This is a genomic window from Streptomyces angustmyceticus, from assembly GCF_040701845.1.
Lineage (GTDB): Bacteria > Actinomycetota > Actinomycetes > Streptomycetales > Streptomycetaceae > Streptomyces > Streptomyces angustmyceticus_A.
Window position 1 is genome coordinate 114,400 of record NZ_JBFBHQ010000004.1, and the last position, 112,096, is coordinate 226,495.

General features: G+C 73.2%; 103 protein-coding genes and 1 pseudogene (2 of these 104 running past the window's edge). 59 read left to right on the top strand and 45 right to left on the bottom strand.

Annotated features, from left to right (window positions below):
* Positions 1 to 56, top strand: the final stretch of a protein-coding gene (locus AB0411_RS11390; RefSeq protein WP_366417030.1) for a siderophore-interacting protein. 823 nt of this gene lie to the left of the window's left edge; 56 of the gene's 879 nt are visible here — the last part of the coding sequence; its start codon lies off the left edge, out of view; its stop codon occupies positions 54 to 56.
* 11 nt (positions 57 to 67) lie between these two features.
* Here AB0411_RS11390 and AB0411_RS11395 read toward each other — a convergent pair whose 3' ends face one another.
* Positions 68 to 442, bottom strand: a complete 375-nt coding sequence (locus tag AB0411_RS11395) for a VOC family protein (protein WP_366417031.1) — start codon at positions 440 to 442, stop codon at positions 68 to 70.
* Between the two features lie 443 nt (positions 443 to 885).
* Between AB0411_RS11395 and AB0411_RS11400 the strand changes: the two genes are divergently transcribed.
* Both AB0411_RS11400 and AB0411_RS11405 read left to right on the top strand, forming a co-directional pair.
* Entirely contained in the window at positions 886 to 1,266 is a 381-nt protein-coding gene (locus tag AB0411_RS11400) for an ArsR/SmtB family transcription factor (RefSeq protein WP_366417032.1), read from the top strand.
* 145 nt (positions 1,267 to 1,411) lie between these two features.
* Positions 1,412 to 1,738, top strand: coding sequence for a hypothetical protein (locus AB0411_RS11405; RefSeq protein WP_366417033.1), 327 nt, complete (start codon positions 1,412 to 1,414; stop codon positions 1,736 to 1,738).
* Here AB0411_RS11405 and AB0411_RS11410 read toward each other — a convergent pair.
* Positions 1,707 to 2,507, bottom strand: a complete 801-nt coding sequence (locus tag AB0411_RS11410) for a CDP-alcohol phosphatidyltransferase family protein (protein WP_403148181.1) — start codon at positions 2,505 to 2,507, stop codon at positions 1,707 to 1,709. The two genes, AB0411_RS11405 and AB0411_RS11410, sit on opposite strands and share 32 nt — an antisense overlap.
* A gap of 109 nt (positions 2,508 to 2,616) precedes the next feature.
* On the opposite strand from AB0411_RS11410, the gene AB0411_RS11415 reads away from it, so the two are divergent.
* The 5 genes from AB0411_RS11415 (at position 2,617) to AB0411_RS11435 (ending at position 7,071) form a co-directional block, all read left to right on the top strand.
* Positions 2,617 to 3,600 (top strand): zinc-dependent alcohol dehydrogenase, encoded by a 984-nt coding sequence (locus tag AB0411_RS11415; protein WP_366417034.1) that lies wholly within the window; start codon positions 2,617 to 2,619, stop codon positions 3,598 to 3,600.
* A gap of 78 nt (positions 3,601 to 3,678) precedes the next feature.
* Positions 3,679 to 4,077 carry a 6-pyruvoyl trahydropterin synthase family protein gene (locus AB0411_RS11420; protein WP_366417035.1) on the top strand — a complete coding sequence of 133 codons (399 nt, stop codon included), beginning with the start codon at positions 3,679 to 3,681 and terminating at the stop codon, positions 4,075 to 4,077.
* Positions 4,074 to 5,195 (top strand): glycosyltransferase family 4 protein, encoded by a 1,122-nt coding sequence (locus tag AB0411_RS11425; protein WP_366417036.1) that lies wholly within the window; start codon positions 4,074 to 4,076, stop codon positions 5,193 to 5,195. Before AB0411_RS11420 ends, AB0411_RS11425 begins: the two co-directional genes overlap by 4 nt.
* Positions 5,192 to 6,067, top strand: coding sequence for a class I SAM-dependent methyltransferase (locus AB0411_RS11430; RefSeq protein ID WP_366417037.1), 876 nt, complete (start codon positions 5,192 to 5,194; stop codon positions 6,065 to 6,067). Before AB0411_RS11425 ends, AB0411_RS11430 begins: the two co-directional genes overlap by 4 nt.
* Entirely contained in the window at positions 6,064 to 7,071 is a 1,008-nt protein-coding gene (locus AB0411_RS11435) for a lysylphosphatidylglycerol synthase transmembrane domain-containing protein (protein ID WP_366417038.1), read from the top strand. The genes AB0411_RS11430 and AB0411_RS11435 overlap by 4 nt, the downstream gene beginning before the upstream one ends.
* 102 nt (positions 7,072 to 7,173) lie before the next feature.
* Here AB0411_RS11435 and AB0411_RS11440 read toward each other — a convergent pair.
* Positions 7,174 to 7,854 (bottom strand): annotated as a pseudogene (locus AB0411_RS11440) (RibD family protein); the annotation flags it as partial.
* A complete protein-coding gene (locus AB0411_RS11445) occupies positions 7,814 to 8,569 on the bottom strand; it encodes a creatininase family protein (RefSeq protein ID WP_366417039.1) in 756 nt (251 codons plus the stop codon). The gene AB0411_RS11445 and the pseudogene AB0411_RS11440, both read right to left, overlap by 41 nt.
* A gap of 112 nt (positions 8,570 to 8,681) precedes the next feature.
* On the opposite strand from AB0411_RS11445, the gene ribA reads away from it, so the two are divergent.
* Positions 8,682 to 9,365 (top strand): GTP cyclohydrolase II, encoded by a 684-nt coding sequence (gene ribA / locus AB0411_RS11450; RefSeq protein ID WP_366417040.1) that lies wholly within the window; start codon positions 8,682 to 8,684, stop codon positions 9,363 to 9,365.
* Between the two features lie 94 nt (positions 9,366 to 9,459).
* Here ribA and AB0411_RS11455 read toward each other — a convergent pair whose 3' ends face one another.
* Both AB0411_RS11455 and AB0411_RS11460 read right to left on the bottom strand, forming a co-directional pair.
* Positions 9,460 to 10,209 (bottom strand): CbtA family protein, encoded by a 750-nt coding sequence (locus AB0411_RS11455; RefSeq protein ID WP_366417041.1) that lies wholly within the window; start codon positions 10,207 to 10,209, stop codon positions 9,460 to 9,462.
* 15 nt (positions 10,210 to 10,224) lie between these two features.
* Positions 10,225 to 10,443 carry a CbtB domain-containing protein gene (locus AB0411_RS11460; RefSeq protein WP_152104518.1) on the bottom strand — a complete coding sequence of 73 codons (219 nt, stop codon included), beginning with the start codon at positions 10,441 to 10,443 and terminating at the stop codon, positions 10,225 to 10,227.
* Between the two features lie 309 nt (positions 10,444 to 10,752).
* Here AB0411_RS11460 and AB0411_RS11465 point away from each other — a divergent pair, with 309 nt between their 5' ends.
* From AB0411_RS11465 to AB0411_RS11480, 4 genes are all read left to right on the top strand, one after another.
* Positions 10,753 to 11,325 carry a histidine phosphatase family protein gene (locus AB0411_RS11465; RefSeq protein WP_366417042.1) on the top strand — a complete coding sequence of 191 codons (573 nt, stop codon included), beginning with the start codon at positions 10,753 to 10,755 and terminating at the stop codon, positions 11,323 to 11,325.
* A gap of 135 nt (positions 11,326 to 11,460) precedes the next feature.
* A complete protein-coding gene (locus tag AB0411_RS11470) occupies positions 11,461 to 11,901 on the top strand; it encodes an SPW repeat protein (RefSeq protein WP_086719010.1) in 441 nt (146 codons plus the stop codon).
* A 784-nt stretch (positions 11,902 to 12,685) separates the two neighbouring features.
* Positions 12,686 to 14,512: an alkyl/aryl-sulfatase gene (locus AB0411_RS11475; protein ID WP_366417043.1), complete on the top strand. Its 1,827-nt coding sequence runs from the start codon at positions 12,686 to 12,688 to the stop codon at positions 14,510 to 14,512.
* A 79-nt stretch (positions 14,513 to 14,591) separates the two neighbouring features.
* On the top strand, positions 14,592 to 16,622 hold the full coding sequence (locus AB0411_RS11480; protein WP_366417044.1) for an ATP-binding protein: 2,031 nt from the start codon (positions 14,592 to 14,594) through the stop codon (positions 16,620 to 16,622).
* A 21-nt stretch (positions 16,623 to 16,643) separates the two neighbouring features.
* Here the strand turns inward: AB0411_RS11480 and AB0411_RS11485 are convergent, their stop codons facing one another.
* Genes AB0411_RS11485 through AB0411_RS11505 form a run of 5 tightly spaced genes read right to left on the bottom strand, consistent with a single transcriptional unit; the run spans position 16,644 to position 20,483 of the window.
* Complete coding sequence (locus AB0411_RS11485; RefSeq protein ID WP_366417045.1) at positions 16,644 to 17,684, bottom strand: serine hydrolase domain-containing protein; 1,041 nt, start codon at positions 17,682 to 17,684, stop codon at positions 16,644 to 16,646.
* Complete coding sequence (locus tag AB0411_RS11490) at positions 17,681 to 18,604, bottom strand: DUF6895 family protein (protein ID WP_366417046.1); 924 nt, start codon at positions 18,602 to 18,604, stop codon at positions 17,681 to 17,683. Before AB0411_RS11490 ends, AB0411_RS11485 begins: the two co-directional genes overlap by 4 nt.
* Complete coding sequence (locus tag AB0411_RS11495) at positions 18,601 to 19,584, bottom strand: DUF6895 family protein (protein WP_366417047.1); 984 nt, start codon at positions 19,582 to 19,584, stop codon at positions 18,601 to 18,603. Before AB0411_RS11495 ends, AB0411_RS11490 begins: the two co-directional genes overlap by 4 nt.
* Positions 19,581 to 20,282 carry a hypothetical protein gene (locus AB0411_RS11500; RefSeq protein WP_366417048.1) on the bottom strand — a complete coding sequence of 234 codons (702 nt, stop codon included), beginning with the start codon at positions 20,280 to 20,282 and terminating at the stop codon, positions 19,581 to 19,583. The genes AB0411_RS11495 and AB0411_RS11500 overlap by 4 nt, the downstream gene beginning before the upstream one ends.
* 15 nt (positions 20,283 to 20,297) lie before the next feature.
* Positions 20,298 to 20,483 (bottom strand): hypothetical protein, encoded by a 186-nt coding sequence (locus tag AB0411_RS11505; protein ID WP_018091704.1) that lies wholly within the window; start codon positions 20,481 to 20,483, stop codon positions 20,298 to 20,300.
* 482 nt (positions 20,484 to 20,965) lie between these two features.
* Here AB0411_RS11505 and AB0411_RS11510 point away from each other — a divergent pair, with 482 nt between their 5' ends.
* Genes AB0411_RS11510 through AB0411_RS11520 form a run of 3 tightly spaced genes read left to right on the top strand, consistent with a single transcriptional unit; the run spans position 20,966 to position 23,892 of the window.
* On the top strand, positions 20,966 to 22,924 hold the full coding sequence (locus AB0411_RS11510) for an MFS transporter (RefSeq protein WP_437041705.1): 1,959 nt from the start codon (positions 20,966 to 20,968) through the stop codon (positions 22,922 to 22,924).
* A complete protein-coding gene (locus AB0411_RS11515; RefSeq protein ID WP_366417049.1) occupies positions 22,924 to 23,475 on the top strand; it encodes a MarR family winged helix-turn-helix transcriptional regulator in 552 nt (183 codons plus the stop codon). The genes AB0411_RS11510 and AB0411_RS11515 overlap by 1 nt, the downstream gene beginning before the upstream one ends.
* Before the next feature lie 9 nt (positions 23,476 to 23,484).
* A complete protein-coding gene (locus tag AB0411_RS11520) occupies positions 23,485 to 23,892 on the top strand; it encodes a TOBE domain-containing protein (RefSeq protein ID WP_366417050.1) in 408 nt (135 codons plus the stop codon).
* Positions 23,893 to 23,985: 93 nt separating this feature from the next.
* On the opposite strand, the gene AB0411_RS11525 is transcribed toward AB0411_RS11520, so the two are convergent.
* A complete protein-coding gene (locus AB0411_RS11525) occupies positions 23,986 to 25,506 on the bottom strand; it encodes a PucR family transcriptional regulator (RefSeq protein WP_366417051.1) in 1,521 nt (506 codons plus the stop codon).
* 202 nt (positions 25,507 to 25,708) lie between these two features.
* Here AB0411_RS11525 and AB0411_RS11530 point away from each other — a divergent pair, with 202 nt between their 5' ends.
* The 3 genes from AB0411_RS11530 to AB0411_RS11540 all read left to right on the top strand — a co-directional run bounded on the left by AB0411_RS11530 (position 25,709) and on the right by AB0411_RS11540 (position 30,044).
* On the top strand, positions 25,709 to 26,533 hold the full coding sequence (locus AB0411_RS11530; RefSeq protein ID WP_366417052.1) for an FAD binding domain-containing protein: 825 nt from the start codon (positions 25,709 to 25,711) through the stop codon (positions 26,531 to 26,533).
* Positions 26,530 to 29,322 (top strand): molybdopterin-dependent oxidoreductase, encoded by a 2,793-nt coding sequence (locus tag AB0411_RS11535; protein ID WP_366417053.1) that lies wholly within the window; start codon positions 26,530 to 26,532, stop codon positions 29,320 to 29,322. The genes AB0411_RS11530 and AB0411_RS11535 overlap by 4 nt, the downstream gene beginning before the upstream one ends.
* Before the next feature lie 167 nt (positions 29,323 to 29,489).
* Positions 29,490 to 30,044 carry a molybdopterin-dependent oxidoreductase gene (locus AB0411_RS11540; RefSeq protein ID WP_366417054.1) on the top strand — a complete coding sequence of 185 codons (555 nt, stop codon included), beginning with the start codon at positions 29,490 to 29,492 and terminating at the stop codon, positions 30,042 to 30,044.
* Between the two features lie 56 nt (positions 30,045 to 30,100).
* Here AB0411_RS11540 and AB0411_RS11545 read toward each other — a convergent pair whose 3' ends face one another.
* Positions 30,101 to 30,520, bottom strand: a complete 420-nt coding sequence (locus AB0411_RS11545) for a TOBE domain-containing protein (RefSeq protein ID WP_366417055.1) — start codon at positions 30,518 to 30,520, stop codon at positions 30,101 to 30,103.
* Positions 30,521 to 30,817: 297 nt separating this feature from the next.
* Between AB0411_RS11545 and AB0411_RS11550 the strand changes: the two genes are divergently transcribed.
* From AB0411_RS11550 to AB0411_RS11560, 3 genes are all read left to right on the top strand, one after another.
* A complete protein-coding gene (locus AB0411_RS11550) occupies positions 30,818 to 31,213 on the top strand; it encodes a TOBE domain-containing protein (RefSeq protein ID WP_030983527.1) in 396 nt (131 codons plus the stop codon).
* Between the two features lie 149 nt (positions 31,214 to 31,362).
* Positions 31,363 to 32,169: a molybdate ABC transporter substrate-binding protein gene (gene modA / locus AB0411_RS11555; RefSeq protein ID WP_366417056.1), complete on the top strand. Its 807-nt coding sequence runs from the start codon at positions 31,363 to 31,365 to the stop codon at positions 32,167 to 32,169.
* Positions 32,170 to 32,270: 101 nt separating this feature from the next.
* Positions 32,271 to 34,244 (top strand): ABC transporter permease, encoded by a 1,974-nt coding sequence (locus AB0411_RS11560; protein WP_366417057.1) that lies wholly within the window; start codon positions 32,271 to 32,273, stop codon positions 34,242 to 34,244.
* Between the two features lie 20 nt (positions 34,245 to 34,264).
* Here the strand turns inward: AB0411_RS11560 and AB0411_RS11565 are convergent, their stop codons facing one another.
* The 8 genes from AB0411_RS11565 to AB0411_RS11600 all read right to left on the bottom strand — a co-directional run bounded on the left by AB0411_RS11565 (position 34,265) and on the right by AB0411_RS11600 (position 41,051).
* A complete protein-coding gene (locus tag AB0411_RS11565) occupies positions 34,265 to 34,711 on the bottom strand; it encodes a nitroreductase family deazaflavin-dependent oxidoreductase (RefSeq protein ID WP_366417058.1) in 447 nt (148 codons plus the stop codon).
* A 157-nt stretch (positions 34,712 to 34,868) separates the two neighbouring features.
* Positions 34,869 to 36,323: a SulP family inorganic anion transporter gene (locus AB0411_RS11570; protein WP_366417059.1), complete on the bottom strand. Its 1,455-nt coding sequence runs from the start codon at positions 36,321 to 36,323 to the stop codon at positions 34,869 to 34,871.
* A 17-nt stretch (positions 36,324 to 36,340) separates the two neighbouring features.
* Positions 36,341 to 36,943, bottom strand: coding sequence for a carbonic anhydrase (locus AB0411_RS11575; RefSeq protein WP_366417060.1), 603 nt, complete (start codon positions 36,941 to 36,943; stop codon positions 36,341 to 36,343).
* Positions 36,944 to 37,034: 91 nt separating this feature from the next.
* A complete protein-coding gene (locus AB0411_RS11580) occupies positions 37,035 to 37,484 on the bottom strand; it encodes a hypothetical protein (protein ID WP_366417061.1) in 450 nt (149 codons plus the stop codon).
* 121 nt (positions 37,485 to 37,605) lie between these two features.
* Positions 37,606 to 38,913 carry an MFS transporter gene (locus AB0411_RS11585; RefSeq protein ID WP_366417062.1) on the bottom strand — a complete coding sequence of 436 codons (1,308 nt, stop codon included), beginning with the start codon at positions 38,911 to 38,913 and terminating at the stop codon, positions 37,606 to 37,608.
* A 21-nt stretch (positions 38,914 to 38,934) separates the two neighbouring features.
* On the bottom strand, positions 38,935 to 39,441 hold the full coding sequence (locus AB0411_RS11590; protein ID WP_366417063.1) for a hypothetical protein: 507 nt from the start codon (positions 39,439 to 39,441) through the stop codon (positions 38,935 to 38,937).
* A gap of 55 nt (positions 39,442 to 39,496) precedes the next feature.
* Positions 39,497 to 40,735, bottom strand: coding sequence for a hypothetical protein (locus AB0411_RS11595; protein WP_366417064.1), 1,239 nt, complete (start codon positions 40,733 to 40,735; stop codon positions 39,497 to 39,499).
* A gap of 160 nt (positions 40,736 to 40,895) precedes the next feature.
* The gene (locus AB0411_RS11600; protein WP_366417065.1) at positions 40,896 to 41,051 is read right to left on the bottom strand and encodes a hypothetical protein; all 156 of its coding nucleotides are present in this window, start codon (positions 41,049 to 41,051) and stop codon (positions 40,896 to 40,898) included.
* 346 nt (positions 41,052 to 41,397) lie between these two features.
* On the opposite strand from AB0411_RS11600, the gene AB0411_RS11605 reads away from it, so the two are divergent.
* Positions 41,398 to 43,110, top strand: coding sequence for a hydrogenase maturation protein (locus AB0411_RS11605; RefSeq protein ID WP_366417066.1), 1,713 nt, complete (start codon positions 41,398 to 41,400; stop codon positions 43,108 to 43,110).
* Between the two features lie 156 nt (positions 43,111 to 43,266).
* Here the strand turns inward: AB0411_RS11605 and AB0411_RS11610 are convergent, their stop codons facing one another.
* Positions 43,267 to 43,818 carry a winged helix-turn-helix domain-containing protein gene (locus tag AB0411_RS11610; RefSeq protein ID WP_366417067.1) on the bottom strand — a complete coding sequence of 184 codons (552 nt, stop codon included), beginning with the start codon at positions 43,816 to 43,818 and terminating at the stop codon, positions 43,267 to 43,269.
* 1,066 nt (positions 43,819 to 44,884) lie between these two features.
* Between AB0411_RS11610 and AB0411_RS11615 the strand changes: the two genes are divergently transcribed.
* The 3 genes from AB0411_RS11615 to AB0411_RS11625 all read left to right on the top strand — a co-directional run bounded on the left by AB0411_RS11615 (position 44,885) and on the right by AB0411_RS11625 (position 48,550).
* Positions 44,885 to 45,841, top strand: a complete 957-nt coding sequence (locus AB0411_RS11615) for a hypothetical protein (protein ID WP_366417068.1) — start codon at positions 44,885 to 44,887, stop codon at positions 45,839 to 45,841.
* Between the two features lie 229 nt (positions 45,842 to 46,070).
* Positions 46,071 to 47,522 carry an amino acid permease gene (locus AB0411_RS11620; protein WP_366417069.1) on the top strand — a complete coding sequence of 484 codons (1,452 nt, stop codon included), beginning with the start codon at positions 46,071 to 46,073 and terminating at the stop codon, positions 47,520 to 47,522.
* Between the two features lie 140 nt (positions 47,523 to 47,662).
* The gene (locus AB0411_RS11625; protein ID WP_366417070.1) at positions 47,663 to 48,550 is read left to right on the top strand and encodes a GNAT family N-acetyltransferase; all 888 of its coding nucleotides are present in this window, start codon (positions 47,663 to 47,665) and stop codon (positions 48,548 to 48,550) included.
* 95 nt (positions 48,551 to 48,645) lie between these two features.
* Here AB0411_RS11625 and AB0411_RS11630 read toward each other — a convergent pair whose 3' ends face one another.
* The 3 genes from AB0411_RS11630 to AB0411_RS11640 form a co-directional block, all read right to left on the bottom strand.
* Positions 48,646 to 49,152: a DinB family protein gene (locus tag AB0411_RS11630; RefSeq protein ID WP_366417071.1), complete on the bottom strand. Its 507-nt coding sequence runs from the start codon at positions 49,150 to 49,152 to the stop codon at positions 48,646 to 48,648.
* 500 nt (positions 49,153 to 49,652) lie between these two features.
* A complete protein-coding gene (locus AB0411_RS11635; protein WP_152104511.1) occupies positions 49,653 to 49,844 on the bottom strand; it encodes a hypothetical protein in 192 nt (63 codons plus the stop codon).
* 122 nt (positions 49,845 to 49,966) lie between these two features.
* A complete protein-coding gene (locus AB0411_RS11640) occupies positions 49,967 to 52,375 on the bottom strand; it encodes a SpoIIE family protein phosphatase (RefSeq protein ID WP_366417072.1) in 2,409 nt (802 codons plus the stop codon).
* 152 nt (positions 52,376 to 52,527) lie between these two features.
* Between AB0411_RS11640 and AB0411_RS11645 the strand changes: the two genes are divergently transcribed.
* The gene (locus AB0411_RS11645) at positions 52,528 to 53,307 is read left to right on the top strand and encodes a VOC family protein (protein ID WP_366417074.1); all 780 of its coding nucleotides are present in this window, start codon (positions 52,528 to 52,530) and stop codon (positions 53,305 to 53,307) included.
* 235 nt (positions 53,308 to 53,542) lie between these two features.
* Here the strand turns inward: AB0411_RS11645 and AB0411_RS11650 are convergent, their stop codons facing one another.
* Complete coding sequence (locus tag AB0411_RS11650) at positions 53,543 to 55,132, bottom strand: S1 family peptidase (RefSeq protein ID WP_366417076.1); 1,590 nt, start codon at positions 55,130 to 55,132, stop codon at positions 53,543 to 53,545.
* Between the two features lie 501 nt (positions 55,133 to 55,633).
* Between AB0411_RS11650 and tdh the strand changes: the two genes are divergently transcribed.
* The 4 genes from tdh to AB0411_RS11670 all read left to right on the top strand — a co-directional run bounded on the left by tdh (position 55,634) and on the right by AB0411_RS11670 (position 60,371).
* Positions 55,634 to 56,662 carry an L-threonine 3-dehydrogenase gene (tdh, locus tag AB0411_RS11655; RefSeq protein ID WP_366417077.1) on the top strand — a complete coding sequence of 343 codons (1,029 nt, stop codon included), beginning with the start codon at positions 55,634 to 55,636 and terminating at the stop codon, positions 56,660 to 56,662.
* 80 nt (positions 56,663 to 56,742) lie between these two features.
* A complete protein-coding gene (locus AB0411_RS11660) occupies positions 56,743 to 57,942 on the top strand; it encodes a glycine C-acetyltransferase (protein WP_366417078.1) in 1,200 nt (399 codons plus the stop codon).
* Positions 57,943 to 57,978: 36 nt separating this feature from the next.
* Positions 57,979 to 58,887 (top strand): LysR family transcriptional regulator, encoded by a 909-nt coding sequence (locus tag AB0411_RS11665; protein WP_366417079.1) that lies wholly within the window; start codon positions 57,979 to 57,981, stop codon positions 58,885 to 58,887.
* A gap of 116 nt (positions 58,888 to 59,003) precedes the next feature.
* Positions 59,004 to 60,371: a chloride channel protein gene (locus tag AB0411_RS11670; protein WP_366417080.1), complete on the top strand. Its 1,368-nt coding sequence runs from the start codon at positions 59,004 to 59,006 to the stop codon at positions 60,369 to 60,371.
* Positions 60,372 to 60,379: 8 nt separating this feature from the next.
* Here AB0411_RS11670 and AB0411_RS11675 read toward each other — a convergent pair whose 3' ends face one another.
* Complete coding sequence (locus tag AB0411_RS11675) at positions 60,380 to 61,426, bottom strand: PHP domain-containing protein (protein ID WP_366417081.1); 1,047 nt, start codon at positions 61,424 to 61,426, stop codon at positions 60,380 to 60,382.
* Between the two features lie 757 nt (positions 61,427 to 62,183).
* Here AB0411_RS11675 and AB0411_RS11680 point away from each other — a divergent pair.
* From AB0411_RS11680 to AB0411_RS11715, 8 genes are all read left to right on the top strand, one after another.
* Positions 62,184 to 62,411, top strand: a complete 228-nt coding sequence (locus tag AB0411_RS11680) for a type A2 lantipeptide (RefSeq protein WP_366417082.1) — start codon at positions 62,184 to 62,186, stop codon at positions 62,409 to 62,411.
* A gap of 176 nt (positions 62,412 to 62,587) precedes the next feature.
* Positions 62,588 to 63,394, top strand: a complete 807-nt coding sequence (locus AB0411_RS11685; RefSeq protein ID WP_366417083.1) for an HlyD family efflux transporter periplasmic adaptor subunit — start codon at positions 62,588 to 62,590, stop codon at positions 63,392 to 63,394.
* The gene (locus tag AB0411_RS11690) at positions 63,391 to 65,679 is read left to right on the top strand and encodes an NHLP family bacteriocin export ABC transporter peptidase/permease/ATPase subunit (protein ID WP_366417084.1); all 2,289 of its coding nucleotides are present in this window, start codon (positions 63,391 to 63,393) and stop codon (positions 65,677 to 65,679) included. The genes AB0411_RS11685 and AB0411_RS11690 overlap by 4 nt, the downstream gene beginning before the upstream one ends.
* A 10-nt stretch (positions 65,680 to 65,689) precedes the next feature.
* Entirely contained in the window at positions 65,690 to 68,572 is a 2,883-nt protein-coding gene (locus tag AB0411_RS11695; RefSeq protein WP_366417395.1) for an NHLP bacteriocin export ABC transporter permease/ATPase subunit, read from the top strand.
* A gap of 110 nt (positions 68,573 to 68,682) precedes the next feature.
* Complete coding sequence (locus AB0411_RS11700) at positions 68,683 to 69,141, top strand: cyclic nucleotide-binding domain-containing protein (RefSeq protein ID WP_366417085.1); 459 nt, start codon at positions 68,683 to 68,685, stop codon at positions 69,139 to 69,141.
* 734 nt (positions 69,142 to 69,875) lie between these two features.
* Positions 69,876 to 70,943, top strand: coding sequence for an ABC transporter substrate-binding protein (locus AB0411_RS11705; RefSeq protein ID WP_366417086.1), 1,068 nt, complete (start codon positions 69,876 to 69,878; stop codon positions 70,941 to 70,943).
* A complete protein-coding gene (locus AB0411_RS11710) occupies positions 70,943 to 72,028 on the top strand; it encodes a FecCD family ABC transporter permease (RefSeq protein ID WP_366417087.1) in 1,086 nt (361 codons plus the stop codon). Before AB0411_RS11705 ends, AB0411_RS11710 begins: the two co-directional genes overlap by 1 nt.
* The gene (locus AB0411_RS11715) at positions 72,025 to 72,813 is read left to right on the top strand and encodes an ABC transporter ATP-binding protein (protein WP_366417088.1); all 789 of its coding nucleotides are present in this window, start codon (positions 72,025 to 72,027) and stop codon (positions 72,811 to 72,813) included. Before AB0411_RS11710 ends, AB0411_RS11715 begins: the two co-directional genes overlap by 4 nt.
* A 150-nt stretch (positions 72,814 to 72,963) precedes the next feature.
* On the opposite strand, the gene AB0411_RS11720 is transcribed toward AB0411_RS11715, so the two are convergent.
* Together AB0411_RS11720 and AB0411_RS11725 are read right to left on the bottom strand one after the other, a co-directional pair.
* Positions 72,964 to 73,917, bottom strand: a complete 954-nt coding sequence (locus tag AB0411_RS11720) for an L-tyrosine/L-tryptophan isonitrile synthase family protein (protein WP_437041727.1) — start codon at positions 73,915 to 73,917, stop codon at positions 72,964 to 72,966.
* Complete coding sequence (locus AB0411_RS11725; protein WP_366417089.1) at positions 73,911 to 75,176, bottom strand: cytochrome P450 family protein; 1,266 nt, start codon at positions 75,174 to 75,176, stop codon at positions 73,911 to 73,913. Before AB0411_RS11725 ends, AB0411_RS11720 begins: the two co-directional genes overlap by 7 nt.
* Positions 75,177 to 75,435: 259 nt before the next feature.
* Between AB0411_RS11725 and AB0411_RS11730 the strand changes: the two genes are divergently transcribed.
* Genes AB0411_RS11730 through AB0411_RS11740 form a run of 3 tightly spaced genes read left to right on the top strand, consistent with a single transcriptional unit; the run spans position 75,436 to position 78,598 of the window.
* Positions 75,436 to 75,717, top strand: coding sequence for a hypothetical protein (locus tag AB0411_RS11730; protein WP_366417090.1), 282 nt, complete (start codon positions 75,436 to 75,438; stop codon positions 75,715 to 75,717).
* Positions 75,714 to 78,131 carry a heavy metal translocating P-type ATPase gene (locus AB0411_RS11735; protein WP_366417091.1) on the top strand — a complete coding sequence of 806 codons (2,418 nt, stop codon included), beginning with the start codon at positions 75,714 to 75,716 and terminating at the stop codon, positions 78,129 to 78,131. Before AB0411_RS11730 ends, AB0411_RS11735 begins: the two co-directional genes overlap by 4 nt.
* Positions 78,128 to 78,598, top strand: coding sequence for a copper chaperone PCu(A)C (locus AB0411_RS11740; RefSeq protein ID WP_366417092.1), 471 nt, complete (start codon positions 78,128 to 78,130; stop codon positions 78,596 to 78,598). Before AB0411_RS11735 ends, AB0411_RS11740 begins: the two co-directional genes overlap by 4 nt.
* 88 nt (positions 78,599 to 78,686) lie before the next feature.
* Here the strand turns inward: AB0411_RS11740 and AB0411_RS11745 are convergent, their stop codons facing one another.
* Entirely contained in the window at positions 78,687 to 79,280 is a 594-nt protein-coding gene (locus tag AB0411_RS11745) for a sigma-70 family RNA polymerase sigma factor (protein ID WP_366417093.1), read from the bottom strand.
* Positions 79,281 to 79,329: 49 nt separating this feature from the next.
* Here AB0411_RS11745 and AB0411_RS11750 point away from each other — a divergent pair, with 49 nt between their 5' ends.
* Positions 79,330 to 79,605 (top strand): zf-HC2 domain-containing protein, encoded by a 276-nt coding sequence (locus tag AB0411_RS11750; protein ID WP_366417094.1) that lies wholly within the window; start codon positions 79,330 to 79,332, stop codon positions 79,603 to 79,605.
* 213 nt (positions 79,606 to 79,818) lie between these two features.
* On the opposite strand, the gene AB0411_RS11755 is transcribed toward AB0411_RS11750, so the two are convergent.
* The 3 genes from AB0411_RS11755 to AB0411_RS11765 all read right to left on the bottom strand — a co-directional run bounded on the left by AB0411_RS11755 (position 79,819) and on the right by AB0411_RS11765 (position 82,197).
* Positions 79,819 to 80,589 (bottom strand): PE-PGRS family protein, encoded by a 771-nt coding sequence (locus AB0411_RS11755; protein WP_366417095.1) that lies wholly within the window; start codon positions 80,587 to 80,589, stop codon positions 79,819 to 79,821.
* A 197-nt stretch (positions 80,590 to 80,786) separates the two neighbouring features.
* Positions 80,787 to 81,002, bottom strand: a complete 216-nt coding sequence (locus tag AB0411_RS11760) for a ferredoxin (RefSeq protein WP_366417096.1) — start codon at positions 81,000 to 81,002, stop codon at positions 80,787 to 80,789.
* A gap of 4 nt (positions 81,003 to 81,006) precedes the next feature.
* Complete coding sequence (locus AB0411_RS11765) at positions 81,007 to 82,197, bottom strand: cytochrome P450 (RefSeq protein WP_366417097.1); 1,191 nt, start codon at positions 82,195 to 82,197, stop codon at positions 81,007 to 81,009.
* Between the two features lie 113 nt (positions 82,198 to 82,310).
* Between AB0411_RS11765 and AB0411_RS11770 the strand changes: the two genes are divergently transcribed.
* From AB0411_RS11770 to AB0411_RS11800, 7 genes are all read left to right on the top strand, one after another.
* Positions 82,311 to 82,955 carry a TetR/AcrR family transcriptional regulator gene (locus AB0411_RS11770; protein WP_366417098.1) on the top strand — a complete coding sequence of 215 codons (645 nt, stop codon included), beginning with the start codon at positions 82,311 to 82,313 and terminating at the stop codon, positions 82,953 to 82,955.
* 146 nt (positions 82,956 to 83,101) lie between these two features.
* Complete coding sequence (locus AB0411_RS11775; RefSeq protein WP_366417099.1) at positions 83,102 to 83,506, top strand: hypothetical protein; 405 nt, start codon at positions 83,102 to 83,104, stop codon at positions 83,504 to 83,506.
* 435 nt (positions 83,507 to 83,941) lie between these two features.
* Positions 83,942 to 84,889 (top strand): 2,3-diaminopropionate biosynthesis protein SbnA, encoded by a 948-nt coding sequence (gene sbnA, locus AB0411_RS11780; RefSeq protein WP_366417100.1) that lies wholly within the window; start codon positions 83,942 to 83,944, stop codon positions 84,887 to 84,889.
* 15 nt (positions 84,890 to 84,904) lie between these two features.
* Positions 84,905 to 85,906: a 2,3-diaminopropionate biosynthesis protein SbnB gene (gene sbnB, locus AB0411_RS11785; RefSeq protein ID WP_366417101.1), complete on the top strand. Its 1,002-nt coding sequence runs from the start codon at positions 84,905 to 84,907 to the stop codon at positions 85,904 to 85,906.
* A complete protein-coding gene (locus AB0411_RS11790) occupies positions 85,903 to 87,753 on the top strand; it encodes an FAD/NAD(P)-binding protein (protein WP_366417102.1) in 1,851 nt (616 codons plus the stop codon). The genes sbnB and AB0411_RS11790 overlap by 4 nt, the downstream gene beginning before the upstream one ends.
* Positions 87,750 to 88,952, top strand: coding sequence for a trans-sulfuration enzyme family protein (locus AB0411_RS11795; protein WP_366417103.1), 1,203 nt, complete (start codon positions 87,750 to 87,752; stop codon positions 88,950 to 88,952). Before AB0411_RS11790 ends, AB0411_RS11795 begins: the two co-directional genes overlap by 4 nt.
* Positions 88,949 to 90,256, top strand: a complete 1,308-nt coding sequence (locus AB0411_RS11800; RefSeq protein WP_366417104.1) for a benzoate/H(+) symporter BenE family transporter — start codon at positions 88,949 to 88,951, stop codon at positions 90,254 to 90,256. The genes AB0411_RS11795 and AB0411_RS11800 overlap by 4 nt, the downstream gene beginning before the upstream one ends.
* Before the next feature lie 136 nt (positions 90,257 to 90,392).
* Here the strand turns inward: AB0411_RS11800 and AB0411_RS11805 are convergent, their stop codons facing one another.
* The 3 genes from AB0411_RS11805 to AB0411_RS11815 all read right to left on the bottom strand — a co-directional run bounded on the left by AB0411_RS11805 (position 90,393) and on the right by AB0411_RS11815 (position 92,408).
* Complete coding sequence (locus AB0411_RS11805; protein ID WP_366417105.1) at positions 90,393 to 91,631, bottom strand: SPFH domain-containing protein; 1,239 nt, start codon at positions 91,629 to 91,631, stop codon at positions 90,393 to 90,395.
* Between the two features lie 106 nt (positions 91,632 to 91,737).
* On the bottom strand, positions 91,738 to 91,959 hold the full coding sequence (locus AB0411_RS11810; protein ID WP_086721449.1) for a hypothetical protein: 222 nt from the start codon (positions 91,957 to 91,959) through the stop codon (positions 91,738 to 91,740).
* Positions 91,960 to 92,090: 131 nt separating this feature from the next.
* Positions 92,091 to 92,408, bottom strand: coding sequence for a hypothetical protein (locus AB0411_RS11815; RefSeq protein ID WP_366417106.1), 318 nt, complete (start codon positions 92,406 to 92,408; stop codon positions 92,091 to 92,093).
* A gap of 162 nt (positions 92,409 to 92,570) precedes the next feature.
* Between AB0411_RS11815 and AB0411_RS11820 the strand changes: the two genes are divergently transcribed.
* From AB0411_RS11820 to AB0411_RS11830, 3 genes are all read left to right on the top strand, one after another.
* Positions 92,571 to 93,620 (top strand): hypothetical protein, encoded by a 1,050-nt coding sequence (locus AB0411_RS11820; RefSeq protein WP_366417107.1) that lies wholly within the window; start codon positions 92,571 to 92,573, stop codon positions 93,618 to 93,620.
* A 108-nt stretch (positions 93,621 to 93,728) separates the two neighbouring features.
* Positions 93,729 to 94,550, top strand: a complete 822-nt coding sequence (locus AB0411_RS11825) for an SDR family NAD(P)-dependent oxidoreductase (protein WP_366417108.1) — start codon at positions 93,729 to 93,731, stop codon at positions 94,548 to 94,550.
* A gap of 8 nt (positions 94,551 to 94,558) precedes the next feature.
* Positions 94,559 to 94,894: a hypothetical protein gene (locus AB0411_RS11830; RefSeq protein WP_366417109.1), complete on the top strand. Its 336-nt coding sequence runs from the start codon at positions 94,559 to 94,561 to the stop codon at positions 94,892 to 94,894.
* Between the two features lie 45 nt (positions 94,895 to 94,939).
* Here AB0411_RS11830 and AB0411_RS11835 read toward each other — a convergent pair whose 3' ends face one another.
* Positions 94,940 to 96,109 (bottom strand): NAD(P)/FAD-dependent oxidoreductase, encoded by a 1,170-nt coding sequence (locus AB0411_RS11835; protein ID WP_366417110.1) that lies wholly within the window; start codon positions 96,107 to 96,109, stop codon positions 94,940 to 94,942.
* The gene (locus tag AB0411_RS11840) at positions 96,106 to 96,426 is read right to left on the bottom strand and encodes a bifunctional 3-phenylpropionate/cinnamic acid dioxygenase ferredoxin subunit (protein WP_366417111.1); all 321 of its coding nucleotides are present in this window, start codon (positions 96,424 to 96,426) and stop codon (positions 96,106 to 96,108) included. The genes AB0411_RS11835 and AB0411_RS11840 overlap by 4 nt, the downstream gene beginning before the upstream one ends.
* A gap of 283 nt (positions 96,427 to 96,709) precedes the next feature.
* On the opposite strand from AB0411_RS11840, the gene AB0411_RS11845 reads away from it, so the two are divergent.
* The 5 genes from AB0411_RS11845 to AB0411_RS11865 all read left to right on the top strand — a co-directional run bounded on the left by AB0411_RS11845 (position 96,710) and on the right by AB0411_RS11865 (position 103,538).
* A complete protein-coding gene (locus tag AB0411_RS11845; RefSeq protein WP_366417112.1) occupies positions 96,710 to 97,822 on the top strand; it encodes an S-(hydroxymethyl)mycothiol dehydrogenase in 1,113 nt (370 codons plus the stop codon).
* 47 nt (positions 97,823 to 97,869) lie between these two features.
* Positions 97,870 to 100,362 (top strand): GcvT family protein, encoded by a 2,493-nt coding sequence (locus AB0411_RS11850; protein WP_366417113.1) that lies wholly within the window; start codon positions 97,870 to 97,872, stop codon positions 100,360 to 100,362.
* Between the two features lie 60 nt (positions 100,363 to 100,422).
* Positions 100,423 to 101,583, top strand: coding sequence for an N-methyl-L-tryptophan oxidase (gene solA, locus AB0411_RS11855; RefSeq protein ID WP_366417114.1), 1,161 nt, complete (start codon positions 100,423 to 100,425; stop codon positions 101,581 to 101,583).
* A gap of 10 nt (positions 101,584 to 101,593) precedes the next feature.
* The gene (locus AB0411_RS11860; protein WP_366417115.1) at positions 101,594 to 102,766 is read left to right on the top strand and encodes an aromatic ring-hydroxylating oxygenase subunit alpha; all 1,173 of its coding nucleotides are present in this window, start codon (positions 101,594 to 101,596) and stop codon (positions 102,764 to 102,766) included.
* Positions 102,767 to 102,911: 145 nt separating this feature from the next.
* A complete protein-coding gene (locus AB0411_RS11865) occupies positions 102,912 to 103,538 on the top strand; it encodes a GntR family transcriptional regulator (RefSeq protein ID WP_366417116.1) in 627 nt (208 codons plus the stop codon).
* Positions 103,539 to 103,554: 16 nt separating this feature from the next.
* Here the strand turns inward: AB0411_RS11865 and AB0411_RS11870 are convergent, their stop codons facing one another.
* Positions 103,555 to 104,349, bottom strand: coding sequence for a carbon-nitrogen hydrolase family protein (locus AB0411_RS11870; RefSeq protein ID WP_366417117.1), 795 nt, complete (start codon positions 104,347 to 104,349; stop codon positions 103,555 to 103,557).
* Positions 104,350 to 104,410: 61 nt separating this feature from the next.
* Complete coding sequence (locus tag AB0411_RS11875; protein WP_403148052.1) at positions 104,411 to 105,799, bottom strand: MFS transporter; 1,389 nt, start codon at positions 105,797 to 105,799, stop codon at positions 104,411 to 104,413.
* Positions 105,800 to 105,923: 124 nt separating this feature from the next.
* Between AB0411_RS11875 and AB0411_RS11880 the strand changes: the two genes are divergently transcribed.
* Positions 105,924 to 106,616, top strand: coding sequence for a DUF2848 domain-containing protein (locus AB0411_RS11880; RefSeq protein WP_366417118.1), 693 nt, complete (start codon positions 105,924 to 105,926; stop codon positions 106,614 to 106,616).
* Between the two features lie 124 nt (positions 106,617 to 106,740).
* Here the strand turns inward: AB0411_RS11880 and aspA are convergent, their stop codons facing one another.
* The 5 genes from aspA to AB0411_RS11905 all read right to left on the bottom strand — a co-directional run.
* Positions 106,741 to 108,162, bottom strand: a complete 1,422-nt coding sequence (aspA, locus tag AB0411_RS11885) for an aspartate ammonia-lyase (protein WP_366417119.1) — start codon at positions 108,160 to 108,162, stop codon at positions 106,741 to 106,743.
* 66 nt (positions 108,163 to 108,228) lie between these two features.
* The gene (locus AB0411_RS11890) at positions 108,229 to 109,260 is read right to left on the bottom strand and encodes an asparaginase (protein ID WP_366417120.1); all 1,032 of its coding nucleotides are present in this window, start codon (positions 109,258 to 109,260) and stop codon (positions 108,229 to 108,231) included.
* Between the two features lie 2 nt (positions 109,261 to 109,262).
* Positions 109,263 to 110,783: an amino acid permease gene (locus tag AB0411_RS11895; RefSeq protein WP_403148322.1), complete on the bottom strand. Its 1,521-nt coding sequence runs from the start codon at positions 110,781 to 110,783 to the stop codon at positions 109,263 to 109,265.
* Between the two features lie 83 nt (positions 110,784 to 110,866).
* On the bottom strand, positions 110,867 to 111,604 hold the full coding sequence (locus AB0411_RS11900) for a FadR/GntR family transcriptional regulator (RefSeq protein ID WP_366417122.1): 738 nt from the start codon (positions 111,602 to 111,604) through the stop codon (positions 110,867 to 110,869).
* Positions 111,605 to 111,688: 84 nt separating this feature from the next.
* Positions 111,689 to 112,096, bottom strand: partial view of a GNAT family N-acetyltransferase gene (locus tag AB0411_RS11905; RefSeq protein WP_366417123.1) — the 3' portion only. It continues 204 nt past the right edge of the window; only the last 408 of its 612 coding nucleotides appear in the window; its start codon lies off the right edge, out of view — the gene reads right to left on this strand; the stop codon is at positions 111,689 to 111,691.

The following is a 112,096-nucleotide window of genomic DNA, read 5'->3' on the forward strand; positions in this document are numbered from 1 at the left end:
AGGACCTCGCCGAGGCACGGGAGCGCGTCGAGGCGGCCCGGTCCGCACAGGGCTGACGCCCGCAGGATCAGCCCGCCCGCTCGGCCGCGCTGCGCTCCACGCAGAACTCGTTGCCCTCGATGTCGGCCAGCGTCGCCCACCCGGTTCCGTCGGCCCGGCGGTGGTCGGCCACCAGGGTCGCGCCGAGCGCCAGCAGCCGCTCCACCTCCTCGTCCCGGCCGCGGTCCTGCGGCTGCAGATCGAGGTGCACCCGGTTCTTCCCGGCCTTGGCGTCGGGCACCGTGACGAACAGCAGGGTCCCGCTCGCGGAGGTGACCGTGGCCTCCGGGTCGCCCGGCAGGTCGTCCTCGGCCGTCGTGCCGTCCAGCACCTCGGCCCAGAAGCAGGCCAGGCGATAGGCGTCGGTGCAGTCGACCGTGAAGTGACGTATCAGGGAAGTCATGGGCGTCACTATGAGGTTGGGAGGCGGGGGAGTGCCAGCGGATACCCGCGGGGCGCGGCGGCGTTCCCGGCCGCGGGCCCGGGGGCGGTGCGGGGCCGGGCCTTCCGGTGCGGGTGACGGTGCGGCAACTCGGCCCCCTTCGCGGGGGAGTTCGCGAGACGGCCGCGCCACGGGCCCGGCCGGGCGGCGGGACGGCGCGCCGGTGGGCGGCCGGAGCGGGTCGCCGGGCCGTCCGCGCCGCGCCTGCCCCCGGTTTGTCCGGCCCACCCATTCAAGTCGCCCGCCCCCGTCGTCTACAGTTGCAGAATTCCGCAATTCAACAGATGACGCGACGGCCGGTCGGCCTGAACGCGGAGGACATGCGTGGGCGGTTTCGCCGGATCGGTACGGAAACGGGTGCGCGCGGAGCGGTCCGCGCCCGGTCCCGGAAGCGAGGCGGGGAGGTGAACGGCGCCTGGGTTCCGCTGTGTCAGGCCAAGGCCGAATTCTTCCGGATGCTGGGTCATCCGGTCCGCATCAGGGTGCTGGAACTGCTCCAGAGCGGGCCGATGCCCGTACGGGGACTGCTCTCCGCGATCGAGGTGGAGCCGTCCGCGCTCTCCCAGCAGCTGGCGGTGCTGCGCCGCGCCGGCATCGTGACAGCCACCCGCAGCGGCTCCACCGTCGTCTACGAACTGGCCGGCGGTGACGTCGCGGAGCTGCTGCGCGCCGCCCGCCGGGTCCTGGCCGAGGTGCTCGCCGGGCAGCACGCGCTCCTGGCCGAGCTGCGGCAGGCCGAGGCCGGCGCGGTGCCGGCGGCCGACGGGGTGGGGGCGGTCACGTGATCCGCCCGCCGCACCGCGCGCACGCCGGCCGCCCGGGACAGGCCCGCTCCCTCACCACCGGGAAAGGGTGACGCGGATGTCCGGAACACCGAGGCGCAAGGGACCGCCGCCCTGGCGGGCGGTCCGCTCACGCACCTGCATACCCATGGCCTCCGGGCGGGGCACCGTACGCCCCTGCCGGGGGCGCCCCCCTGGGCGGGGCCCGCTGCGCACCGCCCGCGGACACGGCCGGGCCTGCCCGGAGAGCACCGCCCGCCCCCGCACCTCGCCGCGCTGCGGCGTCCGGCGGTCCCGTACCACCGCGGTGCGCCCCGGGACCCGGCTGGCGCAACTGCCCGGGTCGGTCCGGCTCACCCGCCGCGCCCCACGGCGCAGCCCGTGGCGGCAGGTGCTGCTCTCCATCCTCGTGACCCAACTGCTGCTGGTCTTCCTGGCGCTCGTCATCTATCTGGGCCGGCACGCCGGGACGTGACACGGACGCCGGCGAGGGGCGGGCCGCCGATGCCGGCCACGGGCGGGACGCCCGCCGCGGCCCCGGTCCGCCACAGCCAGGCGACATCACGTCCGAAGGACCACACCAGGAGCCCCAGCGCCACGGCCACCGCGGCGACCGCCGAGGGCCGCGGCAGGATTCCCGTACCGGCCGCGACCAGCACGACGCCCTGCAGCGCCGCCACGGTCTTGCGGGCCATGCTGTGCGGCAGGGCGCCGCGCAGCCACGGCAGCACCCAGGACGCCGCGACGAAGAGGTACCGCATGAGGCCGATGCTCAGCACCCAGGCACCCAGCGGGATCGCGACATGGACACAGAGCACCAGGATCAAGAAGGCGTCGACCTCCATGTCGAAGCGCGCCCCCAGTGACGTCGACGTTCCGGTGCGCCGGGCCACCTGACCGTCGACCGCGTCCAGGGCCAGTGCCACGGCGGCGAACGTGACCAGCACCACAACCGGTGTCCGCCGGTCGAAGGAGTCCGCGACCAGCGCGGTCACCCCGCCGACGAGGATGGTGCGGGCCAGTGTGACGCGATTGGCCGGACCGAACGACGTGGTCCATGTCCGGCGCAGCGCGACGGTGAGCACCGCCCAGGTGACCACGGCGAACAGGCACCCCGTGAACCAGCCCACGGTGCCCAGACCGCCCACCCGGCACAGCACTTCGAGCAGCAGCAGCTGGACACCCATGCCGGCCGTGATGTCCGGTCCGAACGGCCTTGTGTCGTAGCGCTCTTGTACGGCCACCCTGCCTCCCGGGATGTGTAGCGGAGTCGAAGGGCGCCGCGTAGGGTGACGGCGTCCTGATGATCTCCAGCATCGATGAACCATCGCCGTAGCGTCCAGGAGGATCCCGATGCCGCGCGTCGCTTGTGCCTTTTGGCTAAGCGCTCCAGGTCAGGGCGAGCTCCGGACGGTGCCCCTTCCGGAGCCCGCCGCCGACGAGGTTCTGGTGCGCACGATCTGCTCCGGGGTGAGCCGCGGAACGGAGACCCTGGTCTTCCGTGGCGGCGTCCCCGAGAGCCAGCACACCGTGATGCGGGCGCCGTTCCAGGAAGGCGCCTTCCCCGCGCCGGTCAAGTACGGCTACCTCAATGTTGGCGTCGTCGAGGAGGGGCCGCACGACCTGCTGGGCCGTACGGTCTTCTGCCTGTATCCGCACCAGACCCGCTTCGTCGTCCCGGCGAGCGCCGTCACCCCGGTACCGGACACCGTCCCCGCCACGCGTGCCGTGCTGGCGGGCACGGTCGAGACCGCGGTGAACGCCCTGTGGGACGCCGCGCCGCTGGTCGGCGACCGGATCGCGGTGGTCGGTGCCGGGATGGTCGGCTGCAGTGTCGCCGCGGTCCTGGCCCGCTTCCCCGGGGTCCGGGTGCAGTTGGTCGACGCCGACCCCGTGCGCGCCGCCACGGCCCGGGCGCTGGGGGTGGACTTCGCGCTGCCCGCCGACGCGCTGGGCGACTGCGACCTGGTCGTGCACGCCAGCGCCACCGAGCAGGGGCTGACCCGCTCGCTCGAACTGCTCGCCCCGGAAGGCACCGTGATCGAGCTGAGCTGGTACGGAGACCGGCAGGTCAGCCTGCCGCTGGGGGAGGCCTTCCACTCCCGCAGACTGGTCGTGCGCAGCAGCCAGGTGGGCGCGGTCTCCCCGGCCCGGCCCCGCCGCACCTTCGCCGACCGGCTCGCCGTCGCCCTCGACCTGCTCGCCGACCCCGCCTTCGACGCGCTGATCACCGGCGAGTCGGACTTCGAGGACCTGCCGCAGGTGCTGCCCCGCCTCGCCTCCGGTGACCTCCCGGCGCTGTGCCACCGCATCCGCTACGGGCCCGAGGACGGCTGACAACCCCCGGCGGACCGACCGGAATCCGCCGCCCCACGACACCCCGCATGAGACCGACATCACACCGGAGGAACGGCCTTGTTCAGCATCACCGTCCGCGATCACCTCATGGTCGCCCACAGCTTCCGGGGCGCGGTCTTCGGACCCGCGCAGCGTCTGCACGGCGCGACCTTCATCGTGGACGCCACCTTCCGCCGCGCCGAGCTGGACGACGACAACATCGTCGTGGACATCGGCCTGGCCACCCAGGAACTCGGCGCCGTGATCGGGGAGCTGAACTACCGCAACCTCGACGACGAGCCCGCCTTCGCCGGCATCAACACCTCGACGGAGGCCCTGGCGAAGGTCATCGCCGACCGGCTCGCCGACCGCATCGAGGCGGGCAACTTCGGTGCGGGCGCCCGCGAGCTGGCGGGGATCTCGGTCACCCTGCACGAGTCGCACATCGCCTGGGCGACGTACGAGCGCACCCTGTGACCTCCACCGGCGCCACCGCGGAGGCGGAGCGTGTGGTGCACTTCGTCCTCCCCGGTGACGTCGACGATCCGGCGGTCCCCAGCGGCGGCAACACCTACGACCGCCGGGTGTGCCGCGACCTCCCGGCCGCCGGCTGGCAGGTGCGCCCGCACGCCGCGGCTGGCAGCTGGCCGCAGCCGGACGCCGCGGCCAGCGCCGGGCTGGTGCGGTACCTGACGGCGCTGCCGGACGGCGCCGTGGTCCTCCTGGACGGCCTCGTCGCCTGCGGCGTCCCCGAGGTCCTGGTCCCCGAGGCGGCACGGCTGCGGCTCGCCGTCCTCGTCCATCTGCCACTGGCCGACGAGACCGGACTCGACCCCGCCCTGGCGGCGGAGCTGGACGCCCGCGAACGCCGCACCCTGCACGCCGCGGGGGCCGTCGTGGCCACCAGCGGGTGGGCCGCCCGCAGACTCGTCGCCCACCACGGACTGGACGCGGAACGGGTCCACGTCGCCCGGCCGGGAGCCGATGCCGCGCCCCTCGCGCCGGGCACCGACGGCGCCTCCGGACTGCTGTGCGTCGCGGCGGTCACCCCGCGCAAGGGCCAGCACCTCCTGGTGGACGCCCTCGCCACCGTCACCGAGCTGCCCTGGAGCTGCGCCTGCGTCGGCGGGCTCGACCGCGACCCGCGGTACGTCGCCCAACTGCGGCACAGCATCGCGAAGTCCGGGCTCGACGACCGGGTCGCCCTCACCGGACCGCGGGCCGGCGCGGACCTGGCGGCCCGCTACGCCGCCGCCGACCTGCTGGTCCTCACCTCGTACGCGGAGACCTACGGCATGGTCGTCACCGAGGCGCTGGCCCGCGGGATCCCGGTGCTGGCGACGGAGGTCGACGGGGTGCCGGAGGCGGTCGGCCGGGCCCCCGACGGCACGGTGCCCGGGCTGCTCGTCCCGCCCGGCCGGCCGTCGGCCGTCGCCGGGGCGCTGCGCGACTGGCTGGAAGACCCGCAACTGCGGGACGGGTTGAAGAATGCCGCACGCGCACGGCGTGCCATGCTGGAGGGGTGGGAGATGACGTCGCACAGTCTGGCCGGAGCGCTGGAACGGCTTCGGAACGAGATCCGGAGCATACGGTGAACGTGACCGACAGGCCCCGATTCGCCCCGCGGTGGCTGGAGTTGCGCGAGCGCGCCGATGCCGCCGCCCGCGCACCCGAACTACTGCATCCGCTGCTGGAGTGGATGGCCGCGCGGAGACCCGCGGGACCGCCCGGGGGCACCGGCGGCCTGGTGATCCGCGATCTCGGGTGCGGTACCGGCTCGATGGGGCGCTGGCTCGCCGTCCGGCTGCCGGGCCCCCAGCACTGGGTCCTCCACGACCTCGACCCCCTGCTGCTCGCGCACGCCGGCGCCCGGATGCCGGTGACCGCCGCCGACGGCACGCCCGTTGACGCCAGCACCCGGCGCGGCGACCTGGCCGCCCTCACCGCCGACGACCTCGCCGGCACCTCCCTGGTGACCGCCTCGGCGCTGCTCGATCTGCTCACCCGCGACGAGATCGAGGCGCTCGCCGAGGCCTGCGTGGACGCCGGCTGCCCGGTGCTGCTGGCGCTCTCCGTCGCCGGACGCGTCGAACTGACCCCGTCCGATCCGCTCGACACCGAGATCGCCGACGCCTTCAACGACCATCAGCGGCGCACGGACCAGGGCCGCGAGCTGCTCGGGCCGGATGCCATCGCCGCGGCGGTCGAGGCGTTCGAGCGGCGCGGCGCGACCGTGGTGGTGCGGCCCAGCGCCTGGCGGCTCGACTGTGCGGAATCGGCGCTGACCGCCGAATGGCTGCGCGGCTGGGTCGGCGCCGCGCACGCCCAGCGGCCGGAGCTGGCCCCGGAGGCGGTGGCCTACCTGCGCCGACGGCTGGAGGAGTGCGCGGCCGGGGAACTGTCGGTCGCGGTGCACCACACGGATCTGCTGGCGCTGCCCGGGCCCGCGTCCGGGAGCGCGGGATGAACCGGTCCCGCTGGGCGGCGTGGCTCAGGCTGCTCGCGGGACTGGCCATCCTGGTGGCGCTGGTGGGGCATCTGGGCTCCGCCGCCTTCCTGGACGGCCTGCGCCGGATCGACGCCGGCACGCTGCTGGCCGCCCTCGCCATCGGCGCGCTCACCACGGTGTTCAGCGCCTGGCGGTGGTGCCTGGTGGCCCGCGGCCTCGGGCTGCGGCTGCCCCTGGGCGGGGCCGTCGCCGACTACTACCGGGCGCTGTTCTTGAACGCGGCGCTGCCCGGTGGCGTCCTGGGCGATGTGCACCGCGCCGTGCACCACGGCCGGCACTCCGGTGACCTCGGCCGGGGTGTGCGGGCGGTGGTCCTGGAGCGCACCGCGGGCCAACTCGTGCTGCTCGTCGCCGGGACGGTGGTGCTGCTCGTCCGCCCCTCGCCCGTGCTGGCGCCGGTCACCCGCTTCCTCACCTCGCCCGCCGTCGCCCTGACCGCGGCCGCGGCGGGCGTGCTGCTGGCGGCGGGCGCGGTCCTGCTGCGCCGGCGGCGGGGCGCCTCGCGCGCCGAACGCGCCCTGCGCACCGTGCTGACCGAGGCCCGCCAGGGCCTGCTGGCCCGCGGCGTCTGGCCCGGTGTCGCGCTCTCCTCCGTGGTGGTCCTGGCGGGCTACCTCGGGATGTTCGTGCTGGCCGCCCGGGTCGCGGGGGCCGACGCGCCGACGGCCGAACTGGTGCCGCTGGTGGTGCTGGCGCTGCTCGCGATGGCGCTGCCGCTGAACGTCGGCGGCTGGGGCCCCCGGGAGGGCGCCGCCGCCTGGGCGTTCGGCGCCGCCGGGCTAGGCGCGGCGCAGGGACTCACCACCGCCGTGGTCTACGGCGTGCTCGCCTTCGTCGCGAGCCTCCCGGGCGCCGGGGTGCTGGTCGTCCGCCGGTCCGCCGAACGGCGCACCGAACGCCCGCAGTTCGAGTTCGAAGAGCGTGTCCTCGCCGAGCAGGGCGCGTCGCAGCGGCGGGCGTAGCGCCTCCCGCATCACCGGCGTACCGGGGAAGCGCAGGCCGGGGACGCCGTCGCCGAGCAGCACCGGTGCGACGGTGACATAGAGCCGGTGCAGCGCCCGCTCCTGCAGGAACCGCGACACGGTGACCCCGCCCCCTTCGACCAGCACCCGGCCCAGCCCGCGCCGCGCCAGCGCCGCCAGCAGGCGCGGCGGAGCGGCGGCGGCCGCGTGCGGCAGCACCAGCACGTCGACGTGGCTGCCATGGCTGCCGCGGGGGGCGGCGGTGACGTCCGGTCCCACCACCCACAGCGTCGGCGCGGCACCGTCGGTGAACACCCCGCTGTGCAGCGGCACCCGGCCCCGCGGATCGAGCACCACCCGCACCGGACTGTCGCCCGTGCAGGCCCGTACGGTCAGCCGCGGGTCGTCCGCCACGGCGGTGCCGGCCCCGACGACCACCGCATCGGCCAGCGCCCGCAGCCGGTGCAGATGGCAGCGGTCCTCCGCCCCGGTGACATAGTCGGCGTCACCGGTACGGGTCGCGATGAAGCCGTCCAGGCTCTGCCCGAGCTGCGCGAACGCCGCCCGGGGCCCGGCCAGGCACAGCGGCAGATAGCGGGCCGCGAGCTCCACCGCCTCCGGCGTGGCGGGCCCCGCCCACCGCAGTCCGCCGTCCCCGTCGGCCACCATCCCGGCGGCCCGCGCCTGGTCCGGCGTACGGATCGTCCGCAGCCGCTCCCAGGCGGCCGCCGCGTCGAGCACCTCAGTCATGGGCTTCCGTTCCCGCGCCGAACAGCGCGGCATACTCGTCGAATGCCTCGGCCAGGCCGGCCAGCAATTCCTTCCCCTTCCGGGCGGACGCCAGCGAAGGACGCCCGATGACCCCGGATTCGGTATACGCCGACATGCCGAGCGTCAGCAGCTGCTTCCGGTCATCGGCGACCCAATCCGACGATTCGTAGCCTTCCTTGACCAATTCGGGATGGGCATACAGCAGAATGGACGTCTCGGCCTCTCCCGCATGCATATCGGTGTGTCCGGACGTCTGCACCCCGGCCCGGCTGCGCGCCGCGTCCCAGTCGGCCGATCCGGGGAAGAGCGCCATCCGCACACCGCTCCCCGCGGATTCCTGAACGACATTGCGCAGCACGTAATTTCCGCCGTGTCCGTTCACCAGAATCAGGGTGCCGATACCGGACCTGCGGAGCGAATCGGCGATGTCCGTGACCACCGTGTGCAGCGTGCGCGCCGAAATGCTGACGGTGCCCGGCCAGTCGGCGTGTTCGTGCGAACAGGACACGGTCAGCGGCGGCAGCACCTGGACGGGACGGCCGGCTGCCACCTCCCGGGCGATGGTGCAGGCGATGACGGTATCGGTGGTCAACGGCAGGAAAGCGCCATGTTGTTCGAAGCTGCCGATGGGCAGCACGGCCATCGTCGGCCGCCGTGCCCGGACGTCCTCGGTGGTGTCCGCCGGCAGCAGGCCGGGCGCCGGAGTCGGGTGTCCCGAAGGGGTCATCGTGTGCTGCGGCCTTTCGTCGCTGACTCACCGAGTCATGGTTCTCGCAGCATACTTGTTGTGTTCTGAGCGAGTCCCGCCGATCCATTCCCCTCGCGGGTACGATCGCGCCATGATGGACCCCGACGACGACGTGCGCACCGACCTCCGTGTCGCAATCGATGATGCCCTCGGTCACAAACCGGGCGTGGAACAGGTGGTGACGGCCAGGCTGCCCACCACATACGGTGAATTTCTCGCCGTCGGCTATCTGGACCGCCGTACCGGGATCGAGCAAGTGGCTCTGGTCCACGGCGATGTCGTGGGAGAGCCGGTGCTGACCCGGGTGCATTCGGAATGCCTCACCGGCGATGTCTTCTCCTCCACCCACTGTGAATGCGGCGATCAATTGTCCGCCGCACTGCGCGCGATCGTGGCGGAAGGGCGCGGCATTCTCGTCTATCTCCAGGGCCATGAGGGCCGGGGGATCGGCCTGCTGGCCAAGCTCCGGGCGATGAAGCTGCAGGAGGGCGGGCTGGACACGGTCGAGGCGAACATCGCGCTCGGGCTGCCCGTCGACGCCCGTGACTACACCGTGGCCGCGGAGATGCTGCTGGACCTCGGCGTCCGGTCCGTGCGGCTGCTCTCGAACAACCCGCGCAAGCGCGAGGCGCTGGTGCGGCACGGCATCGCCGTCGCCGAACAGGTCCCGCTGCTGATGACACCCCGTGCGGAGAACATCCGCTACCTCCGCGCCAAACGGGAGCGCCTCGACCACGACCTGCCGCATCTGGACGGCATCCACGGTCTGTCCTGACGCGGCGGGACGCACCGCGGGGGCGGCCGCCCGGAAAACCCGAGGAGGGCTCGCGGCGCCGGACGTCGCGAGCCCTCCTTCGTGGGCGCCGGGGTCAGGAGGCGGCGGGTGCCGCCCCGGCCGCGGTGGCCGGGGACCGGGTCGGGACGACCCGCTCCGCGAGGTGACCGAAGACCAGCCCGAAGGAGGTCCACAGCACCAGTTGGATGGCGATCGCCGACAGCCGGAACTGCCAGAGCAGCGTGGCCGAGAAGCCGTGCGGCACCTCGTTGATCGCCGGCAGGAACGCGTAGGCGAGGCCGATGGCGACCGCGAACGAGGCGACGGCCGCGACCGTGGCGTACCAGTTGCCCAGCTTCGGAGCCAGCCGCCGGCCGAGGATCGTGGCGGCGACGGCCAGCAGGATGCCGAGCAGCATCATCAGGAAGTACAGGGCGGTGCGCTTGCCGATGGTGTCGGGGTCACCGACGGACGGCGGGTTGGCCGGGTACTTCAGGAACGGTACGAGGTAGACGGCCAGCAGCGCCGCTCCGGAGAGCAGCGCGGCCGTGGCGCGGGCACCGAACCTGCCGATCCGCCCGAGGGCGAAGCAGAAGGCGAGGGCGGCGATGCCGCCCAGCGCCACGCCGTAGACGAGCACGCCGGTGGCCAGGCCCGCCGTGGACTGCACACCGCGGCTGACGACCTCCATCTCGTGCTCGTGGCTGTGTGCCTCCTCGAACGCGATGGCGGCGTTCACCTGCGGTTCGCCCAGCAGATAGGCGACCACGAGGGCCAGGACACCGGCGGCCAGGCCGGCGAGCATCCCGCGCACCAGGAGGTTTCTGATGGTGACGGAGTTCATGGGAGCGCCGTCCGATCAGTGGCAGGGGAAGCCGAGCAGGTGGCGCCCGTCGTGGACCCACTCGTGGACGTCCGTGCCCGAGAGCACGGAGGTGGCGCCCTGCTCCGCGCCGATGAAGTACAGCAGAACGAGCATCAGGACGCCGACGAAGAGCGCCCACGGGGCAAGGGTCTTGAGGGGGAGCGGGGCCGGGGTGACGGCGCCGGTGGCCGGGGGTGCGATGGTCTGGGCCATGGCGGAACCTCCTGTGCGGGGAACTCGCGTCCCTGGTCGTTGGAGTGCGTAACGACATGTCGGGTCTGGCTCGCCCGGTTCCGGCCCTGCTGGGCTGGTGTAAACCGGACATACAGTGGCGCGACCGCGCCGGGATCCCACCGGCTTCCGTCATGTCATCGTCAATATCATCGGGAAGGTACCGCGAACCGATCCCCGGGCCAAGGCCGCGAAGGGGGCGGAGAGGCGCAGGACAGGGCGCGTGGGCCGGACAACTCCCTTGCGCGGGTACGGGGTTGCCGGTGCCGGTGAAGGGTGGAAGAAGAGGCTATGACGACTCGGGTGATGTTGGTCTCACCGGCCGCGGGCGACGCCCAGCGCGAGGTGCGCTTCGACGACGACGGGCCGCTGGGCGAGGCCGGGCTGCGCCGCGTACGGGACGCGGTCGGCACGCTCCCGGCCGCCGACCGGACCTTCGCCTCGCCCTCCGTCCGGTGCCGGACCACGGCCGCGGAGCTCGGGCTGCCGGCGCGCCCCGCGCGGGAGCTGGCGGGCTGTGCGATGGGCGGCTGGCGCGGCCGGACCCTGGCGGAGGTCGCCGATGCCGAGCCGCTCGCGGTGTCCGCCTGGCTCTCGGACCCGGACTTCGCGGGGCACGGCGGGGAGTCGCTGCGGCAGCTCCGCGACCGGGTCGAGGACTGGCTGACACGGATGGCCCGGGACGCGGGCCGGGTGGTGGCCGTGGTCGAGCCGGATGTCGTACGGGCGGCGGCGGTCTGTGCCCTGGGGGTGCCGGTGGAGGCGTTCTGGCGGCTGGATGTGCCGCCGCTGACCGTGACCGAGCTGAGCGGCCGCGGCGGGCGCTGGAATCTGGGCCTGGGGCGGGCGCCGGGCCGCAGGTGACGGCGGTGCGGCGGGTGTCCGGCAAAATTCGCTTGCCACTTCATCTACACATAAAGGCGACATAAGCGCAGAATAAAAGTGCGCGGCTCGATGCCACGCGGAACGGCCAGACCGCGAGTCAAGGAGGCGAGTCGCATGGCCGACGTCTCACACCACAGGGGAGATCTCGCAGGTCACCCCGATGCTTCTGAGATGCAGGCTCGGTACGAGCGGGTGCTCGGCGGGCGTGACGTGGTACTCGTCGACGGGCCGGTGTTGCTGGTCGGTCTGTACTGCGCCGTCTCGCCGTGGATCCTCCACTTCACGGCCGCACAGCCGGCACTCGTGACGCACAACCTCATCCTCGGTATTGCGATCGCTCTCCTGGCGGTCGGGTTCACCGTGACCCCCGAGCGGATGTACGGCCTGAGCGGTGCGATGTGCGCGATCGGCGTATGGATGATCATCTCGCCGTGGATCGTCGGCAGCAGCCCGGACGCCGGCGTCATCTGGAACAACGTCGTCATCGGCGCCCTGACGTTCCTGCTGGGTGCCATGTGCGTCGCCGCGGCCTCGAAGAGCCGCCGCGGTACCTGACGCGCTCTCCCGCGAAGCGGGTGACAGCCGCCGGCCGCTTGCCGCCCAAGGAGGCAAGCCGGTCGGCGGCTGTGCGAAGGGTGCCGGCTAGCCGCGCGGGCCGCGGCCGTCCGCGACCAGATGGCCCCACAACCCGGCCAGCACCAGTCCGCCCGCGAGCAGGAGCCCGTGGGCCAGGGCGATGCCGGCGGCCAGGCTGCCCACCGCGGCGGCCGGCGCCAGCCAGGCGAGGCCGCGGTGGTGCGGGCGTAAGCGGGCCGGGTGGTCCGCCGCCGCGGTGCGGGCGCGGGCGTCCGGGCCGGTGCGGAGCCGGTAGCGCTCGGCGAGCTCGCCGAACGGGTGCTCGTCGTACGGGGTCAGCGTCGTCCCTCCTCCGGTCGTGCCGACGACCGCGCCGGAGCGGCAGGGCGAGGGCGGGCGGGGCGCTGTCCCGGTGATCGCCTCAGGTCGGGGTCGCTTGACCGGAGGCGCGGGGCGGCAGCGTCATCGGCAATGTTGTGCCCGGCCCGGCCCCGCCCGTAACGCCGCCGAAGGGAGAGGCGCCGTGCTGCGGCCGGGTCGCCTCTGCCGCGGTCCTCGCCGCGGACTTCTCCGGCCGCCCGGCCGAACGGCCGAACGGCCGGACCGCTCGGCCGACTTCGACGCCGCGACGAGCCGGGCCGGAGCGCCGCATCGCGCAGCCCGCTGCGGCGGGTGCCCGCAGGCATGCGATAACCGCCCATCTTCGGTTAAATCGGTGGCATGGGTCCGTCGACTGTGGCCCGCCCCGGAGAGGGAGCGTCCCGTGACCGCTGCACCCGTGGATGACCATCAGGACTTCGCCGACGCCGACCGTGGCTTCATCGCCGCGCTCGACCCGCCCCAGGTCACCGCGGACGACGGCCGGGTCATCTGGGACGCCGAGGCCTACCGCTTCCTGGCCGGAAACTGCCCCGACACCGCGCACGAGGGCCTGTGGCGGCACGGCCGGCTGGTGAGCAGGCAGGGCCTGTACGAGGTCACCGACGGGATCTACCAGGCACGTGGCCTGGACCTCTCCAACATGACGCTGGTCGAGGGCGACCACGGCGTCGTCGTCATCGATCCGCTCGCCTGCGCCGAGACCGCCGCCGCGGCCCTGGAGCTCTACCGCAAGTACCGCGGCGACCGGCCGGTCACCGGCCTGATCTACACCCACTCGCACGGTGAGCACTTCGGCGGCGGGCGGGGCGTCCTGCCGCACGACCACCACCCCGTCCCGGTGCTCGCGCCGGCCGGCTTCCTGCGCCACGCGGTCCGCGAGGAGGCCTACGCCGGGACCGCCATGACCCGCCGCTCCGTCTACATGTACGGAACGCAGCTCCCCAAGGGCCCCGACGGCCAGATCGGCTGCGGCCTGGGCACCACCCGCTCCACCGGCACCATGACCCTCATCCCGCCGACCGTGGACATCACCCGCACCGGCCAGGAGGAGATCGTCGACGGCGTACGCATGGTCTTCCAGCTCACCCCGGGCACCGAGGCACCCGCCGAGATGAACTTCTGCCTCCCGGCGCACGAGGCCCTCTGCCTGGCCGAGAACGCCACCCACACCATGCACGCCGTCCTGCCGCTGCACGGCGCGCCCGTCCGCGACGCCCGTGCCTGGTCGCGCTACCTCGGCGAGGCGCTCGCCCTCTTCGGCGACGAGGCGGAGGTCGCCTTCGCCTCCCACCACTGGCCCACCTGGGGCAAGGACCGCGTCCGGACCCTCCTCGCCCGCCAGCGCGACCTCTACGCCTACCTGCACGACCAGACGGTGCGGCTGCTCAACGAGGGACACACCGCCCCCGAGATCGCCGAGACACTCCGGCTGCCGCCCGCCCTGGAGCGGGACCCGGCCCTCCACGGCTACTACGGCTCGCTCGGCCACAACGTCAAGGCGATCTACCAGCGCTACCTGGGCTGGTTCGACGGCAACCCCGCCCACCTGTGGGAACACCCGCCGGCCGAGCAGTCCCGACGCTATGTCGACACCATGGGCGGCGTGGAGGCCACGGTCGACGCGGGCAAGCGGTACGCCGCCGAGGGCGATCTGCGGTTCGCGGCCACCCTGCTCAACCACGCCGTCTTCGCCGACCCCCACAACCTCCGCGCCCGGCGCGAACTCGCCTTCGTCTACGAACGGCTGGGCCACGGCTGCGAGAACGGCACCTGGCGGAACTTCTACCTCACCGGCGCCATGGAGCTGCGCGGCACCCTCGCCGAGGCCCGCACCCACACCGCCGACCCCGACCTGGCCCTGGCGCTGACCGTCGACCAGCTCCTCGACTCGCTCGCCATCCGCATCGACGGCCCCCGTGCCTGGTCCACCGCGCTCACCCTCGACCTCCACCTCCCCGACGAGGACCGGACCTGGCACCTGACGCTCTCCCACGGGGCCCTCACCCACCTCAGCTCGCCCGGCGCCCCGACAGCCTCCGGTGCCCGCGCCCCGGACCTCACGCTCACCCTCACCAAGCCCCAGCTGCTCGGCCTGCTCGCCGGCCACGGTCCCGGCGACGCCGTACAGCACGGGGAGACCGCGGCGCTGGACCGGCTGCTGGGCCTCGTCCGTACGCCGGACCCCACCTTCCCCGTCGTCACACCCTGACGAGGCCGGCCGTCAACCTCGTGCCCCGGCCCGCCGCACGGGGCTCCTGCCGGGGCCGCGACTGGGGCACACTGGGCCGGTGTTGAGCAACATTCCCGAGGAGCCGACCAGCTTCATCGGCCGGCGCACCGAACTGCGCCGGATCGACGACGAGTTGACGGTGCATCGGCTGATCACGCTGACCGGCCCCGGCGGTGTGGGCAAGACCCGGATCGCGATGCGGGCCGCACGCGCGGCGGCGGAGCGGTTTCCCGACGGGGTCTGCTGGGCGGACCTGTGGCCCCTGCACGGCGCGGGCCGGCTGGTGGCCAGCGTCTGCGACGCCGTCGGACTGGCCGACCACACGGCGCGGACGCCGGTGGCGGTGCTGTGCGAAGGGCTCGCCGGCAAGCGGCTGCTGCTGGTCCTGGACTCCTGCGAACACCTCGTCGACGCCTGCCGCGACCTGCTGGGGGACCTGCTGACCGCCGCCCCCGGCGTGACCGTGCTGGTCACCAGCAGACAGCCGCTGGGCCTCGTCGGCGAGTGGACCACCGAGATCGGCCCGCTGCCCTGCACCGGCGACAACGACGCCCTGGCCCTGTTCACCGCACGGGCCAGGGCCGCCGCCCCCGGCCTCCCGCTCACCGCCGCACCGCACGCGGCGGCCGCCGCCGCCATCTGCCGCCGCCTCGAAGGCATCCCCCTGGCACTGGAGCTGGCCGGCGCCCAGCTGGCGCACACCTCCGTCGAGCGGATCGCCGAGCGGCTCTCCTCCCGCTTCGACACCCTCGACGGCGACGGTCCCGGACGGCCGCCGCGGCACCGCACGCTGCGCTGCGCCATCGGCTGGAGCCATGAGCTGTGCACCCCGCTGGAACGGCTGCTGTGGGCCCGGCTGTCCGTCTTCCGCGGCACCTTCGACGAGGAGTCCGCCGGCGCCGTGTGCGCGGGCGGCCCGCTCACCGCGCAGGGCGTGCGCCGCACCCTGGACGCCCTGGCCGCCAAGTCGGTGCTCACCCGCGAGGGCCCCCGCTACCGCATGCTCGACACCCTGCGCGAGTACGGCCGGATGTGGCTGGCCGAACTCGACGAGACGAGGGCGCTCGCGGACCGGCACGCCGCGCACTTCGCCTCCTTCGGCCGTCGCGCCGAACGCGGCTGGCTCGGCCCCGAACAGGTCGGCTGGTACGGCAGGGTCGCCGAGGCCCACGTCGACCTGTGCACCGCACTGGACCACCTCCTGGCCACCGACCCGGAACGGGCCCAGGAACTCGGCGCCGCCGTCGGCTTCTTCTGGAGCTGCTGCGGCCACCTCCACGAGGCCAGGGAGTATCTCGCCCGCGCCCTGGCCGCCCACCAGGCCCCGGGCCCGGCCCGCACCCGCGCGCTGTGGGCGCTCGGCGTCGCCGTGCTCCTCCAGGGCGACCTGGCACTGGCCGACGCCCTGGGAGTGGAGTGCGCACACGCCGCCCGGGCGCTGGACGACGCGGAGGCGGTGCTCCAGGCGGGCTACCTCATCGGCCTCACCCACCTGATGGCCGGCCGTCCGCTGTCCGCGCACACCGTCGCGGAAGAGGTGCTCGGCCCCCCGCCGCCCGCCCCCTTCGGCTCTCCGGCCCGGCTGCGCTGCCACCTCGTACAGCTCTTCGCGCTCACCGGTCTGGGCCGGCTCGCCGAGGCCCGCGCCGAGGCGAGCGCGCTGCGCCGGGGGTGTGTGCAGCGCGGCGAACACTGGGCCCGCTCCTATGTCGACTACCAGCTCTCGCTGATCTCGCTGCTCCAGGGCCGGCCGGAGGAGTCGGCGGGCCACGCCCGGGCGATGCTCGCGGCCAAACAGGGCATCGGCGACAAGTTCGGGATCGCGCTCGGCCTGGACCTGCTCGCGGCCGCGGTGGCGGCCCAGGGCCACGGCGCGGCCGCCGCCCGTGTCTACGGCAGCGGCCAGGCCCTCTGGCGGACCGTCGGGCACCCGCAGCGCGGCACCCCCGAGCTGCGGGCGGTGCGCGAGGAGTGCGAGCGGCGGGCCCGCGCGGCGATCGGCGACGAGGCGTACGCGGACCTCTTCCGCCGGGCCAGCGAGGAGCGGCCGGGGACCTCGCTGGCCCGGATCCTGGCGGGCGACCCGTGACCGGCGGAGGTCCCGCCCGGATCAGGTGGTCCGGTCGCCGGCCAGTGCGTACAGCAGGTCGTAGGCGGTGCTGACCATCCGGCAGGAGCGGCCGCGGCGGGTGGCCAGGGCGACCAGCCCGGTCCGCGTCGCCGGGTGGAAGCCGAGGAACGCCTGCTGGCCGAAGGTCGCCCCGACGTGGAACAGCAACGGGCCCTGCGGCGCCGGATGCTGATACCACGTCAGGGTGTGGGTGTGGCGTTTCCGCCAGCCGCGGCGCAGCAGCGGCACCTGGACCTCGCGCAGCGGCCCGGCCAGCGGGGTGTCGCCGGGGGAGAGGTGTGCTTCGAGGTAGGTGAGCAGGTCGCCGGGGGTGGCGCGGACCGACCCGGCGGCGACGAAGGCGCCCATGTCGGCGCTGTCCACCGGCGTCACCCCGTTCGTCCGGTGGCCGATGGCGTCGGTACCGGTGGTGCCGGGGCCCAGCGTGGTGTCCGTCAGCCCGAGCGGGCGCAGCACCCGGTCGGTGAGCAGGGCGGGGTATCCGGCGCCCGCGGCACCGGACATGGCCGGGCCGAGCAGCGCCAGCCCGAAGTTGGAGTACCGCCAGCGGGTGCCGGGACGGTGCCGCGGCCGGGTGCGGGCGAAGGTGCGCAGCAGCCGCTCGGTGTCGTATCGGGCGTAGCCGTTGGCGTACGGGTGCACCAGCGCGCCGGCGATCAGGTCGGACGGGATCCGCGGCAGGCCGGAGGTGTGGGTGGCCAGGTGCCGCAGGGTGATCCGGCGCGAGTGCGGGTGCGGCAGCGGCAGCCGCGGCAGCCGGTCCGCGAGGCGGTCGTCCAGGGACAGCACCCCGGCGCCGGCCAGTTCGGCGAGCAGCAGCACGGTGAAGGTCTTGGACAGCGACCCCAGTTCGTAGCGCAGCGCATGGCGGGGGGTGGGCGGCGCCAGCGCCGTGCCACCGGTCATCACGGTCCGCCGTCCGCGCCGGCTGACCGCCAGCACGACGTCCGGCGCGTCGATCAGGGTGACCGCGTCCGCGAGGCGGTCACCGAGCGCCGGTCCGGGGCTTTCGGCAGTCATCCGACGGCGGACAGGGCCCGGGAGGTGGCCATCGCGGAGGCGAACGCGGCGACCAGGGTGGGGTGGTGGACCAGGTCGAAGACCCGCGCCGGGTCGCCCTGCGGCATCCGGCGCTGGATGGGCATCGCGCCGGTGGGCGACTGGGCCGCCGCGTACCGCTCCCACAGGTCCGCGTCCAGCGTGGGCCGCGGCAGGCAGGCGTCGACGACGAGGAGTTCGCCGAGCAGGTCCCAGTGTTCGAGGTCCGCCCAGTCCTCCGTCCAGGCGGGCAGGTACCGCATGAGGTAGTCGGCGATGGCCGGCGGGATGCGCTCGGGGGCCTCGCCCCAGTTGGTGAGGTGGAAGACGGTGTGGGTGAGGTCGTAGGCGATGTGCAGCTGCACCGTCCACGGTTCGGGCAGCTGCCCCAGCCAGGTGCGCGCCACGGCCTGGTCGAAGTCGCCGCTGGGCGGCAGGCCGAGCTTGCGTTCCGCGTTGAGCACGCCGAGCCGCCGGTTGGGCATCATCTCCAGTGCCGTCCAGGTGGCGGTGTGCCGGCAGACCTCCAGCGCGGCCTCCAGCCCCGGGTGGCGGTGGCCGAGTTCGTGGAAGGTCGCGTAGACCTCCAGCGGCACGGGGGAGAGCGGCTCGTCGTGCTGCAGCCGGGCCAGCACATTGCCGCCGTCCAGCAGCTCCCGCCAGGCGAAGTCCAGCAGCTTCCCGGCCCGCTCCTTCTGCCGGGAGCCGGCCACGCCCTCCCGGAACAGCACCCGCATGTTGAGCGCCAGCTCCCCGATGGGCTTGAGCCGTTCGACCACCGCGCCGTTGGTGGCGAAGTCGTCGGGGGTCAGCCGGAAGTGCTCGCGGTGGTCGTCGAGCCAGGTCAGGGCCCGGTCGCCGACACCGTGCAGCAAGGCGGGGGATGCGGCCGTCACGGTCACGGGGCAGTCTCGCTTTCGCAGGAGGTCCGCCCGCCCGCCATCGCCGTATCCCCGGCCGGGCGTCCGGCCTCGGCCTCGTCGGAGGCGATACGGGCGAGGGTGGCGGCGAACGCGGTCACCAGGGTGGAGTGGTAGCAGGCCGTGAACGCCTCGGCCCGGTCGCCGGACGACGGCGCGGCGCCGATCTCGGGCACGCTGCCGTCGGCCGCCCGGGCGCCGGCCAGCCGCTGCCAGGCCTGTGCGGGGTACGGGGCCTGCGGCAGGCAGGCCGTCACGGCCAGCAGCTCGCCGGCCAGGTCCCACAGCTGTTCCTCCAGCCAGTTCTCCAGCCAGGAGGGGAGCCACAGCCGCAGATAGCCGGCGAGCTCGGGGGAGAGCCGCTGCCGGTTGCGGCCCCAGTCGGTGAGGTGGAAGACGTCATGGGTCACGCCGTACGCCGCCTTGCGGTCCAGCGCCCACGGCTCGGGCAGCCCGCCGAGGCCGGTCAGGGCCAGCACGGCCCCGGAGTCGGCGTGCTGGCGCAGCCCGATCCGCCGCTCCGCGTTGAGCACCCCGAGGGTGCGGGTGTGATCCTCGCGGGCCACCCGCCAGCCGCGCAGCCGGGTCGTGGTGTCCACCAGCGCGTCGGCCTCGGCATGCCGCAGCCCGGCCTGGGCGAACACCCCGTAGAGCTCGACCGGGTAGGTGGCGAACGGCTCCCCGCGGATCAGCTCGGCGAACAGTTCCCCGTCGCGGGTCTCGTTCCAGGCGAACGCGAAGAGCCCGCGGGCGGTCTGCCGGAACTCGTCCCGCGGGTGCAGCACACCGATGAGCTGGGTCAGTTCGGCGAGTTCGCCCAGCGGTTTGAGGGTCAGGTTGGGGTCGGCGTCCGTGGTGACGTTCGGGGGCAGCCGGAAGAAGTCGCGCGACTCCTCCAGCCACCCCAGGCTGCCGTGGACCATCGAGTCCAGCAGCCCGGGGTCGCCCCGGCCCCCGGTCACCAACCCCGTCCGTAGAATCGCCGGGCCGCCACGACGTGCAGCGTCACCCGTGGGTCGTCGCCGCCCATGTGGCGGACGAACGCCAGCCCGCTGTCGAGGCCCAGGCTCTCCGGCGCGTCGGGCAGCCGGGCCAGCCAGCGGCCCAGGCCGGCGGCCTGGAGCCAGTCCCTGCGGCGGACCGCCCGGACGAAACCGCGGGCCAGATCGTCGGTGCGTGCCGTCAGCTGCTCGGCGAGACCGGGCGCCAGCCCGGGCAGCGCGAGCGCCGCGAGCTGTGACACGCGGTGGGAGAGCTTCGGCCAGGGGTCGGCATCGACCCATCCGGTCGCGGCATCGGGTGGTGGCGGCCAGTCCCGCGCGCTCGCGGACAGCAGCGTGTGCGAGGCCTCGACCAGGCCCCGGTAGGTCCACACCGACACCTCCGAGGCGTCCGCTCCCGGTGGGAAGCTCGTGAGTGCCTGGTGGACGACCTCGGCGTCGTTGCCGCCGGCGGGCGCCCCGGGAAGGTCCATCGCGTAGGGCGCGAGGACATCGGCGCCGAGCACCCGGATGGCGGCGGGGGCCAGCGCATCGCTCTGCCGCAGAACGGCCGACAACGCATAAGGGTCGCCCTCACCCCGCAGGGCGAGGGCGACCCCGGTTGCGGCATCGGCGATCACAGCGCTCAGCGGGACTGCTCCCTGCGTCTGTTCAGCCAACGCTTTCCCCTCAGCTCAGCGAACGTCGGTCTTGGGCCGGGGGGTGGGCGGCGAGATCAGGAGCAGCGCGGCCAGCAGCAGCGCACCTCCGCACTCGCGGGTATCGCGGAAAACACCGTCGGCCTCGGCGGGTTCGAGCAGTCCCTCGACCTCGGCGGCCAGGGCGGCCGTCTCGACCGGCGCTGTGCGATCCGTAACCATGCGATCAACTCCTTCGACGAATGGGATCTTCAGATTCACATCGGGGTATTTGGCACGCAAGGTGAAAAGTGCGACAAGCGGCAATCTTTCGGGTGGTGGTGAGGGTTCCTCAGCCACCCCCGTCCCTCTCAACTTCCGTGCCCCGCACGGCTGATGGTGTGGCGTCCGACGTGGCAGCCAGGCGTACGCGGCGATTGCTCCGGGGCTGACGGCGCCGCACCGATGGGGGAGCCGACTGCTCTGTTCGGATGCACCGGCCCGGAGGGGGTGCCCGTACGGGGGAGGGGGCGTCGGGCCCGCGAGGCGGCCGGCCGGGGCGCGTTTCCGCGGGGCGGTGCCGCGGGGGCGGCGCCGGGGGGCGGTGCCGGAGCCGAGGGGGCGGAGAGGGCGCCGGGCACCGGCTGCTCTGGCCGGTCCCCGCCCCCGAGAGTTAGATTGGTTGAAGTCAAGCAAGTAAATGTCCCGGTGGGAGTGAGTGCCCCGTGGGAAGTACTGCTGCTGATCTCGGCGACCGGGCCGCTGCGGGCCCGCGGGCGCGCCGTGCGCCGGGGCCCGGCTACAAGTGGGTCGCCCTGTCGAACACGACCCTGGGCGTGCTGATCGCGTCCATCAACATGTCGATCATGCTCATCGCGCTGCCCGACATCTTCCGGGGCATCGGCGTGGACCCCCTGCAGCCGGGGAACACCAGCCTGCTGCTGTGGCTGATCATGAGCTACCTGGTGGTCACCGCCGTACTGGTGGTCAGCTTCGGCAGGCTCGGCGACATGTACGGCCGGACCCGGATGTACAACCTGGGCTTCGCCGTCTTCACCGTCTTCTCCGTCCTGCTGTCGGTGACCTGGCAGCACGGCACGGCCGGTGCCCTCTGGCTGATCGCCATGCGGGTCCTGCAGGGCGTCGGCGGCGCCATGCTGATGGCGAACTCCAACGCGATCCTCACCGATGCCTTCCCGGCCCGGCAGCGCGGCCTCGCCCTCGGCCTGAACCAGGTCGCGGGCATCACCGGTTCGTTCGTCGGGCTGGTCCTCGGCGGTCTGCTCGGGCCCGTCAACTGGCGGCTGGTCTTCCTGGTGTCGGTGCCGTTCGGGGTGTTCGGCACCGCATGGGCCTACCTGAAGCTGCGGGACACCGGCCTGCGCACCCCGGCCCGGCCCGACTGGTGGGGCAACCTCACTTTCGCGGCCGGACTGATCGCCGTGCTGGCCGGGATCACCTACGGCATCCAGCCGTACGGCGGGCACACCATGGGCTGGGGCAACCCCGCCGTGCTCGCCGCGATGGCCGGCGGGGTGCTGCTGCTGGCCGTCTTCTGCGTCGTCGAGACGAAGGTGGCGGCGCCGATGTTCCGGCTCGGGCTCTTCCGCATCCGCGCCTTCACCGCGGGCAACCTCGCCAGTCTGCTCGCCTCGCTCGGCCGCGGCGGGCTGATGTTCCTCCTCATCATCTGGCTGCAGGGGATCTGGCTGCCCCGGCACGGCTACGGCTTCACCGAGACGCCGCTGTGGGCCGGCATCTACATGCTGCCGCTGACGCTGGGCTTCCTGGTGGCCGGCCCGGTCTCCGGATGGGCCTCCGACCGGTTCGGGGCGCGGACCTTCGCCACCGGCGGGATGCTGCTCGCGGCCGCCTCGTTCGGGGCGCTGCAGGCCCTGCCGGTCGACTTCGGCTACTCCGGCTTCGCGCTGATCCTGCTGCTCAACGGCATCGGCATGGGCCTGTTCGCGGCGCCCAACCGGGCCGCCATCATGAACAGCCTGCCGCCCGACCAGCGCGGGGTGGGCGCCGGCATCAGCACCACCTTCCAGAACTCGGCCATGGTGCTGTCCATCGGCATCTTCTTCTCGCTGATGATCACGGGGCTGGCCGGGGCCCTGCCCCGCGCCCTCACCAGCGGACTGACCGCCCAGGGCGTCCCGGCGGCCGACGCCGCCAGGGTCGCGGCACTGCCGCCGGTGGGCGTGCTCTTCGCCTCCCTGCTGGGCTACAACCCGGTCCGGACCCTGCTCGGACCGCAGGTGCTCGACCACCTTCCGCCCGGGCGCGCGGCGTATCTGACCGGCCGGGAATTCTTCCCCCGGCTGATCTCCCAGCCGTTCTCCGACGGGCTGACCGTGGCCTTCGGCTTCGCCATCGCCGCCTGCCTGATCGCCGCCGTCGCCTCGCTGCTGCGCGGCGGACGGTACGTCCACGACGACGGCCGCGTCCGGCACCCGGCGGACGGAACGACGGCGGCACCGGCACCCGGGCCGGCACCGGCCGCCGTGGCCGGGACGCCGGGGCCCGGCGGCTCAGCGGTGGACCCGGGCGCGGCCACCGGTGGCCCCGCCGCAGCCACCGGCCCGGACGTGGGCTCCAGGCCGCGCGCGGCCACCCGGACCGGTTCGCCCCCATCCTCGCCGCCGCCCTCGCCACCCCCGTCACCCCCCAGGAGCCCGTGATGGAGCAGTCCGACGCCCCGGCCGGGCGGTCGTCGCCGCCGTCCCGGACCGAACCGGCGGAGCTGGCCGGGCGGCTGCGCGCGGTGATCCAGCAACTGCTGCCGTTGCTGCGCGGCCGACAACGGCACCGGGACCTCACCCCCAGCCGTACGGCCGCCCTCGCGGCCCTCGCCGCCCACGGCCCGCTGCGCATCAGCGAACTCGCCGCGCGGATGAACATCGCCCTGTCCACCACCTCCCGCATGGTGGACCTGCTGGACACCTGCGGCTGGATCGCCCGCCGCCCCGACCCCGCCGACCAGCGCGCCAGCCTGATCAGCCTCAGCGACGACGGGCTGGCGCTGCTGCGCGCCGTACGCCGGGAGACCACCGGGGTGCTCCGCGAACGGATCGCCCGGCTGTCCCCCGACCGGCAGCGGCTGCTGCACGAGGCGCTTCCCGCGCTGGAGGAACTGGTCGAGGGGGAGCAGTGGCTGCCGCGGGGGGCGCCGTCGCGCCCGGGCCGGGCCGGCGGTACGGGAGGGGCACGGGGCGGTGACGGCACCCTCTAGAGTGCGGGGGTGCCGACATACAGCATTGGCCAGGCAGCCGGGCTGCTGGGCGTGAGTTCGGAGACCGTCCGCCGCTGGGCCGATGGCGGGCAGCTGCGGATGGACCGGGACGGCGCGGGAAACCGGGTGATCGACGGGGTGGGCCTGGCGGCGTTCGCGAAGGAGCGTGCCGAGGGCCTGCACCCGGTGCCGGACGAGGTGCTCACCTCGGTGCGGAACTCCTTCGCCGGGATCGTCACCAAGGTGACCCTCGACGATGTGATCGCCCAGGTCGAGATCCAGTCCGGGCCGCACCGGCTGGTGTCGATGATCAGCCGGGAGGCCGTCGAGGAACTCGGGATCGAGGTCGGGGTGCGGGCCACCGCCCGGGTGAAGTCCACCAATGTGTACATCGACCGGGCGGCCGGGCGGAGTTGAGCCCGCCGGCCCGTGGTGGGCCGCCGCCCGCCCGGCCGCCCGGCCGGCCGGCCTGCCCGTCGGCCCGGGGCCGCCCGCCCGCCCCGCCGTCGTTCAGCGGCAGAGCAGCGCCGCCTGCAGATCCAGCTTGTGATCGAGCCGGGACAGCTCGCGGCCGGTGAGCGTCTCGATGCGCTGGATGCGGTAGTGCACCGTGTTCACATGCAGATGCAGCGTTTCCGCGGTCCGCGCCCATGACCCGTGGTGGGCGAGGAAGACCTCCAGCGTCTCCAGGAGCATCCGGTGCGAGGTGCTCCCGGCGCGCGCCAACGGGCCCAGCACCCGGCTGCTGAAGGCCGTGCGCACGTCGGCCGGGACCCCGGCCAGCAGGGCGCCCAGGGTGCTGAGGTCCTGGACGGAGGTCACCCGGGCGCCGTCCGGGTCCCCGGCGCGGGCCGCCGCCCGTGCGTAACGCGCCTGGTGCAGCGCCGAGCCGAGTTCCCCGGCGGCGTGCACCGGGCCGCTGACCCCGGCGTGCAGCGGTGTCCGCGGCCGGCAGGCGTGCACGTCCGGCCACAGCTCGCCGAGCGGGAGACGCTCCTCCGCTCCGGGGTGCACCCGGACGACGGCGGCCGCCTCGCCGCCCGGCAGCCGGCCCGCCGCGAACGGCTCACCGGGGGAGTGCCGCAACGCCTCGGCCAGCGCCCGCACCGCCTGGTCGCTCTCGTCGTCGCCCGCTGTGGCCACCACCACCTGGTACGGGCCGGTGGCCGGCAGCCCCGCGGCGTGCAGCGCCGCCTCCAGCGCCGCGCCGTCGGTCGGACCGGACCCGGCGAGGGCCAGCAGCGCGTCCGCCGCCCGCCGTTCGGCCGCCTGCCGCCGCTCGACGCGATGGCGGTACTGGGCCATGACCTCGGCGATCTCGTGCAGCACCCGGGGCGGGGCGTCGGCCGCACCCCGCAGGTACAGCTGCCAGCCGTCGTACGGCCCGGCCTCCCCGTCGATCCGCAACGCGGTGCCGGCCGCCGCCGTCAGCTCCCGGGCGGCCTGCCCGGCCGGCAGGTGCGGCGCGGCGGGCGTCCGGGCGACGACCCGGCCGGTCGCCGTCACCAGGTAGCAGGGCGGCCCGCCCAGGTGGGCGAAGGCCCGGTCCAGCAGCGTGTCCGGTGCCGCGTCGTCGGCGAGCAGACCGGCGAGTTCGGTGCGGACGTTCTCCGGCAGCGCGTGGTGCTCGGTGGGGCGCCGGCTCAGATCGCCCCACTGGCGCAGGTACACCGCCTCCGTGATCGCGCGGAAGGTGGTGTGCGCGGGCACCGCCAGCAGTACGACGCCCCGCTCGCGGCAGGCGTCGACCAGCACGTCCGGGACCGTGCCGTGGGTCTCCTCGCCGGCCAGCAGCGCGGTGGCCCCGGCGGAGTGCAGCGCCGAGACGAACCGGTCGGCCTTCGTCCGGCCGTCGTCGGGCGTCCACCACACCAGTCCGCTCAGCACCAGCTCGCCCGGCTGCAGGAACCGGGCCGGGTCCTCCAGGTCGGTGGCGGTGACACCACTGACTTCCCGGGTGAGGAGGGGGCCGTCGCCCCACAGCAGGGTCAGGTCGAGCGAATCGAGCTGGAGGAGGTCTTGGACGTGCATGGGCGTGCTCCTTGGGCGGCTGCCGGGAGTGCGCCCGGCATCTCACATTCACGAGGCGAAAGCGAGTACCGGCATCGTAAATGCCAGCTGATCAAGCCCATAGCCCTCTTGGTCGATCCTCCAGATCCGGGACCCGCCGCCGGTGCTTTTCCGTGCTGTGCACCAGTCGTGCCGCGGGGGGCGGCGTTGCTTCACTCGGCGTATGGACCTGAACACGGTGCGGGACGTACGTGACGCCCGGCAGCGCGCCCCGTGGCGCAGCGGCGACGCCTGGCTGGGCGGCGGCACCTACCTCTTCTCCGAACCGCAGCCGCACGTCCGGCGGTTGGTGGACCTGAGCCGGATGGGCTGGGAGCCGCTGACCCGGCACCCCGACGGCTCGCTGGAGATCGCGGCGACCTGCACCATCGCCCAGCTCTCCCGCTTCGCGGCGTCCTACGAGGTCCCCGCGGCGCCGCTGTTCGAGCAGTGCTGCCGCGCCTTCCTGGCCTCGTTCAAGATCTGGAACATGGCGACCGTCGGCGGCAACCTCTGCAACGGCCTGCCCGCCGGCCCGATGATCTCGCTGACCGCCGCGCTCGACGGCGGCGTGCTGCTCCAGGCGCAGGACGGCTCGCTGCGCCGCACCCGGGTCGCGGACTTCATCACCGGCGCGGGACGCACGGACCTCGCCGAGGGGGAACTGCTCCGCTCGGTCACCCTGCCCGCCCGGTCCCTGGCGTGCCGCACGGCTTTCCGGCAGGCATCCCTGTACGGCCTCGGCCGCTCCGGCGCGCTCGTCATCGCCACCCTCGACCCGCTCGACGGGTCGCTGGCCCTCACCCTCACCGCCGCGACCGTACGGCCGTTCCGCCTCTGGTTCCCGCTGCCCCCGGACGCCGCCGCACTGCACGACACCATCGACCGGGCCGTCGCCGCGCGCGACTGGTTCGACGACCTCCACGGACTACCCGCCTGGCGACGGCACATGGCGCTGCGGCTGTCCGAGGAGATCCGCCGCGAACTGACCCGGGAGGCCGGGCGATGACCTTCCGGATCCACGTCAACGACACGGCCTTCGACGCCGCTCCCCGGCCCGGGCAGTGCCTGCGCACCTACCTCAGGGACCGCGGCTGGTTCGGCGTGAAGAAGGGCTGCGACGCCGGGGACTGCGGGGCGTGCACCGTGCACGTCGACGGCGAACCCGTCCACAGCTGTCTCTACCCCGCGGTACGAGCCGAGGGGCGTGCGGTGACCACCGTGGAGGGGCTGGCCGCCCCGACGGGTGAACCGCACCCCGTGCAGCAAAAGTTCCTGGACGCCCAGGGCTTCCAGTGCGGGTTCTGCACGGCCGGGTTCCTGATGACCACCGCGAAGCTCGACGCGGACCAGCTGACCGACCTTCCCCGCGCACTGAAGGGCAACCTCTGCCGCTGCACCGGCTACCGGGCGATCGAGGACGCCGTCCGCGGTGTCCGGCACGTCGAGGAGCCCTGCCCGGGGCAGTCGGTCGGCCGCAACCTGGGCGCCCCGGCCGGGCCGCAGGTGGTCACCGGCACCGCCCGCTTCACCTTCGACATCGAGGTCGAGGGGCTGCTGCACATGAAGCTGCTGCGCTCCCCGCACCCGCACGCCCGGATCGTCTCCCTCGACACCGCCGACGCCCTGCGGGTGCCCGGTGTGCACGCGGTGCTCACCCACGAGGACGCCCCCGAGCGGCTGTTCTCCACGGCCCGCCACGAACACCCCACCGAGGACCCCGACGACACCCGGGTGCTGGACGACGTGGTCCGGTTCGTCGGGCAGCGGGTGGCGGCCGTGGTCGCCGACAGCGAGGCGGCGGCGGAGGAGGGCTGCCGCCGGATCGTCGTGGAGTACGAGCACCTGCCGTACGTCCTCGACCCGGAGGCGGCGATGCGCCCCGGCGCCCCGGTGATCCACCCCAAGGGCCCCGAGACGCGGATCGCACGGGCGCAGGACAACGTCGTCGGCGAGGTGCACGGCGAGATCGGCAGCGTCGAGGAGGGCTTCGCGGACGCCGATGTCGTCTACGAGGACACCTTCCGTACCCAGCGGGTGCAGCACGCCAGCCTGGAGACGCACGGGGCCCTCGCCTACTTCGAGGAGAACGAGGACGGCGGGGAACGGATCGTGGTCCGCTCCAGCACCCAGGTCCCGTTCCTGACCCGCCGCGCCCTGTGCGCGCTCTACGACCTGCCGCCGGACGGGGTCCGGGTGGTCGCGGGCCGGGTCGGCGGCGGATTCGGCGGCAAACAGGAGATGCTGGCCGAGGACATCGTGGTGCTCGCCGCGATGCGGCTGAAGCGGCCGGTGAAGCTGGAGTTCACCCGTGCCGAGCAGTTCTTCGGCGCCACCACCCGGCACCCGTTCACCATCGGCATCAAGGCGGGCGCGAAACGGGACGGCACCCTCACCGCGCTCCAGCTCCGGGTGGTCTCCAACACCGGCGCGTACGGCAACCACGGCCCCGCCGTGATGTTCCACAGCGTCGGCGAATCCATGGCCGTCTACCGCGCGCCGCACAAGAAGGTGAACGCCTTCTCCGTCTACACCAACTGCGTCCCGGCCGGGGCGTTCCGCGGCTACGGGCTGGGGCAGGTGACCTTCGCCGTGGAGTCGGCGATGGACGAACTCGCCCGCCGGCTCGGCATCGACCCGCTGGTCTTCCGGGAGCGCAACATCATCGGCCCCGGCGAGCACCTGGTCAGTCCCGGCGGTGAGGAGGAGGACCTGCACCTCGCCAGCTACGGACTCGACCAGTGCCTCCAGGTCGTCCGCGACGCCCTCGCGGAGGACCGCGGCGCCGACGCGGTACCCGAGGGCTGGCTGGTCGGACAGGGCACCGCGATGTCGATGATCGCCACCGGACCGCCCGGCGGGCACTTCGCCGACGCGACGGTGACGCTGCTGGAGGACGGCAGGTACGACATCGCGGTGGGCACCGCGGAGTTCGGCAACGGCACCACCACCGTCCACCAGCAGATCACCGCCGGGGCGCTGGGCACCACCGTGGACCGGATCACCATCCGGCAGTCGGACACCGATGTGGTGCGGCACGACACCGGCGCCTTCGGCTCGGCCGGGACGGTGGTGGCCGGCAAGGCCGTGATGCAGGCCGCCAACGGTCTGGCCGAGCGGATCCTGACCTTCGCCGGCGAGCACGCCAGGACCCCGCGCAGCCTGTGCCGGCTGCTGGCCGACGCGGTGGAGTGCGACGGGCGGCCGGTGCCGCTCAAGGAACTCCACGAGGCCGCGCACGACAAGGGCGTGCCGCTGACGGCCGACGGGCACTGGGGCGGCTCGCCCCGCTCGGTGGCCTTCAACGCCCAGTGGTTCCGGATCGCCGTCGACCCCGGCACCGGCGAGATCAGGATCCTGCGCAGCGTCCACTCGGCCGACGCGGGACGGGTCATGAACCCCCTGCAGTGCCGGGGCCAGGTCGAGGGCGGAGTCGCCCAGGCGCTCGGCGCGACCCTCTTCGAGCAGGTCCTGGTCGACGACGGCGGCAAGGTCATCACCCCCGCGTTCCGCCGCTACCGGCTGCCGGCCTACGCCGATGTCCCGCGCACCGAGGTGCACTTCATGCAGACCTCGGACGCGATCGGGCCCCTGGGCGCCAAGTCGATGAGCGAGAGCCCGTTCAACCCCGTGGCACCCGCCTTCGCCAACGCCCTGCGCGACGCCACCGGAGTGCGGTTCACCGAGCTTCCGCTGCTGCGCGACCGGGTGTGGCTGGCCCTGGAGGAGCACCGGGCGGCCGGCGGGGTGCCGGGCCGGCCGACCGGGCGGCATCCCTCCCGCGAGGGGTCGGTGTGAGCGGCCCCCCGGCGGACCCGGCTTCGGACCTGCCGCCCCCATGGCCCCCTTTGCCTCACATCAGCGAGCTGATGGCGCGGAACCAGCTGGCATCCGTGGTTCAGCGGCGGCCCGGTCGGGCATCACAGGGAGGCAGCCGCCGCGCGGATCACCCAAGGGGGTCTCGAATGAGCCGACTCGGCCCGCCGTCCCGCACCACAGCCGTACGTCCGGCGCCCGAGGACGCCGTACCTCCCGGCCCCCGGTGCTTCCTGATCCGCGGTCAGCTGCGGCGCCCGCTCGCGCTGACCGTCGCCCAGCTGCGCGAGCGATGGCCGCAGCGGCGCGCCGAGGTGGTCTTCGACTGCACCACGAACGGGCCCCAGCACCACACCTTCGAGGGACCCCTGCTCCGGGAGGTCATCGACGCGGCGGAACCGGCCTTCGACGTCCGCCGGCGCAAGGACCGCTCCCGCTACGTCCTGGCGGTCACCGGCCGGGACGGGCACCACGCCGCACTGTCCTGGGCGGAGCTCGACGCGGACTTCGGCGACGCACCGGTCCTGCTGGCCACGGCCATGGACGGGCGGTCGCTCGACGCGGCGGGCAGCCAGCTCGTGGTCCCGTCCGACCGCTGCGGGGCCCGCTACATCAGCGCGGTCACCGGCATCTGGTTCGGGACCTGCGCCCCGCCCGAGGCCGACGGGTTCCGCTCCGGCGGGCCGGGGCCGGGCGCGTCCTGAGAGCCGCCGGCCGGGCCGAAGTCCCCGCGGAGCCGGGGACTTCGGCGGGCCCGTGCTCAGACGGCGGCGAGCGCGATCTCGGTCGACTTGACCAGCGCCGTGACCTCGGCGCCGGCGGCCAGGCCCAGGTCCTCGGCCGCGTCCCTGGTGATCGCGGCGGTCAGCTCGCCGCCGGCGACGGCGACCTTGACGCCCGCCATCGCGCCGCCGGTGGTGACCTCGGTGACGGTGCCGGGGATCCGGTTGCGGATGCTCAGCCCGTCCACCGCGCCGGTCGCGAGCGCGACCTCGGTGGACTTGATCAGGGTGCGCACCGCGGTGCCTTCGGCGAGGCCCAGCTCCTTCACCGCCTCCAGGGTGATCGCGGCGGTGATCTCCTGGCCGCCGTCCAGACGGACCCTGACGGTCGCCATGACCTCTCCGGGGGTCACGGAGAGAACGGTGCCGGAAATCTGGTTACGGATGCTCAGGCTCATGGAAATGCCTCACCGGGGGAGTGGAAAGCGAAGGGTGGAATGTCGCGTTTTCCCTGCTCTGATATCCGCACCCTAATCACACGACGCGCCGCGGTCCGGGCACGCATGGCAGATGCCGGGCGGATATCGGAATGCGCCGGGCAAAGCAGCGGACGCGGGGAGAATTCCGCCGGCATTCGGGCCGCGCACCGGTCGGTGGGCCGCCTTTCGTTCCTTCCTCCAGGCGGCCTGGCATCTGCCATATAGCTTCCCCCGATGAATTGCAAATGCGAGGTGATGCGGCATATCTTGTCGCACATGCAGTCCTACACGATCGGCCAGGCGGCGCGGCTGCTGGGCGTCAGCCCGGACACCGCCCGCCGCTGGGCGGACGCCGGAAAGGTCGCGACCCATCGCGACGACGGCGGCCGCCGCCTCATCGACGGCCGTGATCTGGCCGCCTTCTCCATCGAGGTGGCGCAGAACGGCACCGGTGAGGACGACGCCTCGTACACCTCCGCGCGCAATGCCTTCCCGGGCATCGTCACCGCCGTCAAGCTCGGCGATGTCGCCGCCCAGGTCGAGATCCAGGCCGGTCCGCACCGCCTGGTGTCCCTGCTGACCCGGGAAGCGGTGGAGGAACTGGGTCTGGAGGTCGGCATGCAGGCCACCGCCCGCGTGAAGTCCACCAGCGTGCACATCGACCGCACCTGACCCACTGCGGCAGCACCCCCAGCCGATCCGCAACCACCGTCCCCCACCGGCCGGCTGCCCCATACCAGCGGCGTCGCCCGTCCACGGCGCGGCTTTTCCCATCCGCTCGGACGACACCCGTCGTCCCGCGTTCCAAGGAGTCCCGCCCCATGTCCCAGCACTTCACCGGACGCCGCGCCGCCGCCGCGCTCGTCACCGCCGCCCTCCTGCTGCCGCTCGCCGCCTGCGGCGGCAACGACGACAGCAAGAAGGACCAGGGCGCCGGGAAGTCCGGCGGCAGCGCGGCCCCCAAGGCGGACCTCACGGTGCTCGCCGCCTCGTCGCTGACCGACGTCTTCAAGAAGGCCGGCGCGGTGTACGAGAAGGAGCACCCCGGCACGAAGGTGCACTTCTCCTTCGCCGGTTCCCAGGAACTGGCCGCCCAGGTCAGGGAGGGCGCCCCCGCCGACGCCGTGGTCACCGCCGACACCAAGACCATGGACGGGCTCACGGCCGACGTCGGCACGCCCACCGTCATCGCCAAGAACCGCCTGGTCATCGCCACCGGCGAGGGCAACCCCAAGAAGATCGAGAACCTCAAGGCGCTCACCGACAGCAAGCTGAAGGTCGTCCTCGCCGCTTCCGAGGTGCCCGTGGGCCGCTACAGCAAGCAGGTCCTGGACGCCCAGAAGCTGAAGGTCGCGCCGGTTTCGCAGGAGCCCAACGTCCGTGCGGTGCTCAGCAAGGTCGAGCTCGGCGAGGCCGACGCCGGCATCGTCTACAAGACGGACGCCGCCACCGCGCCGAAGAAGGTCGACGCCGTCGACATCCCCGACGCACAGAACGCCGTCGCCTCCTACCCGGCCGCGACCCTGAAGGCCTCTCAGCACGGGGCCGCCGCGGCCGCGTTCGTGAAGTGGCTGAGCACGCCCGAGGCACAGAAGATCCTGCGGCAGGCCGGCTTCCAGAAGCCGTGACCGGTGCGGCGCGCACGGACCGTCCGGCCCGGGGGAGCGGGCCGGCCCGGGCGCGCCGCCGTACACCGGCCCGGCCTGCCGCCCCGATCCCAGGAACGCCGATGACTCGCCTCCGCACCCTCGCCCCGCCCCGCGCGGGCCGGATCCGCGCGCCCGGCAGCCGTGCCCCGATCGCGCTGGCCGTGCCCGGGCTGGTGGCCGTCGCGTTCCTGCTGATGCCGCTGCTCGGCATCCTCGCCCGCACCGCCTGGAGCGATCTCGGCACCCATCTGACCAGCCCCGGCGTCCTCGAAGCGCTCCGGCTGTCGCTGCTGGTGTCCTTCTCGGCGCTGGGGCTCTCGCTGCTGCTGGGGGTACCGCTGGCCTGGCTGCTGGCCCGGGTCGACTTCCCCGGCAAGGCGCTGGTCCGCTCGCTGGTGCTGCTGCCGATGGTGCTGCCGCCGACCGTCGGCGGTGTCGCCCTGCTGATGGGCTTCGGCCGCCGCGGCCTCCTCGGCCCCTGGCTGGAGGACACCTTCGGCATCGTGCTGCCGTTCCACACCTCCGGCGCGGTGGTCGCCGCCACCTTCGTCGCGATGCCGTTCCTCGTCATCAGCCTGGAGGGCACGCTCGCCGGACTGCGCACCAGCTACGAGGAGACCGCGGCCTCCCTCGGCGCCTCGCCCGTACGGGTCTTCCGGACCGTCACCCTCCCCATGGTCGCCCCCGGCCTCGCCGCCGGCGCCGCACTGACCTGGGCCCGCGCGCTCGGTGAGTTCGGCGCGACGATCACCTTCGCCGGCAACCTGCCCGGCACCACCCAGACCCTGCCGCTCCAGGTCTACCTGCTGCTCCAGGGATCCCCGGAGGCCGCCACCTCGGTCTCGCTGCTGCTGCTCGTCATCGCCATGGGCGTCCTGGTCTGCCTGCGCGGCCGCTGGACCGGCGCCACCACCGCCCGCGCCGCCCGTACCGTACCCACCACCGACGACACCGGCCTCGCGCCGCCGCCCGCGCCGCGCACCGAGGAGCCCGTCACGACCCCGCCGGCCCCCGGGGACCGCTGGCCGCTGCACGCCGACGTCACCGGCTTCAACCAGCTGACCCTGGACGCCGAACCGGGCACCACCCTCGCCGTCGTCGGCCCCAACGGCGCCGGAAAGACCACCCTGTTGCGCGCCCTGCTCGGGCTCACTCCGCGCGCCCGTGCCACGCTCCGCCTCGGCGGCACCGACGTGACCGTCCTGCCCCCGCACCGCCGCGGCGTCGCCTGGGTCCCCCAGGACGGCGCGCTCTTCCCCCACCTGACGGCCCTGGCCAACACCGCGTACGGGCTGCGCGCCCACGGCACCCCGCGCGCCGAGGCCCGCCGCACGGCACAGCTCTGGCTCGACCGGCTCGGCGTCGGCCCCCTCGCGCACCGCAAGCCCGCCCAGCTCTCCGGCGGGCAGGCGCAACGCGTCGCCCTCGCCAGGGCGTTGGCCGCCCGGCCCCGGCTGCTGCTGCTCGACGAACCGCTCGCCGCGCTCGACCAGACCACCCGCGCCCATGTCCGGCACACCCTGCGCCGCCATCTCGCGGGATTCGGGGGCGTCTGCCTGATCGTCACCCATGACCCCGTGGAGGCGGTCTCGCTCGCCGACCGCGTCCTCGTCCTGGAGGACGGCCGCGCCCTCCAGGACGCCCCGCCCGCCGAGGTCACCCGGCACCCGCGCTCGCCCTGGGTGGCCCGGATGCTCGGCCGCAACGCCTGGCCGGGCACCGCCACCGAGGACGGCCTCGCGCTCGCCGGCGGCGGCCGTCTCGTCGCCGCCGACCGGATCCCCGGCGGAACCAGGGCGCTGGCGATCATCGCCCCCGAGGCCGTGTCCCTGCACCTCGACCGGCCCACCGGCAGCCCCCGCAACGTCTGGCCGGGCACCGTCCGGGAGATCACCTCGGCGGGCAGCCGGCTGCGGATCCTCGTCACCTCGCCCGAGGCACCCGACCTGGTGGCCGAAATCACCCCCTCGGCCGCCCTCGAACTCGGCCTCGCGGACGGCGTGTCCGTCTGGACCAGCGTCAAGGCCACCGAGGTCTCCCTCGTGACGCTCTGAGCGCCACGAGGGACCCGGACTCAGTGCGCCGCGGCCGCCGGCTCCAGGACGAACACCGGGATCCGGCGCTCCGTCTTCTCCTGGTAGGCGGCGTAATCGGGGTACGCCTCGACGGCACGGCCCCACCACACGGCCTTCTCCTCGCCGGTGACCTCACGCGCCGTCATGTCCCGGCGCACCGGGCCGTCCTGCAGCTCCACCCGGGGGTCCGCCACGACGTTGTGGTACCAGACCGGGTGCCGGGGCGCGCCGCCCATGGAGGCCACCACCGCGTACACCCCGTCGTGCTCCACCCGCATCAGCGGGCTCTTGCGGATCTTCCCGCTCTTCGCGCCCCGGGTGGTCAGCACCACGACGGGCAGGCCCCGGATCGTGGTGCCCCGTGTGCCGCCGGAGCTCTCGTACTCCTCGACCTGATCGCGCACCCACTGCTCCGGGCTCGGCTCGTACTCACCCTGAAGAGGCATACCGTCCGTCCCCTCGACGACGTCAAGCGTGACGCCGGCCGCGGTGCCTGCCACGGCCGGCCTGGCCCCGGTGACAACACCGGTGACGAGGGGAATCTTCCCGGACCCGCTGCCCGGCCGTACGGTGCGGTGACCGTACCGCCGGGCAGCCGTGCGGTCAGGACACCAGCTCCACGGCCCGCCGGGTACGGCGGTGCTGCTCGGCCCAGTTCGTCAGCGCCGCGCCGCACGCGTGGTCGAGGTGGCGCAGCCCGGTCAGGTCGAGCTCCACCCCCCGGTCGGCGGGCAGCGCTTCGAGCTGGTCGAGGATCTTGGGCAGCCGCAGGAACGTGGCGTTGCCGACGGCTCGTACGCGCACCGGCTCGTCCTCGTCCTCCGGAGTGTCGACTTCGAGGTGCACATGGGAGGTCTCCCACGCCGTCTTCGCGACCGCCAGCAGCAGACCGATCAGGACGCCCTCGAACATGTTGACCGTCACGATCGCGAGGGCCGTGACCAGGAGAACCACCGCCTCGCCCCGGTGCTCGCGCCACAGCGGCGGCAGCTCGCGCAACGGGATGAGCTTGCAGCCCGCGTGGACCAGCACGCCCGCCAGGGCGGCCACCGGCACCACACCCAGCGCGGCCGGGAAGGCCGCGGCGAACACCAGCAGCCAGACACCGTGCAGCACCCGCGAGGCCTTGGTCTTCGCGCCCGCCTGGACATTGGCCGCGCTGCGGACGATGACGGCGGTCATCGGCAGGGCACCGAGCAGCCCGCAGACGGTGTTGCCCGCGCCCTGGGCCATCAGCTCCTTGTCGTACTCGGTGCGCGGCCCGTCGTGCAGCCGGTCGACCGCGGCGGCGCTGAACAGCGATTCGGCGGACGCGATCAGCGCGAAGGCGAGGACCGTGCCGAGCACCCCGATCTCGGTGAGCCGCCCGAGGTCGGTGAGGCCGGGCGGCTGGATCGCGTCCAGCAGCCCGCTGACCTCGACGCGTGCGACGGGCAGATCCAGCGCCCATACGGCGGTGGTGGCGAGCGCCACCGCGGCCAGTGGTGCGGGCAGGATCCGCGCGGCGCGCCGCCAGCGCGGCCACAGCACCAGGACGGCGATGGTGCCGGCGCCGATCGCGAGCGCGGACAGGGCCGTGGCCGACCCCGCCGTGGCGGTGACCAGGCCGGGCAGCCCGCCGAGGTTGGCGAGTCCGCTGCCCGGCGCCTTGGCGTCCGCGAGGGCGTAGAGCTGTCCGGCGATCAGGACCAGGCCGATGCCGGCCAGCATGCCCTGGACCACGGCGACCGAGATCGCCCGGAACCAGCGGCCCAACTTCAGCGCCCCCATGGCCAGTTGCAGTACCCCGGCGGCCAGTACCAGCGCGCCGAGCGCCCCGAGGCCGTACTCCTTGACGGCCTCGAAGACCAGCACCGTCAGACCGGCGGCAGGGCCGCTGACCTGGAGGCTGCTGCCCGGGAGCAGACCGGTGAGCAGCCCGCCGACCACGCCCGTGACGAGCCCCAGTTCGGCCGGGACTCCGGAGGCGACGGCCACCCCGACACACAGCGGGACGGCCACGAGGAACACGACGAGGGAGGCGGTGAAGTCCGCCCGGAAGGAGGTGAAGCGCTTCATGAGGTGCCCACCCGCCTTCACAGCGGGAGGAACAGGTCGGTGGACGGGTGATGCGCGGCCACCAGGCCGGTGTGCACCTCGTAGAACCACCCGTGCAGATTCACCTCGCCGGCGTCCAGCCGCTCCTGGACGCAGGGGTAGCCCCGCAGCCGGTCGAGCTGTTCGCGCACGTGGTGTTGGACCGCGGCGGCGACCGTCGGCTCCTCGTCCTTGGGCAGGTGGTCGGAGAGCTGCTGCGCCAGCCAGTCGCGTACGGCGGGGGCGCCGGTCAGGTCCTCGCCGCGGGCCTTGGCACCGACCGCGCCGCAGTGCGAATGACCGCACACCACGATGTCGGCCACGCCCAGGACGCGCATCGCGTACTCGATGGTGGCCGCTTCCGCGCAGGCCGTCATGTCCTCGCGGTAGACGGGCACGGCGTTGCCGGCGGTCCGGAGCTCGAAGAGTTCGCCGGGCCGGGCGCCGGTGATCAGGGACGGGACGACCCGTGAGTCGGAGCAGGTGATGAACAGGGCGAGGGGGGATTGTCCGGCCGCGAGCCGGCCGTAGGTCTCCTGTTCGTCCCTGCGGTCGGCGATACGGGCCATCAGGCCCCGGGCATGCTGAATGAAGGTCTCCACGAGGAGGTCTCCTGCTGTTGAGTGGTGCCACTGTGGGGGTGGTGGCGGAAACGTGCGTCGTGCGGGGGTGGTGCGAGCCACCACACCGCTCTCAGCAGCGGAAGACGCAGTGCAGGACGGAGAGTGCGGCCGGTCTGGACGCGGCCTTGGTGGAGCTGCCGGCCGCCGGGGAACCGGAGGCCGGGGCGGCGACGGGCGCCACGGTGCCCGCGTGGAACGGGGGCAGCGGCCGGCCGGGGTGCTGGGGAACGCCGACGGAGGTCCGGGCGGTGCGCCGCGGCTGGCCGCGCTCGGCCTCGCGCTTGGACTTCTCCTCGCTGCCGTCACAGCCGCACTTGGCGGCCGGCGGAGCGCTCGCGGACTTCGCGGCGGACGGGGCGGTGAACGCGGCCTTCGCCGCACCGGGCGCCGACGCCGCCCCGCTCAGCAGGAACGCCAGGACCACCAGCAGGGCGGTCACCGACATGCGGCACAGGCGCGGCACGGATATCCCCGCGGCCGAGGTGTCCCTCCGCATCATCGCCCCCCGTGGCTCGTCCACACGGTTCCACTCTGCCCTCACAGTGCAGCATCCAGGTTTCGGGCGGGATAACGAGAAATGACGCCAAGTTTCAGCAATTCCCGCAAAGGGCGCCGGGAACATGCATCCGGCGAAGGCGTGTTCATGTCTGTTCCGGTGTGGCGGCGGCGACGGCGGGCGCGGGGACGGGACGCGGCGCGCGGCGGGCCGCCCACACGAGGACGGGGACGACCGCCAGCGCGAGGATGCCGCCGGCCAGCGCCAGCGTCGGGTAGCCGCCGAGGACGACGACGAGGCCCGAGGACATGCCGCCCGCGGCACCCGCGAGGGCGATGCCGACGTCCACCAGCCCCTGCGCCGACGCCCGGCCGGCGGGCGGCAGCGCGTCGGTGACCAGGGCGGTGCCGCTGACCAGGCCGAAGTTCCAGCCGAGGCCGAGCAGTACCAGGGCCGTGGCGAGCGCGGGAACGGAGTCCGGTGACGTGGCGGCGACCACCCCGGCGGCCAGCAGGAGCGGACCGGACGCGCCGGCGATCCACCGCCGGCCGATCCGGTCGACCAGCAGACCGGTGAGCGGGGAGGGCAGGAACATCGCCCCGACGTGGAGGGCGATGACGAGTCCGGCCGCCTGCGTGCCATGGCCGTGCGCCCGCATGTGCACCGGCGTCATCGTCATGACCGCGATCATCACGAACTGGGTGAGGACCATGACCACGGTGCCGGTGGCCACCCCGCGCCGGTCCGCCCGGGCGGCCGGCAGGCCTTGGGCCCCGTCCGCGGGGAGTTCGGCCGCCGAAGCGGCCTGTGCCGCGGCCAGCTTCTCGGCCAGCCGCAGCGGATCGGGCCGCAGCAGGCAGGCCAGGGCCACCGCGGCCGCCCCGAACGCGGCGACGGCGAGCAGGAACGGCCCCGCGAGACGGGGGATGCCCCAGGAGTGGGCGACCTGCCCGGTCAGCGTCACCAGGTTGGGGCCGATCACCGCGCCGAGCGTGGTGGCGAACAGCACGGTGCTCACGGCCCGTCCGCGCCGCGCCGGCGAGGCCAGATCCGCACCCGCATACCGTGCCATCAGGTTCGTCGCGGTGCCGGCTCCGTAGACCACCAGGGACGTGAACAGCAGCAGCGCACTGCCCAGGGCGGCGGCCACCACCACCCCGAGGCTGCCGAGCGCCCCCACGGCGTACCCGAGCGCCAGGCCGGGGCGCCGGCCGCGGCGCCGGCAGACCTGGCCGATGCCGACGGCGCCGAGCGCGGCCCCGGCGGTGAACAGCGCACTGGGCACGCCCGCCAGGCCGGTCGAGCCGAGCATCTCCTCGGCGAGCAGCGCGCCGACGGTGATCCCCGCGGCCAGGCCCGCGCCGCTGAGGATCTGTGCGAAGACCAGGACGGCCAGGATCCGCCGCTGTTCGGGTACCTCGCGATCGGCGGGGGCGGCGTTGCGTGCGCTCATCATTCTCCGTTCGGGCCTGGGCTACGGCATGGGTTCCAGCGCCGCGATGGCCGCGAGCGACAGTCCCATCTGCTCATGGAGGAAACGCACCATGGTCCAGTGCGGCAGGGCACCCTCGTCGAACGCGCCGAACTCCCGGCAGTACAACGGGATCCAGCGCAGCGCCTCTTCGAGCGCCTGCTCGCGGCCCGGCTCCTGCTGGTAGTCCTCGTAGGCGATGCTGCGGTGCTCGATGAAGAAGTGCCCGGGCAGCCGTTCCTCGCACAGCGCACGGTATTCGCGGGTCTGCAGGATGAGGTAGTGCCAGATTTCGTCGATGTCCTGCTCGACGGGCAGGAAGAGACCGCTGAGCCGGTCACGGTACCGGGAGACGAGGTAGAGATAGCGCAGGCACTCGGTGACCTGGCGCTCCACGAACTCCCGCGGCGCGGCGCTCTTGTCGTCGAAGTGCGTCACCACCTCGGTGTACAGCGCCGCACCGAGCAGGTCTTCGAGGTCCTCGGGAGATATCCGCGCTGCGGTGGTCATGCTTCTCCTGTCCGGGTGGGGCGGTCGTCGGGGCGGGGCGGGCGTCCGGCGCGGATCAGTGGCCGGTGGTGAGCCAGGCGTACTTTCCCGACTTCCCGATGGGGAGGTGCGGCCGGTGGTCGAGCCGGCAGCGCCGCCCGGTCAGGGCGCTGACGCTCTCGGCCAGCACCTCGGCCTGCTCGGGCTCGACGGGTGTGCCGTCGAACGTCGTGTACTCCAGCCGTGCCGTCTCCTCGCCGGTCAGCCGCAGCTGGTACACGAAGACGTGCGGGGACGCCTCGCCGACGCACCGGTCGAGGTCGCCCTGTGCGACGGGGCCGTGCGGAGTGTCGAGCAATTCCTTTTCCCGGCCGCAGAATTGGGAGATCTTCTGCGGATCCGGCGTGCCGTCCAGGGTGCGTACGCAGTCCCCCGAGCGGTAGCGGACCAGCGGCATGAAGGGATTGCGCACACTGGTGACGACGAGCTGGTAGATGGTGCTGCCGTCGGCGACCGGGTGGAGTTCGACGCTCATCTTGTCGAGGTGCGGCCGGTAGCTGCCGCGGCGGTCGCTGAAGTAGAGATAGCCCAGCTCGGTGCTGCCGAACAGGTCGATGACCGGGCAGGTGAAGTGCTGGTGCAGAAAGCGCCGGACGTTCACCGGGGTGTATTCGTAGGCGTGGATGATGCTGGCGGGCGGCGGGAAGTCGTCCCACAGCCCGAATTCGGCGACTTTCCGCAGCAGATGTGCCAGGTGATATCCGGAGCAGTCGAGGTGGTACCAGCCGCGCGGATGCGTTTGCGCGGCGTCGCGGATCTCCTGGAGCATCCGCACCACCTCGTCGCGCTCCCACTGCGCCGGGTCGAGCCGCAGATTGAGATAGCAGGTGCGGTCGTCGAGCTGCCGGTCCGCGGGGGCGGGCACCGGCTCCGGGGGAGTGCCGCGCCGTGCGGCATTGACCCGCGCCACATGCTCCGTCGCCAGGACCGTGGTCAGCGAGACCCGGCGGCAGCCCGATTCCCAGGTGCCGGCGATGTCGGGGTGTTCGCTCCACAGCCGGTAGTACGAGTGCAGCAGGAAGTACGGGGGCCGGATGATCTGCATCCGGGCGTGGTGGGTGCCGGTGGAGAGGACGAATTCCGCCTCTCCGGCCTCCAGCGCCGCGGCCAGCCGGGGCGTCATCCAGTTGTCCGGGAAGCCGCGCGCGATCTCCGGCTTGTCGAGCAGGGGGAAATGGCCCTTCGCCAGCGACTCACGGTAGATCGGAATGTCGCGTATCTGCTCGATGACCTCGGCGGTCGGCTGACCATCCATGGATTCCTCGTCCTTGGTCGAATGCGGTGCCCCGCACGGGAATTCCGGTGCGGTGCCCGGAGCGGCCGGGGACCGCAGCGGGCCGGCGGCCCGGGAACGGAGGGTGGTGGCCCGTTCCCGGTGATCGCCGGCCCGCCGAGGGCCCCTGAGGGCGTGAGGGTCAGGAGATACAGCCGGCCTTCGGCGCGGCGCTGATGCAGCCCGCCTTCGGTGCCGCGCTGATGCAGCCGTTCTTCGCCGCCTGCTGCGCGGAGTTGGCGGCCAGCCAGCTCTGCCAGACCTGGTCCTGGGACATCTTCTTGATGAGCTGCTCCATGGGAACCTCCGATGAGAATGCCGAAGACGAACCGGGCATACGGCGCTGACCTGCGCTGATGCCGCTGCACCGAAGGTAAAAGTATGACCAAGTGAATGTCAATTAACGGCAATGTCATCGACGGCGGATGCGTGCCGGGCGCGCCAACTTTGGCGGGATTTCGTCGAGATGATCTACGACCGGAACTAATTGACGGCAAGTCAGATGACCTCGGGGCGGGCATTGGGCCGCCCGGCGGCCGTCGATCGGGTGACCCCGGGCGCGGCTCCGGCGCCGGACGGCCGTCCGTGGGGAACGATCACGACCGATCATCCGCTGACCGGTTCCAGCCCCAGGGGAGTCCGCTGTGCGCATTCTGCTCATCGCCGGCGCGTTCAACAGCCTGACGCAGCGCGTCCACGCGGAACTCGGCGAGCGGGGGCACCACCTGGGCGTGGAACTCGTGACGCGGAGCACACCGCTCCTCGACGTGGTGCGCCGCCACGACCCGGACCTGATCGTGGCGCCGATGCTCACGACGGCCGTGCCCCGCGAGGTGTGGTCGGCCTTCCCCTGCCTGATCGTGCACCCCGGGCCCGTCGGCGACCGTGGCCCCTCGTCGGTGGACTGGGCGGTGCACCTGGGTGCCGACCGGTGGGGCGTCACGGTCCTCCAGGCCAACGACGAGATGGACGCCGGCGACATCTGGGCCGCCACCGACTTCCCCGTCCCCGGCGTGGGCAAGAGCGACCTGTACCGCAACGAGATCGCCGACGGCGCGATCGAGGCGGTGCTCTCGGCCGTCGCCCGTGTGGCGTCCGGCACCCACCGGCCGCAGCCGCAGGACGCCCTGCCCGACGCCGCGCGACTCGGCCGCCCCCGGCCGCCCTTCCGCCAGGACCTGCGTCGGATCGACTGGAGTACCGACCCCACCGACACCGTGGTGCGCAAGCTGCGCGCCGCCGACTCCCGGCCCGGCGTACGCGATGAACTCCTCGGCGACACCTGGTACTTGCACGGTGGCCACCCCGAGGACACCCTGACGGGCCGGCCCGGTGAGCTGCTCGCCACCCGGTGCGGCGCGATCTGCCGGGCGACGGCCGACGGCGCGGTGTGGATCCCGGAACTGCGGGCGCCCCGCGGGCCGGGGGAGCCCGCCGCCCCCAAACTGCCCGCCGCGACGGCGCTCGGCGAGCGTCTCCCGCGGCTCCCGGAGGTGCCCGCCCCGCTCGACGCCGGCGACGGCCCCCGCCGTACCTGGAGCGACATCCGCTACCGCGAGGACGGCCCGGCCGGCTTCCTGGAGTTCTCCTTCCCCGGCGGCGCGATGAGCACCGACCACTGCCGGCGCCTGCTCGCCGCCTACCGCCACGCCTGCTCCCGCCCGACCTCCGTGCTGGTGCTCGGCGGCCGCCGGGACTTCTTCTCCAACGGCATCCACCTCCATGTCATCGAGGCCGCTGCCGACCCCGCGGAGGAGTCCTGGGCCAACATCCAGGCCATGGACGACCTGGTGCACGCCGTCCTGACCACCACCGACCGGCTCGTGGTCGCCGCCCTCGGCGGCAACGCGGCGGCGGGCGGGGCGATGCTGGCCCTCGCCGCCGACGAGGTGTGGTGCCGCTCGGCCGTGGTGCTCAACCCCCACTACCGGCTGATGGGGCTCTACGGCTCGGAGTACTGGACCTATACGCTGCCCCGCCGGGCGGGCCACGAGGTGGCCGGGCAGCTGATGGCCCGTGCCCTGCCGATGACCGCGGCGGCCGGAGCGCGGCTCGGCCTGGTCGACCGGATCATCGACTGCACCGCGCAGGACTTCGCCGCACGGACCGCCCACCTCGCGCTCCGGCTGGCGTCGGCACCGGCGACCCAGGCCCGAATCGCCACGAAGAAGGCCGCACGGGAGCGAGACGAGGCACAGCGGCCGCTCGCCGCCTACCGGGAGCAGGAACTGGCCCGTATGCACCGCATCTTCTTCGACCCGGACGAGCCCTACCACGCCCTGCGCCGCGCCTTCGTGCGCAAGGTGCCCGCGGCCGGCACCCCCGCGCACCTGAACACTCCGGCCGCCGGGGCCTGAGGCGTCCGGGCCCGGACGCCGCGGTGCCCGCCCGCCGGACCTGCGGACGGCCGGGGCCGGTCCGCAGGAGCACGGCCGGGGCCGGTGGCCGGCAACCGCCGGCGACCGGCCCCTGGCGTACGTCCCCCGCGGTCGTGCAGGGACGGCGGCGGCGCCTCAGCCGCGGCCGTCGCCCGGTGCGGCCGGCAGGTACTTGTAGCCGATGCCGAAGACCGTGCTGATGGTGTCGCGCAGGCCGGGCCCCAGGCGCCGGCGCAGCCGGGCGATGTGGACGTCGACCGTGCGGGTGCTCGACTGGCAGCTGGGCCAGACCGCGGCCATCAGCTGTTCGCGGGTGAAGGCGCGCCGGGGGTGCAGCACGAGGTGGGCGAGCAGATCGAACTCCAGCCGCGGCAGGTCGCGTTGGCGCCCGGCGATGAAGACCGTCCGGGCCGCGGTGTCGATACGGATCGGCTCCGGCCGGGTCTGGCCGGCCGGTGGCTCGCCGGGCGGGGACGGCTCCTCGCCCGGCGGCGCCAGGATGATGTGGACCTCGTCGGACGGCAGCCGGTGCACCGATACGGGTTCCAGGTCGTGCAGGGTCAATTGCCACTTTCCGTCGGGTAGCCGGTCGACCGCCAGGGGTGGCCCGTCGTCGGACCCGGCGATGAGCGGCCGGACGCAGTCGGCGTCCGGACGCAACGCAAGCGGGGTCGTCGAGGGGTTCATAAACATGATCTGGGCCCATTCCTCTTGCAAAGCAGGCGTGTACGGACAGACATGGCGGTGCTCGACGTTCAAAGGTGCTGTGGTGCTGTGCAGCGATCGCGGGGCGGTCCGGTGGTGGGACGGGGCGGCGGCCAGACACTTGTGGTGCAGGTGCGCCCATCGGGGGCGATCGCTCCGCTCGTGCCGCAGGAACGCGCGCGCCCGTGCCCGTACCCAGCCATGACGTGGTGTGAAGTCACGGCCTCCGGTTCCAGTCGAACGCTACATGTGATCGCGTGGTTCCGGAAAGTAGCGTCCGCTAATTCGGTTGCTCTTGAGCCGACTTCGTGATTGTGCGGTTCCTACTCGGGCGGTGCACCGGCCCGTTGCCTCCGACTGCCCGCTGTTCCGTTTCGCAAGCGCGTCAGGAATTCCTTGAAAGTTGTCGGTTCGCGGTGCGCCCGGTGCCTTGTCAGGGCCCGGCGGCGAGGGCGGCGGTGACGGCGCGGGCCCCGCGGTGCGGGTCACGGCTCTTCGGGGCGCCCCGGGTCGGTGAGCGCACCCGTCCGGATCGTCGCGCGGCCCTCGGTGTCGTCCACGAACGGCATGGCCGGAAAGCGTCCTGAACTGGCCGAAAGCGGCGAGCGGTTGGGGGGCGGGCCCGGTCCGGAGGGCGGGGTGACGTGGGATTCCTGTCTTTCCCGGCCCGGGGCGCGCCAGGTGCGGCGGGCTCGGGGGTCGGATCGCCCTCCCTCCATGGAAACGATGGATACGGAGGGGTAGTCGGCAACGATGTCCGGTTGTGAAGGACCCGTGGACGGGTGAATATGCCAAATAAATGCGCGGCGTGGAACGGGATCGCAATGTGGAGAGGTGCGGGAGGGTGTGCGCGAGAAGTTGTTTCCTTTTCAATTTCATCGAGACTAAAAGGTGCGGAACCAGATATTCCAGGCGACTTGTTTTCGCAATGAGTTGAGGGTGAGTAGGGTGTGCCCGCTGTCACTTGACCGGTGGCAGGGGCCCGGCTGAATTCGGCTCGGCTGGAATGTGGTGTGGGGGATGACGCCTTCGTGACCGGGAGGGGACCATGGCGGCCGGCTCATTCGAGGGGCAGTACGTGTGGAGTCCGGCTGCCGATGACCGGGCGCTGGCGCGCGCGTGTATGGACGTACGGACCGGACGGTATCTGAGCGCGCACGAAGTTCTGCGGGAGGCCCGGGAGGATTTCGAGGTGCGCGCCCACCGGTCGCTGGTGCTGGCGTCCGTGGCGGCCGACTCGGACCTGGCCGAGCGATGGCTGGACGAGGAGCCGGGGCCGGAGGCGGCGCTGCTGTGGGCCCGGGTGGCGATGCTCCGGGCCCTGCGCATGGCCGATGCCGGTGACCGGCGCCAGGGCGCCCTGGCGCGGATAGCGCGGTCGGCGTGCGAGCGGGCCGCGAAGCTGCTCCCCGGGGATCCCACGCCCTGGGTGGCGCAACTGGCGCTCACGCGCCTGGACCGCCCCCAGGACCCGGCGCCGCAGGGGCTGCTGACCGCGCCGGCCGGTCCCTGGTACCTCTTCGCCCACATCCTCCGGCTGGACCCCTGGCACCGCGAGGCGCACCACCGCTTCCTGTCCTTCTTCTTCACCCGCTACGGCGGTTCGTCCAGCGCGAGCTGGGACGTTGCGGCGTTCCTGAGCCAGCGGGCCCCCGCCGCCTCGCCCCTGCGACTGCTGCCGCTGGTGGCCCTCGTCGAGGACTACAACCCGGCGAAGCTGCTCGCCGACCACACCTGGGAGCAGCCCCAGTGGGTCACCACCGCGATGGGCATTTACCGGAACTGGCTCCCGCAGGTGGCCGGTTACCGCTTCACGCCGGTGCTGGATCTGGCGTATCTCGCCCATGCGCTGTTCATGGCGAAACGCGAATTCGAGGCGCGGGAGGTCTTCACGGCCATGGGGCCGTATGCCTCGCGCATGCCCTGGAGCGCATTCGGTGATCCCGAGGAGCAATTGACCAGAGCGAGACGTTCCTGCGGACTCCCCGTTCCTTATGCCGGCTGAATTCAAGAGGGCGTCCGATTCCGGAGGGGGCTGCGTCGCGTCGTATTCGCCACCGTAAAGGTCCCCTCGTTCTGCGCCACCCGTTCGATCAGCTCGACCCGATCCATTCTTCCCCCGGTTTCCCCCCAGAAAGGTTGCGGTTGTGTCCGAGCGTACGTCCCCAGCTCGCTCGAAAATCCCCCACCCGGCAGATCCCGGAACACTCGACGACGACGCCACGCTCCATGCCATGGGCTATCCGCGGAAACTCACCCGCAGATTCCGCGCGTTCGACAATTTCGCCATTTCCTTCACCATCATCAACATCATCTCCGGGATCTTCTCCTCCTTCGGCTTCGGCATGAACGCCGGCGGCCCGCGGGTCCTGGTCTTCGGCTGGGTCGGCGTGTCGGTCATGGTGCTGTTCGTCGGCGCCGCGATGGGCGAGATCGCCTCCGCCTACCCGACCAGCGGCGCGCTCTACTTCTCGGCCGGCAAGCTGGCCAAGCGGCATCAGGGCGCCTGGTCCTGGTACACGGGCTGGCTGAACTTCGTGGGCCAGGTCGGCGGGACCGCCGCCACCAACTTCGCCGCCGCCACCTTCATCCAGGCGTTCATCGCCATGCAGTGGCCGTCCTACGAGCCGACGGCGCAGCAGACGGTCGGGATCACCGCGGCCATTCTTCTCGTCCAGGCGCTGGCCAACACGTACACGGTGCGGCTGGTCGCCGTGGTGAACCGTATTTCCGTGTGGTGGCTGCTGATCGGCATGGTGGTGATCGTCGGCGCGCTGGCCCTGGTCCCCGACCATCACCAACCGCCGTCGTTCGCACTGCACTTCGTCAACAACACCGGCTTCACCCACGCGATTTACGGTGGAATGCTGGGACTCCTCGTCACCAGTTGGACCTTCACGGGCTTCGACGGCAGTTTCCACATGTCTGAAGAAACGGTGAAGGCCACCGTCAATGCCCCCCGCGGCATCATGCGGGCGATCACTTGCTCCGCGATCACCGGGCTGATCCTCATGCTGGCGCTGGTGTACGCGATCCGCGACTACGGCCACGCCGCGAGCGCCGAGGCGCCGCCGGTGCAGATTCTCGTCGACGCACTCGGTCAAAGCACCGCGAAGTTCCTGCTGTTGATCGTTATCGGCGCGATGCTCTTCTGCGGTCTCGCCAACATGACCAGCAATACCCGGCAGATCTTCGCCTTCTCCCGTGACGGTGCGATGCCCGGTTCCCAATGGTGGCATTCGGTGTCCGCGCGCACCCGGACCCCCGTCAAGGCCGTCTGGCTCGCCGCGGCCTGCCCCCTGGTGCTGGTGCTGCCCGGCTGGTGGTCCCACACCGCCTTCACGGCCGTGGTGAGCGTCAATGTCGTCGGACTGTTCCTCGCCTACGCCGTGCCCATCTTCCTGCGGCTGCGGCTCGACGACTTCCAGGCCGGACCGTGGAACCTCGGCCGCTACGGCAAGCCCGTAGCGGCGATCGCCGTGGCCTGGATCCTGATCAGCAACGTGCTGTTCATGCTGCCCCAGGCGTCCCCCATCACCCCCGCCTCGTTCAACTACGCGCCCATCGCGCTGGCGGTGGTACTGGTCATCGCCACCGTCTGGTGGTTCGCCACCGCCCGGCGGCGCTTCCAGGGGCCGGTCAGCTATGGCCGTCCCGACGAGGTCGCCGCGATGGACCTGATCTAGCGCACACCTCGCGGAGCGCGGAGCGCGGAACGGTGACGGGGGTACGGGCCGGCCGGTGCCCGCCCCGTACCCCCGTCACCGGCCCGCACCGCCTCCGCTCGCCCGCCCCCTGCCCCCACCAGAAGGGACGTACCTCCGGCATGCCCCCCATCGGCAACGCCCCCGACCACCGGCCCGCCACCGGCGAACTCGCCGTCACCACCGCCACGTCGGAGGAGTGGCAGCACGTCGCCCAGTGGGCCGCCGACGAGGAGTGGAACCCCGGCCTCGGCGACACGGCCTGCTTCCACCCCACCGACCCCGGAGGCTTCTTCCTCGGCCGCCGCGGCGGACACCTCGTCTCCGCGGTCTCGATCGTCAACTACTCGGACGCCTATGCGTTCCTCGGCTACTACCTCGTCCACCCCGCCCACCGCGGCCAGGGCCTCGGACTCGCCACCTGGCGCGCCGCCTTCCCGCACGCCGGCGTCCGGACCGTGGGCCTCGACGCCGTCCCGGCCCAGGAAGCGACCTACCGGCGCGCCGGATTCGCGCCCGCCCACGACACCGTCCGCTACGGCGGACGCCCCCTTCGCCCCGGCACCCCGCCGCCGGCCGAGGTCGTCCCGGTCACCGCGGCCCACCTCGACGCGGTCGCCGACTACGACCGGCGCTGCTTCCCCGCCGACCGCCGCGCCTTCGTCACCCGCTGGCTGACGGCCCCCGGCCACACCGCGCTCGCCTTCGTGCGCGACGGCACCCTCACCGGGTACGGCGTGCTCCGCCCGGCCAGCAGCGGCCGCCGCATCGGGCCGCTCTTCGCCGACACCACGGAAGCGGCCGAGGCCCTCTTCGACGCCCTCGTCGCGTCCGCCGATCCGGACGACGAGGTCTTCCTCGACATCCCGGGGCCGCGGCACCCCGCGCACACCCTGGCCGAGGCCCGCGGGCTGGCCCGGCGCTCGCACACCATCCGGATGTACACCGGCCCGGTCCCGCCGGCGGAACAGGAGCGGACCTTCGCGGTCACCAGCCTGGAGCTCGGCTAGGGAGACTCCCCGGCGGCGCCGGCCCCGGCGCCGGCCGGATCTGCCGCCGCCGCGGGCGGTGTCAGGGAGTGTCATCGGCGGCCCGTGGGCGTCCCTCAGGCGCCGACCGTGCCGTCGATGGCCTCCCGGAGGAAGTCCGCATGGCCGTTGTGGCGGGCGTACTCGTGGATCAGGTGCAGCATCACCAGGCGCAGCGAGACATGTTCGCCCCAACGGGGCTGGTAGCCCGTGACCTCCAGCGATGGCGCCGCCCTCTCGATGCGACGGGCGTGTGCCACCTCGGTCCGCCAGGCGTCGAACGCCTCCGCACGGGTGGCCGTGGTCGCGTCGTACGCCACCTGGAAGTCGCCGTCGGCCGACCAGACGAGCCCGATGTCCTCGCCGTTGATCACCCGGCGGAACCAGGTGCGCTCCACCTCCGCCATGTGCCGCACCAGGCCGAGCAGGGAGAGCGTGGACGGCGGGCTCGCCCGGCGCCTGAGGTCCTCGTCGGAGAGGCCCTCGGTCTTCATGACGAGCGTGGCCCGGTGGAAGTCCAGGAAGGACCGCAGGGTCTCGCGCTCGTCCGCGCGTACGGGCGGGGAGGGGCGTTCGGTGGTCATGAGGGGTTCCTTCCGCGACGAGGTGGGGGCGGGCTCCCGAACGCTGGGTGCGTGCCGAGGTGCCGACCTGGCGGCACGGGCCGCGGTCGAGGGGATCTTTCCGGGCGCGACGGGCCGCGGCAAGCGGTTTACCGGGATGCGCGGTGGCGGAGGGGCGCGGGCAGGGGCGCGGCTCAACGCCGCGTGGCCGACGGCCGGTTGCTACGGGAGTGGGTGTGCCGGTGGCGGCCGGGGCCCGAGGTCATGGCCGCGTACCGCGGTGCCGGCGCGCCGGGTGGCCTTCCGCGCCTCCGGTCGTGCGGGAAGAACCCTCTACGGCGCGGGTTTCCGGGAAGCCCACCCCGGATCGGGAAGCCTTCCACGGCGCGGGCGCGCAGGCGGCCCACTCCGGATACGGACGCGCCGGAAGCTCTCCCCGGGGGCGATCGCGGGGGCGCGCGTCACTGCCGCGGTACGGGCCGCTCGGTGCGGCGGCCCGCTCGCGCGGCCGTGGGCGGCCGTTACGGCAGGTACCGCTCGATGGCGCCGGGCCCCTCCTCGGCCATCAGACGCCTGGCCCATTCCAGGGTGGCGGGCGTGGGTTCCCGCCCGGACGCCTTCACCAGGTCCTCCGGGTCGTAGGGCCGCTCGCTACCGGTGTACAGCTCGAACGGCTGCTGCTCGGCCGACTTGTCGCTGCCATTGGTCGTCACAGGTCCTCCTCTGTCCGCGCCCGCCGAGTCGCCGGGACCTCGCTTGATATCCATGATGGGACCGCCTGTGACCAGCCGCACGCCATGCGCCGGACCAAGGGGTTCCCGATCTCCCGAACCGGTCAGCCGGTCGGGCGCGGGGCCCCGGGATAGTGCGGCGGGAAGCTCTGTTCCGTCCAGATCGTCTTGCCGTACGGCGTGTAACGGGTGCCCCAGCGCTGCACCAGCTGCGCGACGATGAAAAGCCCCCGCCCGCCCTCGTCGTCGCTGGCGCTGTGCCGCAGATGGGGCGAGGTGTGACCGGTGTCCGACACCTCGGTCAGCAGGGTCCGGTCGCGCAGCAGCCGCAGGTGCAGCGGCCCCGCCGCATGCCGTACGGCGTTGGTGACCAGCTCGCTGACCACGAGTTCCGTCACATAGGACAGTTCCTCCAGGCCCCACTCCCGCAGCTGTCCGGTGGCCAGCTCACGGGCCCGGCCCGCCGCGGCCGGCTCGGCGGGCAGCTCCCAGGCCGCCACCTGCCGGGCATCGAGCTCACGGGTGCGCACCAGCAGCAGGGCCGAGTCGTCGACGGCGGGACCGTCCGGCAGCAGCTCCGCGAGCGTGTGGATGCACAGTTCGTCCAGCGGCCTGCGGTGGTCGCTCAGCACCCGGCCCAGGATGGCCAGCCCGTCGTCGACGTCCCGGTCGGGGCCCTCGACCAGCCCGTTCGTGAACAGTGCGAGCAGGCTGCCGACCGGCAGCTCGATCTCCAGGGACTCGAAGGGCAGGCCCCCCAGGCCCAGCGGCGGACCGGCCGGCAGGTCCGGGAAGTACAGGCCGCGCTCCGTGTCGACGACGGCCGGCGGCAGATGCCCGGCCCGCGCCATGGTGCACCGCCGCGACACCGGGTCGTAGACCGCGTAGAGGCAGGTCACGCCGGTGGCCACATCGTCCGGGCCGGCGTCCGGGCCGACCGTGGCGTCCTGCTCCTCGGCGGTCTGGCCCACCAGGTCGTCCAGCCGGCTCAGCAGCTCGTCGGGGGAGAGGTCCAGCCGGGCGAGGGCGCGGACGGTCGTCCGCAGCCGCCCCATGGTCGCCGCCGCCTGGAGGCCGTGGCCGACCACGTCCCCGACGACCAGGCCGACCCGGGTGCCCGAGAGGCCGATGACATCGAACCAGTCGCCGCCGACCCCGGCCCGGTCGTCGCTCGGCAGATAGCGGTAGGCCAGGTCGACGGCGGACTGGCTGGGCAGATGCTGCGGGAGCAGATGGCGCTGCAGGGTCAGCGCGGCGGTGTGCTCCCGGGTGTAACGGCGGGCGTTGTCCAGGCACACCGCCGTCCGGATGACCAGCTCGTCGGCGAGTTCGATCTCCTCCTTGTCGAAGACCGAGGGCCCGGGCCGCAGGAACGTGACCAGCCCCAGCAGGGCGCCGCCGGCCCGCAGCGGGACGACCATGGTGCCCTCCTCGCGCACCATGCCGCCGGAGGACAGGCTCCGGTACTGCAGCGAGCCGGGCGGGTAGTCGACGCGGTGCGGCCCGCGCACCGGGCCGTCCGCCGTGTGATCGGCGGACCGGGTGGCCACCCGCACCAGGCGCGGCAGGGCGCCGTCGACGGTTTCCGGCTCTCCGCCGTCCAGGACGGACCGCACCAGGTCGACGATGACCAGGGAAGCGAAATCCGGCACCGCGACCTCGGAGACCTCCCGCGCGGTGACGGTCATGTCGAGCGTGGTGCCGATCCGGGCGCCCGCCTCCACCAGCAGGTTCAGCCGGCGCTGTGCCTGGTAGCGGCCGCTGATGTCGAAGGCGTCCTCGCACACCCCGAGCACCTGGCCGTGGGCGTCCTGCAGCCGGTAGTAGGAGCAGGACCACACATGATCGGGCCCCGGCTCGGCGGGCTTCTGGCCGACGAAGTGCAGATCGAGGATCGGTTCACCGGTGGTGAGCACCTGGTGCATCACCGCGTGGAGGGTGCGCGGATACCCCTCGGTCATGAACTCGCCGTCCGGGTACAGCTCATCGGCCCGGGCGCCGAGGAACTCGTTCACCGGCAGCCCGACCTCCCGGGTGTACGCGCTGTTCGCCCAGGTCAGCCGCAGCTCGGTGTCGTAGATCCCCAACCCCACCGGGGACTGGGTGGCCAGCCCGCGCAACATCGCCTGGCGGGACTCCCACATCCGGTGCTCGGCCAGCTCGGCGGCCACCAGGACGCGGGCCGGCGGCACACCCGCGGCCTCGGACACCTCGACGAGCGGGCAGGTGGTGACGGCCATCCGCAGCATCCGGCCGTCCCGGTGCCGCAGCGTGTACGCCCGGCTGCCGCTCGGCGAGGCCTCCGGTACGTGCGGGTCCTGTGCGGGACCGGCCGGCACGAGCGTCGCCACCGGATGCCCGATGATCTCTTCCGCGCGGTATCCGAGGAGCCGCTGGGCCGCCGGGCTCCACCCGATGATCCGGTCCTGGGCGTCCAGGACCGCTGTGGCCGCCCTGGTGACGTCGAGGGGACCACGGAAGTCGGCGTTCTCCGCCGCGCTCCATGCGTTCATGGCATCAACCCAGCCCGGTTCCGTAATTACAGCATCGAGCCTGATCAAGAGCGGCACAACTGCGCTGGTGCCACAGGGACGCGCCCTTGGTGCGGCCCTGCCCCGTCGCTGGCAGAGTGGGAAGGGGCGCTGAGCAACTGGAGGCAGATGTCATGTCGGCCCATGGCCCGGCCACTCCCGTACGTGGCGCTCCCTGCTGGGTCAGCCTGATGGCCCGCGATCTGGATTCCGCGCAGGGGTTCTACTCCGCCGTCCTGGGCTGGCGCTTCCGCCCGGCCAGCCTCGGCGAGGAGTTCTCCGTCGCGGTGGCCGAAGGACAGCCGGTGGCCGGCATCGGCGCCCTGGCCCAGAGCTTTCAGGTGGCCGTGGCCTGGACCTCGTACTTCGCGGTGGAGAACGCCGACGAGACCGCGGGCAAGATCCGCGAACGCGGGGGGACCGTCGCCGTCGGCCCGCTCAAGCTGGGCCCTGGGCGTGCCGCCCTCGCCGCCGACCCCGACGGCGCCACGTTCGGCTTCTGGGAGGGCCAGACCCTGGCGTGGTCGGTCGGACGGGGTGCCGCGCCCGCCCTGCTGGAACTGCGCACCCGGGACGCCTTCGCCGCCGCCATCTTCTACGCGGAGGTCTTCGGCTGGGCCTCCGGGGAGGCGGGCGGCTGCGATGTGACCTACGAGCACGACCAGGTCCTCGTCCGGGACGGGACGCACACGGTCGCCACCCTGCGGGGCGGTGCCGTGGAGTCCGCCCCCGACCCGCGGGTGCGGCCGCGCTGGCACGTCCATTTCCCGGTCGGCGAGATCGAGAAGGTCACGGCCGCGGCGGTGGCCGCCGGAGGTACCGTCACTCCCGTGACACCGACGCCGGACGGCGAGGGCCGTCAGGCCGTCATCCGTGACCCCGATGGCGGCCTTTTCACGGTCACTTCCTACTGAGGGTCCGTCGGGTCCGGTCAAGGGCCCGTCCGGCTCCGCCTTCGTGCCGTCCCCGGCCGCCGCCCGGCCCCGATGCTCTGCCGTCCCGCCCCGCTCTGCGAGGCGAAGTGCCGGAGGCCGTACGGGGTTTCCCGATGCCCCATGCATCGGCCCCGCCCTCCTTCGCAGGGGAAGGGGAAGGGGGCGGGGCCGATGGCACAGGGGGATCCTGGGGAATCCGGGGATGCCGGGGAGGTCAGTTCAGGCCATCACCGCTGCCCGCTCCGGGGTCGCTGCTGCCGCCGGCACCCGGGTCCTGGGCACCCGTACCGGGGTCCTGGGCACCCGCACCCGGGTCTTCCGCACCGGTACCGGGGTCCTGGGCACCGGCACCGGAGTCTCCCGCTCCGGCATCTCCGGCACCGGCGCTCCCGGCACCCGCGTCGCCCGCTCCGGCGCCTCCGGCTCCGGCGTCACCGGCTCCGGCGTCACCGGCACCGCCCGCGGCCGCGTCACCGCCGCCCGCGCCGCCTCCGGCGCCGATCTCCGCGCCCGTGGCCTTCAGCGCGTCGGTGACCGGCTGGAAGAAGGTCTCGCCGCCGGCGGTGCAGTCGCCGCTGCCGCCGGAGGTCAGACCGACCGCCGAGTCGCCGGAGAACATCGCGCCGCCGCTGTCGCCGGGCTCGGCGCAGACATCCGTCTGTATGAGGCCGTTGACGATGTCGCCGTTGCCGTAGTTCACCGTCGCGTCGAGGCCTGTGACAGTCCCGTCGTGGAGGCCGGTGGTGCTGCCCGAGCGCTGCACCTTCATACCGACCGCGGCCTCCGCGGCCTTGGTGATCTCCTTGGTGCTGCCGTTTCCGACGTCGACCGCGCTCTCCGGCTTCGCGCCGGCGTCGTCGTACTTGACCAGTGCGAAGTCGGTCTTCGGGAACTTGGAGTCGGCCACCGTGCCCAGCGGCTGGCTGCCGCCCTGGTCGGCCGTCCAGGTCTTGGAGTCGTTGCCGCAGTGACCCGCCGTCAGGAACGCCGGTGCGCCCTTGACCGTGACGTTGAAGCCCAGCGAACAGCGGGCGTTGCCACCGAAGATGGCGCTGCCGCCGACCGGCCCCGCGGCCTGACCGCCACCGCCACCGGCTCCACCGTCGCCGCCGGCACCGCCCGCGGCCTGGCCGCCGTCGCCGCCGCCCGCCGCTCCCGCGTTGCCGCCACCCGCGGCCCCGGCATCGCCGCCGCCCGCAGCTCCGGCGCCGCCGCCGGCCGCCCCGGCATCGCCGGCACCGCCCGCCGCCTGGCCGCCACCGGCCGCGCTCCCCGCCGCACCGCTCGCGCTCTCGCCGTCGTACCGCTTGAACTCGCCCTGGGACCGCTTGACGGTGACCATGCCCGAGCCCATGCCATCGGTGGCCTTGTTGAGCTGAGCCATCTTTGCGCCGGTGACGGTTCTGTCGGCGAGCACCACGATCTTGTTGGTCTTCGGGTCGATCGACCACGCCGTGCCGGGCACCGAGGCGGAGTCGCGCAGGGTCTGCGCACCGGCCTTCAGCGCGGTCATGCTGTTGTGCACGACCTTGGCGACGGCACCCTGGGCCGCGACGCTCTTGGCGTCGTCCTCCGACAGCACGTTCATGACCAGGTGGCCGTTCGCGCTGTCCAGGTACCAACCCGCCGTCTTGTCCCCCAGGTCCGCCTTCAGGGACGCCGCCAGCTGTGTGGCCGTGTGGGCGCTGAGCGTCTTCGGGGCCGCCGGCTGGTCCGTGCTCGCGTTCGCGTTGGGGAGCAGGATCGCTGCGGCCGCGATGGCGACCGCCGCGGCGCCGGCGATGGCGCCGGTCCGCTTGTTCACATGTCGGTGGCTCAATTCACTGACCTCCAGGGACGCACAGGAACGAGGCACACGGGCGACCGCGGTGCGTCGCGTCAGCACCCGTGTGTTGCTGCCACCCAGTCCTACGTAGCCCCGTGCATCCGGGTCTCACGGCCACTCAAGCTGTGATGAATTCCGACGCTTGCGGTGGCGAACGTTTACACTCCCGCGCCCGCCGGCCGCTGCCCGGCACCCGTTCGGGCGACCGGACCGGGCGGTGCCCGCCGGCCGCCGGCGCCGCCGCCGAGCTGCGCTTCCGGCGGCCTGCCGGCCCCGGCGCGGGTGCGTGACCGCCCTCACGCGGGGGGCCGTGACCGGGGCCGTGCGCCCCCTTCCCCACGGGGCGTAAAGGGCAGCTGTGGCCGCGCTTAAGAAATCCTCGATGGACCGCGCGGCCCGGGTAGGGAAGATTTCCTGACGAAGATCGGGTGGCCGGTACGGGCCCCCGGCAGCGCACACTGACGTACGGGAGCCGTTGCGGTGAAGGCACTGGTCAAGGAGAAGGCGGAGCCGGGTCTGTGGCTCATGGACGTACCCGAGCCGGCCATCGGTCCGGGCGATGTCCTGATCAAGGTGCTGCGCACCGGCATCTGCGGCACGGACCTGCACATCCGGGCCTGGGACGGCTGGGCCCAGCAGGCCGTGGACACCCCGATGACCATCGGCCACGAATTCGTCGGCGAGGTGGTGGAGACCGGCCGGGACGTGGCCGACATCAAGGCCGGTGACCTGGTCAGCGGGGAGGGGCACCTGGTCTGCGGCAAGTGCCGCAACTGTCTGGCCGGGCGCCGCCATCTGTGCCGTGCCACCGTCGGCCTCGGCGTCGGCCGGGCCGGTGCGTTCGCCGAGTACGTGGCGCTGCCCGCCACCAACGTCTGGGTGCACCGCGTCCCCGTCGACCTCGACATCGCCGCCGTCTTCGACCCGTTCGGCAACGCCGTGCACACCGCGCTGTCGTTCCCGCTGGTCGGCGAGGACGTGCTGATCACCGGCGCGGGGCCGATCGGCATCATGGCCGCGGCCGTCGCCCGGCACGCCGGCGCCCGCAACGTCATGATCACGGACGTCAGCGAGGAGCGCCTCGCCCTGGCCCGCAAGGTCGGCGTCAGCCTCGCGCTCAACGTCGCCGGGGCGACCATCGCCGACGGCCAGCGCGAACTGGGCCTGCGCGAGGGCTTCGACATCGGGCTGGAGATGTCCGGCCGGCCCGAGGCGATGCGCGACATGATCACCAACATGACGCACGGTGGCCGGATCGCGATGCTCGGGCTGCCGTCCGAGGAGTTCCCCGTCGACTGGGCCCGGATCGTCACCTCCATGATCACGGTCAAGGGCATCTACGGCCGGGAGATGTTCGAGACCTGGTACGCGATGTCGGTGCTGCTGGAGGGCGGCCTGGACCTCGGCCCCGTGATCACCGGCCGCTACCCGTACCAGGACTTCGACACCGCTTTCGACGACGCCGCCAGCGGCCGCAGCGGCAAGATCATCCTCGACTGGTCCGCCTGAATCCCCGGCCCGGCCGGCCCCGGCGCGGCGCGCCCCACGGCCACCCGTCAGCCCCACCCCGACTCCTGGAGAAAATCCTGATGTTCGACTCCGTACGCGACGAACTGCGCGGCACCCTCGACGAGATCCGCGCCGCCGGCCTGCACAAGCCCGAGCGGGTCATCGGCACCCCGCAGTCCGCCACCGTCGCGGTCACCGCGGGGGGCAACCCCGGCGAGGTCCTCAACTTCTGCGCCAACAACTACCTCGGCCTCGCCGACCACCCCGAGGTCGTCGCGGCCGCCCACGAAGCGCTCGACCGCTGGGGCTACGGCCTGGCCTCGGTCCGCTTCATCTGCGGCACCCAGGAGGTCCACAAGGAGCTGGAGCAGCGGATCTCCGGCTTCCTCGGCCAGGAGGACACCATCCTCTACTCCTCCTGCTTCGACGCCAACGGCGGCGTCTTCGAGACCCTGCTCGGCCCGGACGACGCGGTCATCTCCGACGCCCTGAACCACGCCTCCATCATCGACGGCATCCGGCTGTGCAAGGCCCGCCGCTTCCGCTACGCCAACCGCGACATGGCCGACCTGGAGCGCCAGCTGAAGGAGGCGACCGCGGGCGGCAGCGGCCGTACGCTGGTCGTCACCGACGGCGTGTTCTCCATGGACGGCTATGTGGCGCCGCTGGACGAGATCTGCGACCTGGCCGACCGCTACGGCGCCATGGTCATGGTCGACGACTCGCACGCGGTCGGCTTCGTCGGCCCCGGCGGCCGCGGCACCCCCGAACTCCACGGGGTGATGGACCGCGTCGACATCATCACCGGCACCCTCGGCAAGGCCCTCGGCGGTGCCTCCGGCGGCTATGTCGCGGCCCGCGCCGAGATCGTCGCGCTGCTGCGCCAGCGCTCGCGCCCGTACCTCTTCTCCAACTCCCTCGCCCCGGTGATCGCCGCCGCCTCGCTGAAGGTGCTCGACCTGCTGGAGTCGGCCGGCGACCTGCGCGAGCGGCTGCACGCCAACACCGCGCTGTTCCGCTCCCGGATGACCGAGGAGGGCTTCGACGTCCTTCCCGGCGACCACGCCATCGCCCCCGTCATGATCGGCGACGCGGCCGAGGCGGCCCGGATGGCGGAGCTGCTCCTGGAGCGCGGGGTGTACGTCATCGGCTTCTCCTACCCCGTGGTCCCGCAGGGCCAGGCGCGCATCCGGGTACAGCTGTCCGCCGCGCACTCCACCGAGGACGTCAACCGCGCGGTCGACGCCTTCCTCGACGCGAGGGCCGCGCTCGCCGGCTGACACGGTCCCCGGGACCGTCCCTGCGAAACTGGAAGCATGATCGAAGCACGACGGCTGCACATCCTCCGCGCGGTGGCCGACCACCGTACGGTCACCGCCGCGGCCGCCGCGCTCTACCTCACGCCCTCGGCGGTCTCCCAGCAGCTGGCCGCCCTGGAGCAGGAGACCGGCCACCGCCTGGTGGAACGCAGCGCCCGCGGCGTACGGCTGACCGCCGCGGGCGACATCCTGCTCGCCCATGCCAACGCCGTCCTCGCCCAGCTGGAGCGTGCCGAGTCCGAGCTCGCCGCCTACGGCTCGGGCGAGGCCGGCACGGTCACCGTCGCGGCGTTCGCCACCGGCATCGGCCTGGTCGTCGCGCCCGCGCTCACCGCGCTCACCCGCACCGCGCCCGGCATCCGGGTGCGCGTCCAGGACGCCGAGGGCGACGCCAGTCTGCTGATGGTCCTGGACCGGCAGGTCGACGTGGCGGTCGCCGTCGAATACCGCGGCGCGCCCCGCGCCGACGACCCGCGGCTGACCCGGGTCCCGCTCTACGCCGAGCCGTTCGACGCGGTGCTGCCGCCCGGCCACCGCCTCGCCGGCGTGGCCCAGGTGGCCCTGGCCGACCTCGCCGAGGACCCCTGGATCGGCCCCTACCCCGGTAACCCCTGCCATGACGTGGTGGTCCTGGCCTGCGAATACGCCGGTTTCGAGCCCCACCTGGAGCACTCCTCCGACGACTTCAGAGCCGTCGTCGCCCTCGCCTCGGCCGCCGCCGGGGTGGCCCTCGTCCCCCGCTCCGCCCTGCGCGACATGGACCTCACGGGCGTGGCGGTCCGCCCCGTCGACGATGTCGCCCCCACCCGCCGGGTCTTCGCCGCCGTACGCCGCGGAGCCGAGGAACACCCCTTGCTGCGCCCGGTGCTGGCCGCACTCCGGGAGGCGGCGGCGCCCCAGGGCTGAGGTCCCGGCGCGGGCCCGGTTCACCCGGATGGCCATGCCCCCGAGGACGCGTCCGGCATGCCGGGGAGGGCCGGTCATGGCAGGCTCGGCACGGCGGCGGCGAGGGAGGCGAGGCGATGTCGGTCGGCTCCACCGGTCCGGCGGGCGAGACGCCCGCCACCGTGCCCCAGGACCCGTACGCACTCGTGCGCACCCGCGGATATCTGAAGCTCCTGCTGGTGGCGGCCGTGGTCGGCTTCCCGGTCTGTGCCGTCGCGTTCGGCTTCCTCGCGCTGGTCCACGAGCTGGAACCACTGATCTACACGGACCTGCCGCGGGCGCTGGGCTTCGCCGGGACACCCCTGTGGTGGCCGGTCCCGATGCTCGTGGTCGCCGGCCTGCTGGTCGGCCTGGCCATCCGTCATCTGCCGGGCACCGGCGGCCATGAGCCGGCCGACGGGCTGGCGCTCAGCGGCGCGCCCCCGCTCTCCGCGCTCCCCGGCATCGTGTTCGCGGCGCTTGCCTCCCTCAGCTTCGGTGCGGTGCTGGGCCCCGAGGCGCCGCTCATCGCCCTCGGCGGCGGGCTGGCCGCGGGCGCCGCGCGGCTGCTGGGCCGGGGCCTGAACGCCCAGAGCGTCGCCGCGGTGGGCGCCGCGGGCAGCTTCGCGGCGGTGAGCGCACTGCTCGGCTCCCCGCTGCTGGGCGCGTTCCTCCTGATGGAGGTGTCAGGACTGGGCGGCCCGACGCTGGGGATGCTGCTGGTGCCCGGCCTGCTGGCGGCGGGCATCGGTGCGCTCGTCTTCACCGGGCTGGGGGACTGGACGGGGCTCGGTACGTACTCCCTCGCGTTGCACGACGTTCCCCAGGCCGCCCAGCCGACGGTTCCGGAGTTCGGCTGGGCCCTGGTCATCGGCGTCGCCGCGGCCTTCGCCGCGACCGGTGTACGGCGGCTCTCGCTGTTCCTCAAGGGGCGGGTGGTCCGCCACCGGATCCCGGCCACGATGGTGATGGGCCTGGTGGTGGGCGCGTTGGCGGTGGTGTTCGCCGCGGCCACCGGCAAGCCCGCCACCGAGATGCTCTATTCGGGCCAGTCGGCGCTGGGATCGCTGTTCCGGGACAGCGCGGGCTACTCGGTGGCGGCGCTGCTGGTGCTCATCGTGTGCAAGGGCCTGGCGTACTGCGCGTCGCTGAGCGCCTTCCGGGGCGGGCCCATCTTCCCGGCGCTGTTCCTCGGCGCGGCCGGCGGCGTCGTGCTGGCCCACCTGCCCGGCCTCTCGCTCACCCCGGCCTTCGCGATGGGTGTCGGTGCCATGTGCGTGGCGATGCTCCGGCTGCCGATGACCTCGGTGCTGCTGGCCACCCTGCTGCTGGGGAAGAGCGGTCTGACGGTGATGCCGCTGGTGATCGTCGCCGTGGTCGTCTCCTATGTCGTGGCGCTGCGGCTCACGCCCGCCACCGGCGCCCCGGCCGGCGGCGCTCCCGCGCCCGCGCCGCACCCCGTCTGACGGCCCGCTCAGGCCGGCCCGGAGGCCCGCCGCGGTGTCCGGCCCGTCCGGGTCCAGGTGGCCAACTGGCGCTCCGTCCAGGTGTTGACGATCCGCTCGGCCGGTACGCCGCACTCCTCGGCGCGGGCACAGCCGTAGATCTGCCAGTCCAGCTGGCCCGGCGCATGGGCGTCGCTGTCGATGGCGAAGAGCGTGCCCGCCTCCAGGGCCTGGCGCAGCAGGCGGCGTGGTGGGTCGAAACGGTCCGGACGGCAGTTGATCTCGACGGCCGTACGGTGCTCGGCGCAGGCCGCGAACACCTCCGCGGCGTCGAACTGCGACTCCGGACGCAGCTTGCCGGTGATCTGCCGTCCGGTGCAGTGGCCGAGCACATCGACCAGCGGATTGCGGACCGCGGCCAGCAGCCGCCGGGTCATCGGCGCCCGGTCCATCCGCAGCTTGGAGTGCACCGAGGCGACGACCACGTCCAACTGGTCCAGCAGCTCCGGCTCCTGGTCGAGGGTGCCGTCGTCGAGGATGTCGCATTCGATCCCGGTCAGCAGCCGGAACGGTGCCAGCGTCCGGTTGACCTCCGCCACCAGCGCCAGCTGCCGGCGCAGCCGTTCGGCGGTCAGCCCGCGGGCCACGGTGAGCCTGGGGGAGTGGTCGGTCAGCACGCACCAGGCGTGCCCGAGGTCGCGGGCGGCCCGGGCCATGGCCTCGACCGGGCTGCCGCCGTCCGACCAGTCCGAGTGCAGATGGCAGTCACCGCGCAGCGCCCGCCGCAGCCGCTGCCCCCCTTCCCCCTCGACCAGCGGTCCGCCCGCTTCCTCCTCCAGATGGGTCAGGTAGGCGGGCCGCACCCCCGCGAGCGCCTCCTCGACCACCAGGGTGGTCTTGGGGCCCAGCCCTCTGACCCGCCCCAGCGAACCGTCCAGGGCGCGGCGGCGCACTTCGTCGGGGGACATCGCCGTGATGACCGTCGCGGCCGTGCGGAACGCCTGGACGCGGTAGGTCACCGCCCCCTGCCGCTCCAGCAGGAACGCGATCCGCTCCAGCGCCTCGACGGGGTCCACGCACGACTCCTTCCCGGGGCGCCGGCCCCGCCGCGTCCTTTCACGGTGCCGCACCCGGTGGGCGGCTGCCACCGGGGTGTCGGTGGCGCACCGCGGAATCGCCCATTACCGACGGTTCGGAAGGCGCGGCGTTATGCGGGTATGTCCGTTCTCCGGCCACTCGATCCGTTTCCAGGGAATGGAGCACGTATAGTTCCGATGATTCCGTTCAATGCGTTCAACTCGTCCGATGCCGCCCTTGAACTCCGGGCGAATCGGGCACATTTCATGCCCCGGCAACATTCGGAGCGGCCCGGCGGGAGTGCGCGCCGGAGTTTGGCGGCGCTGCCGTGCTCAGGTGTCGTAAAAATTGGCGGTCTTCAAGGAATCTGCACAACGAATGCGCAGTAGGCACCGCCTCTCCCGTAGGGCATCCCCACGCTGACCTGCACGTCAGCGGGTTGGTGCGGGAATGTCCAGTTCGTCGAACGAGTGGTTACCGATGGGTTGGAACTGAAACTGGAGAAGCTGTGAAGAAGCTGCCACCAAGTCATGGATGCGCGTGCACTTCCGGTAATTCGGTGGGCCGTTGGGGTCCGGATCGGTGGTTCTCCGATTAGCAGCGCAACGCGCCAGCATGCTTTGATCCTTCGCACCGCGGGAGTCACACCATCGGTTCCCGATTTCGGGTACCCGACTGCCGCAGCCGCGGCCGGACCACCCCACCGGACGGTTCGGGCGCAGCTTTTTTCGAGATATTCATCCGAAGGGAAACATCATGAACTCCACCCCCCAGGTTCAGACCCAGGAAATCTCCGACGCCGACCTGGACAACGTGTCCGGTGGCCTCCTCAACGGTGTCGTGGGCAACGCCACCAACACCGTTGACTCCATCGCCCCGGTCTCGGGCGTCGTGGGCACCGCCACCGGCCTGGTCGACGGCGCCACCGGCGCCAACGTCTCGGGCGTCGTCGGCACCGCCACGGGCCTGGTCTCCGGTCTCTGAGTCGCCTTTGTACCGCTGAGCGGTACAGCCGGCTTCGAACGGTGACAACGGCAGGTCGGCGCCCCCTCCTTGCCGACATGCCGGGCCGAGTGCCCCGGATCCCCTGGCTCCGCCCGGGACCGGGGCGCCCGGCCGCCACCCGTCTGACAGACCATTGCAGTTGAGGGAAGAGTGTCGTGCAGTTCCGCCAACAGGCCCTTTCCAAGCTGCAGTCCCCCGAGGAGATCGACCTTCCGGTGCGCTTCGCCCGCCCCCAGGGCTGGCTGGTGCTGACCGTCACGGTCCTCTTCGTGATCGCCGCGTCCGTGTGGGCGGTGACCGGCACCGTGTCGTCCACTCTCGGCGCACCCGGAATCCTCACCCACGGCCAGGGCAGTTACATCCTGCAGAGCCCCGTCTCGGGCCAGGTCACCGCCGTGCTCGCCCAAGAGGGCAAGCGGGTGGCCGCCAACACCCCGGTGCTGAAGGTCCGCACCGCCCGGGGCACCGCCGTCGTCCGCACACTCGCCGCGGGACGGCTGACCACGATGGTCGCCACGATCGGCTCCGTCGTCACCACCGGGGCGGACGTCGCCTCCGTGGAGCGCGTCGCCCATGCCGGCGACCCCCTGACGGCAACGCTGTACGTCCCGGCCCAGAGCGGCGCCACCGTCCCCGTCGGCGCCGCCGTCGACCTCACCGTCCAGTCCGTGCCGAGCCAGAAGTACGGCGTCCTGCGCGGGCGGGTCAAGGCCGTCGGCAGGACCGCGCAGACCCGCCAGCGGATCGGCGCCTACCTGGGCAACAGCCAGCTCGGCGAGCAGTTCTCCCAGCACGGCCAGCCCGTCGCGGTCCTGGTGACGCTCGACGCCGCCCCGCACAGCGCGTCCGGCTACGCCTGGTCGGCCTCCGGCGGCCCGCCCTACGCCGTCGACTCCATGACGCCGGCCACCGCCGCCGTGCACCTGGCCGCGCAGCACCCGATCGATTGGCTGCTGCCATGACCGCCTCCTCCGACTCCGCGGCCCCGCAGGCGCAGCTGCCGCCTCCGGGCCGCGGCCGGCACCGCCCCGAGCCCGCGCCCGGCGCCCGCCGCACCCGCCGGGCCGCGCCGCCCGCCCCGAAGCCCAAGAAGACGAAGACCGTACGCACCCCCACCGTCCTCCAGATGGAGGCCGTGGAGTGCGGCGCCGCCTCGCTGGCCATGGTGCTCGCCCACTACGGGCGGCATGTACCGCTGGAGGAGCTGCGGATCGCCTGCGGCGTCTCCCGCGACGGCTCGCGCGCCAGCAACCTGCTCAAGGCCGCCCGCAGCTACGGCCTGCAGGCCAAGGGCATGCAGATGGAACCCTCCGCGCTCGCCGAAGTGCAGGCGCCGGCCATCCTCTTCTGGGAGTTCAACCACTACGTCGTCTACGACGGCACGAGCCGCCGCTTCGGCCGCCGCGGCGTCCGCATCAACGACCCCGACAAGGGCCGCCGCTTCGTGCCCACCGAGGACTTCGACACCAGCTTCACCGGTGTCGCCCTGGTCTTCGAACCCGGCGAGGACTTCCGCGAGGGCGGCCGCAAGCCCGGCGTGCTCGGCGCCGTGCCCGCCCGGATGCGCGGCACCACCGGCACCCTGCTGGCCGCCCTGCTCGCCAGCCTGCTGCTGGTCGCGGTCGGCGCGGCGGTGCCCGCCCTCAGCCGTACGTACATCGACATGTTCCTGATCGGCAACCAGACCTCGCTGCTGGGGCCGCTCTTCGCGTCGATGGCCGCGATGGTCGCGCTGACCGCCGTCCTGACCGGTCTGCAACAGGCGAACCTGCTGCGCGGCCGCATCATCTCCTCCACCCTGACCAGCGCCCGGTTCCTGCGCCACCTGCTCAGACTCCCGGTCACCTTCTTCGCCCAGCGCAGCCCGGCCGACCTCGTCCAGCGGCTGCAGTCCAACGACGCGGTCGCCGAGACCCTGGCGCGCGACCTCGCCGCCGCGGGCGTGGACGGGATCGTGGTGGTCCTCTACGCCTTCCTGTTGTGGACCTACGACCCCCAGCTGACGGTCATCGGCGTGGGCATCGCGCTGCTCAACGTCGTCGCCATGCGGATCGTGATCCGGCTGCGGGCCACCCACACCCAGAAGCTGCGTGCCGACACCGCCCGGCTGACCAACACCTCCTACACCGGTCTGCAGCTCATCGAGACGATGAAGGCCACCGGCGGGGAGAACGGCTACTTCCGCCGCTGGGCCGGCCAGCACGCCACCACGCTGGAGGTGCAGCAGCGCCTCGGGGTGCCGAGCGCCGCACTGGCCGTCGTCGCCCCCACCCTGGCCACGCTCAACAGCGCGCTGATCCTGTGGATCGGCGGCCTGCGGGCGGTCGAGGGCCATATCTCCATCGGTCTGCTGGTCGCCTTCCAGGCGCTGGTGACCCGCTTCACCGCGCCCATCACCCGGCTCAACGGAGTGGCGGGCCGCATCCAGGACTTCGCCGCCGACGTGGCCCGCCTCAAGGACGTCGAGAGCTTCCCCGTCGACAGCCTCTACTCGCGCCCCGAGCCGGACGCCGACACCCGCCGCCTCAAGGGCCATGTGACGCTGGAGGACATCACCTTCGGCTACAGCCCGTTGGACAAACCGCTGCTCACCGGCTTCTCCCTGGCCGTCGGCCCCGGGCGGCAGGTGGCCCTCGTCGGCGGCTCCGGCAGCGGCAAGTCCACCGTCTCCCGGCTGATCTCCGGCCTCTACAGCCCCTGGGAAGGCACCATCCGGATCGACGGACAGCGCCTGGAGGACCTCTCCCGCAGCGCGCTGGCCGCCTCCGTGTCCTTCGTCGACCAGGACATCTTCCTCTTCGAGGGCACCGTGCGGGACAACGTGGCGCTGTGGGACCCCTCCATCCCGGACGACGCGGTCATCGCCGCACTCCAGGACGCCGCGCTCTACGACGATGTGATCGCCCGCCGCCCCGACGGCATCCACAGCCGCGTCGAACAGGACGGCCGCAACTTCTCCGGCGGGCAGCGCCAGCGGCTGGAGATCGCCCGCGCGCTGGTCCGGCGCCCCAGCATCCTGGTCCTCGACGAGGTCACCAGCGCCCTGGACGCACAGACCGAGCAGACCATCATGGACAACCTGCGGCGGCGCGGCTGTGCCTGCGTCGTCATCGCCCACCGGCTGAGCACGGTCCGCGACAGCGACGAGATCGTGGTCCTCGACCACGGCGTGGTCGTCGAACGCGGCCGGCACGAGGACCTGGTCGCCGCCGGGGGCCCGTACGCCGAGCTGGTCAAGGAGCACTGACGTGTCATCCATGCCCCCGCCCGCGGTCGTGGGACCGGGCGACACCGACGCGGTGACGCACGCCCTGGGCGGCCTCGGCACGCCCGTCGACTGCACCGGACTGCGCCATGTCCCGCTGGAGGGCCCGCATGTGCTGTGGCTCGTCACCGGCGGATCGCTGGACCTCTTCGCGGTCGACGCCGCCGAGGAGGGCCACTGGCACTTCCTGGGCCGCCTCGAAGCGGGCACCCTCCTGCTGGGCCCGGTCGCCGGCCCGCACCATACCCTGCTCGGCCGGCCCACCCAGGACTGCCGGCTGCGCCGGATCCCGCTGCGCGAACTGCCCCGCCACGACTACGGCGAGTACGGCGACACCGGGTCGTTTCCGCAGTACGGCGCGCAGGACGGCTACGGCCAGGACGCCGCGTACGGAGCCCGGGCCGAGGCGCCCTCCGCGCTGGAGCACGCCTTCGCGCTGGGCACCGCCCGCAGCCTGGGCGTGCTGTTCGAGGCACCGCTCGACGGCCGGCCCGCCGACGAGGCGGTGGCCGACGACGACATCCTGTGGATGCCCGTCCCGCCCGGCAGCGTGCAGTACGGCGCCACCTACAGCGCGGAGGCCGCCGGCGACCTGCTGGTGGACCCCGAGCTGTGGCAGCAGATGGTCAATCAGCAATACCGGCTGCTGTCCGCCGTCGACCGCTGGATCGAGCAGCTGGAGCGCGCCCACGAGGACCGCACGGCAGCCGGCATCAAGGCGGGCGAGGCCGTCCGCGAGCGGGCCGACCAGGCGCTGATCGCGTCCATCGGCCGCCAGGACCGGGGACGGGGCGGCGCCGGGACGGACCGGGCCGGCGACGACGCCACCTTCGCGGTCTGCCGCACGGTCGCCGAGGCCGCCGGGATCACCCTCACCGAGCCGCCGAAGGGCGCCGCCGCCAACGACCGGATCACCCCGGTCGAACGGATCGCGGTCAGCTCGCGGATCCGCACCCGCGCCGTCCGGCTCCAGGGCAGCTGGTGGCGCACCAACACCGGACCTCTGGTCGGTCACCGCGCCAAGTCCGGCGCCGCCGTGGCGCTGCTGTGGCGCCGGGGCCGCTACGAGGCGGTCAACCCGGCCTCCGGGCTGCGGATGCGCATCGGCAAGGACAACGCCGACGCCTTCGAGCCGCGCGCCGTGATGTTCTACCGCCCGCTGCCGGAGCGGCCCATGAGCCTGTGGCGGCTGATGCTCTTCAGCCTGCGCGGCACCCGGATGGACCTGCGGAACCTGGCCCTCGCCGGTCTGGTGACGGTGGGCCTCGGCGCCCTCGTCCCGATCGCGACCGGCAAGGTCCTCGGCGAGTACGTGCCCAGCGCCGACAAGAGCCTGATCGTGCAGGTCTCCCTGGCCGTCGTCATCACCAGCGTCGTCTCCGCGGCCTTCATGCTGCTGCAGAACCTCACCGTGCTGCGGATGGAGGGCCGGATCGAGAGCGCGCTGCAGCCGGCGGTGTGGGACCGGCTGCTGCGGCTGCCGACGAAGTTCTTCACCGAACGCTCCACCGGCGAGCTGGCCAGCGCGGCGATGGGCATCAGCGGCATCCGGCGGGTGCTCTCCGGCCTCGGCCCGGTGGCCGTGCAGGCCACGACGGTCGGCGCGATGAACCTCGTGATGCTGCTCCTGTTCAGCGTGCCGCTGGCGCTGGCGGCCGTCGCCATGCTGCTCGTCATCGGCGTGGTGTTCCTCGCCATGGGCCTGTGGGAGCTGCGCTGGCAGCGACGGCTGATCAAGCTCACCAACAAGCTCAACAATCAGGCGTTCCAGACCCTGCGCGGACTGCCCAAGCTGCGGGTCGCCGCGGCCGAGAGCTTCGCGTACGCGGCCTGGGCCCGTGAGTTCGCCCGCTCCCGCGAACTCCAGCAGAAGGCCGGCCGGATCAAGAACCTGACCACCGTCCTCAACGCGGTCTACCTGCCGCTCTGTTCGCTCACCATGTTCATGCTGCTGGCCGGGCCGGCCCGCGGCAGCATGTCGGCCGCCTCGTTCCTCACCTTCAACACCTCGGTGACCATGCTGCTGACCTCGGTCACCCAGATCACCGGCGCCTTCATCTCGGCGGCCGCCGCGATGCCGATGTTCGAGCAGATCAAGCCGGTGCTGGACGAGAAGCCCGAGGTGCGCGGAGCCAGCGCCCAGCCCGGCGCCCTGACCGGCGGCATCGAGGCCAAGAAGCTGTCCTTCCGCTACACCGACGACGGGCCGCTCGTCCTCGACGACGTCTCCTTCCAGGTACGGCCCGGCGAGTTCGTCGCCGTCGTCGGCCCCAGCGGCTGCGGCAAGTCGACCCTGCTCCGGCTGCTCATCGGCTTCGACAAGCCGACCTCGGGCCATGTGCTCTACGACGGGCAGGACCTGGCCGCCCTGGACCAGGCGGCGGTCCGCCGCCAGTGCGGGGTCGTCCTGCAGAACGCCCAGCCGCTCACCGGCTCGATCCTGGACTGCATCTGCGGTGCCGAGTCCTTCACCCAGGAGGAGGCCTGGGCGGCCGCCGAGATGGCGGGACTGGCCGAGGACATCAAGCGGATGCCGATGGGGCTGCACACCATGATCGCCGGCGGCGGCGCCATCTCCGGCGGCCAGCGCCAGCGGCTGATGATCGCCCAGGCGCTGGTCCGCCGCCCGCGGATCCTGTTCTTCGACGAGGCCACCAGCGCCCTGGACAACGAGACCCAGCGCATCGTCATCGACAGCACCCGCAAGCTCAGCGCCAGCCGCCTGGTGATCGCCCACCGGCTGTCCACGGTCATGGACGCGGACCGGGTGATCGTCATGGCGGACGGCCGGATCGTCGAGCAGGGCGCCCCGGCCGAGCTGCTCGCCGACACCGGCGGCCGGCTGCACGATCTGGTGCGGCGCCAGATGACCTGACCCGCCCGGACTCCACCGGGGCCCACCCCGTCAGCCGCCCCGCCGGGCCGAGCCTTCCCGCAATCCCCGCAGACCTCCGCATATCGTGCAGGGAGCGAGCGGAGGACGCGATGGCCACCAGCAGACACCTGTTCCATGCGATGCCGCCCGACCGGCGCCGGCGCCTGACCGACATCGCCGTCGAGGTGTCGCTGCCGCGCGCCACCCGCCTCTTCGAGGAGGGCCACAGGGCGGACCACTTCTGGATCATCCGCAGCGGACAGGTCGCCCTCGACCAGCGGGTCCCCGGGCGCCGCGCCGCGGTCGTCGAGACGCTCGGCCGGGACGAACTGCTCGGCTGGTCCTGGCTGTTCCCGCCCTATCTGTGGCACTTCGGCGCGGAGACCGTCGGCCCGGTCGAGGCCGTGGAGTTCGACGCCAAGGTGGTCCGCGCCCTGTGCGAGTCCGATCCCGTCCTCGGCCGGGCGATGTACCGCTATGTGGCCGAAACGGTGGCCGACCGGCTGCACGGCACCCGCGTCCGCCTGCTGGACCTCTACGGCCCCCAGGGCAGCGGCCTCGACCCCTGACCGGCGCGCGGGCGGGCCCCTGAGACGGATGACGGCCGACGCCGTGTCCCCGCGGCGGGACGAGCGGCCTCCGGGCTCTCCGCCGCCCCTCCACGGGTACGGCGGCGAGCCGAACGCCCGGACCGCGGGCCCCGTCGAGCAGCCCGGCGAGGGCGCTTGCGGCCGCCGGACGCGCGGCGCCCTCCAGCAGCCCGCGGACCAACGAGCGGGACGGCGTGCGTCGTTCGGCGGCGAGGGCTCGCCCGCTCGTCGCGGTGGGTCTCGGTGACCGCCCGTACGATCGGCTGCTCGGCTGCTCGGCTGCTCGGCTGCTCGGCTGCTCGGTCGCGAACAGCCGCAGCCCGTGCCGCGCGGTCGCTGCGATCTCCACATCCTTGACGCCGGCGGGGAGTTCGGCGGGGCCGTGCAGTCGCGCGAAGGCGTCCCGGGACATCCGCCGGGCGAGGGCGTTCACCCGGCCCGCGCTGCGCACTCGCCCGGGGCGCGCAGCGTGGGCCGGCGCCCGCACGGTGCCCGACAGCGGCGTGACGGCCGCATCGACCACATCGGCCGCAGCCGCCGTCCCGGACTCCTCGGCCGGCCTGCGGCCCGCCGGGAAAAGGCGACCCGGTCCGGAACCGCCCCCGCCGCCCGTCCGACTACCTGTGCCGGGTCGCACCTGCGGCCCGTCGGCCGCCGCGGCGGCGCGGCGAGACGGCCGGTGCACCGGCCGGTGAGGGTAGGGGAGAAGCGTCATGCGTCCTGGGAAGTTGTGCGGTGTGGCGGTGGCTGTCGCGCTGACCGCCACCGCGTGCGGGGGCAGCGGCACCGGCTCCGGCACGGGCACGGACAAGGGCGCCCGCGAGCCGGGCTTCCCGGTGCGGATCGCCGACTGCAAGGGCGTCACCACCACCTTCGCGTCCGCCCCGCGCAAGATCGTCACCAGCAATGCCGCCGCCCTGGAGATGCTGCTGCGGCTGGGGGCGGGCGACCGGGTCATCGGGACCGGGTTCCCGCCCCGCGAGGGAGCCCTGCCCGGCGACCTGGGCGCGCAGGCCAGGAAGGTGCCGGTGCTGGCGAAGTCCGTGATCCCCAAGGAGAAGCTGCTCGGCTCCGGCGCCGACCTCTACATCGACACCTTCGCGTCGATGAGCACCATGGGCCGGGCCGGTGACGCGCCGACCGAGGAGGAGTTCGCGGCGGCGGGCATCAAGCACCTCTACCTGGCGTCCACCGCCTGCGCGCCGATGGCGGACACACCACAGCGCGACCTGTCCGCCGTCGAAGGCGACATCAAGCGGCTGGGCGCGGTGACCGGCACCGCGCGGCGGGCGGACGCACTCGTGGCGCGGATGCGCGCGAAGGTCGACACGGTGCACAAGGCGGTGGGCGCGCTCGCCCCCGCCGAGCGGCCGACGTACTTCTTCTTCGACTACGACGCGGGCACCAAGCAGCCCGTCGCCGTCTGCCGCAAGCAGGTCGCCAACGCCGTGATCGCCGAGGCCGGCGCGCGCAATGTCTTCGACGGCTGCGACGGGGACTTCAAGCCGGTCTCCTGGGAGGACGTGGTCGCCGAGAACCCGGACTGGATCCAGCTCGGGGTGCGCGACCGGGGCGACGCCGCGGCCGACGCCAAGGCCTTCGACGAGGCGGCGGCGTTCCTGAAGCGCTTCCCCGCCACCAAGGGGCTCGCCGCCGTGCGCCAGGGGAAGTTCCTGCGGATCGGCTCGGAGCGTACGACGATCGCGGGCGTCGGCACCGCGGACACCGTCGAGGAGATCGCGCGCACCATCCATCCCGGACGGTTCGAGGCGGCACGGTAATGGCATCGGCCGTCGCCGGTCCGCCCGGACACCAGGAGCAGGCGCAGCGGTCCGGGCGCCGCACGCCGCCCGCCGGGCTGCTCGCCGCGGGGCTCGGCATCGCCGTGGTGGTGGCGCTGACCGCCGCGGTCTCGCTGGGCTCCACCGATATCGCGCCCGCACACGTCTGGTCGGTGGTGTTCCGCAGGCTCGGCGGGGCGCCGCCCCGGCCGGGCACCGACGACCTGATCGTGTGGCAACTCCGGTTGCCCCGGGCGCTGTTGGCGGCGCTGGTGGGCGCGGGGTTGGGGCTGGTGGGTACGGCGACCCAGGCGCTGGTGCGCAATCCGCTGGCGGATCCGTATCTGCTGGGCATCTCCAACGGCGCCTCGCTCGGCGCGGTCGCCGCCATCGTGCTGGGCGCCGGCGCGGGCGGTGCCCTGGGGCTGGGGCTCTCGGCGGCGGCCTTCGCCGGAGCGCTCGCCTCGTTCGCGCTGGTGTGGTGCACGGCCCGGCGCGGCGGGGGCTTCTCGCCACTGCGGCTGGTGCTGGCCGGCGTCGGCATCGGGCAGTTCCTGTCCGGCTTCACCAGTTACCTCGTGCTCCAGGCCGGCGACGAACAGCAGACCCGCAGTGTGCTGTTCTGGCTGATGGGCAGCCTGAGCGGGGCCACCTGGAGCGTGCTGTGGCTGCCGGTGCTCGCGGTCGCCGCCGGGCTGGTGGCCCTCCAGGCGCGGGCCCGCGCCATGAACGCGCTGCTCATGGGCGACGAGACCGCGGCCGGGGTGGGCGTGGACGTCACCCGGCTGCGCCGGGAGCTGTTCGTGGTCACCAGCCTGCTGACCGGTGTACTGGTCGCGGTCTCCGGAGCCGTCGGCTTCGTGGGCCTGATGGTGCCGCACCTGTGCCGGCTGGTCATCGGCGGCGACCACCGCAGGCTGCTGCCGCTGTCCGCGCTGACCGGGGCGCTGCTGCTGGTCGTGGTGGACATCGTGTGCCGTACGGCGCTGGACTCCCAGGAACTGCCGGTGGGGGTCGTCACCGCGATGATCGGGGCGCCCGCCCTGCTGTTCGTCCTGGACCGGCGGATGGAGGCGGGCCGGTGAACATCGCGATCGAGGATCTGCAGGTCGCCTATGCGGGCCGCGACGTCGTGGCCGGAGTGCGGCTGATGGCGGCGGACGGCGAGATCGCCGGGCTGGTCGGCCCCAACGGCAGCGGCAAGTCGACCGTGCTGCGGACCGTCTACCGGCATCTGCGGCCCACCGCGGGCCGGGTGCTGCTGGATGGTGCCGACCTGCGCACACTCACCCCGGCGCAGACCGCACGCCGGGTCGCCGCGCTGCCGCAGGAGCGCGGCAGCGACTTCGAGCTGACCGTGCGCGAGGTGGTGACGATGGGCCGCACGCCCTTCAAGCGGGCCTTCGCGGGCGACGACGGCACCGACCGGGAGAGCGTGGCCCGCGCCCTGGCCGCCGTCGGGCTCGCCGGGCAGGGCGCCCGCCGGTTCTCCGCCCTGTCCGGGGGCGAGCGCCAACGGGCCCTGCTGGCACGGGCCTTCGCCCAGGAACCCCGGGTGCTGGTGCTGGACGAGCCCACCAATCACCTCGATGTACGGCACCAGGTGGAGCTGCTCGCGCTGCTGCGGGCGCAGCGCCGTACGACGCTGATCTCGCTGCACGACCTGAATGCGGCCGCGTCCCTGTGCGACCGGCTGCATGTGCTGCACGCCGGGCGGGTGGTGGCCTCCGGCACGCCCCGCGAGGTGCTGACGCCACCGTTGCTGGCCGAGGTCTTCGGGGTGCGGGCCGCGGTGACCGAACATCCGCTCACCGGCGACCCGTTGATCGCCTTCGACCACCGGGAGGCGTTGCCCGCCGGGGCCGGCTGACCGGGCGCCGCGCCGGGAAGGGGGCCGGGCGCGCCCTGATGGGGGCCGGCGCGCCCGGGGGGCGGGGCGGCCACGGCCCCGCCGGCGACGGGAGCCCGGCACCACCCCGCCCCCCGGCCCGGGCGGCAGCACGCAGCAGCCAACCCGCCCTCACACGGCGACGAAGTGGCTCGGCCGCCCCCGGCGGCACACCAGCCGACCGAGCCGCTCGGCCTTCGCGCGGTGCAGCAACTCCCGCCGTCCATCGCGGTGTTCGAGCACACACGAGTGCCACGGCGTCGTCCACACATCGGGCGCGTCGAGCAGCCGGATGCCGAACTTGGCCGAGTCCCGGGGCTGCGGATGGATGGAGAGCCGGAAGGCGCCCGGGTGGTGCGCGCCGACCAGGTCGCCCCAGGCCCGGCTGCGCTGCATCACCGCGTAGGCGCGGCGGCGGCAGTCGCGCTGCAGCGCCGAGCGGGTGCCCGGGAACGCGACGGAGTCCTCGAAGAGGAAGCGGGTGATGCCCTGGTACAGGCGGCGCGTCGGTTCGTCGCTGCGCGTCAGGGACCGCAGCGTCTCCAGATCCGGCGCGTAGTGCTCGTGGACCAGGGCCCGTCGGGCGTCGTGCGACAGCCGCTGCCCGTAGACGTCGCGCAGGTCGAAGACGTCCAAGTGGGTCAGGCCCTCGTCGTGGACCATGGCGCGCAGGGCGTCGGCGTAGGCGTCGATGTCGCGGTCGGGCACCCGGATGAGATCGCTGAAGACATGTCCGTCCGAGCAGATGACCACCCGCGCCCCGGGCGGGTGGACGGCCTCGATCCGGGCGCACAGGGCGTTCAGGAAGCGCAGCGCCAGCCGTTCGCCCTCGTCGGGCAGGTGACCGAGCACCTTGGCCGGGTTCGGCGACTTGCAGGGGAAGCCCGGGAGGGTGAGGACGACCGGCTCGCCCGCGGCCACCGGCGACGCGAGCTGCCGCAGTTGGGCGGGGAAGGCGTCCGGGGTGTCATCGTGGCAGGTGTCCAGGGTACGGCGGTGGGGCAGCAGCTCGGCGAGCACCGGCCCGGGGCCGTCCGGGTGGCCGGCGGCCGGTGCGGGAAGCGGCCGGGGCGGGCTGGTCAGCACGCGGCATCCGGCCCGTCCGCGACCGGACACCCGGCCGGCGCGCCGTACGTCACCGGCAGCCGGTCCACCCCGCGCGCCAGTACCGCCGGGATCCAGCGCAGTTCGCCGTCCGGGACGGCGGGCCGCAGGCCCGGCAGCCGTCTCAGCAGGGTGCCCAGGGCGATCTGGAGCTCGATCCGGGCGAGGGCGGCGCCGGGGCAGAAGTGGGTGCCGTGCCCGAAGGCGAGATGCGGGTTGGGGGTGCGGTCGAAGTGCAGGGCGTCGGCGTCGGGGAACTGCCGGGCATCGCGATTGGCCGCACACAGCGACACGATGACGGAGTCGCCCGCCGGGACCCGCGTCCCGTGCAGATCGGCGTCCTCGGCGAAGAACCGCCAGGTCGTCAGCTCGAACGCGCTGTCGTACCGCAGGAGTTCCTCGACGGCGCGGGGCAGCAGCTCCGGCCGGGCGGCCAGCGCCGCCAGGTGGTCCGGGTGGCGCAGCAGGGTGACCAGGGCGGTGCTGATCTGATTCGTCACCGGCTCCTGCCCGGCGACCAGCAGCTGGAAGATCATCGAATCCAGCTCCTCCCGGCCGATCCGGCCGTCGTCGCGGGCGGCCACCAGCCGGGAGAGCAGATCCTCGCCCCGCTCACCGCGCTTGTGGACGACGAGATCGGCGATGTACTGCTGCAGTCCGCGCAGCCGCGCCTCGTACGCCGGGCGGCCCGGGTCCGACGGCCCCACGGGCTGGACGACCTTGCCCCAGTCCCGGTCGAAGCGCTCCTCGAACTCCCCGGGCAGCCCGATGACATGGGCCAGCACCTGAAACGGGAAACGCCCGGCGAAGACCTCGACCAGATCGGCCTCGCCGGCGTCCGGGAGGCCGTCGAGCAGGGCGTCGGCCATGGCCTGGAACCGGGGGCGGAGCCCCTCGACGCGCTGCGGCGCGAAGGCGTCGGTGATCAGCCGGCGCAGTACGGTGTGCCGCGGCGGGTCCTGGTGGAGCAGATGCACCTGGAGCTGGGAGTGCTGGGGCTCGGGCATGATCGAGGCACGGGCCCGCCAGGCGGCGTTGCCCCGCGCATGGTGCTTGCCCAGCCGGGTGTCGGTCAGCGCCCGATGCGCGGCCTCGTAGCCGGTCACCAGCCAGGCACGGACCCCGCTGGGGAACCGCACGCGGTGGACCGGGCCGCGCTCGCGCAGCTCGGCGTACAGGGGATAGGGATCGCGGGTGTACTCCGTCCCGTACAGGTCGATGGGATCGGGGGGTGTGGACACGGTGTCCTCCTCAACGGGCGCCGGTGCTGGCGAACCGCGCCCGGGCGGCGCGGCGTTGGAGAGGTCGTGCGCGGGGCGCGTCGAGTTCCCGCCGGAATCGGGGAATTCGCCCGGGTGTTCCGCGGATGCGCCGGTGTCCAAACCCAGTTAGTCGGGCCCGCGGGGCGGGGAGTTCCGGCGCGGGAACGGGAGGAACCTCACCCCCCGACGGGCCCCGGATCGCCCGCTCGGGGCCGCCTCCACCTGCCACGATGACGCGATGTCCCGCTCTTCGGCCGACCGCAGTCGGCGCTCTCTCCGGCAGGCCGTCCCCCGGCTGCTGCCCGCACGGTCGGTGCTCGGCTTCCTCGTGCTGCTGGCGCTGCTCGGCGCCCTGTCGTACGCGGCCGGCGCCGCCGCCGGCCCGGTGGCCCCCGATCTGCACCCGGCGGGCGGCACCCGCACGGGAGGCGACGCGCCCGCCCACGACGGGGACATGGGCGGGATGCACGGCATGGGCGCCGGGGCTCCCCGGCCGGTGACGGGGGGAGGGCCGCGATGACGTCGTCGTCCCGCTCCGACGCCCCGTCGGCGGCCCCTTCCGAGACACCGGCCCCGGCCCGTACCACCACCCTCACGGTCGGCGGGATGACCTGCGCCGCCTGTGTGGGCCGGGTCGAGAAGAAGCTCGGCCGGCTGGACGGCGTCGCCGCCACGGTGAACCTCGCCACCGGCCGGGCGACGGTCAGCCATCCCGCGACGGTGTCCGTCACCGACCTGGTCACCACCGTCGAGGCGGCCGGATTCACCGCCCGGCCCCACGACCCCGCCCCGGCGCCGGACGCGGAGGACCGGCCGCCGGCTGCCGACCGGCCGTCGCCCGCCGACCGTCCGGACGACGGGGACGACGCCGCCCGCGCCGAGCGGCACCGGCTGCTGGTGACCGCGGCGCTCTCGCTGCCCGTGCTGGTCCTGTCGATGGTGCCCGGCTGGCAGTTCCGCAACTGGCAGTGGCTGTGCTTCGTGCTCGCCGCGCCCGTCGCCGTGTGGGGCGCCGCGCCCTTCCACGCCCGTGCGCTGCGCGGCCTGCGGCACGGCGCGGCCACCATGGACACCCTGGTCTCCCTCGGCGTCGTCGCCTCCTTCACCTGGTCCGCCTCTGCGCTCTTCCTCGGCGGGGCCGGGGCGCCCGGCATGACCATGCCGTTCAGCCTGCTGCCCGCCACCGGCGACGGGACCGCGCACCTCTACCTGGAAGCCGCCGTCGGCGTCCCGCTGTTCGTGCTGGCCGGGCGGCGGATGGAGGCCAGGGCCCGGCGCGGCACCGGCGCCGCGCTCCGCGCCCTGGCCGAACTCGCCGCCAAGGACGTCGAGGTGCGCCCCGACGACGACAGCGAGCTTCCCCCCGGCGAACAGGGCCAAAAGCGGGGGAGGCGCATCCCGGTGGACCGGCTGCGGGCCGGTGACCGCTTCCTGGTCCGGCCCGGCGAACGCGTTGCCACCGACGGCACCGTCGTCGAAGGCGGCTCCGCCCTGGACCTGTCCCTGATCAGCGGGGAGAGCCGCCCCGTGGAGGTCGGTCCGGGCGACGCGGTCGTCGGCGGCGCGCTCAACTCCGGTGGCCTGCTGGAGGTACGGGCCGACGCGGTGGGCGCCGGCACCCAACTCGCGCGCATCACCCGGCTCGTCGAGGACGCCCAGACCGGCAAGACCAAGGTCCAGCGGCTCGCCGACGCGGTCGCGGCCGTCTTCGTCCCCGCCGTCCTCACCGTCTCCGTCACCGTCCTGGGCTTCTGGCTCGGCGCCGGGGCCGACCCGCAGTCCGCGATCACCGCGGCGGTGGCCGTCCTCGTCGTCGCCTGCCCCTGCGCGCTGGGGCTGGCCACCCCCACCGCGCTGCTGGCCGCCACCGGCCGGGGCGCCCAGCTCGGCATCCTGGTGCGCGGGCCGGAGGCGCTGGAGCGGCTGCGCCGGATCGACACCGTCGTCCTCGACAAGACCGGCACCCTCACCACGGGCCGGATGAGCGTCACCGCCCTCACCGCACGCACCGGCGGACTCGACGCCACGGAGGCGCTGCGGCTGGCCGCCGTCGTCGAGCAGGGCTCCGAACACCCGCTGGCCCGGGCGATCGGCGCCGACGCCGCCGCGCGGCTGCCGGACCGACCGCTGCCGCCCGTACGGGACTTCGCCGCCACCCCCGGATACGGCGTCCGGGGCACGGCCGACGGGCACCGGGTGGAGGTCGCCCGGCCCGGCGACCTCACCGGCCTGCCCGCCCCGCTGCCGGAGGCGGTGCGCACCGCCGAGAGCGCCGGTCACACCGCCGTCCTCGTCACCGTCGACGGCACCCCGCAGGCCGTCCTCGCGGTCGGCGACACCCTCCGTCCCGACGGCTACCGCGCCGTCGACCATCTGCGCCGCCTGGGGCTGCGGCCGGTCCTGGCCACCGGCGACCGGGACGCCACCGCCCGCGCGGTCGCCGGCCACCTCGCCATCACCGAAGTCCACGCCGGGGCGAGCCCCGAGGACAAGGCCGCCCTCGTCACCACCCTCAAGGAGCAGGGCGCCCGGGTCGCCGTCGTCGGCGACGGCGTCAACGACGCGGCCGCCCTCGCCCTCGCCGACCTCGGAATCGCCATGGGCAGCGGCACCGACGCCGCGATCGGCGCCGCCGATGTCACCCTCGTACGCGAGGACCTCCAGGCGATCCCCGACGCGGTCCGCCTGGCCCGGCGCACCCTGGGCACCATCCGCGGCAACCTCGTGTGGGCCTTCGGCTACAACCTCGTCACCCTGCCGCTCGCCGCCGTCGGCCTGCTCAGCCCGATGCCGGCGGCCGCCGCCATGTCCGCCAGCTCACTGCTCGTCGTGGGCAACAGCCTCCGGCTGCGCGCCTGGCGGCCGGGCGGACCCGGCAGCCGGGACCGCCGCCCCCACGGCCGCCGCACCCGACCCCGTGGGGAGTCCTCATGACCCGGCCGTCCGTCCCGTCCGTCCTCGTCCCGCTGCTCACCGCCCTGGTGACCCTCGGCATGCTCACCGCCTGGACCGCCGCCGGGAACGCCGGCCGGCCGGCGGAGCTGAGCATCCCCGAGGGGCGGGTGCTGATCCCCTCGGGGGCCGAGGCCACCGCCGCGTTCTTCACCCTGCGCAACACCGGCGGCGCCGACGACGTCCTGACGGGTGTCACCGGACCCGCCGGCCACCGCGCGATGCTCAGCCGCACCGTCGACATCGGGCGCAACGCCCGGAGCATGGCGATGGTCCGCGCCGCCACCGTCCCGGCGGGCGGCACCCTGACCATGACGCCGACGACCCTGGACGTGATGGTCAGCCCACCGCCGCGGCTCGCGCCCGGCGACCGGCTCACCTTCACGCTGCACTTCCGCGACAGCCCGCCGCGGACCGTACGCGCCCGGGCGGTACGCCCCGGCCGGTGAGCCCGCCGGCCACCGGATGCCACGGGGCTCATGGACCGGCCCTCGCCCGTCCATGAGCCCCGTCGTCACTCCCGCGGGCCGCGCCCGGTCAGGCCACGGCGTCCGCATAGACGGGCGGCACCTCGGCCGGTTCCGGGCACTCCGCCTCGGTCAGCAGCGCGACCAGCGTCTCGCGGGCACGTGCCACCCGGGACCGCACGGTCCCCACGGGGCAGCCCATCACCCCGGCCGCCGCCGCGTACGGCAGCCCCAGCAACTGCGTGAGCACGAACGCCTCCCGCCGCTGCGGCGCCAGCGCCGCCAGCAGTTCGGCCAGCGCGACGCCCTCGTCGAACCCCGGCACGCCCCGCGGCTGCACCCGCTCGGCGGCCGTCTGCCAGTCGTCCGTCGCCGCCAGCCGGGGCCGCGCCGCGAGGGACCGGATGCGGTCCGCGACCACCCGCCGGGCGATGGTCAGCAGCCAGGTACGCGCCGACGACCGGCCCTCGAACCGCGGCAGGCTGCGCAGCGCCCGCACATAGGTGTCCTGCACCAGGTCGTCGGTCGCCTGCGGATCACCGCTGAGATGTGTCACATAGCGCCGCACATCGAGCTGGGTGGCCCGCACGAACTGCTCGACGGCGCGCTCGTCCCCGGTACGGGCGGCCAGTGCCCAGCCCGTCACCGCCTCGTCATCGCGCATACCGCGACCGCCCCTCGCCGCGCGGCCGTGCGTCGGGGAGGATGGGCGCATGCACTGCTCGCGCATCCGTACGGCACTCTCGGCCCGCCTCGACGGGGAGGAACTGCCCCCCGGACTCACCCCCGGCCGGCTCGACGACCACCTGGCCGGCTGCCGGGACTGCCGACAGTGGGATGCGCAGGCACGGGCCCTCGCGGCCGGCCTCGACCGCGTCGCGCACCCCGGGGACGACCCGGCCGCCGCCGATGCGCTGCTCGCGCGGCTGCGGTCGGCCGCCGGACCGGGGGCGACAGGTGCCGACCCGGGCGGCAAACGGGCCGGTTGACGCGGTGGCCGGCGGACACCCGCCGCCGTCGGCCGGTGCGCCGGGAACGGACGCGGGCAGCAGCGCCACCGGCATCCGGACATCGATCATCATCTGGAGTCCTTCGCATGATCCGGTCGCCGCGCGCGGCGGGGACCGGTGACGTCGGAGCCGGGACGCCGGCGGGTGCGCTCGGCACCCGCCCGTCCACCGGCTCGGGATCACGACCTGCTGTCAGCAGACAGCCGGCTCATGCGGCGGACCCCGCAACGACCTCGCATACGCGAGCAGCAACTGCCGCACCGCACGCCGCGGCTCCTGACGGGCGGCGCGGACGGCGGGCCGCGGATCGGGCAGCAGGATCCGCAGGACGAGCACCAGCGGGGCGAACAGCCGGGCCGACACGGTCCGAACGAGCCGGAACGCCGCCCGTTCGCCGCCCCACAGCCACGCCGCGCCGAGCAACGCGACCAGCAGGTGGGCCGCGAGCATGCCGGTGGCGCTGCCGTGCATCCCCGGCATCTGGGCGGCGTGGTCCATACCGCCCATGGAGCCCATGTGCGGCATGGACTCCATGGAGCCCATGTCCTGCACGTCGTGCGGACGCCCCGTCGAGGACATGGCCGCCATCTGCTGACGCATCAGCTGCATCAGCCGTGCGCCGTCGGGACCGGAGAGCGGTGTGCCCTCCGCCCCGCACAGCAAGCTGTCCGCCCACTGGCGCGCGAGCGAGCGCTCGCCGCCGGCGGCGACCGCCTGGCCGAACGAGAAGGCACTGTGCAGGGCGGCCTGGGTGCCGACGGTCAGCAATCCCACCCACAGCGGCCCGCGTTCCCGGCCCGCACAGCACCAGCCGACGGCCGCGGTCCCCGCCCATGCGGTGAGCAGTATCCACGCGGGCACCACGGCATCCGACATCGCCATGTGCCCCAGCGCGGCGAGCAGCACGCACACCGCCGCGAACACCGCGGCGCGTAGCCCTCTGAGAACCTGCCCCGCAACCATGACAGGCCCATCGTCGCACCCCGGCCCCGGAGCCGGAGCGGGAGGGGCCCCACCTGCCACGCAGGGGCCGGTGCCGGCAGGCCACGGGCGGAGTGCGGGGCGGGGAACCGGACACGGGACAGGGGCGCGGCCCGACGCCGCGCCCCGTCAGATGCTCCGTGCTCTCCCGTACCGTGGTGGTGCCGTTGCCGCCGCGTCTAGGGCCGGGGCCCGATGACCTTCTCGCCGTCCCGGACCGTGATGGCGACGGCCGGGCAGACATCGGCGGCGTCCAACGCCCGCTCGTCCTCGTCGATCCGCTCGCGCAACGGGCGGGCGTGCGTGCCGTCCAGGGTGAAGAGGTCCGGCGCGACGGCGGCGCAGGATCCCGAGGCCATGCACCGCAGGGGATCGATCTCCACGTGCCAGGTCATCGCTTCACCACCCCACCGGCATGACCCGCGGCCCGCGCACCAGCATCTGGCTCTTCCACTCCACATCGCCGGCCAGCCGCAGTTCGGGGAAGCGGGTGATCAGGGCGAGGAGCGCCTCCTGGAGCTCCAGCCGGGCCAGCGGCGCGCCCAGGCAGTGGTGCACCCCGTGGCCGAACCCGAGGTGCTGGTTCCCGGTCCGGGAGATGTCCAGCGTCCCCGGTCCCTCGAAGCGCAGCGCGTCCCGGTTGGCCGCGCCCACCGCCACCAGGACGGGGGTGCCGGCCCGGACCAGGGTCCCGCCGACCTCGACGTCCTCCGTCGCATAGCGCGGCTGGCTCGCGCCACTGCCGAGCGGGACGAACCGCAGCAGTTCCTCCACGGCCCCGCCGATCAGCTCCGGCCGCTCGCGCAGCAGGGCGAGCTGGCCCGGGTGGTCCAGCAGTGCGAGAACGAAGTTCGGGATCTGGGTGGCGGTGGTCTCGTGCCCGGCGACCAGGATCCCGACGCACAGGTCGACGAGTTCGAGTTCGGTCAGCCGGTCGTTGACATCCCGGGCGTCGATCAGCGCCGTCATCAGGTCGTCCTGCGGCGCGCGCCGGTGCTCCTCGATCAACTGCCGCATATAGGAGCGCAGTTCCTCCTGATTGGCGTCGAACTCCGCCGCGGTGAGGGAGCTCGTCGACAGCGCGGCGTCGCTCCATACCCGGAACCGCGGCCGGTCCTCGGTGGGCACCCCCAGCAGCCGGCAGATCACCGCGACGGGGATCGGCAGCGCGTAGCGGTCCACCAGGTCGGCGGGCGGCCCGGCCGCCTCCAGCTCGTCGAGCATCTCGTGCGCCAGCTCTTTGACCTGGGGCCTGAGCTTCTCGACCTGACGGACGGTGAAGGCCTTCGCCACCAGCGTGCGCAGCCGGGTGTGGTCGGGCGGGTCCATGCCCAGGATGCCGCTGTCGCGGCGCCCTTCGGACTGCCGGGGCTCGTCGTGCCGTACGCCCTCGGCACGGCTGAAGCGCTGATCGCCCAGGACGAACCGGGCCTCGGCGTACCGGGTCACGAGCCAGGCCGGCTCGCCGTACGTCATCCGCACCTTCAGCAGCCCGGGGCGATTGCGGGCGTGTTCGTACTCTTCGGAGAGCTCGAGGCTCTCGGCGACATTGAAGGGGTAGGAGAGGGGTGCTGTGTCGGCTGTGGTCATGGTGACCTCCCTTGTGTAAGCACCTGCTTACAAAAGGTAGGCCGCCCTCCTCGGGGCGGTCAACGATGCATTGTGGCCGTCATCCTGACGGGCCAACGGAGAGGAGCGTGGCGATGGCCAAGACCCCGCAGCACGGCGCGGCGAGCACGACCCGCCGGGACGCACAGGGCACCCGGCTGCGGTTGCTCGATGCCGCGTCGGGGCTGTTCGCGGAGCGTGGCTACGAACGGGCGACGGTGCGCGACATCGCGGACCGCGCCGGGGTCAACCAGGCCCTGCTGTTCCGCTACTTCGGATCGAAGAAGGCGCTGTTCGGGGAGGTGATGGCACGTGGCGGCCATGAACAGCTGCGCACCACCCCCGCCGAGCGGCTGTTCGAGGTCGCGCTGCGCGGCATGCTGGCCGGCGGCAGGGAGGGCGCCGACCGTTCGCTGGAGGTGTGCCTGCGCTCCATCGGCGGCAGCGACGAGATCGCGGGTGCGCTCCGGGGGCTGGGGGAGGAGTACGCGGCGGTGCTCGCCACGCTCTCCGAGTCCGATACCGGCACGCTGCGGGGCGATCTGGCGCTCTCCTGGCTGCTCGGAATTGGCCTGATGCGTGTGGTGGTCGGCAAGGAGCCCCTGGTAAGCGCCGACCCCGACACGGTGTGCCGGCTCGTCGTGGGCGCACTGGGCGGGCTGTTGGAGGGACTGCCGCAGGCCGGGGAGGCCGGTGACGGCGGGGGAGCCGACGGGCGGGACGGCCCGGCTCGGGGGTGACCTGGCGGGGCGCGGCACGGCCTGTCGCCGTGTGTGCTGCGTTCCAGTGACTCTGCGGCGGGGCGCGGGTCGGTGGGCAGAAGTCCGCTTATTGTCACTTTTGCAGAGAATATTCTTTTTCTGCACAGTCGAGTGAAGGTGGAAACATGCTCCGTTCGATCCCTCGCGGCCTTGCAGTGGCCGGCCTGGCCGCGGCTGCCCTGGTGGTGCCGACGGCAGGCGCCGCCACCGCCGCAACTCCGGTCCCCCAGGCCGCACAGAGCCCCAAGTGCTTCTCGCACCACCACTGCGACAGGGGCCGCTACGGCGACCGGCATCACAACCGACACCACGGCCGCCACCACGGCCGCCACCACGGCCGCTTCGGGCACGGTGGCCACGACGGCTACGACGGCGTCGGCCGCGACAGCCGCAACGACGGCTTCGGCCGGGACAGCGGCTACGAGCGCGACGGCTTCGGACGCGACGGGGTGGGCCGCGACGGGCTGGGCCGCGACGGCGCCCTGGGCAAGGACGGGCTGCTCGGCCTGGGGCTGCTCGGCCTCCTCTAGGACCTGACGGCACGTCATGCGGTGGGCCCGGGATCGTGATCCCGGGCCCGCTGCATGCCGTGCCGCATGCGGATTCCACTGAATCCCCCGGGGCGAAGGGGGACGTGTCGCCGGCGGTCCCGCGCGGGAGTGGCCGCCCGATAACGGGAAGAATTCATTCCGCCATGGCCGCCCCACGATTCGCCTTTCAACGTTTCTCGTTTTCCGTTGAATCGTTGTCAGGGGGCTTGCGGAGTGGCAGGATTGTCCTGTCGCATCGCGAATGGGGGAAGTGCGACCAACGGGGACGGGGGAACGGTCCCTTCTGCGTAGCGCACCTGACCCGTGCGCCGACCAACAAGCCCATGGGCACCTCGCTTCTGCGAGCGCGCTTGTTTTGCGCCGCCCAATTTAACGGTTTGGATTCTGGTGATAGCGGAAGAAGTTTATGATCTCGTGCTGGATGATCTCTTCATCCGGCTCGACCAACTGGTGCCGGGGAGTTCCGTTTTCCTCAAACTGGAAGGTCTCAATCCTGCTGGTTCGGTAAAGCTCAAGACCGCTGTCGCACTCGTGGAGGCGGCCGAGGATTCCGGGCACTGCTTTCCGCGGACCCGGCTGATCGAGTCGACGTCGGGAAATCTCGGCGTCGCTCTGGCCATGGTGTGTGCGGCAAAGGGCTATGCGCTGACCTGTGTCACCGACCCCAACGCCACCCGCCAGTCGCGGCGCCTGATGGAGGTGCTCGGCGCCGAAGTGGTCGTCATCGACGTCCCGGACGCCCAGGGCGGCTATCTGCAATCACGTATCGACTACATCGGCGAGCGCCTGCACCGTGATCCCGGCCTCCACTGGCTGAACCAGTACGCCAACCCGGCCGGGCCGCGGGCGCACCGGGACCGTACCGGCCGTGCGCTCCTGCGGGAGATCGGCCACATCGACTACGCCTTCATCGGGGCCGGCACGACGGGGACGCTGATGGGCTGCGCGGAGTACCTCCGCCGGCACAGCCCCGTCACCCGGATCATCGCGGTGGACGCCGCGGGCTCCGTGACCTTCGGCGGGCCGGCCGCCCGGCGCCACCTTCCCGGCCTGGGGACCAGCAGGCGCCCGGAAATACTGGACACGCGGAACATCGACGACGTCGTGCTCATTCCCGAAGCGGATTCCGTCGGCATGTGCCGGATGCTGGCCGAAGAGCGCGGACTGCTCCTGGGAGGGTCGACCGGCACGGTCCTGTGCGCCGTCCAGGACGCGGCCAAGAACATTCCGGACGGCAGTGTCGTGGCGGCGATCTCACCGGACTTCGGCGATCGCTATCTGGAGACCGTCTACAACGACGCATGGGTGGCCGAACGCTGGCCTGCCATATCCGGCCACAAGATATCTCAGGCACCGGCCTGAGTGGGGGGAAGCTGTATGTTCGACTTCGAGATCGTGGCCGGGGAAACGGTCCGTCAGGTCCTCGACGGCAAGCGGGGAGAGGTTCTCGGTATTGTCCGCAGCGCCTATCTGGCGCACGAGTCCGGAGATTCCATCAATCCGGACAGCTACTTCCTCCGCTTCCCGGACAAGCCGGATTCCCGGATCATCGCGCTGCCCGCGTTCCTGGGCGCCGACGTCCAGCTCGCCGGCATCAAATGGATCGCGAGCTTCCCGGGCAACACCCACATCGGGGCCCCGCGTGCCTCGGCCGTCCTCCTGCTGAACGACTACGAGACCGGCTACCCGATCGCCTGCCTGGAAGCCGCCGGCATCAGCTCGGCGCGCACCGCCGCCTCCGCGGCCGTCGCCGCCACCGCGCTGCGCCCGGACGGCTACGCCGGCACCCGGACCGCCGTCGTGGGCGGGGGCGTCATCGCCCGCAACATCTGCGACTACCTGTCCGTCGCGGGCTGCGTACCGGACTCGTACCTCGTCCACGACCTCGACGAGGCGTCAGGACAGGCCCTGGCCGCCCATGTGCGCAGCACCCAGCACTGTCCGGCCGACTTCACCGCCGACCTCGACGCCGCGCTGCAGGCCGACACCGTCGTCTTCGCCACGACCGCGCTGGAGCCCTACGTCAGCACGCCGTTCAAGCCCGGACAGCTCGTGCTCCACGTCTCCCTGCGCGACCTCGCCCCCGAGGTGATCCTCGCGGCGGACAACGTCCTCGACGACATCGACCACTGCCTCAAGGCCCAGACCTCGCCCCACCTGGCCGAGCAGCGCTCCGGGTCCCGTGATTTCGTCAACGGCACCCTCGCCGGCGTGCTGAACGGCGAGGTGACGCTCTCCCCGGACCGCCCGGTGGTCTTCTCGCCGTTCGGACTGGGCGTACTGGACCTGGCGGTGGGCGCGTTCGTCCTGGGCGAGGCCCGCAAGGACGGCACCGCGATCGAGGTGCCCCACTTCTTCGGGGAGACCCGCCGGTGGTGAACCACATACCCCGCTCCGTCGCGATCGTGGGCGCCGGATCGCGCGGGCTCGGTCTCGTCGAACGGCTGGTCGCGCACTGCCTCGACCGGCCCGCCCCGCTCACCGTCCACCTCATCGACCCGCAGCCCTTCGGCCCCGGATTCCACCTCCCGGAGCAGCCCGACCACCTCCTGCTCAACACCGTCTGCGCCCAGCTGACGGCCTTTGCCGACGCGGAGATGGTGGACGGCCCCGTCCCGGTGTCCGGCCCCTCGCTGCACACCTGGTGCCGGCAGCGGGACCTGCGGCTCGCGGAGGACGGCTACACGGTGCGCACGGGAGAGGGCCGGGAGATCCGGCCGAACGACTTCCTGCCGCGCAGGCTCCTGAGCGCCTACCTCGCCTGGGCGGCGGAGGAGATCACCGCCGCGGCGCCCGCGTCCTTCGCGCTGGTCCGGCACCGTACGACCGCCGTCGACATCGTCCCCGGAGCGGCGGACACCGAGACGGTGGTCCTCGCCGACGGCAGCCGTCTCGACGCCGACGCCGTCTTCGTCACCGTCGGGCACCACACGTTCTACGAACCCGCGGCGCCCGCCTCCGACCCGCGGCTGGTCACCCGCCCCTACCCGTTGCCCGAGGCGCTCGACGGCATCGGCCCCGGCGAACGCGTGGCCGTCCTCGGCACGGGGCTGACCGCCATGGACGTCATCGCCACGCTGACGCTCGGACGCGGCGGCAGGCACACGACGGGCGCGGACGGCATGCGCTATCTCCCCAGCGGGAGGGAGCCGTCGATCGTGCTCACCAACCGCTCCGGGATGCCCTCGCGCAGCCGCCCCCGCCTCCCTCCGGGACGGGTGCGCTTCGCGCCGCTGGTGCTGACCCAGGAGCGTCTCGGCGCCCTGCGCGCCCACCGCCCGCAAGGCCGGCTGCACTTCGCCGACGACGTCCTGCCCCTGGTCGAGGCCGAGATGGAACTCGCCTACCACCGCACCCTGCTGGCCCGGGAGGCGGGCGACGCCATGAGCGCGGGCCTGGAACTCACCAGGCGCTGCGCCCGGGCGGGGCACGAGAGCGTACGGGCGGAGCTGCGCGCCCGCTTCGGCCCCGGCCCGGTGCCCGGGATCCTGTCCGCCGGCCTCGCGGCCCGGCAGTGGACGGGGTACGACGCCTACCGCGACTGGTTCCTCGACGAGGTCGCCACCGATCTGGCCGAGGCCGAGGCAGGCCTCGGCGCGAGCCCGCTGAAGGAGGCCCTGGAGGTCCTCCGCGACCACCGCGACGTCCTGCGGGCGGTCGTCGACCCGCCCGGCGTCGACGACGCGTCGTTGGCCGCGTTCTTCGGGGAGTTCGCCCCGACGGTGAACCGGCTGGTGATCGGCCCGCAGCTGGACCGGTCGGCGGAGCTGCTCGCCCTGATCGACGCGGGGATCGTCCGGCTCGGCCCCGGCCCGCGCCCGAAGCTCGTCGCACCCGCCGGAGCGGGCCCGTGGCGGCTGGAATCCACCTGCCTGGCGGAGCCGTTGCGGATGGAGGCCGACCATGTGGTGCAGGCACATGTGGCCGAGCCCGCCGCCGACCGGCTGCCCGGCTCGCTGCTCGGCACGCTCGTCGCCGCGGGCCGCCTGCGCACCCTCGCCCACCGCGGCGGAACGGTGCACGGACTCGACGTCACCCGGCAGGGCCGGGGCGTCGACCGTACGGGTACCGCGCAGCCGCGCCTGTACCTCCTCGGCCCGCACACCGAGGGATCGAGCTACTACAACCACTACGTTCCCTCGCCCGGCGTGCCCTCCCGCGCGCTGCGCGACGCGGAACTCGCCCTGGGCACTGCTCTGCCGGAACTGATGACGAGGAAGCGATGAACAACAGCGAGACGTACACCCCGTGGACCCAGGAGTACCGGCCCGAGACGCGCGCCGCGCAGGGCGACGGCTGGCGCTGCCCGACCACCGGCGCCGTACCGCCCCCGATCGGGCTGGGGGCGACCTACGCGCGCGACGACCAGTACCGCTCGCCCGCCGGGCTGGCCTACCTCCGGGACCAGGGGGCGCCGGGGTACGAGCAGGTCGAGCAGGTCGTGGCGGGTCTGGAGGGCGGCTCGGACGCGCTCGTCTTCTCGTCCGGGATGGCCGCCGCCACCGCCGTCTTCCAGGTGCTGCCCGCCGGGGCACGGGTCGTGGTCCCGCAGACCATGTACTTCGGACTCACCACGTGGCTGCGGGAGTTCGGCGCCGCGCGCGGACTGGAGGTCGTCCAGGCGCCCATGAACGACCTGGACGCGGTGGCGGCCGCCGTGGACGCCGCGCCGACCGCGCTGGTGTGGGCGGAGTCCCCGGCGAACCCCACCTGGACGGTGACCGACCTCGCCGGGTGCGCCGAGATCGCCCACCGGGCCGGTGCCCTGTTCGGCGTCGACAACACCGTCGCCACCCCGGTGCACTCCCGGCCGTTCACCCTCGGCGCCGACCTGATCATGCACTCCGGCACCAAGTACCTCAACGGCCACACCGACGTCGTCGCCGGACTGCTCGTCAGGGCGCCGGAGAGCACGGCGGCCCGGGACGCGATCTGGGAGCGGCTGCGGCTGCACCGCCGGCTGACCGGCCCGATACTCGGCCCGCTGGAGACCTACCTCCTCCTGCGCGGCATCCGTACGCTCTTCCCGCGGATGCGGCAGATCTCGGCCACCGCGCAGACCGTGGCCGAGCACTTCGCCGACCACCCCCTCATCCGCCGCGTCGCCTACCCCGGGCTGCCCACCGACCCCGGACACGAGATCTCCGCCCGCCAGATGACCGGGGGATTCAGCGGCATGCTCTCCCTGCACGTCGACGGCCCGTGGCAGCAGTCCCTGCGCACCGCGAACCACTGCCGACTCTTCATCCGCGCCACATCGTTGGGCGGCGTGGAGAGCCTGGTCGAACACCGCTACACCTTCGAAGGGCCGGGTAGTACCTCGCCGAAGGACATGCTGCGCCTGTCCATCGGTCTGGAAAGCCCCGCAGACCTCGTCGCCGACCTCGAACAGGCCCTTGAAAAGGCCGCTAAGGATAACCGTTGAGTTCCCAGACACCCACCCCCCACCCCGACGCCGCGCCGCCGGACCCCGTCCCGCCGGCGGGCGCCGCGGCCCCGGAAGGCGCCGGTGCGCCCCCGGCCTCGGAGCCGGGGCGCCGGCCCGGCCTCGTGCGCGACGCCTCCCTGTCCGCCGTGCTGGCGGGCTTCGTCGCCGTCGTCGTGTCCTACTCGGGCCCGCTCGTCATCGTGCTCGCCGCGGCGTCCGCCGGACACCTCGACACCGCCCAGACCAGTTCCTGGGTATGGGCCATCTCCATCGGCAGCGGCCTGACCTGCATCGGGCTGAGCCTGCGCACCAAGATGCCGGTGATCACCGCATGGTCGACACCGGGCGCCGCCCTGCTGGTGACGAGCCTGGGGGCGTACTCCTACGCGGAGGCCATCGGGGCCTTCCTCATCACCGGGCTGGTGATCACGCTGGTCGGTCTGACCGGGGTGTTCGGGTGGCTGATGCGGCAGGTGCCCACCGCCGTCGTCTCCGCCATGCTCGCCGGCATCCTGTTCTCGTTCGGCACCGGGGTCTTCACCTCCCTCAAAACCGCACCGCTCATTGCCGGTTCGGTGCTGGTCGCCTACCTCCTGGCCAAGCGCTGGCTGCCCCGGTACGCCGTCCTCGTCGCGCTGGCGGCGGGCGTCCTCGCCAGCGCGGCGAGCTCCCGGCTGGACATCCACCTGGACCGGATCGAGTTGGCCAAGCCGGTCCTGACGACCCCGGACTTCTCGCTCGCCTCCCTCATCGGCATCGCGGTGCCCATGATCCTGGCGACGCTCGCCTCGCAGAACGCACCGGGCATGGCGGTGCTCACCGCGTCGGGCTACCAGCCCGAGGACCGCCTGCTGATCGGTTCGACGGGCCTGGTCTCCACCCTGCTCGCGCCGTTCGGCTCGCATGCCGTCAACCTCGCGGCGATCACGGCCGCGATCTGCACCGGCCCGGAGTCCCACCGCGACCCCCGGCGCCGCTACGTGGCCGGGGTCTCCTGCGGCGCGTTCTACCTCCTCATCGGGGCGTTCGGCTCGACGCTGGTGGTGCTCTTCGCGGGGCTGCCCAAGGAGCTGGTGGCGGCGGTCGCCGGCGTCGCGCTGCTCGGTGCCCTGGCAGGCGGCCTGACCGGTGCGGTGAAGGAGGAGAAGGACCGCGAGGCGGCCCTGATCACCTTCCTCGCCACCGCCTCCGGCGTCACCCTCTTCGGCATCGGATCGGCCTTCTGGGGACTGCTCTTCGGCGTCGTCGCCCACCTCGTCCTGACCCGCCGGCGCGCCGCGTCCGAGAAGCCCGCCGCCTGACCGCCCTTCGCCCGCTCGCGGGCGGGCGAAGGGCGGTCCGGGCGCCGTGGGGCCGCCGGACACCCGCCGTGTCCGGCGGCCCCGCGCCGCCTGTGCTGCTGTGCCGCGAGCGCGGCACAGCAGGGCAGGGGACCGGTCAGGACGAGCCGGACCCGGCGCCGTCCCGCTTCAGGTTCGTCACCTTCTGCGGCAGCGGCCCCGTGCCATCGGCGAGCGGGGGTGCGGAACCGGATGTACCGGTCCCGTTCTTGAGGCTGTCCAGAATGGCCAGCCCCTCGCCGACGATGCCGGAGACGATCTCATTGATCCCGTCGGTGCCGTTGAGGACGGTCAGCCGGGAATGGGCGAGGCCCTCGGCCGCCGCCTTGGTGAGGGCGGGGAGGTTCTCGATGGTGCGGTTGGCGGCGATCAGCTCCTGGTTGCCGTCCCGCAACGAGCCCGCGAGGGCCGTGTTGGCATCGGCCCGGGCCTGGGCGACGGCCCGCTCGCTGTAGGCGCGGGCGTCCGCCTCGAAGCGGACCTGGTCCCGCTGGGCCTCGGCCAGCGTGCGCAGCCGGTAGGCCTCGGCGTCCGCGGGCCTGCGCACCTCGGCCTCCAGCCGCTGCGCGGCCAGCGAGGCCTGCCGCTGGGCCAGCGCGGTCTGCTCCTCGATGACCTCCTGCGAGGCCCTGGCCTGCGACAGCGGCCCGGCCTGCGCGGCGCGGGCGTTGGACTGCTCGGTCTCGGCGAGGAATCCCGCCCGCTTGATCGCGGTGTCCCGCTCGTACTCCGCCTTGAGCGCCGCCGCCTGCTGTTCCCGCTCGGTCGCTTCCTGGTCGGCCTTGGCCTGCGCGATCCGGGCCGCGCTGGCGACCGCGGCGGCGTGCGGAGCGGCGAGATTGGTGATGTAGCCGGAGGTGTCGGCGATCTCCTGGATCTGCAGGGCGTCGACGACGATGCCGAGCTTCTCCATCTCGGAGTGACTGCCGTCCTTGACCTCCTGGGCGACCCGGTCCCGCTCCCGGATGATCTGCTCGACGGTCAGTCCGCCGACGATCGAGCGCAGGTGACCGGCGAAGATCCGGCCCACCAGCTCCTCCATGGTGGCCTGCTCGTCCAGGAAGCGGCGCGCGGCGTTGGCGATCGAGGTCTGGTCGTCCCCGACCTTGAAGACGGCGACCGCCCGGACGCCGATCCGGATGCCCTGCTGGGTGACGCAGTCCTCGGAGATCTCCGCCTCCCGCAGCGACAGCGCCAGCACGCTCGCCTTCTGCTTGACGGGCATGACCCAGCAGCCATGGCCCGTGACGATACGGAATTGGGCGTCCCCGGTCCGGCGCTTCGAGCCGGAGATCAACAGCGCCTCGTTCGGCGCAGGAACATGCCAGAACAACATCGGAAGGCTCCTGGTCCGTTGCGACCGGCCCCGGGCCGGTGGACGGGGACGGCCGCGGGAAGGGCGGCGCCCGGGTGGCCGGGCGCGGTCTTGCAGGACGGCCCGGTCAGGCGGGCAGCGGCGCGACGATCACCGACCGCGCCGAGGTGTGCTCCACCACGATGACCTGGGTATGGCGGGCGATGGGCTCGCGGGACCAGGCGGCGAAGGCCTCGGTGCCGCCGCGTACGGGCAGCAGCACCTCACCGGGTCCGTCGGTCGGGATCGAGACGGTGACCCGCCCGATCACCCCGATCGGGCTGAAGTCCGTGTCATCCGTCGCGCTCACCCGGGCTCCGTCGCTGGTCAAAGCCGCTGCCGGGCGGAATCCTGGCAGCGGGACATCCTCGACAATTCAACGGTACTCCGGCCCGGCCGCCGCATCAGGCCGGCGCCATGGGGCCCCGGCGCGCAGCGGGTTCAGGCGTCCAGGCGGGCCGTACGGGCCGCGGGGACCTGCTTCCTCGGCGGCAGCACATCGGGCGCGCGGTGGGGACGCAGGGCCGTGAGGGCGGTCTCGGTCTCCTCCATCAGTGCGCGGTAGGAGACCAGCCGCTGCCACTCCGGGTCGGCGACTCCGGGAACGGTGGCGGCGCGGTCCGTCCACTGCTTCACGAGCCCGGCGTACACCGGTGTCTGCCGGAGGATGTCCGAGGTGATCCACCGCGGCATGCGCCCGGGGCGGGGGATCGGGGTCTGTCCGTGGCCTGCGACGGTGCCGGAAGAGGGGTCGCTCATGGCCGTAGAAACGATTCTTCCGCCCTGGGGTCACTGCGTATTTTTGCAGCGTTCCCTACTTCCACCGTGGCGGCCTGGGCGTATCTCTCTCGAATATCACCTTATGCAGTGATCTATAGCCGGGAAGCGGACCAATCCGGACGAAGAAACGTTGTCGCAGTCATGGAACCGAGGGAGTTGTGGGAGCGCCATGCCGTACTCGCACAGGCGTTTTGCAGCAGCGATGACGAGGTCCGCCGTACACAGGGACTCCTCGACGAGGCCGAGGCCCGCCGTTCGCGGACCCTGGCCGCCTTCGCCGTGACCGTGGGCAGCGACGCGGTGGTGGCCGAGCTGCTGGGCCTGGACGAGCGCGAAGTGCGCCTGGCCCGCCGCACGGTGGGCAAGGACGACGCCCGCGCGGTCGCCAAGAGCCTGCTTGCCCAGACCACGCGCGAGCAGCCCCCCGCCCAGCAGACCACCACGTCCCCCGCGGCTCCCGCCACGACGCCCCCCGCGAGCCATCCCACGCCCCCTCCCGCGTCGCACCCCGCGCCGCCGCCCGCCTCGCACACGTCGCCGCCGGCCGCCGCGCACCCCGTGAGCCCGGCGGCGCCGGCGCCGGCCGCCGCCCCCGTCCCCGCCGGCCCCCTGTCCAACGAGCCGGCCTGGGCGCCGGCCCTGGACGCGGTCCTGATGAGCAGCTGGCACAACGGAGTCGACCTCACCGCCCTCGCCACCGAACTCGGACTCGACGTCCGGCTCCTTGTGGCACGCGCACAACAGCTCTCCGCGGAGAGCCGGCCCTCCCCGACCTCGTCACCGGACCGCACCGGCCGGCACCGCAGGATGGCCAACCTCCCGCCGTCCCCGCAGCCGGAGAACTCCCATCCGGCCTGGCGCGAACGACCATCGCAGCACCTGCGCGAGCCCTACGACCAGGAGCCCTGGAAGCAGCAGCCGTACCAGAACTACCCGGACCAGCAGGACTACCAGGAGTACCGCGCCTACGACGAGCATCTACAGCACCAGCACCCCCAACAGCAGCAACCACACCACCAGCAATACCTGCATCACCCACAGCACCAGCAGTACCAACAGGCCTCCCACGCCGCCTGGGACGCCAACGCCATCACCGCCGCCCAACACGACTGGGACGGCATCCTCAGCCAATGGGAAGCCACCACGTCCCCCACCCCGCCGCTCTCCGCTCCGGGACAAGGGGGTGGGTGAGTCATCGCCAGGATCGCGTCATGCTCCGGACGTCCGTGCCCGGTCCGTGGCGTTCGTCCGTATGATCGCGAGGGCGGCAGGCGACGATCTTCGGAGGCGTGAACGACCATGGCGGAACAGCGCGTTGTGCTTGTGACGGGTGGCGGGACGGGCATCGGTGCCGCCACCGCGCGGCTGCTGCGGGCCGCCGGGCACCAGGTGGTGATCTCCGGACGCCGGGCCGAACCGCTGCGGCGGCTCGCCGAGGAGACCGGAGCGCTGGCGCATCCCTCGGATGCCGCCGATCCCGCCGCGGTGCAGGAGCTCGTCGACGCCACCGTGTCCGCGTACGGGCGGCTCGACGGGCTGGTCCTCAACGCCGGGATCGCCCGCAGCGGGGCCGTCGGAGACCTGTCCCTCGAGGACTGGGAGGCCGTGATGGCCACCAACGTCACCGGGCCGTTCCTGCTCCAACGCGCCGCACTGCCGCACCTGTTGGCGAGCCGCGGCGCTGTCGTCGCGGTGGCCTCGGTCTCCGCCCTGCGCAACGGCCATGGCAACGCCGCCTATGCGACGTCCAAGGCCGCCCTGCTCCAGCTCTGCCGGTCGCTCGCCGTCGACTACGGGCGGGCCGGGCTGCGCGCCAACATCGTCTGCCCCAGCTGGGTGCGCACGGAGATGGCCGACCGGCGGATGACGCGCTTCGCCGAGGAGACCGGGCAGGCGGCCGGCGGGGCGGACGCCGGCTACGAGGAGGCCACCCGGCTGCTGCCCGCGGGCCGCCCCGGAGAGCCGCGGGAGGTCGCGGAGGCGGTCGGCTGGCTGCTCTCGCCGGCCGCTTCCTTCGTCAACGGCGCGGTGCTCACGGTCGACGGCGGGGTCACGGCGCTCGACCCCGGCGGCGCCGCGTTCTCCTTCCGCATCGAGGCCCGCGACGGCGCGGACGGCTGAGGCGGACGATGGCGGAGATCCTTTACCGGGACCGCTGGATCGAGTGCACCTCCGAGGTCCTGCGCATTCGCGGCTACTACTTCCCGTGGGGGACGAAGACCGTCCGCTACGCCTCGGTGCGCGCGGTCCGGCGGGTGGAGATCGGGGCCTTCAGCGGTCGGGCCCGGATCTGGGGCACCGCCCACCCGCGCTACTGGGCGAGCCTGGACCCGGGGCGGTTCTCGAAGCGGGACGCGCTGATCCTCGATCTGGGCCGTTTCGTGCGCCCGGTCCTCACGCCGGACGACGCCGCGGCCGTGGAGGCCGTCCTGCGCGAGCGGACGCCGGCGCCTCCGCGGCCGTGACGCCGCGGGTGCCGGACCCGGGGGTGCCGGGGCGCAGGCCGGAGGTCAGGTGGTGGCCGGCTGGGCGGTGCGGGCGAGTTCGCGGCGGAGCCGCAGGAAGGGGCGCGGGCGGTTGAGGGCGAGCACCGCGGTGGTGCGTCCGTCCCGTTCGTAGCAGGCGAGGAAGCTGCGGTCGTCGGGGGAGCCCTCCAGGATGCGCGGGGTGTCGGTGGGCAGCCGGTGGCCCGCGAACTGGATGCGGACGCCGTACTGGTCGGACCAGAAGTACGGCAGGCTCCGGTGGGTCGCCACCGTGGCGCCCGCCAGCAGGTTCCGTGCCGCCACGGCGGCCTGTTCGGTGGCGCTGGTCCAGTGCTCGGCACGGACGCCGTCGACCCTGGCGACATCGCCGACGGCCACGACGGCGGGCAGCGGGGTGACACAACCCGCGTCGCAGCGCACACCGTCGTCGAGCGGCAGGCCGGAGTCCGCGAGCCAGGCGGTGCGGGGGCGCACCCCGATGCCGAGGACGACCACGTCGGCGGGGAGCAGCCGGCCGTCGGCCAGCTCGACCCCGGTGACGCGCCGGCCGGTGCCGCCGCTGTGCAGCCGGGCGACGCCGGTTCCGGTGAGCAGGGTGACGCCGTGGTCCGCGTGCAGGGCGGCGCAGATCTCGGCCATGGCGCCGCCGAGTTGCGGGACGAGGGGGAGCGGGGCGGCCTCGACGACGGTGACGTCATGGCCGAGGGCGGCGCAGGACGAGGCGACCTCGGCTCCGATGAAGCCGCCGCCGATCACCGCGACCCGGACCGGCCCCGACGCCAGATCCGCACGGAGCGCCTGGGCGTCGTCGAGGGTGCGCAGGGTGTGCGTCCCGGCGGGCACCGGGCCGGGGAGGAGGCGCGGGGCGGCGCCGGTGGCGAGGACCACGCCGTCGGTGGTCAGCGACCGGCCGCCGTCGAGCAGCACCGAGCGTCCCGCGGTGTCGAGCCCGGTGGCCCGGGTGCCCAGCAGCCATTCGGCGTCGAGTTCGGCGATCTCCTCGGCGTCGGCCAGGGCGAGTTGACCCGGGTCGGTGCTGCCGGTGAGGAAGTCCTTGGACAGCGGGGGCCGGTCGTAGGGGCCGTGGCACTCGTCCCCGACGATCACCAGGCGGCCGTCGAACCCCTGGGCACGCAGGGCCCGCGCGGCGTACAGGCCCGCCAGCGAGGCCCCGATGACTGCGACCGAGTTCATGCGGCGGTGCCCTCCTCGGCGGCGTGGTGGACGTAGATCATGCCGTCCTGGACGGTCACGGGGTGGGTGCGCACGGCCCGGCGGGCGGGCAGGCAGGTCGCCGCCCCGGTGCGGAGGTCGAAGGAGGCGGCGTGCAGCGGGCATTCGACCAGGCACCCTTCCAGCCAGCCGTCCGCCAGTGAGGCGTCCTGGTGGGTGCAGGTGTCGTCGATCGCGTACAGCTGCCCGTCGGTGTGGAAGACGGCGATCGGCGGTGCGGTGTCGATGCGTACGGACTCGCCTGCCGGCAGGTCGGCGAGAGGGCAGACAGGAATCACAGGACCCCCCTGGTGCATTCGGAATCATCGAGTTTCGTGGAGCGCACGATGAAGCGCTATGCGCAACAGAATCCCGATGGTGCGCGGATGCGTCAAGCGCTGTGGGGAATTGCCGGAACGAGGGCCGGGAGGCCGAGTTCGGTCGTCCCGGCCGTGCGCAGGGACGTCGCAAGTCCGCTGCCGAGAGCCGGCCCGTACCTCTTGACGCTGCCGAGTCGGCGTTCCCACTATGTCTCTCATCGCGCAACCAGTCGTGCAGTGCGCAACACTTGAGGGGTAGGGCATGCCACACGAAGTCCATGCCGTCGTCGCGGCGAAACAAGGCGCACCCGTCGAGCTGCAGACCATCCTGGTACCGGATCCCGGGCCGGGAGAAGTGCTCGTCGCCGTGCAGGCCTGCGGCGTCTGCCACACCGATCTGCACTACCGGGACGGCGCGATCGACGACGCGTTCCCCTTCCTGCTCGGCCATGAGGCGGCCGGCGTCATCGAGGAGGTCGGCCCGGGCGTCACCGGGCTCGCCCCCGGCGACTTCGTCGTCCTCGCCTGGCGGGCGCCCTGCGGCGCCTGCCGGTCCTGCCGCCGCGGACGGCCCTGGTACTGCTTCGACTCCGCCAACGCCACCCAGCCGATGACCCTGCGGGACGGCACCTCCCGGACCACGTCCGGGGCAGGCACCCCGCTCACCCCCGCGCTCGGCATCGGCGCGTTCGCCGAGAAGACCCTGGTCGCCGCCGGACAGGCGGTCAAGGTCGACCCGCACGCCCGCCCCGAGGCCGCCGGTCTCATCGGCTGCGGCGTGATGGCGGGGTACGGCGCAGCCGTGCACACCGGCGCCGTGGGCAGCGGGGACACCGTCGCCGTCATCGGCTGCGGCGGGGTGGGCAGCGCGGCCATCGCCGGTGCGTCCATCGCCGGAGCCCGCCGGGTCATCGCGGTCGACATCGACGACCGCAAGCTCGACGGCGCCACCCGCTTCGGCGCCACCCACACCGTCAACTCCCGTGGCACGGACCCCGTCGAGGCGGTCCGCCAACTCACCGGCGGCCACGGCGCGGACGTGGTGATCGACGCGGTCGGCCGGCCCGAGACCTGGACCCAGGGCTTCTTCATGCGCGACCTGGCCGGAACCCTGGTCCAGGTCGGCGTCCCCGACCCGGACATGCGCATCGAGCTGCCGCTGATCGACCTCTTCTCGCGCGGCGGCGCCCTGAAGTCCTCCTGGTACGGCGACTGCCTGCCCAGCCGCGACTTTCCCGTGCTCATCGACCGCTACCTCGGCGGACGCCTCGACCTCGACGGATTCGTCACGGAGACGATCGCCCTGGACGAGGTGGAGTCCGCCTTCGACAAGATGCGCGACGGCCGGGTACTGCGCTCCGTCGTGGTCATCTGACGGCGTCCCGTCCCTCGCCGATCACCCCGACCAGCAGGAGGAGGGTCATGTCCCGTACGCCCGCACACCGTTCCCGTGTAGTGGTCATCGGTGCCGGCATCGTCGGCTGCTCGCTCGCCGACGAGCTGACCGCCCGTGGCTGGACCGAGGTCACCGTCCTCGAACAGGGCCCGCTGCCGGCCCCCGGCGGTTCCACCTCGCACGCACCCGGCCTGGTCTTCCGGACCGGGCCGTCCAAGACCATGACCGAGTTCGCCGCCTACACCGTCGAGAAGTTCGGCGCCCTGGAGGTGGACGGGCTGCCCTGCTTCAACCCGGTCGGCGGCCTGGAGATCGCCACCACCGAGGCCCGCTGGGCCGACCTGCACCGCAAGGCCGGGCTCGCCGCCTCCTGGGGCGTACGCGGTGCACTGCTCTCCCCGCGGCAGTGCAAGGAGCTGTGGCCGATGCTCGACGAGACCGTGCTGTACGGCGGTTTCCACACCCCCGACGACGGCCTGGCCCTCGCGGTGCCCGCCTGCCGCGCCCAGATCGCCCGGGCCGAGAGCCGCGGCGCCCGCTTCCTGGAGCGGCACACCGTCACCGGCATCGAGCGGGCGGACGGCCACGTCACCGGCGTCGTCACCGACCGCGGCACCTTCCCCGCCGACCACGTCGTCTCCGCCGCCGGCTTCTGGGGCCCGGTGATCGGCGCGATGGCCGGGGTGGACGTACCGCTGCTGCCCCTGGCCCACCAGTACGCCACCACCGAGCCGCTGCCCGAGCTCGGCGGCGTCAACGACCCTCGTACCGGGGCGAGCAAGCCGATCCTGCGCTTCCAGGACCGCGACCTCTACTTCCGCGAGCACAGCGACCGCCTCGGCATCGGCTCCTACGCCCACCGCCCGATGCCCGTCGACCCCTTCACCGTCCCCGCGTTCGACGAGACGCCCGTGATGCCGTCCTCGCTGCCCTTCACCGAGGACGACTTCGCCCCGAGCTGGCGGGACAGCGTCGGACTGCTGCCCGCGCTCGGCGCCTCGCGGGTGGCCGAGGGCTTCAACGGCGTCTTCTCCTTCACCCCCGACGGGATGCCGGTCCTCGGGGAATCCCGCGAACTGCGCGGATTCTGGCTCGCCGAGGCGGTCTGGGTCACCCACTCCGCGGGCGTCGCCAAGGCCGTCGCCGAGTGGATGACCGACGGCCGGCCCGCCGTCGACATTCACGAATGCGATCTCTACCGCTTCGAGGACGCCCAGCGCTCGCCCGCCTACATCGCCGACCGCGGCGCCCAGAGCTTCATCGAGGTCTACGACGTCATCCACCCGCTGCAGCCCATGGAGCAGCCGCGGCCGCTGCGCACCAGCCCCTTCTACCCACGGCAGCAGGAGCTCGGCGCGTACTTCCTGGAGGCCGGCGGCTGGGAGCGCCCGCACTGGTACGAGGCCAACGCCCCGCTCGCCGAGGGGCTCGAACTCCCCGAACGCGACGCCTGGTCCGCCCGCTACTGGTCGCCGATCGCCGCCGCCGAGGCCCGGGCCACCCGAGAACGGGTCGCCCTGTACGACATGACCCCGCTGCGCAGGCTGGAGGTCACCGGCCCCGGCGCCCTCGCCTTCCTCCAGCGGATGACCAGCAACAACCTTGCCAAGAAGCCGGGCGCGGTGACCTACACCCTGCTCCTGGACGAGACCGGCGGCATCCGCTCCGACCTCACCGTCGCCCGGCTGGCCCCCGACCGCTTCCAGGTCGGCGCCAACAGCGCAGCCGACCTCGACTGGCTGTTGCGGCACGCCCCGGACGGGGGCTCCTCCCGCTCGAGCGAAGCCGAGAGCGGGGGAGTACAGGTCCGCGACATCACCTCCGGCACCTGCTGCATCGGCGTCTGGGGCCCGCTCGCCCGCGACCTGGTCCAGCCCCTGACCCGCGACGACTTCTCCCATCAGGCCTTCGGCTACTTCCGGGCCCGGCAGACCCACCTCGGCCATGTCCCGGTCACCGCCCTGCGCCTCAGCTATGTCGGCGAGCTCGGCTGGGAGCTGTACACCACCGCCGACCTGGGGCTGCGGCTGTGGGACACGCTCTGGGAGGCGGGCCGCGAGCACGGGGTGATCGCCGCCGGGCGCAGCGCCTTCAACAGCCTCCGGCTGGAGAAGGGCTACCGCGCCTGGGGCCATGACATGACCACCGAGCACGACCCGTACGAGGCCGGTGTCGGCTTCGCCGTCCGCCCCGCCAAGGGCGACTTCCTCGGCCGCGACGCACTGGAGGGCCGCAGCGAGGAGACCTCGTCGCGCAGGCTCAGCTGCCTCACCCTCGACGACCCGGAGGCCATCGTCCTCGGCAAGGAACCCGTCTATGTCGACGGCCTCCCGGCCGGTTATGTCACCTCCGCCGCCTACGGCTACACCCTCGGCCGGGGCATCGCCTACGCCTGGCTGCCGGCCGCCGCGGCAGCCCCCGGCACCGCCGTCCACATCGAGTACTTCGGCGAGAAGATCCCCGCGACCGTCGCCCAGGAGCCCCTCTTCGACCCGCAGATGGAACGCATCCGCAGGTAGCCCTCCTCCGTTGACCCACCGGTGATCCGCTCGTCCCCCGTACGCAGAAGGAGCAACCGCATGGCTCCCACCTACGACGTCATCGTCCTCGGCCTCGGCGGCATGGGCAGCGCCGCCGCCCACCACCTCGCCGCCCGCGGCGCCCGGGTCCTGGGCCTGGAGAAGTTCGGTCCGGTGCACAACCGCGGCTCCAGCCACGGTGGTTCCCGTATCACCCGGCAGTCCTATTTCGAGGACCCCGCCTACGTCCCGCTGCTGCTGCGCTCCTACGAGCTGTACGAGAAGCTGGAGCGGGACAGCGGCCGCGAGATCGCCACCCTCTGCGGAGGGGTGATGATCGGCCGGCCCGACAGCCGTACCGTCCGCGGCAGTCTGGAATCCGCCCGCCGGTGGGACCTCCCGCACGAGATGCTCGGCCCCGAGGAGATCCGCCGCCGCTTCCCGACCCTCACCCCCGCCGAGGACGAGGTCGCGCTGTACGAGGCGCGGGCGGGCCTGGTCCGGCCGGAGTTCACCGTCGCCGCGCATGTCCAGCTGGCCGGCCGGGACGGCGCCGAGCTGCACTTCGAGGAACCGGTCACCCGCTGGGAGGAGCTGCCCGGCGGCTCCGGGGTCCGCGTCCACACCCCCGAGAACACCTACACCGCGGGTCAGTTGGTGATCTGCCCGGGAGCCTGGGCGCCCCGCCTGCTCACCGACCTGGGGGTGCCGTTCACCATCGAACGGCAGGTCATGTACTGGTTCGCCCCCGACGGCGGGACCGCGCCCTTCGTCCCCGAGCGGCACCCGATCTACATCTGGGAGGACGACCGGGGCGTCCAGGTCTACGGCTTCCCGTCGATCGACGGTCCGGACGGCGGCGCCAAGGTCGCGTTCTTCCGCAAGGGCACCGTCTGCACCCCGGAGACCATCGAACGCACCGTGCACGACCACGAGGTGCGCGCCATGGCCGACCAGATGCGCCCCCGCATCCCCGCCCTCCCCGGCCGCTTCCTCAAGGCCGCCACCTGTATGTACTCCAACACTCCCGACGAGCACTTCGTGATCACCCGGCACCCCGCGCACCCGGAGACCGTGACCGTCGCCTGCGGGTTCTCCGGGCACGGCTTCAAGTTCGTCCCCGTGGTCGGCGAGATCGTCGCCGACCTCGCGCTGACCGGTGCCACCGCGCACCCCATCGAGCTGTTCGACCCCCGCCGGGCCGCCGCCGCGGCCGCTTGAGGAGACCGCCATGACGACCACTCCCACCGAGTCCGCGCCGGCCGCCGCCCCGCCCGCGGCCTCCCCGAGCCTGATCGCCACCCTCGCCGGCCACTACTACACCGATCCCGGCATCTTCCGGCAGGAGCAGGAGAAGATCTTCGAGCGGCTGTGGTTCTGCGCCGTCCGCAGCGCCGACCTGGGCAAGCCCGGCGCCTTCCGTACGGTCCGGATCGGCCGCGAGAGCGTGCTGATCACCCGCAACCGCGCCGGAGAGCTGCGCGCCTTCCTCAACATCTGCCGGCACCGCGGCGCGCAGCTGTGCACCGAGGAGTCCGGCGAGGTCCGCCGCAACCTCCAGTGCCCCTACCACGCCTGGACCTACGACCTCGACGGCCGCCTGGTGGCCGCCCCCAACCTGCAGAAGATGCCGGACATCGACCGTAGGGAACGCGGTCTGGTCACCGTCCCCCTCCGCGAATGGCTCGGCTACGCCTGGGTGTGCCTGGCCGACGACCCGCCGTCCTTCGAGGACACCGTGATCGGCGCGGCCGTCGAGCGGCTCGGCGACGCCGCCTGCCTCGACCGCTACCGCACCGAGGGGCTCGCCCTCGGCAGGCGCCTGACCTATGACGTGCGCGCCAACTGGAAGCTCATCATCGAGAACTTCATGGAGTGCTACCACTGCGGCACCATCCACCCCGAACTCACCGAGGTGCTCCCGGAGTTCGCGGACGGCTTCGCCGCCCAGTACTACGTCGGCCACGGTGCGGCCTTCTCCGAGGAGGCCACCGGATTCACCGTGGACGGCAGCGAGGGCTTCGGCCGGCTCCCCGGCATCGAGGACACCCAGGACCGCCGTTATTACGCGATCACCGTCCGGCCGCAGGTGTTCGTCAACCTCGTCCCCGACCATGTGATCGTCCACCGGATGTTCCCGATGGCCCCGGACCGCACCGTCGTCGAATGCGACTGGCTGTACCTGCCCGAGGTCGTCGACTCCGGCGCCGATCTGGCGAAGTCCGTCGAGCTCTTCCACCGGGTCAACGCCCAGGACTTCGAGGCCTGCGAGCGCACCCAGCCCGCCATGAGCTCGCGCGCCTACCGCGCCGGCGGGGTGCTGGTGCCCAGCGAGCACCACATCGGCGCCTTCCACCAGTGGGTCACCGACCGGCTGGCGGCGCGGGAGGACGCGACGCGATGACGGCGCGCGCCGGGCCGCGGGGTGCCCCGCCCCGCGCCCGGTGCCCGGGTGCCGCGCCGCGGGCCGCTGTCGGGCGCCCACCGTGTAGCCTGCGCATACAGGTTGTATGCAGTGATGGCGGTTCACGAGTGGGGGAGAGCGGGCGATGCAGTCGGGGCGCGAGAAGGCTTACGCGTATCTCAAGGACAGCGTGCTGACCGACCCGGAGATGCAGGACCGGTTCCTGTCCGAGCAGGAGATCGCGGACCGGATCGGCGTCTCCCGCACCCCGATCCGCGAGGCCCTGCTGCTGCTCGCCGCCGAGGACCTGGTGCGGCTGGTCCCCAAGCGCGGTGCGCACATCGCCCCGCTGTCCGGCCGCGAGATCAGGGAGCTGATGGAGATGCGCGGCCTGATCGAGCGCTTCGCCGCGGAGCGTACGACGGACCAGGGGACCGCACCCGTCGACGAGATGGCGGACGTCCTGGCCCACCAGGACACCTTGCGGGGCGAGGAGACCACCAAGGAGTTCATCGCCGCCGACCACCGCTTCCACGCCACCCTCGTCGCCGCCGTCGGCAACACCCTGATGAGCCGTCAGTACGACGCCCTGCGCAGCCGCCAGATCCGGGCCGGCGTCCTCGCCCTGTACCGCTCGGGCAACCGCCAGGACGAGGTGCTCGCCGAGCACCGGCAGATCCTCGATGCCCTGGCGGCCGGGGACGCCGCGGCCGCCTGTGCGGCCATCGACAGCCACATCCAGGCGACCCAGCGCATCCTCCTGGCCGCCTGACCCCGGGCGGCCGGCCCTACAGCTTCCGGTTGTCGAGCACGGCCACGGCCCGCCTGACCCGCCTGGCCTCCTCGGGGTCCACGTCCCCGATCAGCAGGTCGGGCGTGCTGCCCAGCTGGGCGCGGACGGTCCCGTCGGGGCCGATCAGTGCGGTGTGCCCGACGCCGTTCGGGGCCTGGGCGGGCGACTCGGGGTCGATCTGCGGATCCGGGGCGGCCTGGTCCACGGCCGCCATCCAGACGGTCGCGTCCAGCGCGCGGGCCCGCACCAGCAGGTCCCACTGCGCACGCTTGCCCGGTCCCGCGGCCCAGGAGGCGGGCAGCAGCGACAGCGTCGCCCCGGCGTCCGCATGCGCCCGGAACAGCTCGGGGAACCGCAGGTCGTAGCACGTCGCCAGGCCCACCCGGACGTCGTCGACGTCGATGGTGACCACGCGGTGGCCCGGGGCGACCGTGTCGGACTCCCGGAAGCCGAACGCGTCGTACAGGTGGATCTTGTCGTAGGACTCCTCGACACCGGGCCCGGTGGCGAGCAGGGTGTTGGCCACCCGCCCGTCGGGGGCCGGGGTGAACATGCCCGCCACCACCGTCACCCCGGTCTCCCTGGCGACCGCCCGTACCCCCTCGGCCCACGGCCCGTCCAGCGGCTCGGCCACCTGCGCGAGCGGTGTCCCGAACCGCACCATGGCCGCCTCGGGAAGGACCACCAGCCGGGCCTCCGCGCGCGCCGCGCTGCGGACCTGGTCCTGGACGTCCACGAGGTTTTCCTTGGGATCGGTCGATGCCGTCATCTGGCACAGCGCGATGCGCATTCGGATCTCTCTTCTCTCGTGCCGGTCGGTGTCTGCGGAACGGGGTGCCGGGCGGGCCGCCTCAGCGGCCGGGTGCTTCCTTGACCATCCTCCCCGGCGACCGCCCGGCACCCTTCACCGGGCGGGTGTACTCCTCGTCCTCATCGTGCGCCGGATCCCGCCCGAGCAGCACGCCCACGATGGTGACCACGGCGGTCCCGGCCAGGTACAGCGCCAGCGGCAGCCAGCTGCCGAAGGAGCCCAGCAGTGCGGTGAACAGCAGCGGAGCGACCGCCCCGCCGATCACCCCGGCCAGCGTGTAGGCGAGCGACGACCCGGTGTAGCGCAGCCGGGGGGTGAACTGTTCGGCGACGAACGCGGCCTGCGGCCCGTACAGCAGGGAGTGGATCGCCAGCGCCACCACCACGCCCAGCACCAGCAGCCCCCACGAACCGCTGTCCGCCATCGGGAAGAACACGAACGGCCACACCGCCGCGGCGGCCGCGCCACCGAGGTACATCCGGCGCCGGTTCCAGCGGTCCGACAGCGCCCCGGCCAGCGGGATCAGCACGATCTGCAGCGCCGAGCCGATCAGCACGGCCGCCAGCGCCTGCCCGCGGGGCAGGCCCAGATGCTCGGTGGCGTAGGTGAGGACGAAGACGGTGAACATCGCGTAGAGCACGTCCGGCGCGACCCGGCTGAGGATCGCCGCCACCAGGGCCCGCGGCTGGGTCGTGAACACCTCGCGGACCGGTGCCTCGGGCCGGTCGCCGCTCGCCTCCATGGCCCGGAACACCGGCGTCTCCTCCAGGCGCACCCGGATCCACAGCCCGAAGGCCACCAGGACGCCGGAGAGCAGGAAGGCGATCCGCCAGCCCCAGGCCAGGAACTGTTGGTCGGTCAGGAGCGAACCGAGGGCCGCCAGCACGCCGTTGGCCATCAGGTTGCCGGCGGGCGGGCCGATCTGGGCCGCCGAGGCCCAGAAGCCGCGCCGGTGGCTGTCCGCGTACTCGCTGGTCAGCAGGACGGCGCCGCCCCACTCGCCGCCGACGCCGACGCCCTGGGCGAAGCGCAGCAGCACCAGCGCCGCCGGCGCGGCCGGGCCGATGGCGGCCTGGGTGGGCAGCAGGCCGATCAGCAGGGTCGCGGTGCCGATCAGCACCAGCGTGGCCACCAGCACCTTCTTGCGGCCGATGACGTCCCCGAGCCGGCCGAAGAGGAACCCGCCGAGCGGCCGGGAGACATAGCCGACGGCGTAGGTGGAGAACGCCAGCAGGGTGCCGGTCAGCGGGTCGGCCGACGGGAAGAAGAGCTTGCCGAAGACCAGTGCCGAGGCGGCCGAGTAGACCGCGAAGTCGTACCACTCCAGCGAGGTGCCGGTCAGGCTGGCGACGAAGGCGCGCACCATCGCGCCACGGTCGGGGCGGGACGCCGTACGGAGCTGCGCCCCGCGGTGTTCTTCGTTGTCCATGGGTCGGGCCACCTCGGAGTCGGTTGCTGCACTGCAGGGCATACTTGCTGTATACAAGGCGTATGCGCAACCCTTCCGGGGAGCGAATTCACTTCCGCGCACCCCACAGTGACCTGGAGGAAACATGGCCGCTCTGACCTTCGAGCTCCCTGACGGAACACAGCGCAGGGTCGAGGTGTCGAGGCTGCTCAACGCCGGGTACGCCGGCCGCAGCCAAGCCGATGTGGCCGCCCACGTCGCGGAACTGGCAGAACTCGGCGTGCCCGCGCCGTCCACCGTCCCCGCCCTCTACCCGGTCGCGCCCTACCTGGGCCAGCAGACCGCCGAGGTGGCGGTGCAGCACGCCCGCACCTCGGGCGAGGCGGAGTGGGCGCTCGTCGTGGACGAGACCGGGGACCTGCTGCTCACCGCGGCCTGCGACCACACCGACCGCGCGCTGGAGGCACACGGCGTGGCCTGGAGCAAGAACGCCGGCCCCGATGTGCTCGCCCGCACGGCATGGCGCCTGGCCGACGTCGCCGACCGCCTCGACACCCTGACCCTGCGCGCCTGGGTGACCCCCGCCGGCGGGGGCGAGGAGGTCCTCCTCCAGGACGGCACGGCGGGCGAGCTGCTGACGCCCGGCTACTGGACCGGGGTCCTGCGGGAGCGCGGCGAGCTGCGGCCGGGCACGGTCCTGATATCGGGGACCATCCCGATGCGGGCGGGAGTCGACCCGTTCGCGGCCCGCTGGCGCGTGGAACTCGCCGACCCGGCCACCGGGAACGTCATCGCGCTCGCCTACGACGTGGTCCCGATGCCGGAGCCGATCGGCTGACCCGCCCGGCCCGCCGCGCCGCGGCCCCCCAAGACCGCGGGCCGGGCGGGCACCCCCCCCCGTGGAGGTGCCCGCCCGGCCCGTACGGGACCGGATCCCGTGGCTGCCGCGGTCCGGCGAGAGGTCAGACGCCGGCCGTGTCCCTGCCCGTGCCGGCGATCTCCTCGGGGCGCAGCAGGGCGGCGAGCCGGTCGGCCGGCAGCAGCCCCTGCTCCAGGACCAGTTCGGCGACGCCGCGCCCGGTGGCGAGCGCCTCCTTGGCGATCGCGGTGGCGGCGGTGTAGCCGATGTGCGGGTTGAGGGCGGTGACCAGCCCGATGGAGTTCTCCACGCTCGCGCGCAGCGTCTCGGTGTTGGCGGTGATGCCCGCCACGCAGCGCTCGGCGAGGGTGCGGCAGGCGGCTCCCAGGTGGGTGATGCTCTCCGAGAGGGAGTGCAGGATCACCGGCTCGAAGGCGTTGAGCTGGAGCTGGCCGGCCTCCGCGGCCATGGTGATGGTGACGTCGTTGCCGATGACCTCGAAGGCGACCTGGTTGACGACCTCGGGGATCACCGGGTTGACCTTGCCGGGCATGATGCTCGAACCGGCCTGCACCGGCGGCAGGTTGATCTCCGCGAGGCCCGCCCGCGGGCCGGAGGAGAGCAGCCGCAGATCGTTGCAGCTCTTGGAGAGCTTGACGGCGACCCGCTTGAGGACACCCGACAGATGGACGAACGCCCCGCAGTCCTGGGTGGCCTCGACGAGGTTGGCGGCGGTGACCAGGGGCAGGCCGGTGAGCGCGGCCAGGTGGCCGCGGGCCGCTTCGGCGTAGCCCGCGGGGGCGTTGAGGCCGGTGCCGATGGCCGTGGCGCCGAGGTTGATCTCGTGGATCAGCAGCACGGCCTCCGCCAGCCGGCTCTGGTCCTCCTCCAGCATCACCGCGTACGCCGAGAACTCCTGGCCCAGGGTCATCGGCACCGCGTCCTGGAGCTGGGTGCGGCCCATCTTGAGGACGTCGTGGAACTCCTCGGCCTTGGCCGCGAAGGCCTCGCGCAGCACGGTCATCGCGTCGAGCAGTTCGTGTACCGCGATGATCGTGGCGACGTTGACGGCCGTCGGGTAGACGTCGTTCGTCGACTGGCTGAGGTTGACGTGCTCGTTGGGGTGCAGGTGGTGGTAGTCGCCCTTGGCGTGGCCCAGGATCTCCAGCGCCCGGTTGGCGATCACCTCGTTGGCGTTCATGTTCGTCGAGGTGCCGGCACCGCCCTGGATGACATCGACGACGAACTGGTCGTGCAGCTGCCCGCCGGCCCGGATCTCCCGGCAGGCGGCGGCGATCGCATCGGCCCGCGCGGAGTCGAGCAGCCCGAGGTCCTCGTTGGCGCGCGCGGCGGCCTCCTTGACGGCGGCGAGCGCATTGATCAGGTGCGGGTAGGCCGAGATCGGCGTACCGGTGATCGGGAAGTTCTCGACGGCGCGCAGGGTGTGCACGCCCCAGTACGCGTCGGCGGGTATCTCGCGGTCGCCGAGCAGATCGTGTTCGCGGCGGTGGCCGGCGGCAGTCATGGTGCAGGTGGTCCTTCGTGAGGTGCGGGAGCGGGGGAGGGGGCGGACAGGGGAAGGGGCGTGGCGTCAGGCGTCGTGCGGGTCCAGCGCCGCCGTCGCGCGCAGCGTCCCGACCGGGGCGCCGCCGCCGATGACGGGGGCAGTGGCGAAGGGGGCGAGGACGCCGGGGTCGATTCCGCAGTGCGCCAGGGCCGCCGCCGTCACCGGCATCCGGGCGCGGTCGGCGCCGTCGGCTATCTTCACGCCGACCGCCCGTCCGTCCGGCAGCGCCGCGATCTGCACCCCCTCGAAGCCGTCCTTGGCGAGCAGGCCCGGCACCGCCCGCACCAGGCGGGCCACGTCCCGGCCGCTGCCGGAGACCATCTCCGGGTACGTGCGCATGGCGTGGGCGACGCGGCCCTCGTCGGTGCCGGGGGCGGCCGTCGCCAGCCGGGCGGCGGCCCGGGTCAGGCCGTGCAGGGACACGGAGAACAGCGGGGCGCCGCAGCCGTCGACCGTGACCCGGGCGATGCCCTGTCCGGTGAGGTCCTCCACCGTCGCGGCGAGTTCACGCTGCAGGGGATGGCCGGGGTCGAGGTAGTCGTCCAGGGGCCAGTCCCGGGTGCGGGCGGTCAGCAGCATGGCCGCGTGCTTGCCCGAGCAGTTCTGCGCGAGGCGGGTGGGCCCGAGGCCGCGGCGGAGCCAGGCGTCCCGTACGGCGGGGTCGTAGGGCAGATCGGGGACGTTGCGCAGCGCGTCCCCGTCCAGTCCGGCGGTGTCCAGGATGCGCCGGGCGGTGGCCAGATGCCGTTCCTCGCCGGAGTGGCTGGCCGCGACGAGGGCCAGCGCCTCGTCGTCGAGCGGCGGCAGCCCCGCGCGCAGCAGACCGACCGCCTGGACCGGCTTGAGCGCCGAGCGCGGGTAGAACGCGGCCTCGATGTCGCCCGCCTGGAACTCCACGCTCCCGTCGGCCGCCAGGACCACGACCGAGCCGTGGTGGACGCCTTCGACGAGTCCGCCGCGCACCACATGGGCGACGGGGACGTGCGCCGGTTCGCGGACCACGGGCGGGGCGCCCGGAGCGCGGTGCGGCGGGAGGGTGGTGCTGCTCTGACTCATGATCAGTTCTCGGTGCTTTCCGTGGGGTTGGTGTGGTCGGTGTCGTGGGGGTCTTCGGGGTGCGGGGTGGGTGCCGTGCTGCCGGGGCGTGCCGCGGGGACCGTGCCGGCCACGCCCGGCTGCCCGTCGCTCCCGGGTGCCGTCGCGTCCCGGAGGGCGCGGACCCGGCCCCGTACCAGGAACCAGCCGGCGACCAGCGCGGCCGCGATCGCGGGCAGGGCCAGCACGGTGGTGCGGCCGGCGCCGCCGTCGGCCCACATCAGCACCAGGACGAGGGCCAGGAAGGCCAGCGTCACGCACTCGGTCCAGGGCGAGCCGGGGAGCCGGTAGCCGGGTCGGACGAGCAGCCCGGCCCGGGCCTTCCGCCAGAACAGCAGGTGGCAGATCATGATCATCGCCCAGGTGCTGAGGATGCCGATCGCCGCGAAGTTCAGCACGATCTCGAACGCCTCGCTCGGCACGACGTAGTTGAGCCCCACGCCCAGGACGCAGACCCCCGACGTGAGCAGAATGCCGCCGAAGGGGACCTGGCTGCGGCTCATCACGCCGGTGAACCGCGGTGCCGAGCCGGACATCGCCATCGACCGCAGGATGCGTCCGGTGGAGTAGAGGCCGGAGTTGAGGCTGGACATCGCGGCGGTGAGCACCACGAGGTTCATCACGCCGCCCGCGGCCGGCACCCCGACGCGGGACAGCACGGTGACGAAGGGGCTCTCGGCGGCCGAGTACGAGGTCCAGGGCAGCAGCATCGCCAGCAGCACCACCGAGCCGACGTAGAACAGCGCCACCCGCCACATGATGGAGTTGATCGCCTTGGGCATGATCTTCTCCGGCTCAGCGGTCTCGCCCGCGGTGACGCCGACCAGCTCGACCGAGGCGTAGGCGAACACCACACCCTGGATGACCAGCAGCATCGCCAGGGTGCCGGCCGGGAAGACCCCGCCGTGGCCGGCGATCAGCGAGGGGCCCGGGGTGTGGCCGCCGACCGGGTGCTGGGTGACGAGGAGGAAGATGCCGATCAGCATGAAGACGACCAGCGCCCCCACCTTGACGATCGCGAACCAGAACTCCAGCTCGCCGAAGATCTTCACGGAGATCAGGTTCACGGTCAGCACGACCGCCAGCGCGATCAGTGCGATCACCCACTGCGGGACCTCGGAGAACATGCCCCAGTAGTGCGTGTACGTCGCCACCGCCGTGATGTCGGCGATCCCGGTGGTCGCCCAGTTCAGGAAGTACATCCAGCCCGCGACGAACGCCCCCTTCTCGCCGAGGAATTCACGGGCGTACGACACGAACGCACCCGAGGACGGCCGGTGCAGCACCAGCTCGCCCAGGGCGCGCACCACCAGGAACGCGAACAGGCCGCAGACCGCGTACGCCACCGCCAACGACGGCCCGGCACCGGCGAGCCGGCCGCCCGCGCCGAGGAAGAGCCCGGTGCCGATGGCCCCGCCGATCGCGATCATGTTGATGTGCCGGGAGGTGAGGGACTTCTGGTACCCGGCGTCGCCGGCGTCCACATGCCCGCCCGCAGACCGCTGCGCGGTGTCCTGCCCTGCTTCGTGGTGGTGCTGCCGTTCCGCCTGCCGGAGGGGTTGCTCGCTCACGCGTGGTCCTCGTCTTCCGTGGAGGGGGGCGTACGGTGCGGTGGCCGCACGATGGTGGTCAGCGTCGTCTCGACGCGAGCGAGGTGGTGCCGCATGGCTTCCACCGCGTCGTGCTCGGAACTGTCGACGAGCGCCTCGACGATCGCCCGGTGTTCCCGGTTCGACTGCTCGCGCCGCCCGCCGAGCTCGTTGAGGAAGGCCGACTGGCGGGCCAGCGCATCGCGGATCTCCTCGATGACCCGGCGGAAGACCGGGTTGCGGGCCGCCTGGGCGACGGCGAGATGGAACAGGGAGTCCATCGCCACCCATGCCGTGGTGTCGGTCTCCTGCTCCATCCGCTCCAGCAGATGGGTCAGCTGGTCGAGGTCCTCCGGCGTACGGCGCGTCGCCGCGTACCCGGCCACCGGGATCTCGACATGCCGGCGCACCTCCAGGAGGTCGCTCGCCGCGTAGTCGCCGAAGGTCGGGTCCGCCACCGCGCCGTCGGAGACGACGAAGGTGCCCTTGCCGGTGCGCGAGACGGTCAGCCCCATGGTCTGGAGCGCGCGCAGCGCCTCCCGGAGCACGGGTCTGCTCACTTCCAGCCGGCGGCAGAGCTCCGCCTCCGAGGGGAGCTTGTCCCCGACCGCGTAGTCGCCGCGCTCGATGGCGCCGCGGAGGTGGTGGAGGACCGCTTCCATCGCGCTGATCCGCCGGGGCGCGCCACCGGCTGTCTGGCTGTCTGACAGGTTCACCCCGGAATCGTCGGTTCCGACGAGAGGGCTGTCAAGGGGGTGGGGCGGAGGGGATCTCCCCCGCCCCACTCCGTCACGGTGTCGCTACGGACGGTGCGTCGTCGCCGCCGCCTCGTCGGGCCGGCCGTTCGTGCGGAAGTCCAGCATGGAGAAGACCTTGTCGTAGCGGCGCCCGCCCATGGCCACGAAGTCGGGGAGGCGGCCGTACTCGCGAAAGCCCAGCGACCGGTAGAGGTCCAGCGCCCTGGTGTTGTCGCCCCGCGCATCCAGGGTGAGGACCTCGATCCCGGCGTTCCGGGCGTCCGCCACCAGCGCGGTGGCCAGCGAGCGGCCGACGCCCCGGCCATGGGCCTCGGACGCCACCGCGAGCTTCTCCAGGTCGGCGTGCTGCCGGTTGGTGGCCCGGGCGTAGCGCAGCCAGTACCCCAGTCCGATCAGCCGGCGGCCGGCGTAGGCCGCCCGCAGCGCCCCGTCCCCGGCCCGCGCGGCGCG

What these genes read in the sequence shown, in the direction of transcription:
- AB0411_RS11395 (WP_366417031.1), bottom strand. Translation starts at nt 442, where the DNA reads ATGACTTCCCTGATACGTCACTTCACGGTCGACTGCACCGACGCCTAT.
- AB0411_RS11405 (WP_366417033.1), top strand. Translation starts at nt 1,412, where the DNA reads ATGGCCTCCGGGCGGGGCACCGTACGCCCCTGCCGGGGGCGCCCCCCT.
- AB0411_RS11415 (WP_366417034.1), top strand. Translation starts at nt 2,617, where the DNA reads ATGCCGCGCGTCGCTTGTGCCTTTTGGCTAAGCGCTCCAGGTCAGGGC.
- AB0411_RS11435 (WP_366417038.1), top strand. Translation starts at nt 6,064, where the DNA reads ATGAACCGGTCCCGCTGGGCGGCGTGGCTCAGGCTGCTCGCGGGACTG.
- AB0411_RS11445 (WP_366417039.1), bottom strand. Translation starts at nt 8,569, where the DNA reads ATGACCCCTTCGGGACACCCGACTCCGGCGCCCGGCCTGCTGCCGGCG.
- ribA (WP_366417040.1), top strand. Translation starts at nt 8,682, where the DNA reads ATGATGGACCCCGACGACGACGTGCGCACCGACCTCCGTGTCGCAATC.
- AB0411_RS11455 (WP_366417041.1), bottom strand. Translation starts at nt 10,209, where the DNA reads ATGAACTCCGTCACCATCAGAAACCTCCTGGTGCGCGGGATGCTCGCC.
- AB0411_RS11460 (WP_152104518.1), bottom strand. Translation starts at nt 10,443, where the DNA reads ATGGCCCAGACCATCGCACCCCCGGCCACCGGCGCCGTCACCCCGGCC.
- AB0411_RS11465 (WP_366417042.1), top strand. Translation starts at nt 10,753, where the DNA reads ATGACGACTCGGGTGATGTTGGTCTCACCGGCCGCGGGCGACGCCCAG.
- AB0411_RS11470 (WP_086719010.1), top strand. Translation starts at nt 11,461, where the DNA reads ATGGCCGACGTCTCACACCACAGGGGAGATCTCGCAGGTCACCCCGAT.
- AB0411_RS11485 (WP_366417045.1), bottom strand. Translation starts at nt 17,684, where the DNA reads ATGACTGCCGAAAGCCCCGGACCGGCGCTCGGTGACCGCCTCGCGGAC.
- AB0411_RS11505 (WP_018091704.1), bottom strand. Translation starts at nt 20,483, where the DNA reads ATGGTTACGGATCGCACAGCGCCGGTCGAGACGGCCGCCCTGGCCGCC.
- AB0411_RS11515 (WP_366417049.1), top strand. Translation starts at nt 22,924, where the DNA reads ATGGAGCAGTCCGACGCCCCGGCCGGGCGGTCGTCGCCGCCGTCCCGG.
- AB0411_RS11525 (WP_366417051.1), bottom strand. Translation starts at nt 25,506, where the DNA reads ATGCACGTCCAAGACCTCCTCCAGCTCGATTCGCTCGACCTGACCCTG.
- AB0411_RS11530 (WP_366417052.1), top strand. Translation starts at nt 25,709, where the DNA reads ATGGACCTGAACACGGTGCGGGACGTACGTGACGCCCGGCAGCGCGCC.
- AB0411_RS11535 (WP_366417053.1), top strand. Translation starts at nt 26,530, where the DNA reads ATGACCTTCCGGATCCACGTCAACGACACGGCCTTCGACGCCGCTCCC.
- AB0411_RS11540 (WP_366417054.1), top strand. Translation starts at nt 29,490, where the DNA reads ATGAGCCGACTCGGCCCGCCGTCCCGCACCACAGCCGTACGTCCGGCG.
- AB0411_RS11545 (WP_366417055.1), bottom strand. Translation starts at nt 30,520, where the DNA reads ATGAGCCTGAGCATCCGTAACCAGATTTCCGGCACCGTTCTCTCCGTG.
- AB0411_RS11550 (WP_030983527.1), top strand. Translation starts at nt 30,818, where the DNA reads ATGCAGTCCTACACGATCGGCCAGGCGGCGCGGCTGCTGGGCGTCAGC.
- modA (WP_366417056.1), top strand. Translation starts at nt 31,363, where the DNA reads ATGTCCCAGCACTTCACCGGACGCCGCGCCGCCGCCGCGCTCGTCACC.
- AB0411_RS11560 (WP_366417057.1), top strand. Translation starts at nt 32,271, where the DNA reads ATGACTCGCCTCCGCACCCTCGCCCCGCCCCGCGCGGGCCGGATCCGC.
- AB0411_RS11565 (WP_366417058.1), bottom strand. Translation starts at nt 34,711, where the DNA reads ATGCCTCTTCAGGGTGAGTACGAGCCGAGCCCGGAGCAGTGGGTGCGC.
- AB0411_RS11570 (WP_366417059.1), bottom strand. Translation starts at nt 36,323, where the DNA reads ATGAAGCGCTTCACCTCCTTCCGGGCGGACTTCACCGCCTCCCTCGTC.
- AB0411_RS11585 (WP_366417062.1), bottom strand. Translation starts at nt 38,913, where the DNA reads ATGAGCGCACGCAACGCCGCCCCCGCCGATCGCGAGGTACCCGAACAG.
- AB0411_RS11590 (WP_366417063.1), bottom strand. Translation starts at nt 39,441, where the DNA reads ATGACCACCGCAGCGCGGATATCTCCCGAGGACCTCGAAGACCTGCTC.
- AB0411_RS11595 (WP_366417064.1), bottom strand. Translation starts at nt 40,735, where the DNA reads ATGGATGGTCAGCCGACCGCCGAGGTCATCGAGCAGATACGCGACATT.
- AB0411_RS11600 (WP_366417065.1), bottom strand. Translation starts at nt 41,051, where the DNA reads ATGGAGCAGCTCATCAAGAAGATGTCCCAGGACCAGGTCTGGCAGAGC.
- AB0411_RS11610 (WP_366417067.1), bottom strand. Translation starts at nt 43,818, where the DNA reads ATGAACCCCTCGACGACCCCGCTTGCGTTGCGTCCGGACGCCGACTGC.
- AB0411_RS11615 (WP_366417068.1), top strand. Translation starts at nt 44,885, where the DNA reads ATGGCGGCCGGCTCATTCGAGGGGCAGTACGTGTGGAGTCCGGCTGCC.
- AB0411_RS11620 (WP_366417069.1), top strand. Translation starts at nt 46,071, where the DNA reads ATGGGCTATCCGCGGAAACTCACCCGCAGATTCCGCGCGTTCGACAAT.
- AB0411_RS11625 (WP_366417070.1), top strand. Translation starts at nt 47,663, where the DNA reads ATGCCCCCCATCGGCAACGCCCCCGACCACCGGCCCGCCACCGGCGAA.
- AB0411_RS11630 (WP_366417071.1), bottom strand. Translation starts at nt 49,152, where the DNA reads ATGACCACCGAACGCCCCTCCCCGCCCGTACGCGCGGACGAGCGCGAG.
- AB0411_RS11640 (WP_366417072.1), bottom strand. Translation starts at nt 52,375, where the DNA reads ATGAACGCATGGAGCGCGGCGGAGAACGCCGACTTCCGTGGTCCCCTC.
- AB0411_RS11645 (WP_366417074.1), top strand. Translation starts at nt 52,528, where the DNA reads ATGTCGGCCCATGGCCCGGCCACTCCCGTACGTGGCGCTCCCTGCTGG.
- AB0411_RS11660 (WP_366417078.1), top strand. Translation starts at nt 56,743, where the DNA reads ATGTTCGACTCCGTACGCGACGAACTGCGCGGCACCCTCGACGAGATC.
- AB0411_RS11665 (WP_366417079.1), top strand. Translation starts at nt 57,979, where the DNA reads ATGATCGAAGCACGACGGCTGCACATCCTCCGCGCGGTGGCCGACCAC.
- AB0411_RS11670 (WP_366417080.1), top strand. Translation starts at nt 59,004, where the DNA reads ATGTCGGTCGGCTCCACCGGTCCGGCGGGCGAGACGCCCGCCACCGTG.
- AB0411_RS11680 (WP_366417082.1), top strand. Translation starts at nt 62,184, where the DNA reads ATGAACTCCACCCCCCAGGTTCAGACCCAGGAAATCTCCGACGCCGAC.
- AB0411_RS11690 (WP_366417084.1), top strand. Translation starts at nt 63,391, where the DNA reads ATGACCGCCTCCTCCGACTCCGCGGCCCCGCAGGCGCAGCTGCCGCCT.
- AB0411_RS11695 (WP_366417395.1), top strand. Translation starts at nt 65,690, where the DNA reads ATGCCCCCGCCCGCGGTCGTGGGACCGGGCGACACCGACGCGGTGACG.
- AB0411_RS11700 (WP_366417085.1), top strand. Translation starts at nt 68,683, where the DNA reads ATGGCCACCAGCAGACACCTGTTCCATGCGATGCCGCCCGACCGGCGC.
- AB0411_RS11705 (WP_366417086.1), top strand. Translation starts at nt 69,876, where the DNA reads ATGCGTCCTGGGAAGTTGTGCGGTGTGGCGGTGGCTGTCGCGCTGACC.
- AB0411_RS11710 (WP_366417087.1), top strand. Translation starts at nt 70,943, where the DNA reads ATGGCATCGGCCGTCGCCGGTCCGCCCGGACACCAGGAGCAGGCGCAG.
- AB0411_RS11730 (WP_366417090.1), top strand. Translation starts at nt 75,436, where the DNA reads ATGTCCCGCTCTTCGGCCGACCGCAGTCGGCGCTCTCTCCGGCAGGCC.
- AB0411_RS11735 (WP_366417091.1), top strand. Translation starts at nt 75,714, where the DNA reads ATGACGTCGTCGTCCCGCTCCGACGCCCCGTCGGCGGCCCCTTCCGAG.
- AB0411_RS11740 (WP_366417092.1), top strand. Translation starts at nt 78,128, where the DNA reads ATGACCCGGCCGTCCGTCCCGTCCGTCCTCGTCCCGCTGCTCACCGCC.
- AB0411_RS11745 (WP_366417093.1), bottom strand. Translation starts at nt 79,280, where the DNA reads ATGCGCGATGACGAGGCGGTGACGGGCTGGGCACTGGCCGCCCGTACC.
- AB0411_RS11750 (WP_366417094.1), top strand. Translation starts at nt 79,330, where the DNA reads ATGCACTGCTCGCGCATCCGTACGGCACTCTCGGCCCGCCTCGACGGG.
- AB0411_RS11755 (WP_366417095.1), bottom strand. Translation starts at nt 80,589, where the DNA reads ATGGTTGCGGGGCAGGTTCTCAGAGGGCTACGCGCCGCGGTGTTCGCG.
- AB0411_RS11760 (WP_366417096.1), bottom strand. Translation starts at nt 81,002, where the DNA reads ATGACCTGGCACGTGGAGATCGATCCCCTGCGGTGCATGGCCTCGGGA.
- AB0411_RS11765 (WP_366417097.1), bottom strand. Translation starts at nt 82,197, where the DNA reads ATGACCACAGCCGACACAGCACCCCTCTCCTACCCCTTCAATGTCGCC.
- AB0411_RS11770 (WP_366417098.1), top strand. Translation starts at nt 82,311, where the DNA reads ATGGCCAAGACCCCGCAGCACGGCGCGGCGAGCACGACCCGCCGGGAC.
- AB0411_RS11775 (WP_366417099.1), top strand. Translation starts at nt 83,102, where the DNA reads ATGCTCCGTTCGATCCCTCGCGGCCTTGCAGTGGCCGGCCTGGCCGCG.
- sbnB (WP_366417101.1), top strand. Translation starts at nt 84,905, where the DNA reads ATGTTCGACTTCGAGATCGTGGCCGGGGAAACGGTCCGTCAGGTCCTC.
- AB0411_RS11795 (WP_366417103.1), top strand. Translation starts at nt 87,750, where the DNA reads ATGAACAACAGCGAGACGTACACCCCGTGGACCCAGGAGTACCGGCCC.
- AB0411_RS11805 (WP_366417105.1), bottom strand. Translation starts at nt 91,631, where the DNA reads ATGTTGTTCTGGCATGTTCCTGCGCCGAACGAGGCGCTGTTGATCTCC.
- AB0411_RS11815 (WP_366417106.1), bottom strand. Translation starts at nt 92,408, where the DNA reads ATGAGCGACCCCTCTTCCGGCACCGTCGCAGGCCACGGACAGACCCCG.
- AB0411_RS11820 (WP_366417107.1), top strand. Translation starts at nt 92,571, where the DNA reads ATGGAACCGAGGGAGTTGTGGGAGCGCCATGCCGTACTCGCACAGGCG.
- AB0411_RS11825 (WP_366417108.1), top strand. Translation starts at nt 93,729, where the DNA reads ATGGCGGAACAGCGCGTTGTGCTTGTGACGGGTGGCGGGACGGGCATC.
- AB0411_RS11830 (WP_366417109.1), top strand. Translation starts at nt 94,559, where the DNA reads ATGGCGGAGATCCTTTACCGGGACCGCTGGATCGAGTGCACCTCCGAG.
- AB0411_RS11835 (WP_366417110.1), bottom strand. Translation starts at nt 96,109, where the DNA reads ATGAACTCGGTCGCAGTCATCGGGGCCTCGCTGGCGGGCCTGTACGCC.
- AB0411_RS11845 (WP_366417112.1), top strand. Translation starts at nt 96,710, where the DNA reads ATGCCACACGAAGTCCATGCCGTCGTCGCGGCGAAACAAGGCGCACCC.
- AB0411_RS11850 (WP_366417113.1), top strand. Translation starts at nt 97,870, where the DNA reads ATGTCCCGTACGCCCGCACACCGTTCCCGTGTAGTGGTCATCGGTGCC.
- solA (WP_366417114.1), top strand. Translation starts at nt 100,423, where the DNA reads ATGGCTCCCACCTACGACGTCATCGTCCTCGGCCTCGGCGGCATGGGC.
- AB0411_RS11860 (WP_366417115.1), top strand. Translation starts at nt 101,594, where the DNA reads ATGACGACCACTCCCACCGAGTCCGCGCCGGCCGCCGCCCCGCCCGCG.
- AB0411_RS11865 (WP_366417116.1), top strand. Translation starts at nt 102,912, where the DNA reads ATGCAGTCGGGGCGCGAGAAGGCTTACGCGTATCTCAAGGACAGCGTG.
- AB0411_RS11870 (WP_366417117.1), bottom strand. Translation starts at nt 104,349, where the DNA reads ATGCGCATCGCGCTGTGCCAGATGACGGCATCGACCGATCCCAAGGAA.
- AB0411_RS11875 (WP_403148052.1), bottom strand. Translation starts at nt 105,799, where the DNA reads ATGGACAACGAAGAACACCGCGGGGCGCAGCTCCGTACGGCGTCCCGC.
- AB0411_RS11880 (WP_366417118.1), top strand. Translation starts at nt 105,924, where the DNA reads ATGGCCGCTCTGACCTTCGAGCTCCCTGACGGAACACAGCGCAGGGTC.
- aspA (WP_366417119.1), bottom strand. Translation starts at nt 108,162, where the DNA reads ATGACTGCCGCCGGCCACCGCCGCGAACACGATCTGCTCGGCGACCGC.
- AB0411_RS11890 (WP_366417120.1), bottom strand. Translation starts at nt 109,260, where the DNA reads ATGAGTCAGAGCAGCACCACCCTCCCGCCGCACCGCGCTCCGGGCGCC.